This is a genomic window from Sphingobacterium sp. MYb382, assembly GCF_037572665.1.
Lineage (GTDB): Bacteria > Bacteroidota > Bacteroidia > Sphingobacteriales > Sphingobacteriaceae > Sphingobacterium.
In genome coordinates, this window is record NZ_JBBGZT010000012.1 from 346,029 (window position 1) to 461,371 (window position 115,343).

Annotated in this window: 101 protein-coding genes, 5 tRNA genes and 1 pseudogene (2 of these 107 cut by a window edge); 49 read left to right on the forward strand and 58 right to left on the reverse strand. The window is 40.7% G+C overall.

The window, feature by feature from the left end; translation table 11 throughout:
• A protein-coding gene (locus WH223_RS06585; RefSeq protein WP_340046750.1) for an OmpA family protein crosses the window boundary here: on the forward strand, positions 1–392 show its 3' end. It extends 1,516 nt beyond the left edge of the window; 392 of the gene's 1,908 nt are visible here — the last part of the coding sequence; its start codon lies beyond the left edge, outside the window; it ends in the stop codon at positions 390–392.
• Here the strand turns inward: WH223_RS06585 and WH223_RS06590 are convergent.
• Both WH223_RS06590 and WH223_RS06595 read right to left on the reverse strand, forming a co-directional pair.
• A complete protein-coding gene (locus tag WH223_RS06590) occupies positions 384–1,457 on the reverse strand; it encodes a Gfo/Idh/MocA family protein (RefSeq protein ID WP_340046751.1) in 1,074 nt (357 codons plus the stop codon). The two genes, WH223_RS06585 and WH223_RS06590, sit on opposite strands and share 9 nt — an antisense overlap.
• Before the next feature lie 2 nt (positions 1,458–1,459).
• On the reverse strand, positions 1,460–2,737 hold the full coding sequence (locus tag WH223_RS06595; protein WP_340046752.1) for a Gfo/Idh/MocA family protein: 1,278 nt from the start codon (positions 2,735–2,737) through the stop codon (positions 1,460–1,462).
• A gap of 121 nt (positions 2,738–2,858) precedes the next feature.
• Between WH223_RS06595 and WH223_RS06600 the strand changes: the two genes are divergently transcribed.
• Together WH223_RS06600 and WH223_RS06605 are read left to right on the forward strand one after the other, a co-directional pair.
• Positions 2,859–4,124 carry a DUF819 family protein gene (locus WH223_RS06600; RefSeq protein ID WP_340046753.1) on the forward strand — a complete coding sequence of 422 codons (1,266 nt, stop codon included), beginning with the start codon at positions 2,859–2,861 and terminating at the stop codon, positions 4,122–4,124.
• A gap of 269 nt (positions 4,125–4,393) precedes the next feature.
• Positions 4,394–4,834: an acyl-CoA thioesterase gene (locus WH223_RS06605; RefSeq protein ID WP_340046754.1), complete on the forward strand. Its 441-nt coding sequence runs from the start codon at positions 4,394–4,396 to the stop codon at positions 4,832–4,834.
• Between the two features lie 36 nt (positions 4,835–4,870).
• Here the strand turns inward: WH223_RS06605 and WH223_RS06610 are convergent, their stop codons facing one another.
• The 3 genes from WH223_RS06610 to WH223_RS06620 all read right to left on the reverse strand — a co-directional run bounded on the left by WH223_RS06610 (position 4,871) and on the right by WH223_RS06620 (position 8,079).
• On the reverse strand, positions 4,871–6,391 hold the full coding sequence (locus WH223_RS06610) for a bifunctional GNAT family N-acetyltransferase/carbon-nitrogen hydrolase family protein (protein ID WP_340046755.1): 1,521 nt from the start codon (positions 6,389–6,391) through the stop codon (positions 4,871–4,873).
• A 193-nt stretch (positions 6,392–6,584) separates the two neighbouring features.
• A complete protein-coding gene (locus WH223_RS06615) occupies positions 6,585–6,926 on the reverse strand; it encodes a DUF3467 domain-containing protein (RefSeq protein ID WP_340046756.1) in 342 nt (113 codons plus the stop codon).
• Positions 6,927–6,960: 34 nt separating this feature from the next.
• Complete coding sequence (locus tag WH223_RS06620; protein WP_340046757.1) at positions 6,961–8,079, reverse strand: M42 family metallopeptidase; 1,119 nt, start codon at positions 8,077–8,079, stop codon at positions 6,961–6,963.
• A 185-nt stretch (positions 8,080–8,264) separates the two neighbouring features.
• On the opposite strand from WH223_RS06620, the gene lgt reads away from it, so the two are divergent.
• Both lgt and WH223_RS06630 read left to right on the forward strand, forming a co-directional pair.
• On the forward strand, positions 8,265–9,089 hold the full coding sequence (gene lgt, locus WH223_RS06625; RefSeq protein WP_340046758.1) for a prolipoprotein diacylglyceryl transferase: 825 nt from the start codon (positions 8,265–8,267) through the stop codon (positions 9,087–9,089).
• Between the two features lie 137 nt (positions 9,090–9,226).
• Complete coding sequence (locus tag WH223_RS06630) at positions 9,227–10,429, forward strand: multidrug effflux MFS transporter (protein ID WP_340046759.1); 1,203 nt, start codon at positions 9,227–9,229, stop codon at positions 10,427–10,429.
• Between the two features lie 82 nt (positions 10,430–10,511).
• Here the strand turns inward: WH223_RS06630 and aroQ are convergent, their stop codons facing one another.
• A complete protein-coding gene (aroQ, locus tag WH223_RS06635) occupies positions 10,512–10,928 on the reverse strand; it encodes a type II 3-dehydroquinate dehydratase (RefSeq protein WP_340046760.1) in 417 nt (138 codons plus the stop codon).
• A gap of 39 nt (positions 10,929–10,967) precedes the next feature.
• Entirely contained in the window at positions 10,968–12,593 is a 1,626-nt protein-coding gene (locus WH223_RS06640) for a gliding motility protein RemB (RefSeq protein WP_340046761.1), read from the reverse strand.
• A gap of 181 nt (positions 12,594–12,774) precedes the next feature.
• On the opposite strand from WH223_RS06640, the gene WH223_RS06645 reads away from it, so the two are divergent.
• Together WH223_RS06645 and murI are read left to right on the forward strand one after the other, a co-directional pair.
• A complete protein-coding gene (locus tag WH223_RS06645; protein WP_340046762.1) occupies positions 12,775–14,193 on the forward strand; it encodes a glycoside hydrolase family 125 protein in 1,419 nt (472 codons plus the stop codon).
• A gap of 540 nt (positions 14,194–14,733) precedes the next feature.
• A complete protein-coding gene (murI, locus tag WH223_RS06650) occupies positions 14,734–15,558 on the forward strand; it encodes a glutamate racemase (RefSeq protein ID WP_340046763.1) in 825 nt (274 codons plus the stop codon).
• Positions 15,559–15,620: 62 nt separating this feature from the next.
• Here murI and WH223_RS06655 read toward each other — a convergent pair whose 3' ends face one another.
• From WH223_RS06655 to WH223_RS06670, 4 genes are read right to left on the reverse strand one after another with little or no spacing between them, the layout of a single operon-like run.
• Entirely contained in the window at positions 15,621–16,148 is a 528-nt protein-coding gene (locus tag WH223_RS06655; RefSeq protein WP_340046764.1) for an adenine phosphoribosyltransferase, read from the reverse strand.
• A gap of 9 nt (positions 16,149–16,157) precedes the next feature.
• Positions 16,158–17,087: a ComEA family DNA-binding protein gene (locus WH223_RS06660; RefSeq protein WP_340046765.1), complete on the reverse strand. Its 930-nt coding sequence runs from the start codon at positions 17,085–17,087 to the stop codon at positions 16,158–16,160.
• 22 nt (positions 17,088–17,109) lie between these two features.
• Complete coding sequence (locus WH223_RS06665) at positions 17,110–18,414, reverse strand: efflux RND transporter periplasmic adaptor subunit (RefSeq protein ID WP_340046766.1); 1,305 nt, start codon at positions 18,412–18,414, stop codon at positions 17,110–17,112.
• Positions 18,415–19,800 carry a TolC family protein gene (locus WH223_RS06670; RefSeq protein WP_340046767.1) on the reverse strand — a complete coding sequence of 462 codons (1,386 nt, stop codon included), beginning with the start codon at positions 19,798–19,800 and terminating at the stop codon, positions 18,415–18,417.
• Between the two features lie 58 nt (positions 19,801–19,858).
• On the opposite strand from WH223_RS06670, the gene WH223_RS06675 reads away from it, so the two are divergent.
• Positions 19,859–20,467 carry a polysaccharide deacetylase family protein gene (locus WH223_RS06675; protein ID WP_340046913.1) on the forward strand — a complete coding sequence of 203 codons (609 nt, stop codon included), beginning with the start codon at positions 19,859–19,861 and terminating at the stop codon, positions 20,465–20,467.
• A gap of 15 nt (positions 20,468–20,482) precedes the next feature.
• On the opposite strand, the gene WH223_RS06680 is transcribed toward WH223_RS06675, so the two are convergent.
• From WH223_RS06680 to WH223_RS06705, 6 genes are all read right to left on the reverse strand, one after another.
• Complete coding sequence (locus WH223_RS06680; RefSeq protein ID WP_340046768.1) at positions 20,483–21,262, reverse strand: DUF4249 domain-containing protein; 780 nt, start codon at positions 21,260–21,262, stop codon at positions 20,483–20,485.
• A gap of 4 nt (positions 21,263–21,266) precedes the next feature.
• Positions 21,267–23,585: a TonB-dependent receptor gene (locus WH223_RS06685; RefSeq protein ID WP_340046769.1), complete on the reverse strand. Its 2,319-nt coding sequence runs from the start codon at positions 23,583–23,585 to the stop codon at positions 21,267–21,269.
• 5 nt (positions 23,586–23,590) lie between these two features.
• Entirely contained in the window at positions 23,591–24,412 is an 822-nt protein-coding gene (locus WH223_RS06690; protein WP_340046770.1) for an alpha/beta hydrolase, read from the reverse strand.
• Positions 24,396–25,280: a hypothetical protein gene (locus WH223_RS06695; protein WP_340046771.1), complete on the reverse strand. Its 885-nt coding sequence runs from the start codon at positions 25,278–25,280 to the stop codon at positions 24,396–24,398. Before WH223_RS06695 ends, WH223_RS06690 begins: the two co-directional genes overlap by 17 nt.
• A 113-nt stretch (positions 25,281–25,393) precedes the next feature.
• Positions 25,394–25,813 (reverse strand): SufE family protein, encoded by a 420-nt coding sequence (locus WH223_RS06700; protein ID WP_340046772.1) that lies wholly within the window; start codon positions 25,811–25,813, stop codon positions 25,394–25,396.
• A gap of 9 nt (positions 25,814–25,822) precedes the next feature.
• Positions 25,823–27,052: a SufS family cysteine desulfurase gene (locus tag WH223_RS06705; RefSeq protein WP_445265604.1), complete on the reverse strand. Its 1,230-nt coding sequence runs from the start codon at positions 27,050–27,052 to the stop codon at positions 25,823–25,825.
• Between the two features lie 185 nt (positions 27,053–27,237).
• Between WH223_RS06705 and WH223_RS06710 the strand changes: the two genes are divergently transcribed.
• From WH223_RS06710 to WH223_RS06735, 6 genes are all read left to right on the forward strand, one after another.
• On the forward strand, positions 27,238–28,230 hold the full coding sequence (locus tag WH223_RS06710) for an acyl-ACP desaturase (RefSeq protein ID WP_340046775.1): 993 nt from the start codon (positions 27,238–27,240) through the stop codon (positions 28,228–28,230).
• A gap of 159 nt (positions 28,231–28,389) precedes the next feature.
• Positions 28,390–28,827, forward strand: a complete 438-nt coding sequence (locus WH223_RS06715; protein ID WP_340046776.1) for a MarR family winged helix-turn-helix transcriptional regulator — start codon at positions 28,390–28,392, stop codon at positions 28,825–28,827.
• Positions 28,824–29,828 (forward strand): NAD(P)/FAD-dependent oxidoreductase, encoded by a 1,005-nt coding sequence (locus WH223_RS06720; RefSeq protein WP_340046777.1) that lies wholly within the window; start codon positions 28,824–28,826, stop codon positions 29,826–29,828. The genes WH223_RS06715 and WH223_RS06720 overlap by 4 nt, the downstream gene beginning before the upstream one ends.
• A 1-nt stretch (position 29,829) precedes the next feature.
• Complete coding sequence (locus WH223_RS06725) at positions 29,830–30,159, forward strand: 2Fe-2S iron-sulfur cluster-binding protein (protein WP_340046778.1); 330 nt, start codon at positions 29,830–29,832, stop codon at positions 30,157–30,159.
• 177 nt (positions 30,160–30,336) lie between these two features.
• A complete protein-coding gene (locus WH223_RS06730; RefSeq protein ID WP_340046779.1) occupies positions 30,337–31,647 on the forward strand; it encodes an NAD(P)/FAD-dependent oxidoreductase in 1,311 nt (436 codons plus the stop codon).
• 12 nt (positions 31,648–31,659) lie between these two features.
• Complete coding sequence (locus WH223_RS06735) at positions 31,660–33,327, forward strand: helix-hairpin-helix domain-containing protein (RefSeq protein WP_340046780.1); 1,668 nt, start codon at positions 31,660–31,662, stop codon at positions 33,325–33,327.
• A 75-nt stretch (positions 33,328–33,402) separates the two neighbouring features.
• Here the strand turns inward: WH223_RS06735 and WH223_RS06740 are convergent, their stop codons facing one another.
• The 4 genes from WH223_RS06740 to WH223_RS06755 form a co-directional block, all read right to left on the reverse strand.
• Positions 33,403–34,212 (reverse strand): M48 family metallopeptidase, encoded by an 810-nt coding sequence (locus WH223_RS06740; RefSeq protein WP_340046781.1) that lies wholly within the window; start codon positions 34,210–34,212, stop codon positions 33,403–33,405.
• A gap of 113 nt (positions 34,213–34,325) precedes the next feature.
• Positions 34,326–34,973, reverse strand: a complete 648-nt coding sequence (plsY, locus tag WH223_RS06745; RefSeq protein WP_340046782.1) for a glycerol-3-phosphate 1-O-acyltransferase PlsY — start codon at positions 34,971–34,973, stop codon at positions 34,326–34,328.
• Positions 34,974–34,998: 25 nt separating this feature from the next.
• Complete coding sequence (gene nadC / locus WH223_RS06750) at positions 34,999–35,853, reverse strand: carboxylating nicotinate-nucleotide diphosphorylase (protein WP_340046783.1); 855 nt, start codon at positions 35,851–35,853, stop codon at positions 34,999–35,001.
• 84 nt (positions 35,854–35,937) lie between these two features.
• Complete coding sequence (locus tag WH223_RS06755; protein ID WP_340046784.1) at positions 35,938–36,333, reverse strand: DUF4783 domain-containing protein; 396 nt, start codon at positions 36,331–36,333, stop codon at positions 35,938–35,940.
• 150 nt (positions 36,334–36,483) lie between these two features.
• Here WH223_RS06755 and gpmI point away from each other — a divergent pair, with 150 nt between their 5' ends.
• The 4 genes from gpmI (at position 36,484) to WH223_RS06775 (ending at position 40,908) form a co-directional block, all read left to right on the forward strand.
• Positions 36,484–38,019 (forward strand): 2,3-bisphosphoglycerate-independent phosphoglycerate mutase, encoded by a 1,536-nt coding sequence (gene gpmI / locus WH223_RS06760; protein WP_340046785.1) that lies wholly within the window; start codon positions 36,484–36,486, stop codon positions 38,017–38,019.
• Complete coding sequence (locus WH223_RS06765) at positions 38,006–38,563, forward strand: hypothetical protein (protein WP_340046786.1); 558 nt, start codon at positions 38,006–38,008, stop codon at positions 38,561–38,563. Before gpmI ends, WH223_RS06765 begins: the two co-directional genes overlap by 14 nt.
• Positions 38,564–38,762: 199 nt before the next feature.
• Complete coding sequence (locus tag WH223_RS06770; protein ID WP_340046787.1) at positions 38,763–40,055, forward strand: (Fe-S)-binding protein; 1,293 nt, start codon at positions 38,763–38,765, stop codon at positions 40,053–40,055.
• Between the two features lie 58 nt (positions 40,056–40,113).
• Positions 40,114–40,908: a (Fe-S)-binding protein gene (locus WH223_RS06775; RefSeq protein WP_340046788.1), complete on the forward strand. Its 795-nt coding sequence runs from the start codon at positions 40,114–40,116 to the stop codon at positions 40,906–40,908.
• Positions 40,909–40,967: 59 nt separating this feature from the next.
• On the opposite strand, the gene WH223_RS06780 is transcribed toward WH223_RS06775, so the two are convergent.
• Positions 40,968–41,642 carry a YiiX/YebB-like N1pC/P60 family cysteine hydrolase gene (locus WH223_RS06780; protein ID WP_340046789.1) on the reverse strand — a complete coding sequence of 225 codons (675 nt, stop codon included), beginning with the start codon at positions 41,640–41,642 and terminating at the stop codon, positions 40,968–40,970.
• A 213-nt stretch (positions 41,643–41,855) separates the two neighbouring features.
• On the opposite strand from WH223_RS06780, the gene WH223_RS06785 reads away from it, so the two are divergent.
• Positions 41,856–43,163, forward strand: coding sequence for a hypothetical protein (locus WH223_RS06785; RefSeq protein ID WP_340046790.1), 1,308 nt, complete (start codon positions 41,856–41,858; stop codon positions 43,161–43,163).
• A 198-nt stretch (positions 43,164–43,361) separates the two neighbouring features.
• Here the strand turns inward: WH223_RS06785 and WH223_RS06790 are convergent.
• The 4 genes from WH223_RS06790 to WH223_RS06805 all read right to left on the reverse strand — a co-directional run bounded on the left by WH223_RS06790 (position 43,362) and on the right by WH223_RS06805 (position 47,735).
• Positions 43,362–43,445: transfer RNA gene (locus tag WH223_RS06790), tRNA-Leu, on the reverse strand.
• Between the two features lie 63 nt (positions 43,446–43,508).
• Positions 43,509–44,387: a Ppx/GppA phosphatase family protein gene (locus WH223_RS06795; protein WP_340046791.1), complete on the reverse strand. Its 879-nt coding sequence runs from the start codon at positions 44,385–44,387 to the stop codon at positions 43,509–43,511.
• 150 nt (positions 44,388–44,537) lie between these two features.
• Entirely contained in the window at positions 44,538–45,083 is a 546-nt protein-coding gene (locus tag WH223_RS06800) for a hypothetical protein (protein WP_340046792.1), read from the reverse strand.
• 78 nt (positions 45,084–45,161) lie between these two features.
• The gene (locus WH223_RS06805; protein ID WP_340046793.1) at positions 45,162–47,735 is read right to left on the reverse strand and encodes a phosphoenolpyruvate carboxylase; all 2,574 of its coding nucleotides are present in this window, start codon (positions 47,733–47,735) and stop codon (positions 45,162–45,164) included.
• A gap of 302 nt (positions 47,736–48,037) precedes the next feature.
• Here WH223_RS06805 and WH223_RS06810 point away from each other — a divergent pair, with 302 nt between their 5' ends.
• Together WH223_RS06810 and WH223_RS06815 are read left to right on the forward strand one after the other, a co-directional pair.
• Positions 48,038–50,227, forward strand: a complete 2,190-nt coding sequence (locus tag WH223_RS06810; RefSeq protein WP_340046794.1) for an FUSC family protein — start codon at positions 48,038–48,040, stop codon at positions 50,225–50,227.
• Entirely contained in the window at positions 50,220–51,191 is a 972-nt protein-coding gene (locus tag WH223_RS06815; RefSeq protein ID WP_340046795.1) for a YpdA family putative bacillithiol disulfide reductase, read from the forward strand. Before WH223_RS06810 ends, WH223_RS06815 begins: the two co-directional genes overlap by 8 nt.
• Here WH223_RS06815 and WH223_RS06820 read toward each other — a convergent pair.
• Positions 51,188–51,799: a TetR/AcrR family transcriptional regulator gene (locus WH223_RS06820; protein ID WP_340046796.1), complete on the reverse strand. Its 612-nt coding sequence runs from the start codon at positions 51,797–51,799 to the stop codon at positions 51,188–51,190. The genes WH223_RS06815 and WH223_RS06820 overlap by 4 nt on opposite strands.
• Positions 51,800–51,906: 107 nt before the next feature.
• Between WH223_RS06820 and murB the strand changes: the two genes are divergently transcribed.
• From murB to WH223_RS06835, 3 genes are all read left to right on the forward strand, one after another.
• On the forward strand, positions 51,907–52,917 hold the full coding sequence (gene murB / locus WH223_RS06825) for a UDP-N-acetylmuramate dehydrogenase (RefSeq protein ID WP_340046797.1): 1,011 nt from the start codon (positions 51,907–51,909) through the stop codon (positions 52,915–52,917).
• 270 nt (positions 52,918–53,187) lie between these two features.
• Complete coding sequence (locus WH223_RS06830; RefSeq protein ID WP_340046798.1) at positions 53,188–53,700, forward strand: RNA polymerase sigma factor; 513 nt, start codon at positions 53,188–53,190, stop codon at positions 53,698–53,700.
• Between the two features lie 17 nt (positions 53,701–53,717).
• Complete coding sequence (locus tag WH223_RS06835) at positions 53,718–53,963, forward strand: cytochrome b5 domain-containing protein (RefSeq protein WP_340046799.1); 246 nt, start codon at positions 53,718–53,720, stop codon at positions 53,961–53,963.
• 268 nt (positions 53,964–54,231) lie between these two features.
• Here WH223_RS06835 and WH223_RS06840 read toward each other — a convergent pair whose 3' ends face one another.
• Together WH223_RS06840 and WH223_RS06845 are read right to left on the reverse strand one after the other, a co-directional pair.
• A complete protein-coding gene (locus tag WH223_RS06840; RefSeq protein WP_340046800.1) occupies positions 54,232–55,152 on the reverse strand; it encodes a PfkB family carbohydrate kinase in 921 nt (306 codons plus the stop codon).
• Between the two features lie 55 nt (positions 55,153–55,207).
• Positions 55,208–55,281, reverse strand: a tRNA-Asn gene (locus WH223_RS06845).
• A gap of 292 nt (positions 55,282–55,573) precedes the next feature.
• Here WH223_RS06845 and WH223_RS06850 point away from each other — a divergent pair.
• From WH223_RS06850 to WH223_RS06865, 4 genes are all read left to right on the forward strand, one after another.
• Complete coding sequence (locus tag WH223_RS06850; protein ID WP_340046801.1) at positions 55,574–55,957, forward strand: hypothetical protein; 384 nt, start codon at positions 55,574–55,576, stop codon at positions 55,955–55,957.
• Positions 55,958–56,052: 95 nt separating this feature from the next.
• The gene (locus WH223_RS06855) at positions 56,053–56,889 is read left to right on the forward strand and encodes a DUF3347 domain-containing protein (protein WP_340046802.1); all 837 of its coding nucleotides are present in this window, start codon (positions 56,053–56,055) and stop codon (positions 56,887–56,889) included.
• Between the two features lie 54 nt (positions 56,890–56,943).
• Positions 56,944–59,253 (forward strand): multicopper oxidase domain-containing protein, encoded by a 2,310-nt coding sequence (locus tag WH223_RS06860; RefSeq protein ID WP_340046803.1) that lies wholly within the window; start codon positions 56,944–56,946, stop codon positions 59,251–59,253.
• A gap of 274 nt (positions 59,254–59,527) precedes the next feature.
• Positions 59,528–60,541 (forward strand): hypothetical protein, encoded by a 1,014-nt coding sequence (locus WH223_RS06865; RefSeq protein ID WP_340046804.1) that lies wholly within the window; start codon positions 59,528–59,530, stop codon positions 60,539–60,541.
• 338 nt (positions 60,542–60,879) lie between these two features.
• Here the strand turns inward: WH223_RS06865 and WH223_RS06870 are convergent, their stop codons facing one another.
• Entirely contained in the window at positions 60,880–61,470 is a 591-nt protein-coding gene (locus tag WH223_RS06870) for an NAD(P)H oxidoreductase (protein ID WP_340046805.1), read from the reverse strand.
• A 113-nt stretch (positions 61,471–61,583) separates the two neighbouring features.
• Here WH223_RS06870 and WH223_RS06875 point away from each other — a divergent pair, with 113 nt between their 5' ends.
• Positions 61,584–61,952, forward strand: a complete 369-nt coding sequence (locus WH223_RS06875) for a winged helix-turn-helix transcriptional regulator (protein ID WP_340046806.1) — start codon at positions 61,584–61,586, stop codon at positions 61,950–61,952.
• A 162-nt stretch (positions 61,953–62,114) separates the two neighbouring features.
• On the opposite strand, the gene WH223_RS06880 is transcribed toward WH223_RS06875, so the two are convergent.
• The 4 genes from WH223_RS06880 to mgtE form a co-directional block, all read right to left on the reverse strand.
• Complete coding sequence (locus tag WH223_RS06880) at positions 62,115–62,975, reverse strand: HD domain-containing protein (RefSeq protein WP_340046807.1); 861 nt, start codon at positions 62,973–62,975, stop codon at positions 62,115–62,117.
• Positions 62,976–63,334: 359 nt separating this feature from the next.
• Positions 63,335–63,408 (reverse strand) — tRNA-Asn (locus tag WH223_RS06885).
• Between the two features lie 562 nt (positions 63,409–63,970).
• A tRNA-Asn gene (locus WH223_RS06890) sits at positions 63,971–64,044 on the reverse strand.
• A 119-nt stretch (positions 64,045–64,163) separates the two neighbouring features.
• Positions 64,164–65,543 carry a magnesium transporter gene (gene mgtE, locus WH223_RS06895; RefSeq protein WP_340046808.1) on the reverse strand — a complete coding sequence of 460 codons (1,380 nt, stop codon included), beginning with the start codon at positions 65,541–65,543 and terminating at the stop codon, positions 64,164–64,166.
• A gap of 625 nt (positions 65,544–66,168) precedes the next feature.
• On the opposite strand from mgtE, the gene WH223_RS06900 reads away from it, so the two are divergent.
• Both WH223_RS06900 and WH223_RS06905 read left to right on the forward strand, forming a co-directional pair.
• Positions 66,169–68,988 carry a hypothetical protein gene (locus tag WH223_RS06900; RefSeq protein WP_340046809.1) on the forward strand — a complete coding sequence of 940 codons (2,820 nt, stop codon included), beginning with the start codon at positions 66,169–66,171 and terminating at the stop codon, positions 68,986–68,988.
• Positions 68,988–70,160: a DEAD/DEAH box helicase gene (locus WH223_RS06905; RefSeq protein ID WP_340046810.1), complete on the forward strand. Its 1,173-nt coding sequence runs from the start codon at positions 68,988–68,990 to the stop codon at positions 70,158–70,160. The genes WH223_RS06900 and WH223_RS06905 overlap by 1 nt, the downstream gene beginning before the upstream one ends.
• Before the next feature lie 60 nt (positions 70,161–70,220).
• On the opposite strand, the gene WH223_RS06910 is transcribed toward WH223_RS06905, so the two are convergent.
• Both WH223_RS06910 and sppA read right to left on the reverse strand, forming a co-directional pair.
• Positions 70,221–71,411 carry a phosphoglycerate kinase gene (locus WH223_RS06910; protein ID WP_340046811.1) on the reverse strand — a complete coding sequence of 397 codons (1,191 nt, stop codon included), beginning with the start codon at positions 71,409–71,411 and terminating at the stop codon, positions 70,221–70,223.
• An 86-nt stretch (positions 71,412–71,497) separates the two neighbouring features.
• Positions 71,498–73,267: a signal peptide peptidase SppA gene (sppA, locus tag WH223_RS06915; RefSeq protein ID WP_340046812.1), complete on the reverse strand. Its 1,770-nt coding sequence runs from the start codon at positions 73,265–73,267 to the stop codon at positions 71,498–71,500.
• A gap of 86 nt (positions 73,268–73,353) precedes the next feature.
• On the opposite strand from sppA, the gene folK reads away from it, so the two are divergent.
• Together folK and WH223_RS06925 are read left to right on the forward strand one after the other, a co-directional pair.
• The gene (gene folK, locus WH223_RS06920) at positions 73,354–73,839 is read left to right on the forward strand and encodes a 2-amino-4-hydroxy-6-hydroxymethyldihydropteridine diphosphokinase (RefSeq protein WP_340046813.1); all 486 of its coding nucleotides are present in this window, start codon (positions 73,354–73,356) and stop codon (positions 73,837–73,839) included.
• Between the two features lies 1 nt (position 73,840).
• Positions 73,841–74,197 carry an Hpt domain-containing protein gene (locus WH223_RS06925; RefSeq protein ID WP_340046814.1) on the forward strand — a complete coding sequence of 119 codons (357 nt, stop codon included), beginning with the start codon at positions 73,841–73,843 and terminating at the stop codon, positions 74,195–74,197.
• Here WH223_RS06925 and WH223_RS06930 read toward each other — a convergent pair.
• On the reverse strand, positions 74,190–74,867 hold the full coding sequence (locus WH223_RS06930; protein ID WP_340046815.1) for a CDP-alcohol phosphatidyltransferase family protein: 678 nt from the start codon (positions 74,865–74,867) through the stop codon (positions 74,190–74,192). The genes WH223_RS06925 and WH223_RS06930 overlap by 8 nt on opposite strands.
• A gap of 66 nt (positions 74,868–74,933) precedes the next feature.
• Positions 74,934–76,397, reverse strand: coding sequence for a transcription termination factor Rho (rho, locus tag WH223_RS06935; protein WP_340046816.1), 1,464 nt, complete (start codon positions 76,395–76,397; stop codon positions 74,934–74,936).
• A 353-nt stretch (positions 76,398–76,750) separates the two neighbouring features.
• On the opposite strand from rho, the gene WH223_RS06940 reads away from it, so the two are divergent.
• Positions 76,751–78,475 carry an MFS transporter gene (locus WH223_RS06940; RefSeq protein WP_340046817.1) on the forward strand — a complete coding sequence of 575 codons (1,725 nt, stop codon included), beginning with the start codon at positions 76,751–76,753 and terminating at the stop codon, positions 78,473–78,475.
• 239 nt (positions 78,476–78,714) lie between these two features.
• Positions 78,715–79,575 (forward strand): N-acetylglucosamine kinase, encoded by an 861-nt coding sequence (locus tag WH223_RS06945; RefSeq protein ID WP_340046818.1) that lies wholly within the window; start codon positions 78,715–78,717, stop codon positions 79,573–79,575.
• Between the two features lie 55 nt (positions 79,576–79,630).
• On the opposite strand, the gene WH223_RS06950 is transcribed toward WH223_RS06945, so the two are convergent.
• Positions 79,631–80,314: a metal-dependent hydrolase gene (locus WH223_RS06950; protein WP_340046819.1), complete on the reverse strand. Its 684-nt coding sequence runs from the start codon at positions 80,312–80,314 to the stop codon at positions 79,631–79,633.
• A gap of 6 nt (positions 80,315–80,320) precedes the next feature.
• Positions 80,321–80,635, reverse strand: coding sequence for a YbaB/EbfC family nucleoid-associated protein (locus WH223_RS06955; RefSeq protein ID WP_340046820.1), 315 nt, complete (start codon positions 80,633–80,635; stop codon positions 80,321–80,323).
• Positions 80,636–80,760: 125 nt separating this feature from the next.
• Here WH223_RS06955 and WH223_RS06960 point away from each other — a divergent pair, with 125 nt between their 5' ends.
• Complete coding sequence (locus WH223_RS06960) at positions 80,761–81,258, forward strand: hypothetical protein (protein WP_340046821.1); 498 nt, start codon at positions 80,761–80,763, stop codon at positions 81,256–81,258.
• Between the two features lie 81 nt (positions 81,259–81,339).
• Here the strand turns inward: WH223_RS06960 and WH223_RS06965 are convergent, their stop codons facing one another.
• Positions 81,340–82,350: a hypothetical protein gene (locus WH223_RS06965; RefSeq protein ID WP_340046822.1), complete on the reverse strand. Its 1,011-nt coding sequence runs from the start codon at positions 82,348–82,350 to the stop codon at positions 81,340–81,342.
• Positions 82,351–82,526: 176 nt separating this feature from the next.
• Here WH223_RS06965 and WH223_RS06970 point away from each other — a divergent pair, with 176 nt between their 5' ends.
• The gene (locus WH223_RS06970; protein WP_340046823.1) at positions 82,527–83,120 is read left to right on the forward strand and encodes a thymidine kinase; all 594 of its coding nucleotides are present in this window, start codon (positions 82,527–82,529) and stop codon (positions 83,118–83,120) included.
• Positions 83,121–83,254: 134 nt separating this feature from the next.
• Here the strand turns inward: WH223_RS06970 and WH223_RS06975 are convergent, their stop codons facing one another.
• The gene (locus tag WH223_RS06975) at positions 83,255–83,773 is read right to left on the reverse strand and encodes a glutathione peroxidase (protein WP_340046824.1); all 519 of its coding nucleotides are present in this window, start codon (positions 83,771–83,773) and stop codon (positions 83,255–83,257) included.
• A 15-nt stretch (positions 83,774–83,788) separates the two neighbouring features.
• A complete protein-coding gene (locus WH223_RS06980) occupies positions 83,789–84,652 on the reverse strand; it encodes an N-acetylglucosamine kinase (RefSeq protein ID WP_340046825.1) in 864 nt (287 codons plus the stop codon).
• A gap of 128 nt (positions 84,653–84,780) precedes the next feature.
• Here WH223_RS06980 and WH223_RS06985 point away from each other — a divergent pair, with 128 nt between their 5' ends.
• The gene (locus WH223_RS06985; RefSeq protein WP_340046826.1) at positions 84,781–86,517 is read left to right on the forward strand and encodes a M61 family metallopeptidase; all 1,737 of its coding nucleotides are present in this window, start codon (positions 84,781–84,783) and stop codon (positions 86,515–86,517) included.
• Positions 86,518–86,605: 88 nt separating this feature from the next.
• Here the strand turns inward: WH223_RS06985 and WH223_RS06990 are convergent, their stop codons facing one another.
• Positions 86,606–87,088, reverse strand: a complete 483-nt coding sequence (locus WH223_RS06990; RefSeq protein WP_340046827.1) for a hypothetical protein — start codon at positions 87,086–87,088, stop codon at positions 86,606–86,608.
• 268 nt (positions 87,089–87,356) lie between these two features.
• Between WH223_RS06990 and WH223_RS06995 the strand changes: the two genes are divergently transcribed.
• On the forward strand, positions 87,357–89,117 hold the full coding sequence (locus WH223_RS06995; protein WP_340046828.1) for an AMP-dependent synthetase/ligase: 1,761 nt from the start codon (positions 87,357–87,359) through the stop codon (positions 89,115–89,117).
• A gap of 4 nt (positions 89,118–89,121) precedes the next feature.
• The gene (locus tag WH223_RS07000; RefSeq protein ID WP_340046829.1) at positions 89,122–90,102 is read left to right on the forward strand and encodes a YihY/virulence factor BrkB family protein; all 981 of its coding nucleotides are present in this window, start codon (positions 89,122–89,124) and stop codon (positions 90,100–90,102) included.
• Positions 90,103–90,269: 167 nt separating this feature from the next.
• On the opposite strand, the gene WH223_RS07005 is transcribed toward WH223_RS07000, so the two are convergent.
• The 9 genes from WH223_RS07005 to WH223_RS07045 form a co-directional block, all read right to left on the reverse strand.
• Positions 90,270–92,990, reverse strand: coding sequence for a carboxypeptidase-like regulatory domain-containing protein (locus WH223_RS07005; RefSeq protein WP_340046830.1), 2,721 nt, complete (start codon positions 92,988–92,990; stop codon positions 90,270–90,272).
• 68 nt (positions 92,991–93,058) lie between these two features.
• Positions 93,059–94,534: a cardiolipin synthase gene (cls, locus tag WH223_RS07010; protein ID WP_340046831.1), complete on the reverse strand. Its 1,476-nt coding sequence runs from the start codon at positions 94,532–94,534 to the stop codon at positions 93,059–93,061.
• A 118-nt stretch (positions 94,535–94,652) separates the two neighbouring features.
• Positions 94,653–95,345, reverse strand: a complete 693-nt coding sequence (locus WH223_RS07015) for a sulfite exporter TauE/SafE family protein (RefSeq protein ID WP_340046832.1) — start codon at positions 95,343–95,345, stop codon at positions 94,653–94,655.
• A gap of 2 nt (positions 95,346–95,347) precedes the next feature.
• Positions 95,348–95,770, reverse strand: coding sequence for a FixH family protein (locus WH223_RS07020; RefSeq protein WP_340046833.1), 423 nt, complete (start codon positions 95,768–95,770; stop codon positions 95,348–95,350).
• Between the two features lie 5 nt (positions 95,771–95,775).
• A complete protein-coding gene (ccoG, locus tag WH223_RS07025; protein ID WP_340046834.1) occupies positions 95,776–97,167 on the reverse strand; it encodes a cytochrome c oxidase accessory protein CcoG in 1,392 nt (463 codons plus the stop codon).
• 29 nt (positions 97,168–97,196) lie between these two features.
• The gene (locus WH223_RS07030) at positions 97,197–98,066 is read right to left on the reverse strand and encodes a cbb3-type cytochrome c oxidase N-terminal domain-containing protein (protein WP_340046835.1); all 870 of its coding nucleotides are present in this window, start codon (positions 98,064–98,066) and stop codon (positions 97,197–97,199) included.
• A gap of 8 nt (positions 98,067–98,074) precedes the next feature.
• Positions 98,075–98,260, reverse strand: a complete 186-nt coding sequence (locus WH223_RS07035) for a hypothetical protein (protein ID WP_340046837.1) — start codon at positions 98,258–98,260, stop codon at positions 98,075–98,077.
• 6 nt (positions 98,261–98,266) lie between these two features.
• Positions 98,267–100,402, reverse strand: a complete 2,136-nt coding sequence (gene ccoN / locus WH223_RS07040) for a cytochrome-c oxidase, cbb3-type subunit I (protein ID WP_340046838.1) — start codon at positions 100,400–100,402, stop codon at positions 98,267–98,269.
• 343 nt (positions 100,403–100,745) lie between these two features.
• On the reverse strand, positions 100,746–101,507 hold the full coding sequence (locus WH223_RS07045; RefSeq protein ID WP_340046839.1) for a lytic transglycosylase domain-containing protein: 762 nt from the start codon (positions 101,505–101,507) through the stop codon (positions 100,746–100,748).
• A gap of 308 nt (positions 101,508–101,815) precedes the next feature.
• On the opposite strand from WH223_RS07045, the gene WH223_RS07050 reads away from it, so the two are divergent.
• Both WH223_RS07050 and WH223_RS07055 read left to right on the forward strand, forming a co-directional pair.
• Complete coding sequence (locus WH223_RS07050) at positions 101,816–103,378, forward strand: pseudouridine synthase (protein WP_340046840.1); 1,563 nt, start codon at positions 101,816–101,818, stop codon at positions 103,376–103,378.
• Between the two features lie 70 nt (positions 103,379–103,448).
• Positions 103,449–103,913, forward strand: coding sequence for a nucleoside triphosphate pyrophosphohydrolase family protein (locus WH223_RS07055; protein WP_340046841.1), 465 nt, complete (start codon positions 103,449–103,451; stop codon positions 103,911–103,913).
• Between the two features lie 60 nt (positions 103,914–103,973).
• On the opposite strand, the pseudogene WH223_RS07060 reads toward WH223_RS07055, so the two are convergent.
• Positions 103,974–104,774, reverse strand: a pseudogene (locus WH223_RS07060) (TIGR01212 family radical SAM protein); the annotation flags it as partial.
• Here WH223_RS07060 and WH223_RS07065 point away from each other — a divergent pair.
• On the forward strand, positions 104,715–105,215 hold the full coding sequence (locus WH223_RS07065) for a transposase (RefSeq protein ID WP_340046842.1): 501 nt from the start codon (positions 104,715–104,717) through the stop codon (positions 105,213–105,215). The pseudogene WH223_RS07060 and the gene WH223_RS07065 overlap by 60 nt on opposite strands.
• A gap of 101 nt (positions 105,216–105,316) precedes the next feature.
• Here WH223_RS07065 and WH223_RS07070 read toward each other — a convergent pair.
• Positions 105,317–105,390: transfer RNA gene (locus WH223_RS07070), tRNA-Pro, on the reverse strand.
• A gap of 360 nt (positions 105,391–105,750) precedes the next feature.
• Between WH223_RS07070 and WH223_RS07075 the strand changes: the two genes are divergently transcribed.
• Positions 105,751–106,140 carry a group III truncated hemoglobin gene (locus tag WH223_RS07075; protein WP_340046843.1) on the forward strand — a complete coding sequence of 130 codons (390 nt, stop codon included), beginning with the start codon at positions 105,751–105,753 and terminating at the stop codon, positions 106,138–106,140.
• On the opposite strand, the gene WH223_RS07080 is transcribed toward WH223_RS07075, so the two are convergent.
• Positions 106,132–107,520, reverse strand: coding sequence for a M20/M25/M40 family metallo-hydrolase (locus WH223_RS07080; RefSeq protein ID WP_340046844.1), 1,389 nt, complete (start codon positions 107,518–107,520; stop codon positions 106,132–106,134). The genes WH223_RS07075 and WH223_RS07080 overlap by 9 nt on opposite strands.
• 45 nt (positions 107,521–107,565) lie before the next feature.
• On the opposite strand from WH223_RS07080, the gene WH223_RS07085 reads away from it, so the two are divergent.
• Positions 107,566–107,871, forward strand: a complete 306-nt coding sequence (locus WH223_RS07085) for a Smr/MutS family protein (RefSeq protein WP_340046845.1) — start codon at positions 107,566–107,568, stop codon at positions 107,869–107,871.
• Here the strand turns inward: WH223_RS07085 and WH223_RS07090 are convergent.
• Complete coding sequence (locus WH223_RS07090) at positions 107,866–108,777, reverse strand: LysR family transcriptional regulator (protein WP_340046846.1); 912 nt, start codon at positions 108,775–108,777, stop codon at positions 107,866–107,868. The two genes, WH223_RS07085 and WH223_RS07090, sit on opposite strands and share 6 nt — an antisense overlap.
• 77 nt (positions 108,778–108,854) lie before the next feature.
• On the opposite strand from WH223_RS07090, the gene hutH reads away from it, so the two are divergent.
• From hutH to hutG, 4 genes are read left to right on the forward strand one after another with little or no spacing between them, the layout of a single operon-like run.
• Positions 108,855–110,426, forward strand: a complete 1,572-nt coding sequence (hutH, locus tag WH223_RS07095; protein WP_340046847.1) for a histidine ammonia-lyase — start codon at positions 108,855–108,857, stop codon at positions 110,424–110,426.
• Positions 110,427–110,428: 2 nt separating this feature from the next.
• Entirely contained in the window at positions 110,429–111,682 is a 1,254-nt protein-coding gene (hutI, locus tag WH223_RS07100; RefSeq protein ID WP_340046849.1) for an imidazolonepropionase, read from the forward strand.
• Positions 111,679–113,682 carry a urocanate hydratase gene (locus tag WH223_RS07105; protein WP_340046850.1) on the forward strand — a complete coding sequence of 668 codons (2,004 nt, stop codon included), beginning with the start codon at positions 111,679–111,681 and terminating at the stop codon, positions 113,680–113,682. The genes hutI and WH223_RS07105 overlap by 4 nt, the downstream gene beginning before the upstream one ends.
• Before the next feature lies 1 nt (position 113,683).
• A complete protein-coding gene (gene hutG / locus WH223_RS07110) occupies positions 113,684–114,676 on the forward strand; it encodes a formimidoylglutamase (RefSeq protein ID WP_340046851.1) in 993 nt (330 codons plus the stop codon).
• Between the two features lie 28 nt (positions 114,677–114,704).
• Here the strand turns inward: hutG and WH223_RS07115 are convergent, their stop codons facing one another.
• Positions 114,705–115,343: the 3' portion of a 3-keto-disaccharide hydrolase gene (locus tag WH223_RS07115; RefSeq protein WP_340046852.1), read on the reverse strand. 360 nt of this gene lie beyond the right edge of the window; 639 of the gene's 999 nt are visible here — the last part of the coding sequence; its start codon lies off the right edge, out of view; its stop codon occupies positions 114,705–114,707.

Below are 115,343 nucleotides of genomic sequence, written 5' to 3' on the forward strand. Positions count from 1 at the left end.
TCTATGTCCCTATTCGCTTAAGCCCTATAACCGTTGGTTCGAGCAGCCAACTTAGTAACATCTATTTTGATACGAATAGTGCGCATGTACTTCCACAGTCGGAAGCGGATTTAGCAGCATTGACAGCTTTCTTAAAGACCAACGCACAGCTGCAGATTGAGATTGCTGGCCACACGGATAACACAGGTACAGTTCAAGGAAACATTACCCTGTCGGAAGAAAGAGCGAAAGCAGTAAGAAAAAGATTGGTGGAGCGTGGTATCGCGGAGAAACGCCTAATCATTAAAGGCTATGGACAAAGTGTGCCTGTGGCTGACAACGGTACAGAAGCAGGAAGGCGGCTCAATCGTCGAACCACCTTCACCGTTATTGCTCTTCAAGCATCACGTTAGCGTAACGATAGCGCCTGTTTTTACAGACTCATCGCAGGCTAAGGCAATGCGTAGACTATTTAACGCGTCATCCATAGATTTAGACAAGTCGCTATCTTGATGTATCGATTCATAAAAGAAACGCTGCTCGCGATTACATAACTCTTGATGGTCGGGCTCATCATGCAAATCAAACCATTCATCGGCATGTACAAATGCATTATTCGCATCGAGCTCAGCATGATGTAAACGTATAGATTCCGTTTGTGTATGTGCTGCTACAGAGTCTGACTTACCCGCTGCCGACGCCTCTTTGGCAACAATAGACACCGATCCTTTCGGGCCGATGACATCCTTCACAAAGAAAGCGGTCTCACTCATCATTGGTCCCCAGCCTGCCTCATACCAACCGACAGAACCATCGTCAAAGCGAATTTGCAATTGCCCGTAGTTGTAATTATTGGCGGGAACCTCTGGACTTAAGCGTGCGCCAATAGCCGATACTTGCACGGGCTTAGCTTTCGTCATTTGGCACATCACATCGATATAATGAACACCACAATCCACAATAGGGCTAAGGCTAGCCATCAAGTTTTTATGTACGTCCCACATGTATCCATGACTTTGCTGGTTAAGGTTCATTCGAAATACCAAAGGACTACCGAGTGTTTTTCCTAAATCAACAAACTTAATCCATGAAGGATGGTGTCGAAGGATATAGCCTACAACGAGCTTTTTATTCGCTTGTTTGGCGGCATCGATAACACGCTGTGCACCAATAACCGTATCTGCCAAGGGCTTTTCAATGAACACATGGGCGCCATGCTCAAAAGCTTTTATCGCATACGCTTCATGCGTATCGGGATAGGTAGCAATACAAACCGCATCGGGCGCGGTCGCTACGAGTGCCTCTTCATAACCGGAGAACGTAGCATACTGATTCTCAAAACTAGCGTTAAGCCCATCTTTGCTTGCACCGCGCGCTACTAAACCAACAATTTCAAATTGAGCATCCTGATGGTAAGCCTGCGCATGCGATGCTCCCATATTTCCACAGCCTACAACTAAAACACGTATAATACTCATCTTTATACAAATTTAAATGCTCCAGGGCGTGCGATAGGTCTTTCGTCTACGGTCATCTTCCAATCGTAGTCCCCAATAGCAGGACCTAAGCGTTCTTTAGAATGCAATACTTCGTCTAAACTTAGTGTCTTTCCAGAGTAGGCCGATAAACGTCCCCAGATAGCCAGTAAAGTAGAGTTCACCATAAAATCGCCATCATTAATACTACGTCCCTCTTTTACAGCTTTAAATAGTTCATCATGCTGCGTTTGGTACATATTATTCAATTTTTCTTTATTTTTCCATGCTTGGTCACCAAAGATTTCATAACTACTGTTGATCGCTACATTAGCGTAGCCCTTGGTTCCCATCACTTCTACTGTATTGCGCGAGGTCGTACCATTTTGTTGTCTACCAAAATGGAAACAGCGGAAACCATCCGTATACGCATACTCCACGGTGAAATGATCATACACATTACCATAATTATTCCACGGGCGGCTTTGACGGCCACCAGTAGCGGTTACCTTTGTCGGCAGCTCATTTTTCAATAGCCACGACATGTAGTCAATGCTATGAATCGTTTGCTCTACAATCATATCGCCGGAATAACGCTGGAAGTAAAACCAGTTACGCAACTGGAACTCCAAATCGGACCATCCTGGCTGACGATCACGAAAACTCAGCTCTCCGCCATGACGGAAAGTAGATATCCCTTTTACATCACCAATATCTCCCTGATAAATACGCTTCACCAATTCGCGGTTCGGTAGGGAGTAACGGAAACAGAAGCCACTGACAATAGAAATATTCTTTTCTTTAGCCAATTTAACGGCTTGTTCAACTTCATGCAATCCGGGTATATCAATGGCCACCGGTTTTTCACAGAAAACATGCTTGCCCTCTTTCACGGCCAAGGCTAAATGTGATGGTCTAAAGTTTGGTGGTGTACATAACAACACCACATCTACATCCGACTTTATCAGACGTTCATAAGCGTCAAAGCCCAAATAGCTGCTTTGCTCCGTTACCTCGATACGATTTCCATACTTAGCCTTTAATGCCGTCAGCGCATTACCTAAATTATCTGCAAAAACATCAGCCAACGCCACGACACGTACATCGGGATCAGCCTCTAAGGCTTGAAATACGGCGCCTGTACCTCGACCACCGCAGCCCACTAGGCCTACACGAATGGTCTTGTTAGCGACAGTATTCCCTTTCAAAAAAACAGGTGTGCTTACAGCCGTTGTCCCCAAAACGATTCCTGTATTTTTAATAAAATCCCTACGGTTTATCATGATAATAGATTATGTGATTTATAAATTTAGGTTGCACTTCTTTGCAAGAATAACCAAAAAACAGTTGGCAATCCGAAATTAATGTATAATTTCACAGCAATTTAACAATAACCCGAAAATTATGCAAAATGGAATCGAAGATGTTACACCACTAGTAACCAATAATGTGGCTGTATTTGGTCTTTTAATGGCCGTCTTAGGTATTGTTTTTTATGCCTCCACGCTGAAAAACAAGTACATTCAAGGTTTTTTATCGGTTGTTCCTCCTCTATTATTATGCTATTTTATCCCTGGGATATTAAATACCTTTCATGTGTTCGACGGAGAGAACTCGCCGTTAACGAGCATCGGTAGTCGCTATTTCCTGCCTGCCTGTCTAATTTTGTTCACCTTAAACCTAGATTTACGGGAAATGTGGAGCCTGCGCAAACGTGCAGGACTTATGTTTATAACAGGAACAATAGGCATCATGCTGGGTGGCCCTCTTGCTTTGTGGTTGGTCTCTTTAGTTGCGCCACAAGTGCTTGGTGTAGCAGGCCCTGATGAGGTATGGCGTGGCTTAGGAGCGCTAGCGGGTTCATGGATTGGCGGTAGTGCCAATCAAGTTGCGCTAAAAGAAATCCTTCAACCTTCACCAAAGGTATTCTCCGCTATCATTGCTGTTGATGTTTTCGTAGCCTACCTATGGATGGCTCTTTTACTGTATGGTGCTGGACGCTCGAAAAAAATAGATAAATATTTCAAGGCAGACTCGTCGGATGTTGACAGCTTGATGCAGCGTATGGATGCGAAATCGAAAGAAAACAATCGCATGCCAGAAACGAAAGATATCATCTTTATGATCGCACTAGCTTTCGGTGGTACGGCTATTGCCTCTTCCCTTTCGGAACCTATAGCTCAATATTTAGGCAACAATTACCCTACGCTAGAGAAATTCTCCTTAACAAATGCATTCTTCTGGATGATTCTTATTGCCACATTTATTGGTATAGGCCTATCTTTTACCTCAGCAAAGAAACTAGAATATGCTGGTGCCTCAAAAATAGGCTCAGTCCTGCTCTATATGTTGGTGGTAACCATTGGTATGCAGATGGATATTCGTGCTATTTTCGAAAACCCAGTACTTTTTCTTGTAGGCTTTATCTGGATTAGCTTCCATGCGTTATGTCTTTTTATCATGGCAAAAATTATACGTGCTCCATTTTTCTATTTTGCCGTGGGCAGTATGGCTAATGTTGGAGGCGTTGCCTCGGCAACAGTTACGGCAGCGGCATTTCATCCTTCTTTGGTTTCTGTAGGTGTTATATTGGCTGTTTTCGGCTATGCCATAGGCACCTATGCAGGTTGGATAACCGCCATTCTTATGCAGATAATTTCAGGTTTTTAGTAATCACTTTTACATCCCCGAGCATAGCGAGGGAAACAAATAAATGGCTAAGCAGCCTAGATGATAGGCACAAATTATACATGAACACCTACATCTCCTATTCCTCCTAAACGGAGGTATAAACAAAAAACTACCTATTAAATTATATTTTCTCGAGTCAACAATCATTGACTCGAGAAAAATCCCCTTTTCTTCTTTACCTCAAGAAGGCTACTTGTGTCAATTCCGGAAAATGCTTAACTTGTTACTCAGCATTATAATTAAGAGATATGAGCACGATTTTTTATGAAGGACAAGTGTTATGGGCACAGTTAGACCCTAACCGACATGTACGTCACTCCGCTTACGCAGATTTCTGTGCACAGGCACGTAGCAATATGTTAAACCAGTTGGGCTTATCCCTTCAAGAGTTTGCAAAACACCAGATAGGGCCTATTCTTTTCCGTGAAGAACTTGTTTACAAACGTGAAATTGGGTTGGATGAATTTGTTAAGGTAAGCGTGGAACTCGTTAAATTTAATGTCAAGAACTCTCGCTTTTCATTCCGCCACGAAGTTATTAAAGCCGATGGTGTGGTTGCTGCCGTGGTGAATGTAGATGGCGCATGGATGGACCTTAACGCACGTAAGTTGACGCGGATTCCGGAAACTTGGGATGCCTATATCGCCAAAATACCGAAAGCAACAGACTACGAAGAAATTACAACATAAAAAGAGCTGCTAAGCAGCTCTTTTTATGTTCAGCTATTAGTTATTTCCTTTCAGCATCCGTACTTCGTACAAATCCTTACGTCTATCTTTCAATATTTTAACAGTACCATATTCGTGCAAATCGCGAAGTGCGTATAGGTCTAAATCGGCTATTAAAACCATTTCTGCATTCGGCGTAGCCTCCGCCTTTATACCATTGTTAGGAAAAGCGAAGTCGGACGGCGTAAATACGGCGGATTGAGAATATTGTATATCCATGTTATTCACATGCGGCAAGTTGCCCACACAGCCGGCAATAGCGACATAACATTCATTTTCAATGGCTCGTGCTTGCGCACAGGCACGCACGCGTAGGTATCCATTTTGCGTATCGGTCATAAACGGTACAAAAAGAATCTGTAGACCCTGATCAGCCATAATACGTCCTAATTCCGGAAATTCGACATCGTAACAGATCAGCATACCGACTTTACCACAATCGGTATCAAAAACCTGAATATCATTCCCTCCCGCCATACCGTAATACTTCAACTCATTGGGTGTGATATGAATCTTTTTATGTACGTCCAACTTACCACTACGATGACATAAATAAGATGCGTTATACAACTTTTTATACTCTATGATAGGCATGGAACCCGCTATAATATTGACATTATAGGAGATGGCAAGCTCTTGCATTTTACGTACAATATCATCCGTTAAGGAAGCTAACCTTTCCATAGCGTTACGCTCAGGAAGGTCATTGTAAGGGCTCATTAAAGGCGTATTAAAGAATTCTGGAAACAAGATAAAATCTGCACCGTAGTCACTCACGGCATCCACAAAAAACTCTACTTGGTCGTAAAAAGCTTCTACATCTTTGAACAAGCGCATCTGCCACTGTACCAAGCCTAAGCGTACGGCCTGTTTGGAAACCGAGCTAGAGCGTGTATCCGGATCGTAATAGATGTTATCCCAGCGGAGCAAGGTTGCAAACTCGTTTGACTCTTTATCTTCTGGCAGATAATTCTTTAAGATTTTATGCACATGAAAATCATTAGACAGCTGAAAGGTAAGCGTAGGATCGTAAATTTCCTTACGTTTCACTTTCTCAATGTACGTACGCGGCGTCATTTTATCGGCATAATTATGATAATTAGGAATCCTTCCACCCGCGATAATACTATTGAGATTCATTTCTTCACACAGCTCCTTACGGGCATCATACAGACGTCGCCCTAAACGAAGCGACCGATGGGTAGGATGCACAAACACCTCAATACCGTAGAGCAAGTCACCCTCAGGGTCATGAACCGTAAACTTACCATCATCAATAATATCATGATATTTTTTATAAATATTAGTCTTCTTAGAGTCTATAATCAGCGATAAGGCGCAGGCTACAACACGCCCGTTTAGCTCCACACATAACTGGCCTTCGGGAAACATCTCAATAAGATCCTCTATATTCTCACGGGTCCATACTTCGCCAGCTTCATTGCCGTAGGCTTTTTCCATTGATCGCTTTAAATCTTTGTAATCCTCAATCGTCAAGTTTCTTACTTGTATATCCATCTTATATTTTTATTAAAAAACAAATGAAAAGTATATTGGTTTCCATTTACTGAAGAATTGTGCTTCAGCATGGCAAGTATATGCTGAACTGCTTTCGGGCGATTGCAGTCTTGGCGACGCATTGTTCGTTAGAAAATCGTCGTGCATAAAAAAAGGAGCGCTAACCAGCGCTCCCTTAAATTATTATTGGGCCTTATGCCTCTCCTTTGGGTCCACCAAAGTTTAATGGGAATGCAGGGTCATTTGATTTGATTGGCCCTTGTCCTGCTTCGAAGCGGTTTACATTATCTTGTAAAGCTCCTAAAAGTCTTTTTGCATGTTCTGGCGTTAGTACAATTCTCGATTTCACTTTCGCTTTTGGCAAACCTGGCATTACACGAATAAAATCCAATACGAATTCAGAAGATGAATGCGTGATGATGGCTAGGTTACTATAAATCCCCTCTGCAACCTCTTCACTTAATTCAATACTTAGTTCGTTATTATTTTCGGTATTCTCCTCTTTGTTGTTTAAATCCAAAAAATTTACATCCATTTCTATTTCCTTTTATATGTTAATAATTGTTGTCTTATTTTGTAAAACTACGAAAATCTTGCCCATCTTCAATCTTCAGTAGTGCTTCGTAAATTAAACGAATAACGTTGTCGACATCTTCTTTGTGCACCATTTCTACTGTTGTGTGCATATAACGCAAAGGCAAAGAAATTAATGCGGAAGGTACTCCGCCATTTGAATAGGCAAAAGCATCCGTATCAGTTCCGGTATAGCGCGATGATGCTTGACGTTGGAACGGAATGGCATTGGCATCAGCAACCTCAATCAGCAATTTGTTTAAGTTAATCTGTACAGCTGGCGCATAGGATAACACAGGTCCTTTACCACACGCTAAATCTCCTTGCGTAATTTTGTTAATCATCGGTGTCTGCGTGTCATGCGTCACATCAGTGACAATAGCCACATTTGGCTTGATGTAATCAGCAATCATCTCCGCACCGCGCAGACCAATTTCCTCTTGGACAGAGTTTACGATATACAAACCAAAAGGTAGTTTCTTCTTATTCTCATGCAATAAGCGAGCCACCTCAGCAATCATAAAACCACCAGCACGGTTATCTAATGCACGACCTACGTAGTAACGATCATTCAAGATCATAAACTCATCTTCATAAGTAACGACACAGCCTACATGAATTCCCATAGCTTCCACCTCTTCTTGCGACGTAGCACCACAGTCAAGGAATATATTTTTCAAGCTAGGGCTTTCCTCTTTTTCTCCTGAACGGGTATGAATTGCTGGCCATCCGAATACCGCTTTAACCAATCCTTTATCAGTGTGGATGTGTACACGCTTGGATGGTGCTATCTGGTGATCAGAACCACCATTACGGATAACATAAATTAATCCGTCTTTGGTAATATAGTTTACAAACCAAGAAATCTCATCGGCATGCGCTTCAATCACCACTTTATATTTAGCTTTCGGATTGATAATTCCGACTGCTGTTCCGTAATTGTCAATATAGGTATCGTCAACATAAGGTTTCAAGTAGTCTAACCACAAACGCTGACCTTGCCATTCAAAACCTGTTGGTGATGGATTATTAATATACTGTTCAAAAAATTTAACGGATTTTGGAGTCACCACCTCGACATGGTTTTTGTCGTTTTTCGTCTTTTTACTTGCCATAATACTGTCTTATTACTGTGTATAAAGGAGATAAATATTTTTGTACTTCTATCTTTATTTAAGCGTTCCCTACAATATACACCTCTCTTTTCAAATTTAGGAATTTATCACTAATTGCATAAGAAATTTGACGATTCATGGAATTATTCAAGGATAAGCTTATATTTACCGCATAAAATTATACTATGGCATCTATCTTAAATGTTATCCATTGGAATATCGATCCGGTTCTTTTTCAACTGGGATCTTTTGGTTTACGCTACTATGCTTTATGCTTTTTAGCAGCCTTTGTTGTTTCCTATGTGTTGATGCTTCAGATCTTTACTAAAGCAGGCAAAAGCCAAGAGCTATTAGATCGTTTAAGCATTTATATCTTCTTAGGCACCCTGATTGGCGCTCGCTTAGGACACTGCCTTTTCTACGAATTTGATTACTACGCAAGTCATCCTTTAGAAATCATCTTGCCTTTCCGCAAAATTGGCGATAGCTGGGAATTAACAGGCTTTCAAGGTTTAGCAAGCCACGGTGGTGCATTGGGTATCATTACGGCGCTAGCACTATTTGCGCGCAATACAAAAACTAATTTTATATGGCTTGCAGACCGCTTGGTATTGGTTGTTCCGCTAGCTGGTGCTTTTGTACGTTTAGGAAATTTCTTCAATTCGGAAATCGTTGGTCTACCAACAGATAAACCATGGGGTATCGTCTTTGAGAAGCATGATCAACTTCCAAGACATCCGGCACAATTGTATGAAGCAATTGCTTATGTGGCTATCTTCTTTATACTATGGGCTATCTACAAAAAGAATAGTAAACCGAAACCAGGCTACTTATTTGGTATCTTCTTGGTATTACTATTTGGCGCACGTTTCTTCCTAGAATTTTTTAAAGAAAACCAAGAAGCATTCGAAGCAGGTATGCGCTTCAATATGGGACAGTTATTAAGTATCCCTTTCATACTAATCGGCTTATTCTTAATATTTAGAAAGCCCAAAGAGGATAAAAAATAAAACGATAAAAGAACCCATCTACACCAGATGGGTTCTTTGTTTTTGTCCCTATATTTTAACGACTAAAACATAGCCACTACTCATTTGTTCTTGCCTGTAGTGGACTATACATCAATGACGAAAGATTAGATTTTGATATGCATAAAACAACAACAAACAGAACGATTGTCCTCCTTATACTCGGCTTCCTAGCCGCAATAGGTCCTTTCTCGATTGATATGTACCTCCCTGCTTTCCAAACGATAGCTACGGACTTCAACAGCTCTGTCGATAAAGTACAATTATCCTTAACCAGCTTCTTTGTCGGTATCGCATTCGGACAACTTATCTATGGCCCTTTGCTTGATAAATTTGGCCGTAAAAAACCGCTACTCGTTGGTTTATTGATTTACATTATAACGACTATCCTTTGTATTTTCACCAGGGATATTGAACACCTCATCGTATTACGCTTTATGCAGGCTTTAGGAAGCTGTGCTGGTATGGTTGCTTCGAGAGCGATGATACAAGATTATTATGAACCACGCGACGCAGCAAAAGTGTTCAGCTTGCTGATGCTAGTTATTGCGATATCTCCAATCTTAGCACCTAGTGCAGGAGCTTTACTCCTTCGCTATTTCGATTGGCACTACATTTTTGTTTCTTTAGCAACTATTGGCACGCTGATATTCTTAGCCACCTATTTTCTATTACCAGAATCTTATGCCGGCGATAAAAATTTTTCTTTACTCCCTAAAGCTATCCTAACGAAATTTGGTGAAGTACTGAGCAATAAGACCTTTATGATTTACTGCTTAATTGGTTCTATTGCTTCCTCGGGGATGTATGGCTATCTAGCAGGCTCTTCTTTTGTGATGCAGGAATATTACGGACTTACACAAAGTCAATATGGGCTAGCCTTTGCTTTTATCGCTTCGGCGATGGTAATAGCGACACAGATTAACCGATTTATCCTTTCTCGCTGGAATAGTAGTCAAATTAGCCGAGCGGCCAATATTTGGCAATCGTTTATTGGTGTTCTTATGGTTGTATGCTTATCGGCAAATATCTTAACCTTCCCAGTCTTGTTAATTTTGATATTCTGCTTCTTGCTAGGACATGGATTTATCTTCCCGAATACCTCAGCGCTGGCGCTATCGCCTTTCAAAGCCTTAGCCGGCAGTGCCTCTGCCTTATTAGGCTGTATCCAAATGGGAATTGGAGCTTTAACTTCGTGCTTAGTGAGCTACTTTCATAATGGAACGCCCTACCCTATGTTGACCACCATGTGCTTAACGGCAATTATAGCCTTGATTATTCACTTAGCGAGCCGTAAAATTATCGCACAGATCAAACAGTAAAACAAGTACACAATACATATAAAAAGGCCGTATGCTAAATCAATAAGCATACGGCCTTTTTTATAATTATTTTTAAAAATTTCTAGAGAAAACTCTGAATACCTAATCGATAGCTCGCTAAGCCGAAGCCGCAGATGACACCTACGCAATTTTTTGCTAAATACGAATGATGTCTGAAGGATTCACGCTGATGTACATTAGAAATATGAACCTCCACAACTGGTGTGGTAATAGCGGCAATGGCATCCCCCAACGCTACCGAAGTATGCGTATAGGCACCAGCATTAAAAACAACACCATCATAAGAGAAACCAACCTCATGCAACTTATCAATCAAAGCTCCTTCATGGTTACTCTGAAAATAGGTTAACTCATGATCTGAGAATTCTTTTTTCAAGTCTTCGAAAAAGCTAAGGAAATCCTTATCGCCATAAATACTCTTTTCACGAACACCAAGTAAATTTAAATTTGGTCCGTTAATAACTACTATTTTCTTCATGTTAAATACTGCTGCTATAGGGTAAATATACCATTTTCCTTACATATCTCCGTAGAAATTGCGGAAGGAAGAACGTAAGCCAAAACTGATAACACCCGATTTCTCCGTTCCTACATCCTGTACCTTATTGTAGCGCTGGCTATAGCCAAGCTCCAAACGTAAGTTGTACTTAGGGTTTAAAACATAAGCAGCTTTCGCATCAACGTAATACAGGTTATTTTTCACCCCTTGGCCAATAAAATTACCATGCGTGTTCGGAATATCTAAATACGATTTAAAAATATCTCCACCCATATTGCGACCATCCGCAGGATCAGTACCATACAAGCTATACAAGCCCTGCATAGAGAAGTCAAAACGTTTCCACGAATAATTAAACAAAGCTAAAAACTCCTTAAAATTCGCGCCACGCGGATGTGCCAATGGCTCTCCATTGTTGCTGTAGTTGGAAGCAGAAGAAAAATGCTGGTACGTATATGGACGTACGGCGTTAAACTCCGTTAAGAAATTAAGATTCTTAACCTTAAAAATATCGAATCCTTTAAGTCCTAATTGCACCCCCCATTTGTTGTGCGCATAACCATTGCCAGCAAAAAACTCCTTTGCGGTAAATTCACCCAACAAAAATTGACCATAAGCCGTCAAATTGTTAAATGCTTTATATTTTGCGTTTAACCCTAAAAACATCTTGTCGGGAGAGCTCGAATTATTTGACTCTACCGGACGTAAAAAGATGGCCGGATTAAGGTAGTTAAAATCAAAACCACGGTGACCTGCTTCGTCTGCATTAGCCCAAACTACGGCTTGGAAAAAACCTACCGATAAACGATTGGTAGCATTATAGTCTAAATATTGAAATGCCCCCCACTTAGCCCCATCACCATAACGACCAGAAACACCTGCAGAATCTCTACGTGGATTTTTTGGATCATTCATATAAGCCCAAATAGACGTATACTGGACGTTACCAATCTTTCCAGACAATTTCAAATGGGTGTAATTGGACGAGAAATCAGAGAGTAACAAAGAACGGTAACCATCACCAATATGATTTTTATCATAGGCAAATGTTGCTTGAAAATATTTACTAAAATCGTAGGTTAAACTTGCTGTGGCATACATCCAATCTTTGGTTTTACGCTCAGGATGCTCTAAAGTACCTTGGCCAGGAACAATGGCATTACGCGTCATGTAGTTATCTAGATATTCCGCAAAAACCGCCTGATTTTCGAAAGCACTAGCACGCAAAGAAAACTTATCGTTCACTGTCAAGCCGACTTGAAAACCACGTGTATTGGTCCATGTATTACGCCTAGGCGTTCCCAAAAGATCCTTACCCATGACAAAATCAGGCAAAACATCCAAATAAAAGCTATGATCTTCTTTATTTACTTCGACTAGATGTTCATTAAATATTTTACGCAAAAACCAATTTTTGCTATCCACCCGATTTGCCGACTCAATAGAATCTAATTTCAACAGCAAATCGCCTTTGAAAGCATAGGGCTTTACGGCCGTGTGTAGGCGTGTTTGTGGGGAATACAATACCTCATTGTATTTTTGATACTGCTGATAAGAATAGGCTTGATTTCCTATTTGCGCTTGTGCTATTGCTGTTAGTCCAAGCAAGGCAACAATCAAGCTTACTGGTTTTATGAACTTCATATATAAACTTAGGGGATTCTGAATTTAAAAGAGCAATTATTGTTCCGAAGAACTAAATCACAAAGGTACCACAATCTTATGTATTTATCGTTAGGTAACAAAATTCGTGCTAAAACGATTATTCAACTACTTTTCACCTTTTTTTTATTATCTTTAGCTGTAAACAAAACAATCCGAAATAATGAAACGAAGAACTTTCCTACAAAATACAATGGCCTTAGGTGCTGGTATGGTAGCAAGCAATTTCTCATTTGGTGCTCCTGCAGCAACTTTTCCGACCGTGCGTATTCCTGCTGACAAAAGACATTTTAAATCTAATGTTATAGAGCAAGCGATTCAGGAATTTCAAAAAAATGTACCGAACAAAGAACTAGGCTGGTTATTCAACAACTGTTTTCCAAACACCTTGGATACCACTATATATGATGAGTCTACAGCTACACAAAAGTTAACGTACGTAATTACGGGAGATATTGATGCGATGTGGCTACGCGACAGTAGTGCGCAAGTGTGGCCTTACCTTCCTTTCATGAAGAAAGACCGCAAGCTGCAAGACTTAATTCAAGGATTAATCAACAAACAAGCGAAATGTATTAACATCGATCCGTATGCGAATGCATTTTACAATGACCCTACGAAAAAAGGAGAATGGTTTACGGATCATACGACCATGAAACCAGGCTTACACGAGCGTAAATGGGAGATTGACTCGCTATGTTACCCTATTCGTTTAGCTTACCACTATTGTAAAGAAACACACGACAGCACACCATTTGATGCAGAATGGGTTGCTGCACAAGAAAATATCTACAAAACATTTGTAGAACAACAACGTAAAGACGGAACAAGCCCTTATGTATTTTCACGCACAACATCGCGCGGAACAGATACATTACAAATTGATGGCTTGGGCTACCCAGTAAACCCAGTAGGCTTAATCTGTTCGAGTTTCCGTCCTTCAGACGATTGTACAATCTTCTTATTCTTAATTCCGTCGAACCTTTTCGCCGTAACAAGCTTAAGACAGTCTGCCGAGATTTTACGTAAAGTAAAAAATAACACCGAGCTAGCGGGTAAGATGGAAGCATTAGCTAATGAGGTTGAAACAGCCGTAAACCGTTATGGTATTGTAAACCACCCAGAGCATGGACGTATTTACGCGTTCGAGGTTGATGGATATGGTAGTTACATGATGATGGACGATGCAAACGTACCTTCTTTACTTTCCTTACCTTATTTAGGTGCTATAGATGTAAACGATGAAGTGTACCAACGTACTAGAAACTTCGTGCTTTCGCCGAAAAACCCATTCTTCTTTAAAGGGACAGCTGCTGAAGGAATTGGCGGTCCACATATCGGACGCGATATGATTTGGCCGATGGCTATCATTATGCGTGCGATGACCTCTGTAGATGATAAGGAAATCAAAGAATGTATCGATACACTACGTAGAACCCATGGTGATACAGGATTTATGCACGAAGCATTCCATAAAGATGACCCTAAGAACTTCACGAGACATTGGTTTGCATGGACAAATACGCTATTCGGAGAGCTTCTTTGGAAAACATATAAAGAAAAACCTAATTTGTTAAAATAACAGGTTTATAAAATTATATAATGAATCAATCCCCTCCCCTTGGAGGGGATTTTTGTTTCAAGACAACACTTCGTAAAGCAGAGCTTGCCTCTAAACATAGGTGAGCATCGTATCCCCAAAGGAAAAATCTAGCCTACAATATTTTGTCTATTGTATTCAACGAAAAAAACACCAGAACAAAACAATAAGAACTCACTTATTGTGTTTAAAACAGGATAAGTTTCGAAATAGATAATACTAATAAATACTATCGATGATAAGATAAATTGACTTTAATAAAAAAGCCGTGAGAAACGGAGGGAATCTCACGGCAAACTAACCAATTATAAACCTAAATAACGAATGATCGTCATTGCATGACAAATATAGCTAAAACGTTTTATCAAATGCTATATTATTTCAACAATCGTCATTAAGCGGTTATTTTATTTCTACGGCTGTTGGAAAGCTAACAAAGAAAAACCATCTTTGTTAACGCTAAAGGCAGTACCCTCGGCAGTCCGAAAAGACGCCCTGTAGGATATCGAAAAGGCGATTGCGATGGAAAATAACACTAAAAAAGGTCCTATAGGAATTTTTGACTCCGGCTTTGGCGGACTAACGGTCTTTCGTAAAATTAAAGATCGACTTCCCGACTATGATTATATCTACTTGGGCGACAATGCACGTGTTCCTTATGGGACAAGGTCTTTCGAGACGGTATATACCTTTACGAAAGAATGTGTATTCAAACTTTTCGACTTAGGCTGCAATCTTGTTATTTTAGCTTGCAATACGGCTTCCGCGAAAGCGCTTCGTAGCATTCAGCAGAATGATTTACCCGTAGGAAAGAAAGTTTTGGGCGTTATTCGTCCGACGACCGAAACTATCCATCAATTTACCGAAACAAAGACAATAGGCATCCTGGCGACACCAGGCACTGTGCTCTCCAAATCATACGAAATAGAGATTAATAAGCTACACCCTGATATTAAGGTCTTTCAACATGCCTGTCCGATGTGGGTGCCCTTAGTTGAAAATAATGAAATCGAAAGCCCTGCAAGCAGCTATATTGTAGAGAAGGATGTGAAAGCCCTTTTAGCTATGGATCCTTCGATTGATTGCATTGTTCTAGCTTGCACCCATTATCCTTTGTTACTACCTATCATTCAAGAATTCGTTCCTCCGCATGTACAGATTTTAGCACAGGGAGATTTGGTGGCAAAAAGCTTACAAGGTTACCTTGAGCGTCATACTGAAGTTGAGGAAATGTGTGCTAAAGGAGGAGATATGCAATTTTACACAACCGATGCCGCCGAAGATTTTGAAGAAAAAGCAGCGATCTTTTTCAAGGAAAAGGTGAAGGCCTCACCAATAAAAGTATAAAAAAGAAATACCTTATATAAAAAATCCCTACCGACAACTAACGGTAGGGATTTTTTATATACCTAGAACCCTACTAAGGAGATAATACGATCGCTAAAGCGCGTTAAACGGCCCTGGCTTTGTAGAAAGTCGAGGCTAATCACAAATGCGTAACCACTAACGACACCACCAAGTTTTTCAATCAACTTTGATGCGGCAACGACTGTACCGCCTGTTGCTAGCAAATCATCATGAATAAGCACTTTAGTACCTTCAGGGAAAGCATCTTCATGAATCTCAATCGTCGCTTGCCCATACTCTAACTTATAGGACTCCGAAATCGTCTTAAACGGAAGTTTTCCTTGCTTACGAATAGGAATAAACGGTACATTCAAGCGGTTGGCTAACATCAAACCAAAAAGAAAACCACGGCTTTCTATTCCGGCGATGACGTCAATTTCTATGCCTTCTAGGCGGCGAACAAACTCTTCAACAACTGATGTACATAATTCCTGATCTTTCAATACGGGTGTGATATCTTTAAAAACAATACCCGGCTTAGGGAAATCAGGTATATCCCGAATAACATCTTTTAAATGCGCTTCTAACATAAGTAATGATCAATTAAAACTCAAATATGGTTCAATTTTACGTAAAAAACCCTCAGGAAGGGCTAAAATATTTTCTAAATCAGTGATTCCTTTGATTGGAGCATGCTGATCGCGGTAGCGAAGTATCAATGTTGCAGTCTTCTGATTAATATAAGGGTGCCGCATTAAGTCGGCAACAGTAGCCGTCCTAAAGGATATTTGCTGCACAGGAAACGAGCTGTCTATATAAAGCTGCGGATGGATAGCAGTTAACAATTCGGGCGACAGCCCATAAACATCGGCCAACTGCGCGACAGAGGAGTAACCTCCAAGTCGTTCTCGGAAATCGACGATACGCTTCGAAAATGCAGAACCGATGCCATGTAATTTTTTCAATTCGGAGGTATCTGCACGGTTCAGGTCTATCAACAAAGTTTTAGACTTCGTAGCGTAGCTTGCATTACCGGAAAAAGAAGATGCTGATTTTTGAACGATAGCTGTATCAAATAACAAATAAGGTGAGATTCTTTGAAACTGCGCATCGGATATAGCATAAATTTTAGCTAAATCGGCTTTACTTCTAAAGCGCCCACCCTTCTTTTCGTAATTCTTAATTACTTGTACTTGCTTCGTAGAAAAACCTAGGGCTAACCATTGTTCTTCAGGAAGTTGATTCGGATTAAAATAGAATAAAGGAACTTTCGTTTTTTTAAAATAAGGCTCTGTAGCGGTATTAGAACGCGAGTAGTCATGAGCCTTTGGAGGGTATTTCGCGACGTCTGTATTCGAAAGCATTAAGCTATCTAACAAAGCTAAAGAAGGCTGCTCTACAGGCCTACTTATGAAGAAGTGCCGATAAGCCCACGGCGCCACTAAAATCAATAGGATAAGCATGAGGAGCAGCACATAGCCTTTTCGCTCCCGTTCCGACAACTCCCAAAAATTGAAAAAGCGGCCCATTTCTCATGCTTATCTAAAGGTTTTACTTCAACTCACTTGCGGTCACTTTCTTAACCCGTGTTCCGTCTTGGAGTAATTTGGAGATGGCATTGAATGGTCTGGACACCACCGATTCTCCTTTTTTAAGTCCAGAAGTAATTAAAATATTTTTATCGTCTTGTATGCCTGTTTTCACTTCAGTCATTTTCACAACATCGCCATTCAAAACAAAGACGTACTCTTTAATCTCATCGGTGCTTACCGAGTCTTTCTTAGCCGTTCCTGTACGAATAGTAACCGCTTGAATTGGTATTGTTAATCCTTTTTCACTACGCGTATGAATTTGTACCGTAGCAGACAATCCTGGTCTAAAAGGTGAAGAGTTGTTATTCAATCCTTCTTGCAAATCATTATAAGAGCTAGGCTCAATACGTACTTTTACTTTGAAATTCGTAACCTGCTCTGCCGAAGTAGTCGATGTTGTCGAAGTTGAAGAACTCGAAATTTCCGTAACGACACCGTTGAACTTACGTCCTTGGAAAGCATCAACCTCAATGGTAGCCTCATTTCCAACTTTCACACGATTGATGTCATTCTCATTCACATCAATATTTACTTCCATCGTAGACATATTAGCGATACGCATAATCTCCGTACCAGCCATCTGCGCTGTACCCACAACACGCTCCCCTAATTCGATAGAAAGCAAAGAAATAATGCCATCGGCAGGTGCGTAAATGGTTGTACGTGACAAGCTGTTACCTGCCTCTTGCAATTGCGCTTCCGACTGGTTAACACCAAAACGAGAAGCGACAACTTGCTGACGCTGGGATTCTAAACTAGCACGAGCACCATCATATTCGGCACGCGCCTTGTCCATCTCGGCCGCAGAAATAACACGCTTACCAAACAACTCTTGGTTACGTTTATAACTCGCTTCGGTATTGACAAAACTAGCTTCTTGCTGCTTCAATACCTGCTGTGCAGCGCCTAAACTTGCTTTTTGCTGGCTTACTACTGCTGCTGCACGATCATAACTCGACTGTAACAAATCGGGCTTAACGCGACAAAGAACCTGTCCTTTTTTAACGATATCTCCCTCCTTAACATTCAGTTCAATAATCTCCCCCGATACCTCAGAGCTTAACTTAACTTCAAATTCGGGTTGTACTTTACCACTCGCCGAAACCAATTCAAATATCGTTTGTTCTTGGACTTCGTCGACTGCTACTTTCTGCTCAGCACCATCGCCAAACCAACCTAATTTGCTACCCGCAACCACCAGTGCTAAAACGACAACTGCGCCAACAACCAATATCTTGGGTAGATTATTCTTTTTCTTTGCCATTTAAAATGTAATTTGATTTCCTATATAATAATCGATTACCTTACCACGAAATACCATTTCATATTTTCGGCGAATCATATCGAACTCCGCTTTATTCATATTTGTTTGTGCTGTAAAAAGCTCAATAGAATTTGCCATCCCTACGTTATAACGCTCACGTAAAGCTTCAAAAGCTACTTGCGATGTTTTGAAAGCTACTTGTGAAGCTCCATACTGTCTATTGGCAGATTTCAAGTCTAACAAAGCCTGCGCAATTGTTTTTTCTAGGTTTCTGCGTTCAATTGATTCATTGTTTTCAGCCTGTTGATAATTAATTTTGGCCTTGCTAATCGCTATTTTAGTACGATTATTATTGAAAATCGGCATTTCCAAAGACACTCCTCCTCGGAAAGATTTATTCTCATTAAACTGATCCCAGAAGTTCATTTTCTCGAAAGTACCTGGTATCGTAGCTCTTGAAGAGTAGTTAGTTCCATATCCTCCTGAAAGACTAATTGTAGGATAGTAACCACCTTTAGCGATATCGATATTTTTTAAGGCCAATTCTTTACTCTGACTCGCTTGTTTAATATTAGGTTGTATAGCTAAAGCTTGCTGGAATACGTCCTCAAAAGAAAGAGCTGCATAAGTAGACATCAACGATTCGATATTCGGTTTAACAATAGCAAAGTCCGCACTCATCGAGCGTCCCATCAATTGCTTTAAGGCTAACATAGACAGTTCAAATGCATTTTCAGCACTCATAATATTCAAATCGTCTACCGCAACCTGATTTTGTGCTTGCGCCAAATCGGCAATGGTTTTATTGCCGACTTCAAACTGAATACTGTCCTGACGCAGTTGCTCTTTAGACAATTTAATCTGCTGCAACGAAGCTTCATTCAATTCTTTGTTCGTAATAGCCTCTAAATAATTGGTTACCACCGAAAGAATTAAATCATTCTTCACTTTATCAATAGTTGTTGCATCAATACTCAATTGTATTTTATTTGCACGTACTTGGTTTACTTTTTGAAAACCTTGAAAAAGAGTCACGCTAGACGAAATACGGGTACTGGCGCTACTGGTCCAGTCATTACCCCGAATCAACTGTCCTGAAGTCTGGTCAAAGGTTAAACCATAGTTATAACTGTTATCTGCTCCCAAAGATAAATTCGGGTACAAGTTTGATTTAGCTTGATGTAGGTCTTGTGCGCTGAGGTCATACCCGAGCGCTGCTTTTTTAATATCAAGATTACGGCTTAAGCTCAATTGAATAGCCTCCTGCAACGTGATTTGCTCCTGTGCAGAAAGACCCAATGACATAAAGACTAAACTGGCAAGTAGCAATTTCTTTTTTGAAGAAGACCTTCTTAGTAACCTAAGAAAAGATAATTTTCCTTCCATTTTTTAATTTAAGGATAAATGATTTCTAAATTTGGGACAAAAATTCGATATTACCAACATGTATTTCACGAATGCGCCATTTTTTTTAAGATGGTATTACCCAAAAGTCACCTTTAACAGGTCCCGCCAAGAGAAAACTATCTATTTGACGTTTGATGATGGTCCTATTCCTGAGGTCACTCCCTTTATTTTAGACCTCCTCAAAGAAGAGGAAATTAAGGCTACTTTCTTTTGTGTTGGTGAAAATATAACTAAACATCCCGGCCTTTTCCAGCGTCTTTTAGATGAAGGGCACCGTGTTGCCAACCACACCTACAATCACCTCAAAGGTTGGGAAACTAGTGATGACGAATACCTGGCTAATATTCAAAAATGCCAGTCCCTCACCGGCACTCCCCTCTTTAGGCCACCTTATGCGCGAGCTAAAAAAAGCCAACTTAGCCCTTTGTATACTGACTACGAAATTATCTATTGGGATGTCTTGTCTGGCGACTTTGACCTCAACCTTAGCCCGGAGGGCTGCTATCAGAACGTCATCAAAGGTACTCGTAATGGATCAATTATTGTGTTTCACGATAACATAAAAGCTATTCCGCGCGTGACCTATGCCCTGCCAAAAGCCATCCGTTATTTCAAAGAAAAAGGATACCGATTTGGCATCCTCTAGTTTTGTTATATATCGTTAGTCAATCCGAATACCATACTGCTTTGCGGAGGCTACCGAAAAATAGCCCAGCGCATTATTAGAAATATTGGAAGTAGGATTACCGGGTGCTGCATTCGATGGATTCGTACGTTGATACTCATTCCAGTAGTTATAAACAGGCTTATCGATACAGTAACGACGCACCGTAATGGAATCTCCCTGTACCAAATCATTATCAAAATCGCCAACTTGGTGTGTTACAAAAAGACCATCATTAAACTTATCGTTAAAGGTGGATGCAAAGGCAAATGGCTTACCATTGATAGACATGTCATACTTATAGTAATTGCTCACATCCTTAGGATCATGAAATTTGAAGGTCATGAAGTAATAAGTATCCTTAAATACATTCTGCTCCAAGATGCCTATAGAATCTACCGTCACGTAAGGCGGCATCACTGCTGTTGATTTGAAAACCTGCTCACCTACGCGCACTTCCAGCGAATAGGTACGCTTAGCGACAGGCTTAAAATTGCGGTGTTCATAGATGCCGTTATTCGTATATTGAAAAGTAAAAAAACCGCCTTTATCGTCGCGCACAAGCACCACAGCTTTGTCAATTGGCTTTGAATTTCTATCGGTACTAAAAGACACCGTTTCAGACACTCGTATTTGTTGCACGCTTGTTAAATCGGATAGCTGCCCCTCAATAACAGTACGTGCTTCACTATCATTCAGGTTAACATCAATCACCTCCTCACAGGAGGTAAAAATAAAACCTGATATAAGCATAAAAAAATAGGCTCTTAATGTCATATGCTTAAAATTTAAAATTCCAGGTCACCGAAGGAATAGCCCCAAAAAGAGCCACCTTATAAGCTTCCGTAATATTTGGATTATCCTTATTCTCTCTAAAATCAATGATGTAGGCATTCTTACGGTTATACGCGTTATACACGCCGAAAGACCAACTGCTTTTATACTTAGGGCTCTTTTGTTCTGGCTCATAAGTTGCCGAAAGGTCTAAGCGGTGATAGCTAGGCATCCGATAGCCATTGCGCTCTGTATAATAAAATTTAGCTTTCCCGTCCAGTTCATATTTGCCACTCGGGAAAGTAACCGCGTTACCTGTGTTGAAAACAAAAGCACCACCAAATGACCAGCGTTTGGAAAGCTCGTAGCTCGCCACAACAGAAACATCATGTACACGATCCTGACGTGCACGGAACCAATCGCCATTATTAATCTCCGCGAATTTACGTTCACTGCGCGATAAGGTATAACTTATCCAGCCGCTCAACCTTCCGGAGTTTTTACGCAGGTACCATTCTAGCCCATAAGAGCGACCTACGCCATATAATAACCCACCTTCAAAATATTTATTAGCTTGCAGATCGGCACCATTCTTAAAGTCAATTTGATTATCCATAAACTTATAATAGCCCTCCATCGAGAACTCATATGAATTATCCTTTATATTTCTAAAATACCCCAATGCTACCTGATTGGCTATTTGAGGTTTTATATTTAGACTACTAACGACATATTGATCGGTAGGCAAACTGGAAGTTGTATTAGTAAGCTGATGCAAATTCTGTGCGATACGATTATAAGAAGCCTTAATACTGTGTTGCTTGCTCAGCAAATAACTAGCCGAGAAACGAGGCTCCAATTGCATATAATGCTTAATGACTTCCGTACCGTAATTGCGTTCATGAATAGCCTCTCCATCCTCATCAAAGGTGTAAAATGTACCAGGCCCCATCACCATAAAATCAGTTAAACGAAGACCATAAATTAAAGACAATTTATCCGTAGCCTTCCATTCGTGTGATGCATAAGTCGCTAGCTCTATCCCTTGTCGACTATCAACTTGAATATCGTTTACTTGTGCATTCGTTCCTGCTTTCAAACTGGCCGGATTAATTGATTGACGCAAGGCTTGCAAGCCAAAACGAAATGTACTTTTAGGGCTTGCAAAGAAGGAAAAATCCTGCTTCAAACTCCAATTTTTAATTTTAGAATCTATTCTAAAGTCACGATCATCATCCGTAACATTGACCTTGTAGGCAAAGTCACTGTAAATAAAAGAAGTATTGCTAAACAAGCGATCGTTTAAAATATGATTCCAGCGTACGGTAGCTGTCGCATTTCCCCAATCGAAACTAAATAAATCGGAATAGCCTAAATCATCCTTACCAAAATAACCCGATACATAAAGCGTATTCTTATCATCAAACTTGTAATTAGCTTTTACATTTAAGTCATAGAAATACAACTTACTTTTATTGACATTATCATCTTTCGAGAGTTTTAAGAATAAATCGGCATAAGTACGACGCCCACTCACCATAAAAGAGCCTTTATCTTTCACCAAAGGACCTTCAACCTTCAGTCGCGAGGCTATCAGTCCGATTCCACCTTCAGCAGCGAACTCTTTCTTATTACCATCCAACATGGCAATATCTAAAACCGAAGAGATACGGCCTCCAAAATGAGCCGGGATACCACCTTTGTAAAGTTGCACATCCTTAATCGCATCGGAGTTAAAAGTCGAAAAAAAGCCCATCAAATGGGATGCATTATACACTGTTGCCTCATCCAATAGGATAAGATTCTGATCACCACCACCACCACGCACATAAAAGTTGGAAGACCCCTCGCCTCCACTTTGTACACCAGGCAGCAGTTGAATAGCTTTCAACAAATCGGGCTCACCAAAAATAACAGGGATGCGTTTTATCTCTTCCATACTGAAATTTAAAACGCCCATCTGTGGATCACTAACAGGGTCTCGACGTTTCTTGGCTGCGACGACCACCTCCTCCAAGAGGTTGTTGACAGGCTGTAATTCGACATCTATGCGTTTCCCCGCATTGAGGTCCACATCGACAACTTTACCTTCGTAGCCCACATAGCTCACCAACACCTTGTAGGTCTTGGCTGGTGCCGACAAAGAATAAAAGCCGTAACTATTGCTGCTTGTCGCCAACGAGGTGCCGTCCAGGGTTACCAAAGCACCAATCAGCGTTTCTCCAGTAGAAGCATTGCGCACAAAACCACTTAAAGTATATTTTTGCTGGCCATAACTGGTTAAGCCTAGAAGTAGGAAAAAGGGAAGTAAAAATCTAACGAACATAAAAACTATTTAGCATCAACTACCGTTTGAAAACACTGATGAAAGAAAGCCATTTGATAATCGATAGACTTTGTCCAATAGTTCCAATCATGTTTTCCAGGCATCGTTAAATAGTTATGTGCAATATTCATATAGGTTAGCTTCTCATGCAATTTATTGTTCACACCGAAGAAGAAATCTTCCGTTCCGCAATCAATAAAAAGCTTCAATTTGTTGGGTTGTACCAAATGGGTTAATTCAATAACGGTATGCTCATCCCAGCTTTTTGGCGACTCTTGGTAAGTTCCAAGACGCTTGATGATACTCCAATTATTAGGAAAAGGACGTATATCAACCCCACCAGAAGTACTTCCTGCGGCAGCGAATAAATCCTGATGACGAAAAGCTAAATAAAGAGCCCCATGACCGCCCATACTTAGCCCCGTAATACCGCGCTTCGAAGGATCACGTGGTGTTTGATAATTTTTGTCTATATAAGGAAGTAGCTCTTTAGTAATAAAAGTTTCATACTGATATTTATCATCATTTGTATCCCAGTACCAACTATCATAGCCGCCATCTGGACATACAACCACATATTGATAGCGGTCTACCCATTCTTTCAGCTGTGGTGCTTTATTCACCCAATTGCTATAATCACCAGAATAACCGTGCAACAAGTACAAGGTGGCTTTCGGCTTTTGATTATCAGGAGAGATAACAACCGTTTTTATCGTTTTATTCATCCGTGGACTAAAAACAGCCACCGTATCTACCTTTGCTGCATGGGCAGCATGTACAAATCCTAGTAAAACTAGAATAGCAAACAGTCTATTTATCAGATTCATTCGATTTAATAACATAACGATAAAGATAAGCATATAAACCAAATGGGCGTTCACTTATCGTGTAAAAAACAGTAGCGTCCTTATCGAAACAGATGGCTTCTCCCTGTGGTTCGGGACTATACTCGAGCGTCTCGAAAGGCTGGTTTAAAGTCTCCCGAATAGTAGCTCCTTCTTTGCGCTTCCAATAGTAAATCGTAGTCAAATTCTTAATAACAACAGCCTCTCCCTTGCTTGCGATATCGGCAGAAGTCACAAAAGTAAAAGGCAATGTCCACTGGCGCTGCAAAGTCAGCTCAGCACCATCTTCTTGTAAAATTGGAAAGCTATATACACCTACATTAAAATCTCTTTTGCTAATCAAGTAGCAGCTCAAATCTACAGGGTCAATAAAAATAGCTTCCGCATCACGCGCCTTATCACTATACTTAAGGTTTATAACCTTGATTTGAGACCTCGGAATTTGATATTTCTTCTGTCCTACCTTCCATTTCGGTTCTTCAAAAATATACAGGCTTATATGCTTGCGCACCGCCCTATTGTCACCAATATCGGCTAACACCAAGTAGGTGCGTCCATCCAATCTATACTTAGCCACATCTTCCATATCCGTCGCATCAATACCTTCCAAGCGATAGGTCCCTTCCAACTCACCTTTGCTATTCATCAAGTAAATATTCGCAAGATCACCACTGTCATTGTGTGTCCAAAATTTATCGGGATAGGCATCCGACTGAATCATTCCTGAAAGCTCGCCTAAGACGTGGTCGACGGCATTACCTATAGTTGTACGCTCTACAGGGACGACTTGCGCAGAAAGATTAGCAACAAAAAATTGTAAAATAAGAAATAGATAGACCTGTAAACTCATGGTTTGAAGATAAGTAAAAAAAATAAAGGATAATCGCTATCCATAGCAAAAACAAAAAAATACCCTCAAAGACCAAAGCCTTTGAGGGTACCATAAAATCATTTTATAATCAACTAAACGCGGGCTTGCAAAGCCAAAGCGTAAAGTTTCATTTGCTTAATCATCGACAAAAGACCATTAGCGCGCGTTGGCGATAAATGCTCTTTCAAGCCAATCTGATCCACAAAATAAAGATCAGCATTAGCAATTTCTGAAGGACTATGACCGGATAATACTTTAACCATTAAGCTCACCAAACCCTTCGTAATAATAGCATCACTATCCGCGGTAAAATTAATTTTACCATCAATCAATTCGGGATACAACCACACACGTGACTGACAGCCCTTAATAATATAATCATCCTGCTTGTGGGATTCCTCAATTAAAGGAAGCTCCTTACCCAGCTGAATAATATATTCGTACTTCTCCATCCAATCTTGATAAAAGGCGAAATCCTCTATCAACTCGTCTTGTATTTCGTTAATTGTCATCACTAATTTTTATAATAACATGCCAATAGCACGTTTTAAACCTACAACTAAAGCATCAACCTCCTCTTTGGTGTTATACATAGCCAAAGAAGCACGTACCGTACCCGGGATGCCATAAAACTCCATAATCGGTTGCGCACAGTGGTGTCCTGTACGCACGGCAATCCCCATCTTGTCCAATAAAACACCAATATCATATGGATGTGTTCCATCAACAACAAAAGATATAACAGATGATTTCTCTGCCGCAGTACCAATAAAGCGCACACCTTCCACCTCAGCTAAAGCAGCCGTAGCATAGGCCAGCAACTCGTCTTCGTATGCTTTTATCTGATCTAAACCAATCTCATTAATATAGTCGATCGCTTCATTTAAGCAGATTCCCGCCTCAATGTTAGGCGTTCCTGCCTCAAATTTAAAAGGCAATTCGTTATAGGTTGTTTTTGCAAAGGTAACCTCTTTAATCATGTCGCCACCACCTTGATAAGGAGGCATCGCATTTAATAGGTCTTCTTTTCCATACAACACACCAACCCCTGTTGGTCCATACATTTTATGACCTGAGAATACCAGAAAATCAACATCCAATGCTTGTACATCAAGTGCGATATGCTGCACAGCTTGTGCTGCATCCACCAATACCGGAACAGACACCGCTTGACTATGGGCTACATCAATCATCTCCTTTACCGGATTAATTGTACCTAGCGCATTAGATACATAAGTGAATGCTACCAATTTGGTCTTCGAACTAAATAGCGATTTATAAGCTTCTTGGTCTAATTCACCACGCTCATTCATCGGAATTACCTTCAATACACATCCCTTTTCGTCACACAGCATTTGCCAAGGCACGATGTTAGAATGATGCTCCATCGCCGAGATAATAATCTCATCACCTTCACCAATAAAAGTACGACCAAAACAAGTAGCTACAATATTAATAGACTCCGTCGTTCCTTTGGTGATAATCACCTCATGTTCATGCTTCGCATGGATAAAATCTTGCAGTTTACGACGAGTAACCTCAAAGGCATCCGTTGAAATTTGACTTAAATAATGTACCCCACGATGCACATTGCTATTCATCTGGCTATAGTAATGCGATATTGCATCAATCACCTGACGAGGCTTTTGTGTCGTTGCGCCGTTATCAAAGTAAACCAAGGGTTTACCATTGACTTCACGTTGCAGAATAGGAAAATCCGCACGGATTTTTTGTATATCGAAAGCTTTCAAAGTCTTAGTTGTTTCCATGATAAAGGACAAAGTTAACTATAATATAAAAATAATAGGTCAAGCCGATGTATTCTTTTGCGATACAGCAGCTATTTAATGCTCAAAAAAAAGGATAATCTACATTTTGTTTTTTGAAAAAATTGTCGTTCTGATATTTACGTGAATTGGTTATCTTTGTACTAGATATGCAAGAATTACCATTAAATATACCTGAAGGTTCAAGAAAAGAAGTGATGGCTTACTTGGAACCATTCATGCTAAACGAGATGAGCGAGTACTTAAAGCCGGTGGAAGAAATGTGGCAACCTGCAGATTTCCTACCCGACTCTTCGCGTGATACTTTCTTTGAAGAAGTAAGAGATTTACAAGAAAGTGCTAAAGAACTTCCTTATGACTTAGTAGCTGTATTAATTGGCGACACCATCACAGAAGAAGCACTTCCTACCTATGAATCTTGGTTAACAATGGTTGAGGATGTCAATAAAAACGAACAAGGCGGCTGGATGAAATGGGTACGCTCTTGGACAGCAGAAGAAAACCGCCACGGTGATTTATTGAACAAATACTTGTACTTATCAGGGCGCGTAGATATGCGTCAATTTGAAATATCTACACAATACCTTATTCAAGATGGCTTTGATATCGGAACAGGGGCCGACCCCTACCGCAACTTTATTTACACCTCTTTCCAAGAGATAGCAACCAATGTGTCGCACCGTCGTGTGGCTGGTATATCCAAAAAATCAGGTGATAAATTACTGGCTAAAATGTGTGGCGTGATTGCTGCCGATGAAGCGCGTCATGCTAAAGCATATATGTCTTTTATCAGCCATGCCATGACAGTTGATGCTAGTGAGGTTATGATTGCCTTTGAAGATATGATGCGTAAGAAAATTGTGATGCCTGCCCACTTCCTTCGCGAAGCCGGTGAGCCACAAAGCGAAGCATTCTCTCATTTCTCCGATGCTGCACAACGCTTAGAAGTATATACAGCTTTAGATTATGTAGATATCCTGAAAGAGCTTAATGAATCTTGGCAGATTGATCAAGTAGGCGGATTGAATGAAAAAGGAGAAAAAGCACGCGATTATCTCATGAAATTACCGGACCGTTTAATTCGTTTGGCAGATCGTATTAAAATACCTGAAACCCATTACAAATTCAAATGGATACATTAAAAATATAAAAAAGCGACCTCGAGTCGCTTTTTATTGTTACAAGAAAACCTCTCCTACCTACTTAACCACAGCTTTTCAAGTACTAAACTAAATATGACAAAATAGCGATTGTCTTTTTGATTCTTTATTGCTAATTTAGTTGTCACACTAATAATTACTATGCTAATAGAAAAATACAATCAATACTCTTTCATCTTAGATCGTACGGCCCGCAAGGTCAAACAATATGCACAAACGGTTTTCAAGAAAAATGCGTTTGAAATAACGATAGATCAATGGGCATTGATAAAGATTCTCTATGAAGAACCAATGACGCAGAAAGAGCTGGGGCAGCGATCAGGGAAAGATCAACCAACGCTAACACGTATCATTGATTTGACGATAAAGAAAGATTTGGTACAACGGATAAGCCACCCTACGGATCGTCGCAGCCTTCTGTTACAGCTCACGGCGGCAGGCAAAGCTAAAGTTGAAGAGCTATCGCCCAACATTGCGGACATCCGCATGAAAGCATGGGAGAACCTATCCGAGGAAGACTTTGCACATTTCACCCGTATTTTAAATACGATATACAATAACTTAGATAAAGAATCATGATAAACACCGATGTATGCATTATTGGAGCAGGCCCAGTAGGTCTATTTGCTGTCTTTGAAGCCGGATTACTCAAGATGCGCTGCCATCTTATTGATGTGCTACCACAAGTTGGCGGACAACTATCAGAAATATACCCACATAAACCCATATACGATATACCAGGCTATCCTTCTGTTTTAGCACAAGACCTTATCAACAAGCAGATGGAGCAAATAGCGCCCTTCAACCCTACTTTCACCCTGGGTGAGCGTGTAGAATCGCTGCAAAAACAAAAAGACGGTAGTTACCACGTTATCAGTTCCGACGGAACGGTCGTTCATTGTCAAGTTGTCGTTATTGCTGGTGGATTGGGCTGCTTCGAGCCTCGAAAACCGGAGCTTGCTAGGTTGACAGATTTTGAAGGCGAGTACGTGCATTATATGGTTAAAAATCCAGAGAAATTTAGAGGTAAAAACATTGTCATCGCTGGTGGTGGTGACTCCGCTTTAGACTGGACTGTTTTTCTTGCCGACGTAGCGGAAAAAGTAACCTTAGTACACCGCAGCGATTCATTCAGAGGAGCACCAGACTCGGCCGAAAAGGTATACAACCTCGCGCAAGAAGGAAAAATAAACCTTCTCCTCTCCCACAACCTTGTTGGGCTAACAGGAAATGGAAAATTAGAAGGCCTAGAACTAAGCAACAAACAAAAGGAATCGTCAACGATACCACTAGACTATTTCATTCCGCTATATGGCTTAAGCCCAAAATTGGGACCTATTGCCGACTGGGGATTAAATATTGATAAAAATGCTATCGAGGTAAATACATTTGACTATTCAACAAATATCGAACGCATTTATGCTATTGGCGATATAAACACCTATCCTGGTAAACTAAAGCTTATACTTTGCGGCTACCATGAAGCGGCCTTAATGTGTCAAAGTGCTTTTAAATATGTGTACCCAGACCAAAAACTAAGTTTTAAATATACAACCGTTAACGGTATAAATACCTTTTAACATGGACAATATCATCACGATTAAAATTGAAGATCGAGACGGTCAAGTACAAGAAATAGAAGTACCTACCGATGTCAACCTCAGTTTAATGGAAATACTTAAAGCTTCAGAATATGAAGTTTTAGCCACCTGCGGAGGTATGGCTTTATGTGCAACATGCCACGTGGAAGTTCTAGCGGGAGCCGAACATTTAGCTCCCGCCGAGGACCATGAATTGGATATGCTTGACACCTTGCCCGACCTGCAAGATGATAGCCGATTGGCCTGCCAGATAAGGCTACACAACGACAATGATGGTTTGTTTGTAAAAATTAGAGGTTCCTTACAATAAGGAAGTGATTAACGTGTATTAGTTACACTAAGTTTTTGTACTTTTGCAACAGAAAAAGAGATACGCTTTCAAATTGCAAAAGAATAAAGAAGAATTAGCGTTGCGAACCGACTAAACAAGCGTATTTATTAGGGTATTCGTAATCTAAGTCTTTGTACAGAACAAAATTAGTTTATCATGTTATTAGATCGTCCCGAAAGAAAATTTCCCAGAGTAATTATTATTGGCGGTGGCTTCGGTGGTGTTGAAGCAGCTAGACAGCTAAAAGATAAAGAGGTCGAAGTATTACTTATCGACCGCAACAATTTTCACACCTTTCAACCCCTGATGTACCAAGTAGCAACAGGAACCCTGGCTGCTGATGCCATCTCCTTCCCGCTACGTAAGATGTTCAAATCACAAAGCAACTTTCGCTTTAGAATGGGCGAAGTGTTGTCGATAGATGCTAACGAAAAAATAGTTAAAACGAGTGTAGGCGATTTCGACTACGACTACTTGATTATTGCTACTGGCGCGACCTCCAACTTCTTTGGAAACAAAAGCGTGGAAAGCCATGCTTTACCAATGAAAAGCATCCAAGAGGCATTACATATCCGTAGCTACGTACTTCAGAATTTAGAGGCTGCCGTTTTATTAGATGATGCTAAAGACCGTGCTCCTTATTTAAATTTTGTCGTTGTGGGTGGTGGACCTACCGGGGTTGAGCTTTCCGGCGCTATTGCAGAAATTCAACTACACATGCTTAAGAAAGACTATCCAGAGATATCTCCGAATGAAATGAATGTTTACCTCATTGAAGGTACAGGAAAAATATTAGCTGCCTTATCGGAAAAATCATCCCAAGATGCAGCGAAATATTTAAAAGAATTAGGCGTTAACATCAAGCTAGAAACGCAAGTTACAGGCTATGACGGCGAAGTGATAAGTTTCTCCAACGGTGATAGCATCACAACAAAAACGGTTATCTGGGGTGCTGGCGTAATGGGACAGTTCCCTGCGGGTATCAATGCTGACCTTATCGAGCGTGGAAACCGTATCCGTATCGATGCACAATGTCGTGTTGAAAGTCTTGAAAGTGTATACGCTATTGGTGATGTTTCAGCAATGATCACACAAGATTTACCAAGAGGCTTGCCGGGTGTTGCTCCTGCAGCACAGCAGCAAGGTGCATACGTTGCTAAGCATATTTTGGCTAATATGAACAAGCAACAAGTAGCAGACTTCAGCTATTTCGATAAAGGTTCTATGGCTACCGTAGGTCGTAACCGTGCTGTTGTTGACATGGGGAAAATCCACTTAAGCGGCTTTTTCGCTTGGTTGACATGGATGTTTGTCCATTTAGTTTCTATCTTTGGGTTTAGAAATAAATTAATCACGTTTGTCAACTGGTCAACGAAGTTCTTCACCAAAAATAGTGGTATCCGACTTATCATTGATAAGTATCCGAAGCCGCAACCGGAAAAAGAAGAACTGGAATACCAGTCTTAGTAAAAACATAATATGGAAAACAAAGTCATAGCTAAAGCTTTTAAACTGTGCAGCCAACTGATGGAGCTGCATCAAGAAAACCCTTTTAGAACCAAAGCTATGGCTTCGGCCTCCTTCAAAATTGAGAAGCTTCCTTCTGCGGCAGCTTCTCAATCTATAGAAAGCTTGAGTGAGCAACCCGGTATTGGGAAAAGTACCGCCGAGCGTATCCACACAATTGTAGAAACAGGAAGCTTTCCGGAGCTCGATGCCCTTCTAGCGAAAACACCAGCTGGTGTACGCGATTTACTAAGCATAAAAGGCTTAGGCCCTAAGAAAGTTCAAGTCATCTGGCATGACTTACAAATTGAATCCGTTGGAGAGCTCCTTTACGCCTGCAATGAGAATCGTCTGATTGAAGCCAAAGGTTTTGGTTTAAAAACACAAGAAGACATCAAAAAAGCTATTGAGTTTTCAAAAGCAAACCAAGGCTTATTCCTATATGCCAAAGTAGAAAAACAAGCACAACAATTCTTAAATATACTTCAAGAAGCATTTCCTGCTGAACAGACTGTTGTTACGGGCGACTTCCGTCGTAAAGCGGAGATCATAAGTGCGCTTTCTTTCTTGACGACGGCAACGCAAGAAGCCCTACAAGGAGCATTCGCACAAAATGAGGCCTACAGCCCAATCGCTAACGAACAGGCCAGTCTAAGCTATCAGGATGAATTGGGATTAACCTACCAAATTAACAGCAGCACGCAGGAAGAGTTTAGCTTAAACTTACTATTAACCACAGGTAGCGAGGCTCATATCGAAAAGCTTAACGCGCTCGGTAAGCCAATCAACGCTTTAACTTCCGAAGAGGCGATTTATACCGACCTAGGCTTAGCCTATATCGAGCCTGAGCTGCGTGAAGGTGGCGATGAAGTACAATGGGCACAGGAGCATAAACTACCGAAGCTTATTACCTTCGAAGACCTAAAGGGCACATTACACAACCACTCCACCTATAGCGATGGGGTGCATAGTTTGAAAGAAATGGCAACCTATGCAAAGGATGTGTTGAAACTAGCATACTTCGGTATCTGTGACCACTCCCGCACCGCAGTTTATGCCAATGGCTTAAACATAGAACGTTTAGAACAACAATGGCAAGAGATAGACAAGCTCAACGAAGAGCTTGCTCCTTTCAAAATACTCAAAGGTATTGAATCAGACATCTTAGGTGATGGCTCTTTAGACTATCCTGAAGAAGTGCTTCAACGCTTCGACTTCGTTGTCGCTTCGGTGCATAGCAACCTGAAAATGGAAGAAGAGAAAGCTACGGAGCGTCTATTAAAAGCTATTGAAAACCCATATACAAGCATCCTTGGTCACCCAACAGGTCGTCTACTCTTAAGTAGAGCAGGCTATCCGCTAGACTTCAAAAAAATTATTGATGCTTGTGCGGCCAACAAGGTAGTTATTGAGGTAAATGCCAATCCGCTACGCTTAGACCTAGACTGGCGCTGGCACCAATATGCCTTAGAAAAAGGCGTATTGCTATCCATCAATCCTGATGCTCACCGCATGGAAGGCTTAGGTGATATGCAGTATGGTATCCACGTAGCACGCAAAGGAGGCCTTTCGGCCGATAAATGCTTAAATGCATTTTCGCTAGCGGAGGTAGAAGCATTTTTCCAAGCTAAGAAAAAGTAAAACACCGTAAATAACAAAAAGAGCGTATCTAAAAAATAGATACGCTCTTTTTGTTTATCCGCTGCAAGCGAACTTTTATTTTTTATAATACTGACGTGCCTCTGGCAATAATTTTTGAATATCAGCAATACGACGTGCATCACTAGGGTGCGTGCTCATAAACTCAGCCGGTGTAGAACCACCAATTTTTGATGATGCCATGCGTTCCCAGAAGCCTACAGCAGTATCTGGATTGTAGCCTGCCATCGCCATAAACATTAAGCCCAATTTATCAGCTTCCGACTCGTTAGATCTAGAATATTTCAACAAAGCCAACTGTCCACCAATACCGTAAGCATTATTCACTAAGCCTTGCATGATAGCGTTTTTACCCGATGTAGCAACACCCAATACCTGTGCTCCAATTTGCATAGCATATTGATTAGACATCTGCTCCATAGAGTGACGTGCAATAGCGTGCGCAATCTCGTGTCCCATTACCGTCGCTAAGCCTTCTTCATTGCGTGTGAACGGTAAAATACCCGTATAAACGGCTACTTTTCCACCCGGCATACACCAAGCATTAACATCAGGACTCTCAATCAAATTGAATTCCCAGGTAAAATTATATTGATTCGATAAGCCTTGTGCCGTTAAGTAACGATTCACAGCAATAGCAATGTTATTACCTACTTTTTTTACCAAGGCAGCATTAGCCGTCCCTGTAACAACTTTCGTTTTAGGTGACCCTAAAAACTCTTTATAAGCTGCTGTCGCTTGATTTTGAATCTGATCATCGCTAACCAAAGACAGTTGCTTTCTTCCGGATAAAGGAACTGTAGAACATCCCGCCAAGGTTAATCCAACCAAGGCCATCGCCGTATAATTTAAAAAAAGCTTTTTCATTCGATCACATAAATTTATTAAACCAACGAACGGTTTTCTACACCTTTAAAGATGCTCGGCAACACGTATCGTTGAAAATTAATTAGTTTCAGCACAAATCTTATGCCTAGTCTTTACTTCTTATTCTTTTTAAAGAGATAAATTTTAGATTCATGCCCTTTCAATAGTCTTTCTATATTCTTTTGGTGTGTCACCAAAATCAAAGCACAGATGGCTATACCATATAAAAGAACAGCCGGTACACTGGTGTGAAATACAAAAGCAATACTAAAAGGAAAAGTAAAACCAGCCAATATAGAGCTTAAGGACACGTAATGGGTTAATAGAAGAGTCAACGTAAAAACCGTCACACAACATAAAGCTGCCTCCGGATGAATAGCGATGACCATACCAAATAACGTAGCCACTCCTTTTCCGCCACGAAAACCAGCAAAAAGAGGAAATAAGTGCCCCAATACGGCAATAACCCCTAAAGCCAACTGAAAATTCACAAACTGCCCTGAGTTAGGAACACCAACCAAGGTGGAGTCCAACAGGTATGGTAGATTTGTTGCGGTCCATCCTTTAAGGATGTCGACAATCATAACAATAGAACCAGCACGCTTGCCTAATACTCTAAACGTATTCGTTGCGCCCGCATTCCCACTTCCATACTCGCGTACGTCAACTCCATAAAAAGCGCCTCCAAACCATACAGCTGATGGAATGGAGCCAAAAAGGTATGCTAATACAACAATCCCTACTAAATAAATTGAAATCATATATATATTAGATTCCTCAATATAGCTAAATAATCTTAGCTTTTAAACTTAAATCCAAACTTTTAACCGAGTGTGTCAATGCGCCGACAGACACAAAATCAACACCCGTTTGTGCATAGGCAGCAATCGTTTCTAACGTGATTCCTCCGGATGCCTCCGTCACCAAGCGACCGTCAATCAAGGCTACAGCCTCAGCCACTTGCGCAGGTGTAAAATTATCCAACATCACACGATCCACCTTCTCTTGTGCCAATACCTCTTGAAGCTCCGCTAAGTTGCGCACTTCAATTTCGATAGGAATGGCCAAATTATGTTGTTGACGGTAAGCTTGCGCTTTCGTCAAAGCTGCTTCTATCCCACCGGCATAATCAACGTGATTGTCTTTAATCAAAATCATATCATAAAGACCGAATCGATGATTTTCTCCGCCACCAATGCGAACAGCTTCTTTTTCTAAGAATCGTAATAGAGGTGTTGTTTTACGTGTATCTAATACTTTAGTTTTGCTTCCGGCTAATAACGCGGCGTAAGTAGCGGTACGTGTCGCAATGCCCGACATACGCTGCATCACATTTAACACCAATCTTTCCGCTTTAAGAATACTATGTATACTTCCTTTCACATAAAGGGCAATAGCACCTACCTTCACCGTATCGCCATCTTTAAGTACCGTTTGCACAACTAATCGAGGGTCAATAATATGCATTATATCAACGCCTACTGCGACACCTGCCAACACACCATCCTCTTTGACAAGAAGTTGAGCTTCTCCTTCTGCTTCTGCATCGATAGTAGATAATGAAGTATGATCACCTTCTCTTACATCTTCCTCCAGCGCCAATTCGACAAATTTCTTCAGTTTTCCAATATCAACTGCCATCTTTTTTTGCGTTAATTTAAGCGAAGATGAAGAAAATAAATTTTATAATAAAATTGTAGAAAAAATTTGTCGCTTTTCGTCGGCTTACTCAATACGCAGTTCTACTACTTTATAGACCTTATTGGTCTCTGTAAATTTCACAAAAACACGGTATGTAGTCGTACTCGTTCGTAAGGAATAAACAACGAAAGAATTCGTCGAACTGTTTGCGCGCTGTAGCTCCTTCAACTGACTAACCTTGTTCGAACGAAAGAAATCGTCCAGAAGAAGTTCTGCTTGAAAACGTGTATATACACGTTCATCGCGTTTTATAGACAACGACACACTATTCACGAAATTGCTACATAAATTTTTTACATGCCCCGCCCGTAGCGCAGTAGCAACAGAATTTACAACCTCATCAAATGGCGTTTTCGCAGAAAGGGGCGAGCTTGTTAGCAAAACAATAGCTAACAAGATGACACTCTTGAAAATTTTCATTAAACCAATAATACTTTATTAAACGCTATTGACACATATCACTAGCGACACGATTGAGACGAGTCTAAAATAATGCCAACAGGTTATGTTTTTCAAATAAATAGCACCTCAAAGCTACGTTATTTTTTACAAAATTAGATATATTTGTATGTGAGTAATTTAGAAAACAAAAAAGTTGCCCTCCTGATCCTAGATGGCTTGGGTTATGGCAAAGACGATAGTTCCAATGCTGTTAAAGCCGCGAACACCCCTTATTTAGATTATCTACTAAATACGTACCCCCACTCCAAGCTAGAAGCATCTGGTGAAGCCGTAGGTCTACCTGCCGGACAGATGGGTAATTCGGAAGTAGGACACATGAATTTGGGTGCTGGACGCGTTGTTTACCAAGAATTAGGACGTATCAATAAAGTAGCTCGTGAAGGTGGTTTCCAAGAAAACCAAGTGATTCAAGATGCTTTTAACTACGCTATTGCGAATAATAAAAAGGTACACTTCATCGGTTTACTTTCTGATGGTGGTGTGCACGCGCATATTGCCCACTTAAAGGCTTTATGTGATGCCGCAAAAGCGACAGACTTAGGTGAAGATCAGGTTTTCATCCATGCTTTTATGGATGGCCGTGATACAGATCCAAACGGTGGCTTAGGCTACGTAGCGGACTTACAACAACACTTGACACACTCGCGTGGAAAAATCGCTAGTGCTATTGGTCGTTACTACGCTATGGACCGTGACAACAGATGGGAACGTGTAAAAGAAACGTACGATTTGTTGACGAAAGGTATCGGACAACCGACACAAGATTTACAACAAGCTATTAAAGATTCGTATGCAAACGGTGTAACGGATGAGTTCTTCAAGCCTGTTGTGCTTACAGACGACCAAGGTGCGCCATTGGCAACCATCCAAGAAGGTGATATTGTATTTTGCTTCAACTTCCGTACAGACCGTGGCCGTGAGATTACCATTGCTTTGACGCAAGAGGCTTTCCCAGCACAGGATATGAAACCATTAGATTTGTACTATGTAACGATGACATCTTATGATGAGTCCTTCAAAAAGGTACATGTAGTTTTTCAAAAAGATAACTTAACGAATACCTTAGGTGAAGTATTAAGTGCACAGCAGAAATCGCAAGTACGCATCGCTGAAACGGAAAAATATCCACACGTAACGTTCTTCTTCTCTGGCGGACAAGAAACACCTTTCGATGGTGAGCGTCGTTTGTTAATCCCTTCACCGAAGGTAGCGACCTACGATCTTCAACCAGAGATGAGTGCGGACGGAATCACGGAGGCTATCTGTAAAGATATCACCGAAAACCAACCAGATTTCATCTGTTTGAACTTCGCTAATCCAGATATGGTAGGCCATACGGGTGTCTTTGAAGCAGTTGTAAGCGCGGTAGAGACCGTTGATCGCTGTACTAAAGAAGTGGTAGAAACAGGCTTAAAATTTGGCTACTCTTTCATCATCATTGCTGACCACGGAAACTCCGAGTTTATGCTCAACGAAGATGGATCACCAAATACTGCACACACCACCAACTTAGTACCATGTATTTTAATTGATGCCGACTATAAAGCAATTAAAGATGGTAAACTGGGTGATATCGCCCCTACTGTCCTTCGCTTATTGAATGCGAGCATCCCGACTGAAATGACAGGAGATGTATTGGTATAAAAAAACAAAATTCGCAGTAATAGCCTTGGCTATTACTGCTTTTTCTTACGCCTGTTCTTCAGAATCAACAGAAGCTAATAAACAGGTAAATACGCAGCTTAATATTCCAGCTTTCTTTGCTAAAGAAATCACGGCCTTGCAAAAGCGCAATCCAGAAGTGGTTAAAACCGTAAAAAAGGATAGCATAAGCGAGACAAAGACCGTTCACATCGAAAACTGGACCAATGAACTTGCGAGCTTTGCAGCGGTAGATTTAAATAAACCAGCTTACGCAGGCTTCTTAAAAAAAGATAGCGTAGCCGGATTGGTAACCTACACGTCGACAAAGCCATCACTCGATATTAAGTCTGTACAGATAAAGTACACTAGTGAAGGTGAACTGAGCGAGTTACGTATGGAAAAACAGGTAGAAAACTTGCTTTACCGTACGGAGGAAACTTTAATTTACTTTCCGAACAAGCGTTACCAACTAGAAAAAAAACAACATGTACTCCTCTTGGGTGATAAATATTATCATATCGCTGGAGACATAAATCCTTCTTAAGGCTTATTCAAGCTATTCTCGAAAGCAAACCTACAGGATGAAATCTGTATTTAAGGACCTATAAGCCTTAAACATCCTCGCGTTTGCTTTCGATTTTTCTAAAAAAACATCTTTATTTATAACCTTTCCAAATTTGGTATTATGCATGCATAGTATTAATTTGTATATTTATATTTGTGTAAACCGAAAGAAAGCTAATATGATAAGTCAACTAATATTTTTGTGTTTGTTTATCGCAGCCCTTCTACTCTTTACAAGAAGTGCGAAGCGTATCTACCGTAATATAAAACTAGGTCGTGACAGCCAGCGGACAGACCAACCCATGGAAAGGCTGCGCACCATGTTTCTGGTTGCCTTTGGGCAGAAGAAGATGTTCAAAAAACCTCTTCCAGCTATCCTACACTTATTCGTATACTTAGGCTTCGTGATCATCAATATTGAGATGCTCGAGATTGTCATCGATGGTGCTTTTGGCACCCATCGTATATTCTCCTTCATGGGTGGCTTTTATAACTTTCTAATTGCCTCTTTTGAGTGGTTAGCCTTGGGCGTATGGGTAAGCTGTGCGATTTTCTTTATCCGTAGAAATGTACTCCATATCTACCGCTTTCAAGGAAAAGAACTCCTCAAATGGCCGAAGACCGATGCCAACCTGATTTTAATAACAGAGATCTTGCTCATGTCGGCCTTCCTGTTTATGAATGCTGCCGATGGGAAGCTTCAACAATTGGGTGCCGCAGGTTTTCATATAGCAGGTTCCTTTCCTGTTAGTCAACACTTAGCAGGACTTCTTCCCGACCAGGTATCAAGCCTTGTGTTTATCGAGCGCTTCTGCTGGTGGTTCCATATCATTGGAGTTTTACTGTTCTTAAACTATCTACCGTTATCGAAGCACCTACACATCCTTTTGGCGTTTCCAAATACGTACTTCTCGAACTTGAACCCTAAAGGGAAGTTCAAAAACCTACCTAGCGTAACCGCTGAGGTTAAAGCTATGCTAGACCCTAGCCTTCCGCCACCGAGTGGTGAGGTGAGTCGCTTTGGTGTTAAAGATGTGCAGGATTTGACTTGGAAAAACCTATTGGACGCCTACACCTGTACGGAATGTGGACGCTGCACGGCTAGTTGCCCTGCCAACATCACAGGGAAGCTCCTATCGCCACGTAAGATCATGATGGATACACGCGATCGTATGGAGACCATCGGAAAAATTATCGATAAGGAAGGTAAATTTGAGGACGACGGCAAGTCTTTATTAGATACACACATCAGCCGCGAAGAAATATGGGCCTGCACCAGCTGCAACGCTTGTGTAGAGCAATGTCCTGTCAATATTAATCCACTAGAAATTATCATAGGCTTACGCCAATATGCGGTCATGGAAGAATCCAAAGCACCAAATAGCGTCAACGCCATGTTTAGCAATTTAGAGAATAATGGTGCTCCTTGGAAATATGCCCAAGCAGATCGTGCCAACTGGACGAATGGCTAAAAAAGTGTAAACGATATTGGCCATCAAATAGATTTTTAACGTAAAAAGAAAGCATCATATGGATCAGAATTTTCACGTACCTACCGTAGCAGAATTAACCGCAAAAGGCGAAACTCCAGACCTTCTATTTTGGGTCGGTTGCGCTGGCAGCTTCGATGAACGTGCACAACGTATCACGCGCGATATATGTAAAATCCTACAGCATGTAGGTATCAAATATGCCATTCTAGGCGCTGAAGAGACATGTACTGGAGACCCTGCAAAACGTGCAGGCAATGAGTTTCTCTTTCAAATGCAAGCGATGATGAACATCGAGGTGCTAAACGGCTACGCTATTAAAAAGATTGTAACCGCCTGTCCTCACTGCTTCAACACCTTGAAAAATGAATACCCTGAGCTTGGTGGTAACTTTGAGGTTATCCATCATACGGAACTTATTCAAAGCCTTATCGATGAAGGCAAGTTACGCCCTACGGACGGCAACAGCTTTAAAGGCAAGAAAATAACCTACCATGACCCTTGTTACCTCGGCCGTGCCAATGACGTGTACGAGGCGCCACGCAAGATTTTAGAGTCGCTAGATGTGCAACTCTCCGAGCTTAAGCGTTGTCGTAGCAATGGTTTATGCTGTGGTGCTGGTGGCGCACAGATGTTTAAAGAACCAGAGCCAGGAAACAAAGATGTCAATATCGAACGTATTGAAGAAGTCTTGGAATCCAAAGCAGAGATTGTTGCGGCCGCTTGTCCATTCTGTATGACGATGCTGCGCGATGGTCTAAAAATTAAAGAACAGGAAAAAGAAGTGCAAGTGCTTGATATCGCCGAAATAACGGCTAAAGCCAACAACTTATAAAACAAAAGGTCGCTTGCATAACAAGCGACCTTTTGTTTATTAAAAATACCTACCCGTAATTACTTAGTCCGCGGATACGCATAAACGATATCTATAATGTCGGCAGCCTTAGACATAGCACCGGGATTAATGCCTAACTCCCCTTCTGGAATAGCAACACCTTGCTGCTCAAAATGGCTAACCCAATATGGAGCGTAAGCGCCCGTTTGTGCTGATTTAAAAGTCATCACGTTAAGTGGAAAAACATCGCGTTGCTGGTTGGCTTCATACAAAGCTAGGTATACCAGCTCTGAGCAATAATACGTATCGTTCTTCAGGTCAAAAGCATCGTCATAAAGCTTCCCTACATGCTTCTTAGCCTCTTGTATAGCTTGCGGAATCAAAGGCTGATACGCTGCCGTTAGCCGACCGACAACGGAAACAGGTGGACAGTCTTCCTTCCCTTTAGGAATTAGAAATGCCGCTATGGGCGTTATTTGAACACGCGGATGTGTAGCTTCCACCACATATACTTGATTTAAAGAATCTATCCATACCATGCCTACATGTGTGAAGTTGTATCCTTCAATAGCCGTTGTCACAGCTTTGATGGCTTCATTCATATTGCCAGAACAAGCTTCTTGGAAAATTATATCTCCATTTTGCAACTTAAAATTTTCTTCATGTCGCTCTTGAGCGGATAAAGAAAAAATAGAAAGTAGCCAAAACAGAATACCTATAGTGTATCTTTTCATATCAACTATCATTAAAATCTGAACCGCCAAGGTACGTCTTTTAAAGTGACAGAAAAACAATCTAAAGGTATAGGCCATCTCTGAAACCACATAGAGCCCTTGGCCCCTATCTCGTACAATTTTGTATATTCGTATAGCTAAACCCGTATCTTTTGATACATTATCCAATTTATCGACCCTAGAAAGGGCCGTAAAAAAACAAACCTTTTAATAATGAAGCAGACCTTTTTTTTAATTAGTTTTCTTTTTACGTTCGCACAAAGCAGCTTAGCGCAAGTACAAAAAAACAACCCCGACAGCATTGCTATTCTTTTTGATGAGATTAAAATAGCCGCTAAAAATCATATCAACCTTTGGCATAAAGATCTTTATGGCCCTTTACTTTTTGTGGTGCCACAAACTCGGGAGCTCTTTGCGAATGAGCCTGATACCGCGGGTATTTTGAAGCCCAATGGCACTATTTATTCAGGCCTACTGCCCACCAACGTCAATATAGCAAATACAGCACTCAGCTGGGGTGGCAAGCGCTGGGCCATGCTTATGCTTCCACTCTCGCAGCATAAACAAGATAGAATTAACCTGCTTGCCCATGAGCTCTTCCATGGTGCTCAGCCAGCTTTAGGATTCTCCTTACTCAACGCCGAAAATAATCACCTCGACCAAAAGGAAGGTAGAATATATTTACGCTTAGAATTGGAAGCTTTAAAACAGACTTTACAAGCATCTTCAAAAAAAGAAGTATTACAGCACCTAACGCATGCGCTAACATTCAGAAAATACAGACAGCAGCTATATGAGGGTTCTTCGGCCTCGGAAAACCTGCTAGAGCTAAACGAGGGTATTGCTGAATTTACCGGATTAATCGTGAGTGACAGAAATAAGCGTGAGGCGACTAAGTCTTTGACAAACGGTATCAATAATTTCTTCAGTAACCCTACTTTTGTACGTTCTTTTGCCTACCACACGACACCTGTCTACGGCTATCTTTTGTACAACAAGGACAAAAACTGGAATAAAAAGATTACGGACAAGACAGATTTAACAGCTTTCTTCATTACTGCTTTTGGTATAAAAACTCCAGCAAACTTGCAACAAAAGGTTGAAAGCATAAAAAATAACTACAACGGTGAAACCATCATCGATGAAGAAACAACACGAGCGGAGAATACCAAAAAGCTACTCGCAGAATATATGTCAAAATTTGTCGAACAGCCTCATTTTGTACTCAAGTTTGAAAAGATGAATGTTTCTTTTGACCCTCGGAATATTGTACCCTTGGCGGATAAAGGAACAGTCTATCCGAACATCCGTGTTACCGATGTGTGGGGCGTCCTGACAGTTGAAAATGGGGCGCTGATGCATCCCAACTGGGATAAGCTCTCTATAACGAATCCCACTAGCATAACGCTAGAAAAGATAACGGGTGATGGATGGGTGCTAGAGCTCACAGCAGGTTATGCTGTAGCTAAAGATGAAAAGAGCCAAAACTATACATTAATAAAGCGTACGAATAGCAACTAGCAGGAGCGTCGCGCTAGGGATTGGAGCATCTGTTTGAGCTCTTTGGCCTTCGCGGTAGCGGAAGGACAAAAGCGAGTGCGGAAAGCCCGACGCTAGGGGTACTATTAAAAGTGCCCCTAGCGGAGCGCCCAACTAAATAAGTATATTTTATAAAACAAAAAACGGACAAACCTTAAAGATTTGTCCGTTTTTTTGGAGTGCCCAGGAGCAGATTCGAACTGCCACGCCCATACGAGCGCCACCCCCTCAAGATGGTGCGTCTACCAATTTCGCCACCTGGGCTGGTGATGCACAAAAATATATAATTTAACGACAATACAAAAGGAAATTACCGCCTTTAGGCAATTATTTCTGTAAGTCTCTAGCTATCAAAGTTTGAATTATCCCATCGACTAAACCGACACGTGGAGCCACAATATTTTTGAGATGTCCGACCTTCATAATGGTCAAAAACAGCTCTGCAGCAGGGATAATTACGTCGGCTCTATCCTGCTTTAACCCCAACACATGGATACGGTCTTTGAGTGAATAGCTATTTAGATGCTCGTAGATTGCCTTCAACTTAGCGTAAGACATCGGCTTGTCGGCTTTATCATTGGCGATGTTTGATAACTTATTAATGTTACCACCGGTACCGATGCCGTAGATGTCTTTATAGATTTTGGTTTTGTCGCGCACCCAAGTTTTCATATCGTCCCAAGTTTCAGGTTTATCCTGATTGTCGAGGATACGAATGGTCCCTAGATTGAAGGAACGCGAAGCGACCAAGATGCCGTTGGCAAAAAGAGATATTTCGGTACTACCACCACCTACATCAATATAGAGATACACCTTATTGGCCTCCATATGGGCGCCTAGGTGGCTGTTGTAGATTATCTCGGCTTCTTTAGCGCCTTCAATAATCTGTATATCTACCCCTACTTGGCGGCAAGCTTTTACGATATCCTGTCCATTGTCGGCATCACGCATGGCTGAAGTGGCACAAGCCATATAATTGGTCACGCGGTATACATCCATCAGATTACGGAATGCCTGCATCGTCTTCACCATATTTTCAAACTTAGGTTTTGAAATATGCTGATGGATGAAAGCATCATCGCCGAGGCGCAAAGGCACACGGATAAGTGCTTCTTTTTTAAAGCCTATGGGTTGTTTCTCTGGATTTATCTCAGCGATTAACAACCTAACCGCATTTGAACCGATATCAATAGCTCCGTATCTCACTGATTTATGTTTTTATTAAGTAATGATTAATTAATCTCACACAATTATAAGCAAACAAATATTAACATAATATTAAGTCGAAATAATTATACAAAAAAAGGAATGTAATTTTCATTACATTCCTTTTCAATATTGTTTTGCGGGTTGGTCTTAGTGGTGCGCGTGCGCCTCAGCTTTACCACCAGCAAGGGTATAAATTTCTGCTATTTTCTCTAAGTTTTCAGCAGCAAAATTACGTAGACCTACGTTTGTGTTGTGGCTTAATCTTTCGAATAAATCTTTTACAACCGCTGTTTCATGTTGAACATGTTGTGCGTAGTCAGCCGTGTGTGCTGTTGCAGCATGCGTAGAATCAGCAGCTACCTCTGTAAATTTAGCAGCTCCTTTGATTGGGAAGTCTACTTGATTTGCTGTTGCTAAACTATCAAAAACAGGTAAGATTGCACCATAAACCTCTTTTACTTTTGCAGCAAGTTGTTTATCCTTATCGGAGCTCGCAGATTTTTCTACAGATGCAGCGTAATCAGCTTCAAAAACCAATTTACCACCAACAACTTGGAAAAAGTGAAAAGCATCACCATCCGCCAAACTTGTGTGCGTATATTTCAATTGATTCTCTGTCGCCGTTTTTGGGTTACAAGAAGCAAATAGGGCCGCAGCACATACACTTGCAACAAATAAAGTATTTAATTTCATCTCTTTACTATTTTGATGCTACAAAAATAACAAAATATTCGATTCAAAGTTTAAAATAAACAAATCTATATGCCCTAATTAGGCTAAATTACGACCTGCATTCACTACACCGTAGATTGTGCGCGCAATAAGCTTTCTATAAGCGCCTTCCTTCTCTGGAGCAATCTCTTTATACTGCAAGCTACGAATTGCGTAATGTTGTATCGTTAATAACGGTAGTACAATTTTCTCTCTCGCCAAAATTGAAGCTCTATCAATTGGATAATCGGCCATAAGCACATCCGAATTGCTTAACTTCAATGCATAGGCTTTGGTAAGCTCATACTCATCACGCAACATCAACCAAAATTCACCGAATTTCTCATCATACTGCATGTAGGCTGTGATATCGAAGTTGGACTTCGTCATCGACATCATACAGTTGTCAATTATCGTTTTGAACATACCAGAGCTTTCATATAGGTTTTTCACATAAGACCATAGGTTGTTTTCCTCGGCCCAACGTAAAGCGGTACCTACACCATAAAAACCTGGAATATTTTGTTTCAGCTGACTCCAAGAGGTAACAAAACTAATGGCACGAAGGTCTTCTAAACGAAGTTCCTTGCCGGAGTTACGTTTCACGGGACGGCTACTAATATTAATCTCCGAAAGCTCCTTCAATGGACTTAGCGTCTCTAGGTAGTTTAAGAACAACGGATTTTTACGTAGGCTCATAAACTTGGTATAGCTTTCTTTCGCCATATCGTCGATAATAGACTTCTGTTTAGCCGTCAATGTATCGCCTTCTTTCTGCTGCAACTCGGAAATCATACCTGCTTGCAACAGCTGCTCTATATTGTACTGTGCTGTTTCTAAGGAACCGTATTGACTACTAATTGTCTGTCCTTGAATCGTCAGTTGGATATGCTTGTTGGCAATCTCACGCCCCATGGAAGCGTAGAATTTCTGTGTTTTACCACCACCACGTGCTGGCGGGCCACCACGACCATCAAAAAATACTAAGTCTACATCAAATTCGCGCGCTATCGCTGTAAGCTCAATCTTCGCTTTATAGATAGACCAGTTGGCCATCAAATAACCACCGTCTTTGGTACTATCGGAGAAGCCAAGCATAATCGTTTGCTTGTTGCCACGGCGTTTGATATGTGCTGCATAATTTTCATTAGCATATAGCGTACGCATCACATCCGCTGCGCGGGATAAATCATCTACGGTTTCAAAAAGTGGAACGAAATCTATCGATAGCTGGTCTTTTTTCCATCCCGACCATAAGAACAACTGCACTAAGCCCAAAATATCGGATGCCTGCTGGCAGTTACTGATGATGAAACGCTGTGCCGCACGCTCGCTACCCGACTTCTGAATGCTTTTCAACAATTCAATAACATCTAGTGTATCGACAATCAAGGAGTCAGCATCCTCTTTATAGCTTATGCTAAGCTCAGAGAATGGGATAGCTTCTTGCTTACCTTCTTCGCTAGCATTTACTTTTTCAAGGTTTACGCCTGTTTCTTTGTGATTAGTCACTAAGTGATTAAACGTGTTGCGCAAAATGCTGCTATCTTGACGGATATCCAATGTGGTGAAGTAACAACCAAATGTTACCACCTTGCGGATTAAATCTTCAACAAGCTCAGAAAATAGACCGTCATGGTCTTTCTTCAACACTTCTTTAATAGCGTTAAGGTTTTCTAAGATTTTAGCGGTTTCATCCTGTGGATTCTCTTGTGGGTTGAAGCTGTTTTCATAGAATAGGTTTTGAAGAATATCTAAATACTTCTCTACCCCTCTAAAGGTGATACGGCGTTTTACGACGCGAAAATCACGGTAGTAACAACGGAACAAGATGGTGCGCAACATGGTAGCGACTTCTCTAGTATTTTTGGCGGTAACGTTTGGATTTCCATCACGGTCGCCACCTGGCCAAAAGCCCAACTCAATAAGCTGCTTCACATCTTCCACGGGCACTTCCAGCTCGCTATCAATCTTAGATTGAATTTCGGACGCTACTTTATAGAATACATTTTCCAAAAACCAAGCAAGGCTAGCTGCCTCATCCGTTGGTGTTGGTTTTTCTTTATTAATAAATGGAGTCTTTCCTAATTGGTGCAATAGCAATTGAATCTCAGAAACGTCGTTGGACTTCAATGCCGCAATAAGGTCGGTAATGATAGATAATACCGGTCCTGGATAAAACTGCGTAGGGTGTGCCGTCAATACAAGACGTACGGAGAAATCGCGTAGTTTATCGACAATTTTTTCTTTGAGCTCTGGGTTATCATTCGCCGATTGGAATAGCGACTGCAACTTACCAGCGTCTTCATTCTTGCCTACCGCAGAGAAGGCTGAATCCTCGACCGCATCAAACAAAACAACTTGACGCTCAATATATTGAACGATTCTGAAAAGAAAATCTAAGCGATCCTCTTCTTGCACATATTGTTCATATTGTCCAAAGAAGCTTTCAATAATCGCCTCTGGCGTTAAATGCTCTTCAATACCTTTTTCACAATGTGTTGTAAAAAAAGGTAGAATGGTCCCTGTATGTTGCACACGCTGAAAAGGTAGCGTTAAGAACAAACTTTTATAGAGATCAAAACGGGTGAGCACTTCATTATGGAAGACTGATTGTTTTTGACTTACTTTCATAGTTTAAGAAATAGAAAAATCAGATGGTTTAGCAATTTTGAAAATCAAAATCGCACTAAATTATACAATAATCACATTTAAACCAATTTTAAATTAAAAAACATGTACAAAAAATATAGTTTTATTATAAAAAACACAAAATATTTACATAAGCAATACATTTTTATAAATATATCTTTAGCATCACGTTTCTCAATAAGTTGCTGTGGCGCGAATGCTACAGCAATGGTCTATTTTTTTTCGTATTTTTGAACAAATATCTTTCGTTATACATTGTTATATTAGGTGACGTTAATCAGGCTATGCACAGGACCAAAGAAATCAGTAACTTCTTTTATAGTCAATACTTTTCAGAAGGCTTAAAAATCACATTTGGATGTATCGTTCCTGTGTTGATTTGTGCCTACTTTGGCGACTTCCACATCGGTACCTTCATTTCTTTAGGTGCGCTGCTTGTTGGTATGTCGGATACACCTGGTGCCCCCTCCCATCGTCGCTTAGGCATGCTATCTACAGCGGGCCTTTCCATGGCTAGCTTCGTGATTATAACGAGCATCAACCATTGGGTTTCTTTGACGACTATTGGTATCGCTCTACTAAGCTTTTCATTTTCTATGCTTGCCGTTTTCAATGCGCGGGCAGCAACGGTAGGCTCGATGTCTACACTAATGATGCTTATCAACATTCGTTCGGATGTGTCGGGTGAAGAACAGTGGATGTACTTACTATATATCACGATTGGTGCCTGTTGGTACATGGTGATTAGTATGTCGTTAATCCATTTCCGTCCCTACCGCGTGGCACAGCAAGAGCTATCGGAATCTATTCGGCATGTCGCCAACTATATCCGCCTAAAAGCTAATTTCTACGATTCACGCATTGATTTTAATGAGAACTATCTCAAGCTGATTGAGAAACAAGTCGAAGTACATGCTCATCAAGAGACGGTACGCGATATCTTGTTTCGTAGCAAGCGATCTATTAAAGATACAACTAAAATTGGTAGGTTTCTAACCTTGATATTCTCGGATATGGTCGATTTGTTCGAGCAAAGCATGTCTACGCAGTACGATTACAATGCTATACATAAAGCATATGGAGCATCGGGAATTATGCTGCAATTCAAAAATGTGGTCTTAAAAATCACCACAGAGATGGATAACATCGCCTTTGCCATCAATGCCAACCGTATTCCGAAATCTATATACAACCTAGACCAAGATATTACAGCGCTTAAACAAGCAGTTGATAAGCTCGAAAAAGAAGAGAAAATAAACACGATGCCGTTGAAAAAGATTATTATCAACATCCGGACTATCGTTAAATATCTAGACAGCATCTATAGTTATAGTGCTTCAAAAATTTCGGAGATACCAAAACAAGAGCTAGACTCGGCTTCTCAATTTATTACGCGCGACCAAATCGACTGGAAAAAATTCCGTAGTAACTTAAGTTTTGAGTCATCGGTTTTCCGTCATGCCCTGCGTATGGCTATTGTATTGTCGGGAACCTACCTGACGTTAAACTTGATTAACTTCAATCAGTATGGTATCTATTGGACCTTGCTGACTATTATGGTTATTCTGAAACCTGGTTTCGGGTTAACGCAGAAAAGAAATGTTCAACGTTTGATTGGCACCTTACTGGGTGGTGTAATTGGTGCTGTTGTATTAATCACTATTCAAGACGAAACCATACGCTTTATCTTGCTTATCTTCTTCTTCTTGACGGCCTACAGCATGTTCCGCGTGAATTATATCGTGGCCGTTCTGTTTATGACGCCTTACGTATTGATTATGCTTAGCTTCAATGGTATGAACACCTTTGAAATGGCACAAGAACGTATTGTAGATACGTTTTTGGGTGGCGCTATCGCCTTTCTATCGAACTACCTTATATTTCCGAACTGGGAGAACTCTCAATTTAGAAGTAGCATGCGCGCGCTATTGGTGGCCAACTACCGCTACATCGCACAGGCTATCGACCTGCTAGCAGGCAAAGAACTATCGATAACGGAGTATAAGCTTGCTAGAAAAGAGGTATACATCTGCTCGGCGAATATGGGCTCTACTTTTCAGCGCATGCTGACAGAGCCGAAATGGCAACAAAAATACACCAAGGATGTCAACCGTTTCGTTATCCTGAGTCATATCTTCTCCTCCTACTCGGCCAATTTATTGGCACAGGTTGATGAAGCTAATCAAGAGGCTTTCAACAATAACCACGTGAAACTCTTGAAAAAGACGCTCAACGAATTGGAGAAAGCTATCCTTATTCTTCCACAAAATGACGCTGACATCTTTGTGGGCAACAAAGATTTTCCTGAACGCAAGGAAGGTCCTGAAATTGAAGATGAGAATAGTAATTTAATTACCGAACAATTACAGTTCTTAAGCAAAATATCAGGAGATTTGTCCAAAGTAACGCAACAGATTACAAGCACCGTGGAGGCAGAAATTAAGCCTACGCTCAGTCAGGTACAGCATGGATAAAGAATTTGATGTATTAATTATAGGTGCAGGCCCCATTGGCCTCGCTTGTGCTATTGCCGCCACAGAGGCAGGTCTATCACATATCATTCTGGAAAAAGGATGTTTGGTTAATTCTTTATACAATTACCCGATAAACATGACTTTCTTCTCTTCATCGGAGCTATTGGAAATTGGCGGAACTCCTTTTGTGAGTATACAGCCAAAGCCTAAACGTGCCGAAGCGCTAGAGTACTATCGCCGTATTCATCAAAAATATGCATTGAATACCCATTTCTTTGAAGAGGTACAATCGGTAACGAAGAAAGAATCTATATTCCACGTGGAAAGTCTAAAAAACACCTACTTAGCTAAACAGGTTATCGTGGCTACAGGTTTTTACGACATCCCGATGCCGTTGCAAGTTCCTGGAGAATCGCTTCCTAAAGTATACCACTATTACAATGACCCTCATTATTTCAGTAATCAGCGTGTCGTGGTGGTTGGCGCGAGCAACTCGGCCATCGATGCAGCACTAGAAACCTACCGCAAAGGTGCTGAGGTAACACTTGTCATCCGTGGTAAAGAAATAAGTCCGCGTGTAAAATATTGGGTAAAGCCTGATATTGAAAACCGAATTGCCGAGGGTTCTATTTCGGTGCACTATGAGAGTGAGCTAGCAAGCATCGCCGAGGACCATGTGGTCATCAATGGTCCACAAGGCCCTATTACGCTAGCCAATGACTTTGTGCTTGCGCTGACGGGCTACCAGCCCAACTTCGCTTTCTTACGTAAGTTGGGTATTCATATTCCTGCCGAGGCACCAATGATTCCACAGCACAACCCAGAAACGATGGAGACCAATATTGAAGGTCTTTACTTAGCTGGTGTGGTATGCGGAGGCCTCAATACCCATTTATGGTTTATTGAAAATTCAAGAGTACACGCGACACAAATTATAACGTCTATTTTAGCGCAGAAAAATTAAGGACGTAAGCCTCGTAAGAAAATATGAGCTAGTCGCTTCTGTTTACTCAAGATGCGATCAAAGTCATTGGGAGAAGGAAAAAGAAAACTATTTACACCTTTACTCAATACACCAGCACGCATCCCCATTAAACCGAAGAGCAACAGTTCAGCCGATTCATCGACCTGTTCATCAATTACTTCGCCATTCTGTATACCGATACGTAAAATACGACAGTATTGATCACGCTCTTTCTCGAAGAAAGGTCCTAAATTCTTATACATCTCACTCGGATTTTGCATAAAAAGGGAAGACGAATACTCGAAGAGGTTGTAGTTCTCTCTAAAGGTATCCATGCGTGTTTCTATCATAAAGATAACGGCTTTTTCTACCGTGGTGATGGTTGTCAAGTAGTTTTCAACCTTCTGCATCATATCGTTGATTACATGCTCCATGACAGCCGTGTATAAGCTATGCTTATCCGGAAAATAATAATACAAAAGTGCTTTAGAGAAGGACAAATCCTTTGCGATTTCGGCCATGGTTGTTTTAGCCATTCCAAAGTGCGCAAAACGCTTCTTCGCCACATCTAAAATCTTTGCTCTTTTGATATCGACATTTTTGGGCATGATATTTTACTTTATATAACTGAGGTTTTATACTATCTTTACGTGATTATCGATAAAGTTATTCATTTCTTTGAACTTTAAAAAGAAATAGTCAATATAAAATAGCAATGAACATCCAAAACAACGTTTCTTTACAGCCTTTTAACACTTTTGGCATACAAGCATCCTGCAAAACGTTTATCAAAATAGAAGAAGAACAAGATTTACAAAAACTTTTTGAAGCTGGTCACTTCGATACGCAATTCTTTGTTTTGGGTGGCGGTAGCAACGTACTTTTCACCAAAGATTACGAAGGACTCATCATCCTGATGGCGAATAAAGGGATCAGCCACTTTATTGAAGGCAATAATATCTATGTGACGGCGAAAGCTGGTGTCGTATGGAACGATTTGGTGTGGCACTGTATTGACCATAATTTTGCAGGCCTAGAAAACTTAGCGTTAATACCAGGTACAGTTGGCGCCTCTCCTGTTCAAAATATTGGTGCTTATGGCACAGAGCTGATGAATATTTTCCACTCCTGTCAAGCATTCGATACCCACACAGGAACCTTCACAGCCTTCAAAAATGAAGATTGTCAGTTCACTTACCGCGATAGTATTTTTAAGAGTACTTATAAAGGACGTTTTATTATCACCTCCGTAACCTATAAGTTAGGGATGAAAAACAAAATCAATAGTTCCTATGGTGCCATCAATGCCGAGTTAGCTAAACGTAATATAACAGACCCTACTATTAAAGATATAGCGGAGGTTGTTTCGCATATCCGTGTTGAAAAACTACCTGACCCTTCCCAAATAGGAAATGCAGGAAGCTTCTTCAAGAACCCAATCATTGATGTAGAAGTTTTCAACAATTTAAAACAGGAGTTCCCCGATATTGTTTACTATCCAATGGACGTAAACACCGTTAAATTAGCAGCAGGCTGGCTTATCGAAAGTTGCGGATGGAAAGGCAAAGTAGATGGACAGGTAGCAGCCTGGAAAAACCAAGCCTTAGTAATCACCAACTTAGGAAATGCCAAAGGTTCTGAAATTTACGACACCTCGTCCAAAATAGTGAACGATGTATTTGAAAAGTTTCACGTAACACTCGAAAGAGAAGTCAACATACTCTAAAGTTTTCCACATTTGTGAATAGCATCTGTGGAAAACCCTCTTTTTATTCCCCCTCCAGCGCGTTTAAAATGCGTATTTCTTAAAAATATGTTAACTATAACGAATAGTTAATAATATTTTAACTTAAAAAAATAAATTTCATAAATTTCTAGCACGCCATTTGCATAATATCTAGCATAACCGTATTTCATGAAAAATGATTTACAACCGTATTCTGTGAATTGAGATTAATTCTGTTGAACTTATTGTAAACTTTAACTCGAATCTGGCATGAACAAACTAGAATTTAACACCTTAATTATCCAGCAATCTGAATCGCTAAGGGCTTATGCAAAAAATTTCACTAGGGACCAGGATGATGCGAACGATTTGGTACAGGACACCCTACTTAAAGCGGTAACTTATTTTACAAACTTCAGAGAGGGGACAAATTTGAAGGGCTGGCTATACACTATTATGAAGAACACCTTCATCAATAATTACCGCCGTATTATTAAAACGAATTCTTTTATCAGCAAAGAAGAAGAAATTACCAGTGCCAACCTCGTCGTTTCGGCATCTCAAAACGTTGGAGAAAATCGCTTTGTTATGGACGACATCAATCAGGCTCTAGCTAATTTATCGGAAGAATATTACATTCCATTTACAATGCATTTTGAAGGTTACAAATATCATGAGATATCTGACCATCTTAATATTCCGATAGGAACTGTAAAAACAAGAATACATGTTGCCCGAAAAGTCATGAAAAAAACATTGACTGCTTATCAATTCGGTGACTAAACCAGTATCTTTGGGACGTGGACAATAACGAACTACTTCCCTCCTATAGTAAGTCGCAACTCGCACTTCGTAACGGACAAGACAAACCAGAAATCTGGGTATGCTTTAATGGTATTATTTATGATGTTTCTGCCAGTAGACTTTGGCGGAACGGGAAGCATTATGAACATTGGGCAGGTCAAGATTTAACACCTGAATTGGCCGATGCGCCACATTCAGACTATGTCTTCGCTAAATTCCCTATCGTAGGCAAGTTAGCTTGAGATTAGTGTCGACAGATAACGCTAATCTCAACACTTACTTTGTGGCCTCCCCTTACTAGGCGGCCCAATCCTTCTATCTTCATGAAGCTTCACCTTTGGTAACCCCTTTAGCATGCTTACTTTTTCGCCTGTCGGCGGAAGAAGAAAGAAAATAAACACAAAAAAAGAGGATTGATTATCATCAACCCTCTAATTGCGGATGCTTTATACATCCCTTATATCTATATCCGATTTCTTATACAAGATAACCGGAATACTTTTGCTTTACTTATTCGGTAATTTCGAATCTTGCTAACGTAATAAAACGTTGAATTCTACCTTTGATTTCTTCGTCCGTTAAGTTCTGTAATTGCTCTGTACCAAATTTCTCTACACAGTATGAAGCTAATGCCGATCCGTAGATAATTGCATTTTTCATGTTTGTGAAGTTAATAGTTTTCACTTTTGCTAAGTAACCGATAAACCCACCAGCGAAAGAATCGCCTGCTCCTGTTGGGTCGAATACATCTGCTAAAGGCAATGCTGGAGCAGAGAAAATCTGTCCTTCACCGAATAATAAAGCGCCATGCTCTCCTTTTTTGATGATTAAATATTTAGGGCCCATCTCCAAGATAACTTGAGCTGCTTTCACTAATGAATACTCACCAGATAACTGACGTGCTTCAGCATCATTGATAGTCAACACATCAACACGCTTCAATACTGCTTTTAAATCTTCCAAAGCAACATCCATCCAGAAGTTCATCGTATCTAAAACCACCAATTTAGGCTTGTTAGTCAAACGGTCTAAAGTAGTCATTTGTACCTGAGGCGTTAAGTTACCTAATAGTAGGTACTCACAATCTTGGTAAGAAGCAGGAACTTTAGGGTCGAAATCGGCTAATACATTCAATTCAGTAGCTAGCGTATCACGGCTATTCATATCGTTATGATATTTTCCAGCCCAGAAGAACGACTTACCGCCTTCAACAACTTCAATACCCTCTACATCAACTCCTTTATTACTTAAAATTGCTAAATTATCATCGCCAAAATCTTCACCGACTACAGATACTAACTTTACGTTATCGTATAAGTAAGATGCAGCCAAACCAGCATAAGTAGCTGCTCCACCGACAATTTTGTCCGTTTTTCCAAACGGCGTCTCAATAGCATCAAAAGCAACCGTACCAACTATAACTAAACTCATGGTTTCTAAATTTTTAGTCAAAAAAAAACCGGCTTATTAGCCGGTTAAAATTAAGCTCCTGAAGCTGGGCTCGAACCAGCGACCCTCTGATTAACAGTCAGATGCTCTAACCAACTGAGCTATTCAGGAATTTCAACTTTAGAGAACGATAACGCCCTTTTTCTAAAGTGATACAAAGATAAAGCTTTGTTTTATTTATTCAAAAAATATTTCAAAAAAAATAAATAATCAATATGACTCCTAAAAGCTTACCGCTATAGCCTATTTAATAGATATCCGGAAGAAGGGCGACCGCGAACAACCTATACCTCCAAAAATTGGCTTTACCCCTATTTTTTGTAATTATTGCTTTACGCAGATAATAAGCGCCGCTAATATTTTTAATTCACTAAAAAAATTATATACCTTCGTATGCAGTAGAATGAAAGGCTATCTATACATATTGTTGTTATTATTGGGTTTTGCGCTAGCGCCAACTTCCCAGAGTCTGGCTTGTGGGTCTTCCCATGAAGCTATGGCGACAGATAAACCAACAACAAGCTGCGAAAAAGAAAAGCCTACAAAAGTTATTGACAAAAGCTGCACGACACATAACCACCCCGATGGTGAAGATTGTGCCGACGCCTGCAAAGGTAAACCTTGTCAATGCCGTAACCTCTGCGTCAGCCCTGCTGTACCTACACCGGTATTGCTATTCACATGGCTGGCCTATCCTCCTATCCATAGTAAGCAACAAGCCTTGCATGAAGCTGCCGATTTAACGGCGGGTTTCAACTCTATTTGGCTACCTCCTAAAATAGGCTAGAAAAATGGCTTGCTAGCCATAACTACGTCTAAACGAAAGCATGAAAACTGTTTTCGTCTATTATTGTTGTTTATTTATTACAAAAAGTCAAATTCATGAAAACATTATCAAAAGTAATCATGCTTGCAGCATTGACCCTATCTGCTGCAACGGGCATGGCTCAAATAAAAAATCAAGTTACTGAAACAGTTAAAGTATATGGTAGCTGTGGTATGTGCAAAGAAAATATCGAAACAGCAGGCAATGAAGCTAATGTTGCGCAGGTATCCTGGGATAGCAAACAGCAACAGGCAACGCTAACATACGATAGCAAACAGACCAACAAAGCGGAAATCCTTAAACGCATTGCTGCTGTAGGCTATGACAATGAAGGCTTCCAAGCGTCCAATGCCGTATACAAAGAGCTACATGCTTGTTGCCAATATGACCGTCCTGCAGCTGATGCTCCTCCAGCACAAGCAACAGCAAGCGAAGTGCATAGTGATGAAGCTACACAAGCGACAAGTGCTTTTGCAACACTGTTAACATCTTACCTAGCGGTAAAAGATGCCTTAGTACAGTCGGATGCGAATACCGCAGCAGCTAAAGCTAAAGACCTGCTAACCGCAACGAACGCCGTTTCTGCTGGCTCGCTAAATACGGCTGAGCAAGCGGTATGGACTAAAGTTTATAAAAACTTCAGCAAAGATGTAGAGCGTCTTGTGAATGCTAAGGATATTGCAGCGCAGCGCAAGGCTTTTACGAATGTGTCAAACAACTTATACACGTTAGCGAAAGTATCGAAAACAGCATCTCCTATCTACTACCAGCACTGTCCAATGTTCAATGGTGGACAAGGCGGCAACTGGTTAAGCTTAGATAGCGCGGTAAAAAATCCGTATTTCGGCTCGCAAATGCTTAGCTGTGGAAAAACAGTAGAAACACTAAAGTAAAATAACAAAAAAGAGGATGGCCTAAGCTATCCTCTTTTTTCAAGCTATAAAATCATGATACAACGAAAGAACAGCCTTAAAGATTTGCTGCTCTTCCTGCTGTTGCTATTAACGACTACGGGTGTACTTGCGCAGAAAACTGTTCGCTACGACCTTTATGTCAAAGACAGCTTGGTTAACTATGGCGGCAAAGAAAAAAGAGCAATAGCCGTCAATGGACAAATTCCGATGCCCACACTCACCTTTACCGAAGGTGATACGGCCGAAATAGTCGTCCACAATCAACTAAAAGAAAGCACCTCCTTACACTGGCATGGTGTGTTCCTTCCCAATCGCGAAGATGGAGTACCACACCTCACCCAACATCCGATTCCGGCAGGCACAAGCTATACCTATCGCTTTCCCGTTATACAAAATGGTACCCATTGGTATCACTCCCACTCGGGCTTTCAAGAGCAAATAGGCATGTATGGCAACCTAGTCTTCTTAAAAAAGAAGGACGATAAACGTTTCCGTAAAGGTATCGACGACCTGCCGACTATCCCCGTGATGCTCAGCGAATGGACAAATATAAAGCCCGAAACGGTGCAACGGATGCTGCGCAATGGAAATGACTGGGCGGCTATAAAGAAAGGAGCCACACAGAGCTATGCTGAAGCAATAAGCGAAGGTCGCTTAAAGACTAAAATAAAAAACGAATGGAAGCGCATGCTCGCTATGGATGTCAGCGATGTGTATTACGATAAAATACTAATCAATGGCCAACAGCTTACGGATATCAAAGCTATCGACGGGAAGACCTTGAAAGCTGGAGATAAGGTACGCTTACGCGTTTCCAACGGTGGCGCCTCCTCGTACTTCTGGTTGCGCTATGCTGGCGGCAAGATTACCGTCGTTGCCAATGATGGTAACGATGTGGAGCCTGTAGCCGTCGACCGACTTATTATTGCGGTATCTGAAACATACGACATCGTTCTCACTATTCCGGAAGATGGTAAAGCTTATGAGTTTATGGCAACCACGGAAGACCGCACACATTCGGCAAGCTACTTTATGGGCAATGGCACAAAAATAGCCCTCGCTCCGCTGCCTAACCTCAAATATTTCGATGGTATGCAGATGATGAACAACATGATGAAGATGAATGGCGACATGGACGATATGGGTATGCAGATGAGCCTGCAGCAGATGGATATGAATAACGTGATGTATCCCGAAATTACAGGCCCCGGCAAACAAAAGAAAAAAACAATGAACCATGACCAGCCGATGGCTGGAATGGATAAAATGGAAGGCATGACCGGAATGGATGCGCACAGCCCCCATGAAGGACATAGCGCCAGCCCTACAGACCTTGTTACCCTCAATTATGCCATGCTTCGTGCAACAGAAAATACGGAGCTTCCTCCTTCTGCGCCTGTGCGTGACTTAAAATTTACCCTCACGGGAAATATGAACCGCTATGTGTGGAGTATGGACAACCGTGTGCTCGCTGAATCGGATAAAATTCCAGTTAAAAAAGGGGAAGTACTGCGCATCACGCTATACAACAACTCGATGATGCGCCACCCGATGCACCTTCATGGTTTTGATTTTAGGGTTATCAATGGGCAGGGTGAAAAATCACCACTCAAAAATGTACTCGACATTATGCCCATGGAGGTGGACACTATCGAGTTTCTTGCCAATGAAGAAGGCGACTGGTTTTTCCATTGCCATATCCTGTACCACATGATGGCAGGTATGAATCGCGTTTTGGCTGTTGGCGATTATCAAAACCCTTTGCTTCATGATAAAGCTAAAGCCTACAAAATGCTGCAAATGGAAAGCAATATGCCGGCTTTCTTAATTCAAAACGACTTCGCCAGCAATGGAAATGATGGACAGGCCATGATACACAATGCGCGATGGAGCCTAACCAGTGAATGGCGCCTTGGCTATAATAAGGAGAATGGATACGAAGTGGAAACACACCTGGGCCGCTACATCGGACAGATGCAGTGGTTTATGCCTTTCATCGGTTTCGACTGGCGCTACCGTAGGCTGGGACGCGATGAGCATGAGAAAAACATGTTCGGACAGGTGAACCGTAAAGACCAACGCTCGGCTGTTACCTTAGGTTTCCGCTATACCCTACCAATGTTGGTAAACTTCCAAGCTGAAGTATACCATGATGGTACCGCTCGCTTATCCTTACTGCGTGATGACATCCCACTGGCTAAACGACTACGTGGGGCCTTCATGGTCAATACCGATAAGGAATACATGGGGGCGCTAAGCTACATCCTCACCCGTCAGGTAGGTATTCGTGCCCACTATGATAGTGATATGGGCTTCGGCGTAGGACTCGCCATAAATTACTAAACTTTATAAAAAACGCTTTTCAATATTGAAAAGCGTTCTTTGTTTTAAGGCTTATTAATACATTCCTGCCTAACACGAATACCGACCGCACAACGCTAAGACCACCGAGCATAGCCTACTGAGCCTCCGGGGAAAGCAAAGTTGACCTTTTCAAGAAACCGACCTTCCTACTTATCGCGCTACTTTTGTTGAACTGGAATAAACATCCGGATTACAGATCAGGGCCTAAGAAAGCCTTGTTTAACCAACATAAAAATCATTAAAGATGCACGATATGACAAAAACAGCTATAAAACCCATACTACTTATTGGCGGCTACGGTTCTGTAGGTTCCAAAGCGGTTGCTATCCTACAGGATTATTACCCATCGATTCCTTTGGTTGTAGGAGGGCGCAATCCCGAGAAAGCGAAAACGCTACTTGAAGATTTCAAAAATGTGACGGCTATAGCTATAGATTTAAAGCAGCCTGATTTAAACATTCCCGCAGACGTGCAATTTTCGGCAGTAGTAACTTACACGAACGATACAACCTATAATGCTCAAAGCTATGCACAGCGCAAGGGCATCCCTTATGTTACCGTTTCAGCGAGTGTTGCTGAGATGGGCATGGCCTTAGCCTGCTATGTAAACCATCCGCAGCAGGCCGCAGTCGTCCTGTCTAGTCAATGGATGGGTGGTATTGCGGATGCGCTAACCATAGCTTATGCAAAGGATTTCCAAAAAATAGATGCCGTAAAAATAACGGCTATTGTCGATACTCGGGATGAAATTGGCCAGGAGTCGGGTGAGGAAGAGATAAAAGCAATATTTGCCTTAAACCCTTATTCGATAGCGGTAGACAAGGGCAACTATAGCTGGTTGAAAACGGATGAAGAGAAATACTACAGCCTGCAAACCTTAGATGGTCATCCTTATGAAGGCTATGCTTTTCCGATTGCCGATATCTTAAGTCTTAAAAATGCACTAAATGCGGACACTATACGATTCTATACGACCGAAGGTGATAGCCATGGTACCAAAGCGGGGAAACCATTAACACATGATATCGTCATAGAGATATCAGGCAAAGACCAGCACGGAAATACAAAGAACCTACACAAAGAGCTTATCTACCCTAAGGGACAGGCACACCTTACGGCATTGGGTAGTTTCCTCGCTTTAGAGCGTGTGATGGATTTGCATCAGGGTGTAACAGCTAATCTATACTTAGGCGCCAACCTCATTGAAGCAAATCAGCTTAAACAAAGATTAGAAGAGCAAGGTGCATTTTTAAACGAGAAGAAGTAAATATGTACGATATACGAGCACACGATTATAGCACATGGAAACTTTTAAACAGTTTTACGTTAAAACTACTTCAAGTACTAGCGAAGGTTTAATGTAGCCTTTTAGTACTACCAAACAGAAGAGACACTTTTCCCTAAAGAAAGCGTCTCTTCTATTTAAGATTTACGTAAACCAACTGCCATTTCGTTCCTATGATTAACAGACGGAAACCTCCTACTTCTAACGGTAGATCAATCAAAAAAATCACATTGCGAATGTGTCGACCTAGATAAGCGGTTAAAATTAGTTTATCCGACGACACATCAAAAACAAAATTCAATTAAGAGGTTTTCAATTATTTAATCTAAAATCTCCTCAACAACCTCATTAGCCTGCTTCAAAAGATCATCAAAATGATCCTGACCTCTCTCACCTTCAAAACCTATGGTGTCATACAAAAATTTCACTTCGGCATTCTTCACCCCACAGTATGATGATAAACTATCAATCACTAAGTGTTTAATATGCTTGTCATTCCCTCTTCTTTCGAAAGATTCTTGTACATCTCCCGTTAAAGCAATCCATCGGATTTTATCAATCGGCAGCTTATTGCCATCACCATACGCTAAGCCATAATTCCATACCCTATCAATATACCCTTTTAGAATAGCAGGAAAAGAATACCACCAAACGGGAAAAACAATAAACAAAGTATCGTTCCCCTTCAGGTTTTCAAAAAGGTCTTTTACTTCTTCTGAATATTGATAGTTTGGATCATTCCAACGTGGCTCATCTATCTCGTATAAGGTTGGATTAAAATTTGCACGATATAAATCAAGTTCGCTTACCATCAACCCATTTTTTTCAGCATGATTTTTCATTGAATTAACAACTTGTGCCGTCAGCGAATCCGTTCTGGGATGCGCCCATATAAAATGTACTTTTTTCATAATAATTACCTTACTTCTTTCTTAATACAGTAAAAGAATGCACAAATTTACCCTGAATAACACAATTCCTGTATATTAGCACCGAATTGTAAGGAACACACAATAATGTACGTATGGCAGTAAAACAAACTTCTACCAACCAAGAAAACAAGAAATTCCTCAGCGAAAATTGTCCGGAAATATTTGCTATTCAATTGATATCAGGTCAGTGGATTCTAGCAATCTGCTGTGTTCTATTAGAAGGAAAATTAAGGTTCGGACAACTTAGAGAGAGTTTACCCAACGTGACGGAAAGAATGCTCACTTTACATCTAAAACAGCTTGAAGCTAATGGCCTTGTAAATAGAATCGTCTACCCTGAAGTCCCATTGAGGGTTGAATATGAGCTTACAGAAAATGGAAAAAAATTGCAACCTGTTATCAAGGAGCTGGAAAAATGGGGACAGCAGGTCATGGATTCAAATGCAAAAAAAGATTCTTAATACATTCTTCATGTGCTCGCAATCTTTGCAAGACGGACAAAAAACAAGAATACAACAAGACTAATTCCTACGGTTTCTTCCTCAATCTGAATAAAGCAAACCCTCACAGCAATTCCGAGGATTCCTACCCTATTACCGTAAGGTCTTAATCTGCATCCTGTTCTAAAGAGCGTTAATAATCATCGGATTGATTACCCTTTCTTTGAAGCTAGCAGCTGTCTCAGCTTTCAAGAAAGCCTCGAAGCCATCCAGGTTTTTAATTTTTTCAAGCGCTCCGTTCAGGTAGGCATCTGATTTCATCATCGCCAACACGGTTGGGTCATCTCCCCATAAATCCGATAACACAATAATACCTTGATCCAATCCGTGGGCAATTAATTTAGCAAACTGGATATTAGCGAAGACATGCTCGGGTTTTCTGAAATACGCATCATTGAGTAGTCGATACGTATGCGTAAACCAAGAAGCCATCCTTTCGCTCTTAACCCCTATCTTACCCTCTTGCACGCCTAAATCAGCAACAAAATCATGTATTTCATCCAGACTGACCAACTTAGCATGGTATAAATCGCGTATCGTATAATCTATCCTATCGGCACAAAGGTTCGGCAGAGGCATCTCCAGTAAGGTATGCTTAGCATCATTGAGTAAGTCGGTCGTAAATCCATAATTGGCAAGGATAGCCGGTATAGTGGACTTTGCGATTACTTCATCAAAAATTTGCTCATGGTAATCTTCGCCCTGCTGTTTCAACACATAATCAACAACATGGGAAAAGGCAGTATGCGAAATATCATGCAGAAGGCTCGCAATCTGTTCGGCTAAACTTCCGCCTAACTTTCGGACAAGAAGCATAACGCCAATTGAATGTTCGTACCTGCTGTGCGCAACAGTGGGCGAAACCAAAAAGATAGCTCCTCCTTGATGAACATTTCTTAAACGTTGAACTGCCGCTGAACTGATGAGGTCAGCCAATACATCTTCAATTTCGAAACTACCGTAAAAACTATCATTTAACGTCATAACTACAAATATATAATGTTTTAAAAAGTAAGACGAGGAGTATACGCCAGAATCAAGCCATATCCTCGCTTTAATGCGCATCTATAGATTTACACTAACAAAGATAACCTAACCATTAAAAGCTAGGCAGAGCGCCTTAAACTAGCTTACATAAAGACAAGAGCTGGTTGATATGTCCTCAAACGTAAAAAAGTAAATCTGTATACACGATGAAGCTATAATATCGCTTTGGAAGCCATTAAACAATTTTACGTTAAAGCGAAGTTGATGAAGGCTTACATGGGATTTAAAAATTCTGCTTGGTGCAGAAAACCAAATAAAACAAAAAACGCTTTTCAATTAAGAAAAGCGTTTTTTTGCTCCTGAAGCTGGGCTCGAACCAGCGACCCTCTGATTAACAGTCAGATGCTCTAACCAACTGAGCTATTCAGGAATTTCCCGATGGGTTAATCCCTTTTGGTGATGCAAGTATCGGAAGATTTAATGAACTCTCCAAATATTTTTAACGACATTTTTCACTTTTCCTTGTCTAAAACCAGCAACTCCCTGATAGCTTAAAACATAGATCAAACAATATTTTGATTTTTTTTTTGACCTCCCTGAAGAATTTCACGGAAAGATTCCCCGATATTCTCCTATCGTCTGTAAACCTCGAAAAAAACAGCATGTCGAATAGTCCCTAGCGCGCCTATCATACTTATCCTAGTCACGAGACATCAAGGAGGATTGTCCAAATGAAGAAGTACCAATCTTGAAAAATAGTTGGACAAGGATAGAGACTTCCGCTTTGACCGCAAGTCGGACGTTCACGACTTTGCCTAAAGCGTAGGTGCATGCGCCAAAAGTTGAAAGCAGCAGGGCTGATAGATTTTTGAAGAGTCAGCAGCAGCGCTATGTTTGGCGAACTAAAGATGGATGATATTTTGGATGAAGTAGGATTCGCTAAAAAATGGCTATAAAAACAAAAGCGCTTTTCCGTGAAGAAAAGCGCTTTGCTCCTGAAGCTGGGCTCGAACCAGCGACCCTCTGATTAACAGTCAGATGCTCTAACCAACTGAGCTATTCAGGAATTTCCCGTTTGGTTATTCCCTTTCGGTGATGCAATTATCGGAAGATTAAATGAGCTCTCCAAATATTTTGACGAACAAAAATGCAACCTCCTCACATCCAAGCGGATTTTTTTATCGTTTAAAGGAGAATTCCTCCCAATATCAATGTAGCAATGGTAAAATAAATCAATAAGCCCGTCACATCGACTAAAGTCGAGACAAACGGAGCGGAAGAGCTCGCTGGATCCGCACCTAAGCGACGAAGCAAGAACGGAAGCATGGACCCTGTCAAGGAGCCCCACAATACAACGCCTACAAGCGACAAACTCACGACGACACCTACCAATGCCCAATACTCACCGTAAGCGTCTAAGAAGAGCTCCCAGCTAGCAATACGGATAAATCCAAGTACGCCGAGGATAAGACCTAAAAAAAGTCCCGATGAAATCTCTCTACGCATAACGCGCCACCAGTCGGCGAGTGTCACCTCTCCTAAAGCCATCGCTTGGATGATAAGTGTCGAAGCTTGCGATCCACTATTACCACCACTCGACATAATCAGCGGCATCAATGCCATCAGGAAAATAGCCTTAGACATTTGTCCTTCGAAATGTTCAATTACGGAAGCCGTGAATAGTTGTCCAAGAAAAAGAACAATCAACCAACCGCCGCGTTTTTTTACCAAGTGAAAAACCGACACATCGAGGTAAGGTTCATCCAAAGCCTCGGTTCCCCCGATTCGTTGGATATCCTCCGTGTACTCTTCATTCGCTACCCAAAGAATATCATCGATGGTAATAATCCCCAACATGATGCCTTGCTCATCAACCACGGGAAGGGCAACCCGATTGTTCATACGGAAGACGTTCACAGCTTCCTCTTGAGGGTCGTTGGCATTTAAAGAAATCAGTCGGCTATCGATCAAGTCACCGACCTCCGTGTTTGGGTCGGCGATGAGTATATCACGAATCCGAATATCATCAACAAGCTTACCATCGGCATCGATAACATACAAGACATCGATGGTCTCCGAGGCATTACCATAGCGACGAATATGATCTAAAATTCGGGTGATGTTCCAGTGTGCTTTTACAGTAATATAATCGGGTGTCATTAGACGTCCGACACTGTCTTCTGGGTAACCTAAAAGGGAGAGTGCTTCTTTACGTTCTTCGGGCGAAAGCATGATGATAAGATGCTTCACGACGTCGCCTTTCAGCTCACTAAAAAAAGAGGTACGATCATCGGGTGGCATCTCATTAATCAGCTCTCTGACTTTGCCTGCAGAAAGCTTCTTGAAGATACGTTCTTGGGTTGGGAAATCTAGGATTCCAAATACGTGGACAGCACGATTGATATTGAGGGTTTCAATAAACAAAGCGGCATGCTCGGGAAGCTCATCAATCAGTTCTTCGACATCTGAAATATTTTGTTCGTTTAAATAATCTTGGAGCGCCGTTATATCCCCTTGCTCCACCCACCCTTCAATGAGTTCGACCTGCATCTCTAGTTCTTCCATAAACACGTATTTAACGTAAATCCTACATAAGTAAAAATCTATTTGCAGCAAAAGTCGTTTATTTTTTACAAATAATTGCGCTTTTTTTTGGAATCACACCCCGCATGAAATAGACCTGTATAGTCTTAAAATTGAATTCTACCAACTACAAAAATAGCCAAAATGACAGCCATAAGCAAACCCTCATCTTTGAAACATTCGGCCAAGCATGAGCAACAAAAATTATCCTTTCATTTTTAAAAGTTCCAGACAAGGAGAGACCTTCACGTCTCCTCTTAAACGAGGAGATGCGCTGTCCCCGCAAAAGATGGAACGTAGAAAAAAACAAGGTCATCACGACAGTGCTACGAGAAGTAACAGGTAGGCTATCACCACAAAATAAACAGCGTTTAAAAGGAGCTATTTTACATTATTTTCTCTTATCTTGGTCAGACCATTAAAGGATACAAATAGGTCCGAAACAAATGGTATAAAAACAAAAAAAACACAAAAATAATGCAATCTCAAAAACAAACTCAAATACTTACAAAACAAACAATTAACAACAACAAAATAAACAAACAGTTTACAAAAACAAACCATTTTTAACTAAAATATTTAGTATTAAGCATAATACAACCTAAATATGAGACATAAACAACTGTTTATCAAAATACTGATATCTACCAGCTTACTTTATAATACAAATAAATCTTTCGCTCAAATTTTCGACAATGAACAGGCTCATTATTCCGAAAAATGGCGAAGCATAAACAGCGCTAATTTTCAACTTCTATTCCCTAAAGACTTTGAACCAGCAGCACAAAGACTCGCTAAGGAACTAGATCACTTCATTCAGAATAACAACAAGAACCTACAGCTACGAAGCAAGAAAATCACCCTTATCCTTCAAGGAAATCATGTACTTCAAAACGGATATGTGCAGCTCGCACCTCGCAAATCAGAGATCTATCCTATCCCCTCCTCTACCCCCGACAACCAAGAGTGGTTAGCAAATACGGCTCTCCACGAGATGCGTCACGTTGCACAGTTTGACAAACTGACAGGCAGAATAAGAGGTCCACTTTTCGAACAACTAGCTTTAGCGTTGTATGGGTTAAACCTTCCAGCTTGGTATTTTGAGGGCGACGCGGTACAGACAGAAACACTCTATAGTGCGGGAGGAAGAGGCCGATTACCATCTTGGGAAATGCCTGTTCGCGCCAATCTAGCACAAGGGAAAAACTATACATTCAGCAAATATGTACTCGGTTCTTTTCGCGATAATGTACCCTCCTACTACACCATCGGCTACCTGATGAGCACCTATATGACGAACCATTTCGGTCTCGAAAGCCATGAGAAAATTCAGGAAAACATGCACAACAAACTGCTACGTCCTTACAATTTTCAACGCGCCCTTGAAGGAGTTTCCGGTTTAAATTCGACACAACTTTACAAGGAAACTATCCAAGAGCTGGCCCAAAAATGGAGTAGCGAAAGACCTAAAAAAGACCTAAGCTCAACGCCAATAATCACAAAGACTAGCCCCTACCCTAGCGACTTTTTGTTACCTCAACAGGATGAGAAAGGGCACCTGTATGTACTAAAGTCATCACCCCAAATCATCCCTCAAATTGTACAAATCGACAACCAAGGAATAGAGAAAAAGGTCGTAAAAACAGGACTCCAAATCAACCCACACTACCACCTTCGTGGTCATCAAATCATCTGGGATGAGTACCGTAAAGATGCTCGATTTAGCAAAAGAAGCTATAGCGTGATTAACACTTTCGACCTCAAAACTGGACGTTCAAAAACCCTTTCTAAGAACAGTAAATACTACGCACCAACTTGGCATCCGACCAAAAATGAGGCCGCCCTGATTGAAGTATTAGCAGACAACAGTTGTCGAATTTTAGTCATCGACGGCGACAGCGGACAACACTTAGATAGTATACCAGCACCTAAAAACACCCACCTGCAGCAACCGAAATACAACGCTAAAGGTGACAAGATTATCCTAATCGGTGTTACTAAATCGGGTACATCCCTCCTAGAATATGACTTCACTAAAGGTACCTTCAGCACTAAATTGGCCGCCGAAAACCAACAACTAGAGCGTCCTTTTTACCAGGAAAACGCAATCGTTTACAAAGCAAATCATGAAGGTATAGACAATATATACCGGCTGGATAGCGGAAAAAAAGATAGTATTAGCCGACTGACGAATGCTGAATTTGGTGCTTTCAACCCGTATATCACACCCGATGGGAGCCTTATTTTCAACGATTATAAATACAATGGCTATAAGCTTGCACAACAAAACAGCGAAATCACACAGCCGAAAGACAGCATACAACGCAGCTATTATATTGCGAAAACAGCACAAAATATTATCCCATTAGACACAGCAAATGCCCTTACACCCGACTTTACCGTAAGTAAATATAACGCTGCAAAGCACCTTATCAACTTCCATAGCTTATCAATTAGTAGCAATGATTTCGAGAGTTTCGACAATTATACACCAGGAATATTCTGGTTATCCAATGATCTTTTAAACACAACACAAGTGAAATTGGGCTATGAATACGACACAGATATCCGTAAAAGCATCTATTCAGCGGAGCTTTCTTACCGTAAATACTACCCTATTTTTACTATAAAATACCAAAATAGAGGACAAGTAGGTACTGCATCCAACAGTGCACAGCCCGAAAAAAACATAATGTTTGACTATAGAGAGCACTACACAACCCTAGAAATGTCTATTCCTTTTTCAATTTATAGACAACAAAGGGTGTATAGTTATGGTTTCAACTTCGGTACTTCGTATACAAAAAGATATGCGGTAAGCATTCCATTACAGAATTTCAATGATGAAATTGCATTTCCATTGACCTACCAAGCCTATTGGAATCAAAACGACCGCAAAAGTAGCATGGACCTATACCCACGTTGGGGGCAAAACTTAAGTATTACGTATAGACATTTACCATTTGAACATAGACTGCAAGGTGAAATCCTATCTGCACGCAGTAATTTTTACTTTCCAGGACTATTAACCAACCATAGCATACAATTGCGCGCAGCAGCACAAAAATCTAGCGGACGCTATCAGTACAGCAATGATATTCCGATGGTCAGCGGATGGGGACATTTCAATTCTCCGAAGGTAGATAATACAGTAATGTTCAACTACCGCTTTCCTTTCAGCTATCCCGACTGGGATGTACTATCTATAGTATATGTAAAAAGACTACAAGCATTGCTATTTTCGGACTTTCAAAACATTCATAAAGATGCGGCACCAAAAAGTATGGGTATTGGTTTATCGGCAGATTTTCATGTTTTCCGTTATCCGCTACCTTATATAAATGTAGGCACACGTTTTTCCTACATAAATGATGTTACCGCTTCTCAAAAAATAGTCCCTACCTTTACATTAAGTTATACATATTAGTGAATACATTGAATTTTCAAGACTTTATTAAACATCCTATACTCCTGCAATCACTACATAAAGCAGGTTATACAACAGCCACAGCTATACAGATGGAGCTTATTCCTGCTATAGAAACCGGCGAAAACATACTGGCCATAGCCCCTACTGGATCTGGAAAAACAGAGGCTTTTGTCATTCCGCTCCTACTTGCCCAGTTAAACAATACGGATTCAAGCACAAAAAAAGTGCTTATCCTGAGCCCTACTCGAGAGCTAGCGATACAAACAAACCAGCGTATCGAGAGACTTACTGAGCCATTATCTGTAAAATCAATGGCCATTTATGGAGGCATTACCTATGCACAACAACAGCAAGAATTAGCAAATAACCCTGCATTTATAGTTGCTACGCCAGGTAGATTATTAGACTTACACCAGCAAGGCTTTATAGATTTAAGTGAGATTGAAGCTGTCGTTGTCGACGAAGTAGATCAGATGCTCGAGCTAGGCTTTCAGCAAGATATACATCAGCTGTTAGGCTTACTTGCTACAGATGCACAGCGCATTTTTGTATCTGCGACATTAGCTCCAGAGATTGAAAAGTTAGCAAAAAAGCAGCTTAAGGGTATGCGCGAAATTAGAATTGAAGAGGACAAAAACCTGATTACAGAGCAGCTACTTTTTGTCGATAAGAACGACAAAAAGGACCTTATAGCCTACCTCTTGGAAACCTTTACGCTGAACCAAGTGCTTATTTTCACACGCACAACACATGCTGTTGACCGTATTGTTAAGAATCTAGAAACGAAAAATATCGTAGCCAAAGGGCTTTATGCGGATAAAAGTCAGGCCAGCAGAGAGGAAATTGTCCGTGGTTTCAGAGCGCAGGAATATCCAGTATTGGTAGCAACAGATGTGGCAACACGAGGGATTGACATCCCTAATTTACCGGCTATCATCAATTATGAAATACCAGATAATACAGCGACATACTTGCACCGTATTGGTAGAACAGGAAGACGACAAGCAGGAACAGCTTTCACCTTTTGTGATGGCGAAGACAATAATAAACTGATTCAATTGCAAATTGACTTGAAGAAAAGCATTCCTGTTTATGATCAGCATCCCTACCCGTTGAGCTGGCAAAAGATGCAAACAAGCAGCAATAAGCCCAAGAAAAAAAGACGTTAAAAGGAAAAACCCTTATCCTCAAAAAGAGAATAAGGGTTTTTATCTACTACAAGATGTAGCTTAGTCGTTCAATGCTTTAACACCTGGTAAGGCTTTACCTTCCATATATTCTAACAAAGCACCACCCCCAGTACTTACGTAACTAACATGCTCTGTCATTCCGAATTTAGAAACCGCCGCAGCAGAATCACCACCACCGATTAAAGAGAAAGCACCACGCTCTGTTGCTGCTACTACAGCATTTGCTACTGCGCGTGTTCCTTTTTCAAAAGTATCAAATTCGAAAACACCCATTGGGCCATTCCATAACAATGTGTTAGATGCTAAAATAACCTCAGCAAAATGCACACCTGAAGCTTCACCAATATCCAATCCCTCTAAATCAGCAGGAATTGTATCGTTAGCACCATTATAAACGGTAGCATCGTTAGCGAATTTATCTGCAATTTGTGCGTCAGTTGGCAATACCAAATTAACACCTTTTTCTTCTGCTTTTTTAACTAAAGTATTAGCAAGATCTAATTTATCTAACTCAACTAAAGACTTACCAATCTCACCACCACGAGCCTTAACAAAGGTATATGCCATACCACCACCGATAATCAAATTATCAACTTTGTCTAATAAAGCCTCGATTAGCTCAATTTTATCAGATACTTTTGCTCCACCCATGATTGCCGTAAATGGACGCTCCGGGTTGTTCATGATTTTCTCAGCATTATTAATTTCTGCTGCCATCAAGTAACCTGCAAATTTATTGTTCGGGAAGAATTGTGCAATAATAGACGTTGAAGCATGTGCACGGTGAGCCGTACCAAATGCGTCATTAACGTATACATCACCATACTGAGCCAATTTCTCAGCAAAAGCAACATCACCTTTTTCTTCTTCTTTATAGAAACGTAAGTTTTCTAACAACAACACCTGTCCTGCTTGTAAAGAAGCTGCTTTTTCTGCCGCTTCAGCACCGATACAGTCTGATGCAAACTGAACATCTACACCTAATACAGTAGATAAATGCTTCACAATATGTTTTAGCGAATACTTATCTGTAGGTCCGTCTTTTGGTCTACCTAGGTGAGACATCAAGATCACAGCACCACCATCTTTTAAGATTTTTTTGATAGTTGGCGTAGCACCTTGGATACGGTTATCGTCTGTTATGTTAAAATTCTCATCGAAAGGCACATTAAAATCAACACGGACTAAGGCTTTCTTTCCGGAGAAGTTTACATCATCAATTGTTTTCATAGTTTATTTATACGTATTTAAGTTGAGCGTCGTAACGGGATTAAAAATATAAAAAATTGTCTAATTCAGAACTATCATTTTCGTTTTTATCGTATTTCTAATAGATAAGGTATACGTGCTTGTACACCGGAAGTTTTTACTAAATCTTTTAACGGGTTGATATAACTTCTATATGCACCTAACTCATCTTGGAACATCCACATTTTAATTTTCTCTTTCGATGAGCTCAAAATAGAAGCAAAAGGATCTTTCACTGCTGGATAAGATACCAACATATAATTATCGCTAACTTTTGCTTTTTTAGCTGCTGCCGCGATAGCATCCTGCAAACTACCAACACGGTCAACAAGTCCATTCTGCAAAGCCTGCTGACCTGTCCACACACGTCCTTGACCAATACTATCCACCTGAGCAACAGTCATTTTACGGCCTGCAGCAACTTTACCTGTGAACGTGTTATACACACGGTTTACCTCAGACTGGATGATAGCACGCTCTTCTTCTGTAAGCGGACGGTCGATAGAAGACATTAAATTAGCGAATTTACCTGTTTTCACTTCATCCACATGGATTCCTAATTTATTGTTCAGCAACCCTTTAACATTTGGAATCAAACCAAAAACACCGATAGAACCAGTCAACGTTTCTTTATCCGCAAAAATAGAATCTGCTAACGCAGAAATATAGTAACCACCAGAGGCAGCGTAATCACCCATAGAAACAATAACAGGCTTCACTTTTTTCGTTAACTCCACCTCACGTGCAATAATATCAGACGCTAAAGCGGATCCACCTGGAGAATTAACACGCAAAACGACTGCTTTTATACGATCATCACGACGTAACTTACGCAACTCACGTGAGAATTTCTCACCGCCAATATCTTCTGAGGAACCTTCACCATCCACAATATTTCCGGAAGCATAAAGCACCGCAATACGATTTGGAGCAGATTCTTTCGGAGAAACAGCATTATAATCAAGCAAAGAAACTGTAGGTACATCTTTCTTCTCCTCTACTGTTAAACGTTTTTTCAGTAAGGTCAATAATTCATCTTTATAAACTGCTTTATCGACAAAATGTAAACGTACAGCATCAGAAGCATTACGAATTAAGTATTGGTCAGCAACCAAACGTAGTGAATCCACGGAAATTTTACGGCTTTCCGAAATATTCGCCAAGAATGAATCGTACAAGCTATTTATATAGGAAGTCATCTGTGCACGGTTGGCCGGGCTCATTTCATTTAAAATAAAAGGCTCAACTGCCGATTTGTAAGTACCAACTTTAACGACCTGCATCTCTACGCCCAATTTATCAAGCGCTTCTTTCATAAAAGTAACCGAAGAAGAAAGACCTTTAAAATCTAAAGAACCTTCAGGGTTTAAATAAATTTCATCTGCTACAGCAGCCAAATAATACCCTTTTTGCGTATATACATCGCTGTAAGCGATAATAAACTTTCCTGATTTCTTAAAATCTACAAGAGCATCGCGAATTTCCTTTAAGGTAGACATCCCCACATTGACCGATGAAGGGTTAAGATAAATACCTTTAATACGGCTATCATCTTTCGCGGCAGCGATACGCGCCACAATATCATTAAGACCAAGCGATTTCAAGCTACTATAACCAGGTAAATCAAGCCCTTCCCATGGATTTGGACTTGTCCGTTCAGGGATTTCGTGATTTAAAGAGACATATAAGACCGAGTTACTAGGCACACTGACCTCTTTACTGGACCCCATTTGGCTCACGGTACTGGTAACAATACCAATCAACACAAAGAATAATAAGACCACAACCACGATAATACCAGTAACTGTAGCCAAAACGTATTTAAAAAACGATTTCATAGCTTGAATATTTTGAATATTCTAAATTAAACCTTTCTTTTGAACTATTCGAAAAATTTATGAATATGCTTTACAATTTTTAAGTTATGAACACGGTTTTTTTACTTTTAGGAGCAAACCTAGGCGATCCTGTTCAACAATTGGCAAAGGCCGTACGGCATATTGAAGAACAGGTAGGCGCTATACTTTCCATTTCACAGGTTTATCAATCCGAGGCTTGGGGAGTAACCGACCAACCGGCATTTCTTAACCAGGCTTTAGCGGTAGCTACAGCACTAAGTCCGCTAGAAACATTAGAGGCGACACAAAATATTGAAAATAAACTCGGAAGAGTGCGACTCACCAAGTGGGGAGCCCGCCTTATTGATATTGATATACTCTATTATAATGATGTTGTCTATGAAGACGAGCGTCTATCTATACCACATCCTTTACTACAAGACCGAAAATTTGTGCTTCTCCCGTTGAATGAAATCGCGGCGGAATACATTCATCCTAAACTAAAAAAAACCAACCAACAATTATTCTTATCTTGCATAGACCCTTTACAAGTCACTATTCACCCAGCTTAAAATGAACAGCACATACAAAATCATCAACCCGGAAGCAATATCGGCGAACCTTATGAATAATTTGGCTATCGTCAAACAGTTTCTTTCTTTATACCAAACACAGATACCTATAGATTTTGAAGACCTTCGAAAAGCTGTTGAATCTGCCGATCATAAAGAAATAGCCAATAAAGCACACCACGTAAAACCAACCCTTGGATATATAGGAGCCTCCTCCCTACACGCCAAATTCCAAGAATTAGAATATGCCGGAAAAAACAAAGAGGACATGGCTAGCATAATCCTCAAGTTTAATATTTTAGAACACGAATACGAGCTTCTAATGGAAGAAATCAACCAATACCTATCCTCTATTTAGCTTCTTGTGAAAAGTGTAAAAAAGAAAATAGAATATAAGCAAGTAGTATTAAAGGTAGTGCTATAAACTTCAACAAAACCAATAACAACACACTCAATACTAAGAATAGATACTTGTATTTGTTATCCACCCATGCGAGAGAAGATAACTTCATGCTGAACAATTTAATTTCGGAAACGAGCAACAAGCTCGTTACTACGGTAATCACTAGCAAAACAGGTGTTTGCAAAATGATGTCAGGATAAGTTTCAGCAATAAAAGGTAAAGAGATAATAAAAAAGGTATTCATTGGCGTATTCACTCCGATGAAATCGGTCGTTTGACGTTCGTCAATATTGAACTTAGCCAAGCGAAGTGCCGAAAACACAGGAATAAGAAAAGCCAAGTAAGGAAGATAAGTAACATCCGTTGCCTGCTGCAACAGGGTATACATAACCACGCCTGGTAGAAAACCAAAACTAACCATATCAGCTAGCGAATCCAGCTCTTTACCAATTATAGATTTCACATGTAAAGCGCGCGCTACCATGCCATCAAAAAAATCAAAAACGCCAGAAGCGAGCACACAATAAAAGACATTTAAATATTCGCCTTTCAAAGCAAATAAAACACCAATGCAGCCACTGAATAAATTCAGACAGGTCAGTGTATTAGGAATATGTTTTTTCATTCGTATATAATAAAGCCACCTTTTGACGTGCAAAAGATGGCTTAAAATTATTAAATAATAATGGTATTAACCATTCATACTAATCAGAAACTCTTCATTGGACTTGCTACCACGCATCTGTGTTAACAAAAACTCCATTGCTTCATTGGAGTTCATATCCGCTAAGTGGTTACGCAACACCCACATACGTTGTAGGGTATCTTTGTCAACCAATAGGTCATCACGACGTGTACTCGAAGCTGTAAGGTCAATAGCAGGGAATACACGTTTGTTCGCCAATTTACGATCCAATTGTAACTCCATGTTACCTGTTCCTTTGAACTCTTCGAAGATAACCTCATCCATTTTAGAACCTGTATCTGTCAAAGCTGTCGCTAAAATCGTCAATGAACCACCGTTCTCGATATTACGTGCCGCTCCGAAGAAACGCTTAGGTTTATGCAATGCATTTGCATCCACACCACCAGATAAGATTTTACCGGAAGCAGGAGCTACTGTATTGTAAGCACGAGCCAAACGCGTGATTGAATCTAATAAGATAACAACATCGTGACCACACTCTACCATACGTTTTGCTTTTTCCAATACGATATTGGCAATCTTCACGTGGCGATCTGCTGGCTCATCAAATGTAGAAGATACCACCTCTGCACGTACGCTTCTTGCCATATCTGTTACCTCTTCTGGACGCTCATCGATTAATAAGATAATCAAATAAACTTCAGGGTGGTTTTTAGCGATAGCATTAGCAACCTCTTTCAACAGATTTGTTTTACCTGTCTTTGGTTGTGCTACGATTAAACCACGCTGTCCTTTACCAATAGGTGTAAACAAATCCATAATACGTGTAGAATGGTTACTCGTACCTAAGTTCAAGTTTAACTTCTCTGTAGGAAACAAAGGAGTCAAATAATCGAAAGGTACGCGATCACGTATTTCTGCTGGGTTTTGACCATTGATAGCTTCCACGCGAACTAAAGGGAAATATTTCTCACCTTCTTTCGGCGGACGAATACAACCTCTTACGTTATCACCAGTTTTTAAACCAAAAAGCTTAATCTGAGACTGAGATACGTAGATATCATCCGGGGATGTTAAATAATTATAATCCGAAGAGCGTAAGAAACCATAGCCATCAGGCATAATCTCTAGGACACCTTCATTTACAATAACATTATCAAAATCAGTTGGAAGAACAGGAGCGGCGGTAGTTTCTACTTTTGGAGCTTCGGGAGCAGCTTGCGGAGTTGGAGCTGGAGCATCCTCGATAGCGAGTTCAGTTTGTGTCTCACTACGCTTTATCGGCGTAACAGGCTCTGTTTTAACCGTTCGCACACGTTTTCTTGTACGTTCTGCTTCTGGTTTTTCTTCTGCTTCGACCTCTCCTGTTGATTGAGCTTGTTTGGCTATCACAGAAATTTGGTCAATTAATTCTTGTTTGCGAAGCTTTTCAACATCAGTGATGCCTAATACTTTCGCAATCTCGCGTAACTCTGACACGAGCTTGGTATTTAATTCATTAATATCCATTAACTTGTTATTATGAGATATAGGATTTTATTGCTTTTTTGAATTCATCCAAAATTTCTTTAGCAAACAAATAATTCAATGAGGCTAAGACAAAGACTAAGGTTTACTTCAAGGTACTGATGTACACCAAAGGTCTAAGGATAAATTTGAGAATCGCCACAAAAATAATATAACAATTGTAAATTCAAAGAAAAAATGTCATTTTTTTTTATACGGATGTAAACATTTAAGTTTATATTCATAACGTAAATTATGAATATTTGTTTTAGAAGATTGACGATTTCATTTTTTTTATTTGTTTTGTAATAAAATTCGTATGTTTATTTTTCAAACTAAAACGTTTTAATCTTGTTATGAAACAAACACAGCCCACGAACTATCCTGCCCTATACACCCTGATAGTTGTATTCTTTTTCTGGGGATTTATTGCAGCCGGCAATAGTGTATTTATCCCTTTCTGTAAAAATTATTTCCACCTCGATCAATTTCAATCCCAACTTATCGATTTCGCTTACTACAGCGCTTACTATTTGGGAGCATTATTACTGTTTATTTTCAGTACGATCAGCGGACAGGATCTAGTTGGAAAGTGGGGATATAAAAGAAGTATCGTCTATGGTTTGCTATTCTCCGCACTTGGAGCGACAGCCATGATTGTTGCTGTAGAAGTTAACGTATATATAGGTATGTTAATAGGTCTTTTTATTGTAGCCTTAGGTTTCTCCTTACAACAAACAGCAGCCAACCCATTTGCTGTATTATTGGGAGATCCAAAAACTGGAGCTTCACGCGTTAACTTAGGTGGTGCCATCAACTCCTTTGGTACAACAATTGGCCCATTAGTTATTGGTTTTGCTTTGTTTGGTAGCTTTGAGCCTATCTCCGATAGTGAGATTGCAAACCTTCCTTTAAATAAGGTTGTATACCTATATACTATTGTAGGTTTACTTTTTGTCTTAGCTGCTGGATTATTCTTCTTCTCGAAGAAAGTGCCTGCTGGTATCAACAATGAGAAGATGGAGCCTGCAAACAAAGCTAAAAAGACGTTAATCGTTATAACGATTCTTCTATTTGTTATGTTTATCCCTGTATTCTTAAGCTATAAGAGCGATGCTGCACTAGCTATTGAATCGTTGAAAGAGCAATTAAAAAGCCTAACAGATCCACAAGCTATTGCACAGGTAAAAGATCAAATTCAAGGATTAGCACACCCACTAGAGTTAAAGCGTATGGCTTTATTAGTTGGTGCGTTATTGACGGTAGTTTTCGGTTTACTTTTCGCATACCGTAAAGCATCTAAACAACCTGAAGGCTGGGGTGCGATGAAATACCCTCAATTAGTATTAGGTATGTTAGCCTTATTCATCTATGTAGGTATTGAAGTAGCTATTGGTAGTAACCTTGGAGAGCTTCTTACTTTAGATAGCTTTGGTGGTTTACAATCTTCAGAAATCACACCTTATGTATCCTTATACTGGGGTGGTATGATGATTGGCCGTTGGGCTGGTGCGATTTCAGCATTCCAATTTGGAACAACAGCTAAGAAAATATTACTTGTTATCGTTCCTGTTGTTGCCTTCTCTATTATTATAGGTGTAAATAGCCTTGCAGGTTTTGACATGAGCCACCTTTTATTCTTTATTATCTGTGTGGGTGTTCAGATTTTCTCTTTCTTCATTAGTAAAGATAAACCAGCAAGAACGCTTATTGTTTTCGGTATTTTAGGCTTAACAGCAATGCTTGTAGGTTTATTATCTTCAGGTATGGTAGCTATCTACGCGTTCTTAACAGGTGGTTTAGCATGTTCAATCATGTGGGGATCAATTTTCAGTTTAGCTATTGTTGGTTTAGGAAAATACACAGAGCAAGGTTCAGCATTCTTAGTAATGATGATCTTGGGTGGTGGTATTTTACCTCCATTACAAGGTAAATTGGCGGATATCATTGGTATTCACAATTCGTATATCCTTCCTCTTTTTGGATTCGCTTACATTGTATTTTTCGCGATTATCGTACGTGGATTCTTGAAGAAACAAGGTATTGATATCGATCAGATTGAATCTGAAGGAGCACACTAATTAATCGTTATTGTACAAAATACACTAAGTAGTGTTAAAAAAATATTAAGCTCAAAAGCGCCTTTACAGTATTGTAAAGGCGCTTTTTCTTGTTTCAGGCCTCCTCAAAAACAAGAATACAGCATATTTAAAAGTTTTTAATTATTGTTTTTAAACTTTTAAATGTATTTTCGGTCGGACAATTTCACAATTGATTAACAAATAAATTATACAAATAACACCATAAAAACCAATCAATAATGATTATCATTGCGGACGGAGGGTCAACTAAAACAAACTGGTGTTTGTTAGATGATTCGAATAAAAAAATTTATTTCAACACTGAAGGTTACAATCCTTACTTTGTGGATAGCGATTACATTGTTCAATCCCTAAAAAAAGGATTACCACAAGATTTACCCTTTGAAAAAATTACCGAAGTAAACTATTACGGAGCAGGTGTTCACAATGGGGAGAAAGCGAAAATTGTAGAAACAGCTTTAAGCAAAGTGTTTCCTACAGCACAGGTAGAAGTAGGTCATGACCTATTGGCTGCTGCTCGCGCACTACTCGGTGATCAATCCGGTTTTGCAGCTATTTTAGGAACGGGGACAAACTCTTGTATTTACGATGGACAAGAGATTACACACAATATTGATTCTGCAGCTTATATCCTTGGTGATGAAGGAAGTGGATCTTTTATTGGTAAAAAACTATTAACTGACTTTATCCGTGGCTTGATGCCTGCAGATGTTGCTGAAGCATTCTTCAACACCTACAAGTTAACTCCGGATGAAATCATGGACAATGTTTACACAAAACCTTTAGCAAACAGATTCTGTGCTAGCTTCAGTAAATTTGTGTACGACAACAACGTAAACATTCAGTATACGCGTAAAATTGTTGATGATGCTTTCGAAGCATTCTTCAAAAACTTAGTTAGTCAGTACCCTGACTTCCAAGCATACACATTCAACTGTATCGGTTCTGTAGGTTACAACTTCAGAAATGTATTAGAGGAGAAAGCTACACAATACGGCATGAAGGTTGGTAAAATCTTACGCTCGCCTATTGATGATTTGGTACAATTCCATATCAGTAGAGCTGCAAAAAATAAATAGTTTGTAGAAAACGAAGAGAAAAGGTCTTTGGGATATCCCAAAGACCTTTTTTACTTTAGAGGCTGATTGTCTCTCCAACCTCAGGAAGGTGAAGTGTCAATCCTTTATTTGCAAATTTATCACGCGCTACCGCAGTATCTATTGCAATTGGTGGAAACGTGTTGTAATGAACACCAATTACCTGTTTACAATTCACAAATTGAGCTGCTTTGATAGCATCGTCTACGTCCATGGTGTAGTGACCACCAATTGGTAATAAAGCCCAATCAAGCTGTAAATCTTCCAATAGCTTCATCTCCATCGTCAATCCTGTATCGCCTGCCACATAGATACGCTTGTCGCCTACAAAGAAAACATAGCCGACAGGTACACCGGCATACTCGCCTTCTGGTGTGCTACTCGTGTGCAATGCATACACCATCTTTACTTTACCGAAAGGAAGGTCTAAGGTACCACCAAAGTTGAATTCGATTACCTTATCCGCCTCAACACCTTGTTTACGCACCCACGCTGCCGTTTCCACGATAGCGGCAACCGTCGCTCCTGAGTTCTTTTGAATTTCTTGCATATCGGCCACATGGTCACCATGGGCGTGGCTCAAGAAAATATAATCAGGACGTAAAGATGTAACATCCACAGCTTGCGCTAAAGGGTTGTAACGAATAAATGGATCGATAAGAACCTTTGTTCCATTGAAGTCAAACTCCACACAGGATTGACCATAATATGTTACTTTCATAAATACCTATTTATTAAACAAATTACCTAAACCGCCCATTCCACCAAGCAGATCCTGCGATACCGCTTGCATTTCGGACTGACTTACATTTTCAGCTTGCGCCAATGCTTTATTGACAGCAACGACTAAAAGCTCTTCTAATTCCTCTCTATCGACACTACTAACAAATTCAGGATCGAGAACAATCTCTTTTACTTCCTTATTCGCAGAAGCAACGACTTTAATCTTCCCACCTTCGGCTTCGCCGAAAACGGAAATACTATCTAAACGTTTTTTTACTTCATCAGCCTTTTGCTGTGCTTGAAACAATTTATCGAACATAACCTAAAATTTGATATTTATAACGCAATTTACAAAATCTACCTAAGACCTTTTGTATTTAAAACGCATGAATTAGGTTCTTAGCATTAGCTTCGTTAAATTTGCTTTCTTAAAAATAGCTTTGCATGCACGAACTAAACTTCTACACACAATTATTACATACCGAACAACAGGCGAATCCAGAGGTTGCTGAACAGCTCGATGAAGAAGTTAACATCCTAATTCACAAGCTAAAGTTCATTCCGGAGGAGGCACGCCCTACCCTACTAATCTTGAGTCAGGAGAATGAATTTGAGCCTGTTTATAACGAGCAAATTAAAGATATCAGTCATATTGCTGGTGCCCTATTGCTTGCCGATAAAACGGACAATCCTTCTATTATTTGTATTGTACAGGATAACGAGTCTTTATACGGAGAGATTACAGCTTTGTTGGAAGATAGTTTATTAAGCAGAAGTACAGCATTACAAAACAACCAGCTCTACATTATTCAAAAGTCTAATTTTGGACAATCGACCGCTGATTTCCTTGCTGATATAGAAATCTGTGCAGAAATCGTTCAACCAAAATATTTTGTTTTTGGCAGACAAGACCACGACTGGATAAAATTTGATATGGCTTAATTGCAAAATCCGCATATATAAAAAGGGCAAATAAATAGTATTTATTTGCCCTTTTTATAAAGATCCTTTCAACGGATATACTTACATATACTTCTTACGTAAAATCGCGTAAAGCTTCTCTACAGTTTGTGGTTTATCCGTCCAATTATTCTTTAATGCATAGTTTGTTTGCAAAAAGGTATCCGCTTCTGCGAATGTTCCATAACGATTTAACAACTCAACAGCCTCACTGTACGCCAACGAGTAACCATTAAATAAATCCTTAATAAATAAAAGTTTATCATTCAGACTTATTGCACTACGTAGGTCTACTAGACGCTCTGGCGTAGCTGTACCAGTCATAGGAGCACCACCTGCGGCTTGCGCCTTCTTCTGCTGTTGCAGAATTTCATTTAATGTTAATGGGCGCGCAGGAGCTTCCTGAGCCACAGCAACAGGCTCTACAATTGGTGTCGGAGCAATAGACTCGGCAGGTTTAACTTCCTCGACAACAGGTGCTGGTGTTTCTACCCATACTTCTTTAGGCTCTTCAATAACCGTTTTCTGCACCACAACAGGTTGCTCAACAGGTATAGGTTCTGCAAAGACCTTATCTTCTACAGGAGCTTCTTCAACCTGTCCCACAACTGGAGTAGCAACAAACTCGGCTGCAATTGGAGCTTCAGCAGGAATTTCAACCGGAGCTTCAGCAGGTACGACAACCTCTTCTTCAGCGATGATTGACTCCTCTTCTTCTTCTATCGGTGCAAAGAACTCTGGAGCTACATAAGAGATAGGATTTGTAGCTACAACTTCCGCTGCTGTTGTTTTTTCTTCTTCTTCGTGTTCTAACGAAGTCGTTAAGGGAGTTTCAACCGTAGGTTTATCACTATTTACAAAGGAAGTATCTACCTTTTGTACGGGTTTATCTAAATCCGCCAAACGTTGCAATACTTCAATATGAGCCGTTAAATAACGTGCCTTTGCTTCCAACAATATCAAATCTGTCGTCTTTTGTGCTAACAAATCTTCAGACAAAGCTGCATAACTGTCATTAATCTCCACTAAGAGATCTCCTATTTTCGAGAAAACTTCTATCTTATTGTACGCCATTGTTCTACTTGATTTATGTTGATGTTCGCATGTATAGAAAAACAAAATCAACTGATTGCTACTAGGTTCTGACTAAGCCTGTATTTCTTTCCCTCAAATTTAAGATATAATTCTGATATTAGTGCGATTTGAGGGGAAGATTTCCCGACTATTTATAGGTATTAAGGACTAGGTGCATGTTATTCTCAGAACACAATTTTATTAAGAAAAACACCAATATAGGAAGCATTGAAGTTATCTGTGGCTCTATGTTTTCGGGCAAAACCGAAGAGCTCATCCGTCGGATGAAAAGAGCACAATTTGCGAAGCTTCCTGTAGAGATATTTAAACCGGCTATTGATGTTCGTTATGATGAGCAAGCCGTTGTTTCTCATGATAGTAATAGCATACCTTCCACACCTATAGCACATTCATCGGCTATCTTACTTTTAAGTGCTGAAACCAAAGTCGTTGGCATTGATGAAGCTCAATTTTTTGATGATGAACTTCCTAATGTATGTGTGCAGCTAGCAAACCGTGGTGTTCGCGTCATTGTTGCGGGTCTAGATATGGATTTCAAAGGGCAGCCATTTGGCCCGATTCCGGCTTTGATGGCTATCGCCGAACATGTAACCAAGGTGCACGCCGTATGTGTACAATGTGGTGCTCCAGCAACCTACTCCTACCGCATAGCTTCTAGTGAAGAACGTGTACTGTTGGGGGAAAAAGACAGCTATGAACCACGTTGCAGAAGCTGCTACTATAACCTTCAGGAAACAAATAATTCATAATAACTTAATCTAAAAAGATTGGCTTACAACAGCTATTAACGTAGCTTTGTTATAACAAAATTAGTTTATAAACATAAATAAAAAATGGACCCCCAACTGGAGGTCCATTTTTGTTATTCAGCCTTTCAGCGCTATTATTTAATCGCTGAAGTGATCGAAGCATCTAAAGGTGTTACTTTCGAACGGTAACGGTGAATTAACTTACCATCTTTACCAATCAAGAACTTCTCAAAGTTCCAATTGATATCACCTGTAAAATCTGGATTCGATGCTGTCGTTAAATACTTAAATAAAGGATCAATCTCATTACCTTTCACGTCGATTTTTTCGGAAAGTAAAAAGGTTACGCCATAATTTTTCTCACAAAACCCTAAGATTTCTTCGTTTGAACCTGGCTCTTGTGAACCGAAATTATTAGCCGGAAAGCCAATAACGACTAATTTATCGCCATACTGATTTTGTAATTCCTGCAACTCCTTATACTGTACAGTGAATCCACATTTCGAGGCTGTGTTTACCAGTAATACATACTTTCCTTTAAACTGAGAAAGCTGGACTTTCTGCCCATCGATAGACGTGAAGCTAAAGTCGTAGATTGAAGTAGGTGCGCTAAGCATAGCGGCCCACAACATGATGGTGCTTATTATTGTCATAACTGATACTTATTTTTATTGATGTAATACTTTTGTTTCTCTCTCTACAACGAAATCAAATAACTCATCCACTGGACTTTTCAGTATGGTACCGATTTTTATTCCATGGACTTCGCAAACTTCGCGCAACTGCAAATCAAAATGATACGCTATGCTACCTACAAAATTAACTTTGTAATCCCAATAATCCACATTCGTCATAATATTGGTACGTACAAATTCATCAAAGCCATTACGCAACAAATTATCAATATAGGGGTGTAAAAGATTTTCGCTCAGGAAATCAGCAAAGGAAGCTAGGTAAGAGTTGGGGCGATCTCGTTGGTAGATATTCTTAATGACAATATCTTTATTCAGTTTATATTTTTCGGCGAACTTTTTCGATAAGTCTTTCGGCATTTTATCATAAAGATAACTTGTAATCAACTGCTTACCAAACCAAGACCCAGAACCTTCATCGCCCAGCACATAACCGATACCATGCAAGCTAGGACGTAGAAACTCACCATCATAGAAGCCGATATCAGATCCTGTACCTATCGTACATATATAGCCTTTATCATTTCCGAAAGTGGAATAAGCGCAGCCTAAAAGATCACATTCTACAGACACAAAAGCTGTTGGAAAAATCTCACTCAAGGCGTTGGACACAATCTCTCGTCGGTCGGGCGTAATGCAGCCAGCACCGAAGAAATATACTTCTTGTATCTCACGCGCATAAGGTAAAATTTCAGGGACTTCCTTCATCACCTTCGCAATCTCCTTTTCGTTAACAAAAAACGGATTTAAACCCTTCGTCCTGAAGGCTAAAGGTTTGCTATCAGGCAAATTAAGCCTCCAATCCGAGTTTGAAGAACCACTATCAGCTACTAAAATCATACAATTTACAGGGATTATTCTATTATCAAAGATAATCATTTTGATGAAAATTTTCACTTCATCGTCCATAACAATTTGATGTACGCCTTATTAAGGTTAGCTTTGTGTTGGATATTAAACTTATATGCATGTCAAACCCTACGATACACTTTACCCTATCCTTTGTGGAGCCCCAAGCGCATTATGTCGAAGTTGAAATGAGCCTCCAGGGCTTCGATCAAGATTTTATTGATCTGAAGATGCCTGTGTGGACGCCCGGCTCTTATTTGGTGCGTGAATATGCACGCCATGTAGAACGTGTATCTGCCTATGCTGATGAGGAACATATCCCCTGCACGAAGGTTGCTAAAGACACGTGGCGCATTCAGCACCAAGGAAAACCTGTAAAAGTTAAATACAGTGTCTACGGCTTTGAAGTATCGGTACGTACCAACTTCATCGACGGTGATCATGCTTTTATCAGCCCTGCGGGTACTTTTTTATATCCTGACAACTATTTACATCTACCTTCTACTATAGCGGTTTTACTACCTGCATCCTGGTCAAAGATATCAACGGGTCTACCTACTGTAGAAAATCAAGCGCACACCTTTTATGCGGCTGATTTTGACATCCTATTTGATGCTCCTTTAGAGATTGGTAATCAAGATGTATGGCACTTCGAGGCTGCAGGCATTCCACATGAATTTGCGATGGTTGGAACAGCAAACTACAGCCAGGAGCGACTGAGTAAAGACATTACCAAGATTGTTGAGGTAGAAACAGAAATTTGGGGTGAGAACCCGAATAAAAACTATGTCTTTATTACGCATAACTACCAGTCGGGTTTTGGTGGTTTAGAGCACCTAAATTCTACGGTACTGGCAGCAAGCCGCAATAGCTATGCGCATCCTAGCGCTTACAAAAATTTCTTAAGCCTAGTGGCGCATGAATATTTCCACTTATGGAATGTAAAAAGATTACGCCCAACGGCACTTGGTCCTTTTGATTATAGTGCCGAAAATTATACAACAGGTCTTTGGATTATGGAAGGTTTTACAGCGTACTACGACAATTTAATTGTACGTAGATGTGGTTTCTTTTCGGAAGAAGAGTATTTAAACCAATTGGCTATTGACTTCAATACCGTTTATAATAGACAGGGTTACAAAATTCAATCTGCGGCACTCGCTAGTTTTGATACATGGATCAAGCAATACCGTCCTGATGAGAACTCCGTTAATACGAGTATCTCCTATTACAATAAAGGAGCGATGTTGGCGGCAGCTATTGATTTGAAAATTATTAGTGAGACCAAAGGCGCTAAGCGTCTAGATGCCGTATTGAAGGCTGCATATCAGCATTTTTACGTAGACAAAAACCGTGGTTTTGAGGAGGATGAGTTTCAAGAGCTTGCAGAGCAGGTTTCGGGGGTTAACCTTGGTGAAATCTTCTATGCTGCACATCACGACTTGGAGTTGGATTACAACGATTATTTCGGTCGCGTTGGCTATCAGCTCATTGACCAAAATGCACAGCATCATGAGCTTTCCTTTGGCATAAAAACCAGCACAAACGATGGTCGACTTTTAATTAAGCAAATTGAAAGAAATTCGGCGGCTTGGGATGCAGGCCTTTCTGTAGACGATGAAATTATTGCGCTCAACGGTATCCGTGTTGATGCCGCAGGTAAGGAGTTGGAATACATCCACGAAACAAGCCAAGAGAATGATATCATCGACTTGCTTATTGCACGTGATGGCCTATTAAAAACTATTCCTACACCATTGCGTAGAAGCTCTAAGAAGATATTTGTTATTAAGGAGAATCCAGCAGCAAGTGCTGCGGAACGCGAACTAGGAAAATTATGGCTAGCTACGCAATAACGATTTGAAACAAGAAATTCAGAATCAACAAAGCATAAAAAAGGAGCGAATTCAAATGAATTCGCTCCTTTTCATTCCACGAAGGGAATTAAAATTTATAACGAATGCTTAGTCCGAAAGGATCAATAAGCTTCAAGGTGCTACTCTGAATAAAGTCAAAATAAGGTTTTAAGTCCAATGATATCGCTAAAGGAGCATTAGGCACGTTGTACTCTAATCCGATAACACCGTCGACACTCAATGCCAATTCTGAAGAGCCATTCTTAACATCCTTATATTTGAAGCTACCAATACTACCTCCAAAACCATAGTACCAGCTAAACTCAGGAGTCAGCGGTTTATGGTATTGATAAAGTCCAACCATACGGAAACGTCTAGAGGAAGAGTTGCTTTGTATACTTAAAATACCTTCAATCGCGCGATCTTCGGCTAAAGTATAGCGGTAGTTAAAACCTGTGGCGCTACCGAAGCGTCCACCCACGGCATGCTGGCTTGTCAGCTGTGCTGAGGCCTGGTTAAAAGTCAAAAAAATAATGCCTATTGTTAAAAGGATCCAGTTTGTTTTTCTCATGAATACGGTACTATTTGTAATTTTCAAAGGTAATACTTTATTCTAACGTCAAAAAGTTAAATTCTGTTATGTAAACCCGTACATTTATTTTTCCCACAAAACAACAGTTACCCTTAATTTAAACGTAATGAACAACTTCTGACTCCAATAAAGACAAAAAACAATCTAACCGTCATTTTAACGAAACAAAATTCGCTGCCTTATATTATGGAGTAATTTTGTTATATTAGTGAAGTAGTGCTTTTATAAACCGATAATGTTTGAGCGTATGAACACATTAAGCAGATTATTTGATATCGTTGATCGAAATAACGATATATATGCAAAATCCTCTATGGTGGCAGGAAAACGAAACGGAAAATGGATATCTTATTCAACCGCTGAGTTTACGCATATCATCAACAATATTAGCAAGTCACTTCTGAACAGAGGTTTTAAAAAAGGGGATAAAATAGCGTTAATGTCGGGCAATCGCCCAGAATGGAACTTCATCGACTTCGCCTGTAACCAAATAGGTGTCGCTATCGTCCCCCTCTATCCTACCTTGTCAGCCCAAGATTTATCCTATATTGTTAGTGACGCAGAAGCCCGATTGGCATTTGTTAGTAATACGGACTTATCAAGCAAGCTCAACATGGCTATCCAAGAGCATCAGCTGGAATTGGACGTATATACCTTTGACGATGTTGCTGGCTTAAAAAACTACCAAGAGCTCGTAAAGGAGGGGGAGAAACTAGATATAGACCTTACAAGTTATAAAGAAGGAGTACATAGTGACGATCTTCTCACTTTAATCTACACTTCGGGTACTACAGGAAAACCTAAAGGTGTTTTCTTAACACATCGTAATATTTTAAGTAATGTCGAAGCTTGTGAGAACTTGGTACCTGCAGGTATAAGTAAAGCATTAAGCTTTTTGCCGCTATGTCATATATTTGAACGCATGGTCGTCTACCTCTATCTTTCTAAAGGCATAGAGATTCATTATGCTGAAGACTTAGACAATATTGTTGCTGATATTAACGAAGTAAAACCGCAGGTATTTACAACGGTACCTCGCGTATTAGAGAAAGTGTACGACAAAGTTGTTGAAAAAGGAAAAACATTGACAGGCATCAAAAAAGCATTATTCTTCTGGGCTTTAGATCTTGGTCATCAATTTCAAGAACCACCCGTTAATGGCTTCTTTTACAATTTAAAACTAGGTATTGCGCGCGCATTAATATTTTCTAAATGGAAAACGGCATTAGGAGGCAATATAGAATTGATTGTCTCTGGAGGTGCTGCTCTTCAAGAGCGTTTGTCTAGAGTTTTTTGGGCTGCTAACATCAAAGTATTGGAAGGCTATGGCTTGACGGAGACTTCTCCGGTTATTGCCGTAAACTCACATGTCGATACGGATGTTAAATTTGGCACTGTAGGTCGCGTATTAAAAAACTTAGAGGTCAAGATTGCTGAAGATGGTGAGATCCTTGTTAAAGGACCTAGTATAAGCCCTGGCTACTATAAAAATGAAGAAGCAACGCGTGAAGCTCGTGATGCAGAAGGCTTTTTCCATACGGGGGATATCGGGCTGATTACGCCTGACGGTTTCTTAAAAATTACCGACCGTAAGAAAGAGATGTTCAAAACTGCCGGCGGCAAGTATGTAGCTCCGCAGGTATTGGAGAATAAATTCATGGAGTCCACCTTTATTGGGCAGATTATGGTTATTGGTGAAAACCAACGCTTCCCTGCCGCACTCATTATTCCTGCTTATGATGTTTTAGAAAAATGGTGTAACCATAAAGGTATTCCATTTGATTCCAGAGAGCAGGTTGTTAAAAACCCTGAAGTACTGGAGAAATATCAACGAGAGATAGATCGTTTAAATACCGATTTTGGACAATGGGAGAAGGTGAAAAAATTTGAACTACTCACCAAAGAATGGTCTATTGATAATGGGGAACTTACGCCGAAACTAAGCCTTAAACGGAAAGTTATTCTTCAAAAAACCGCAGAAATAATTAATAAAATTTACGCAGAGTAAACGTATGACCCTTGAAACAATTAAGTTAAAGCTGAAAAAATTCGGCCTTGTCATCTATCGTGCTTTTTCAGATTTTCTCGATGACAAGTGTTTAAAGAAAAGCGCCTCTTTGGCCTATTATACTGTTTTTTCTATTGGCCCATTGCTCCTAATTCTTATTTGGGCACTAGGTTTCTTTTATGGCAATCAGTTAAATAGTCCAACCGGTGCGCGCGATGAAATATTAGGGGAGCTCACCGAGCTATTTGGTGCTGACATAACCACGATGCTCGATAGTGCCATTGCCAAAATATCTTTTGAAAATAAAAATAGTATTGCCGTCTATGTGGGTATTGGTATTTTGATATTCTCCTCGACGACTATTTTTATCGATATCCAGAATTCTATTAATGAAATTTGGCGCGTAAAAGCGAAGCCTAAAAAAGGATGGGTTAAATTGATTATTGACAGATTACTTTCCTTTTCCATGATTATCGGTTTAGGCTTTCTACTGACGACCTCTCTCCTGCTAAGCAGTATCATTGCTGTTGTTATGAACTACTTTGGTCAGTATGTAGCACATTTCGACATGGAGTTAATTAGCTTGGTAAATTCCGTTGTTACCTTCGTGGTGATTACTTTCCTTTTTGGGTTGATTTTCGCCTTTTTACCGGATGCTAAGGTATCTTTTAGAGATATCTTCTGGGGTGCTTTATTTACGTCGCTTTTATTTCAACTGGGTAAAAACTTAATCGCCTACTATTTGAGTAACAATGCTACGGCAAGCTCCTACGGTGCGGCGGGGTCGGTCATCATTCTTCTTGGTTTTGTTTACTACGCCTCTGCAATCCTCTATTTTGGTGCTGAGTTCACGAAGCATTATGCTATTGCTTATGGCAAAGGCATCCGTCCGGCATCCTATGCTGTTATGCTTAAACAAGTAGAAACAGAGATTGATGAGGATTTAATTCCGGAAGTAAAGAACGTAGATCAGCCTTCATCATAGGCTATGTGTTATCTTTTATTTCAGAGAACTATTCGGAAATAGCGGTGTAATAAACACCATGCATAGTCATCAATAAGAACGCTAAGAAACATAAATATACTATCATAAATAAGGTCCTTTCGCAAACACGAAAGGACCTTATTTTATGTACTTAGTTTTACAATTAACTACTTCACATTGTAATAAAAGACTGTTCTACCAATTGCTCCTGTTTCATCCTGTCCTTCAACAACAACTTTGTATTTACCATTTCCATCAGCATTGAACAATTTCAAGTCCACCTTACCTGTAGCATCTAAAACTACATTTGGATTCCAGTATACTGTGCTACGGTAGTCATTTGTATTTTTACTTTCCGCAGTTTCGTATTTCGGCATATAGAATTTACGCTCCTTAACATAGCCCAAAGGCTCCATATCGACAATATTTGTTTTCGGTAGTATGCTTTCTATTTCGGCCAAAGACATACGGGGTTGTTTTTTCTGATCATTCTTTTTCGTCATGATGGAAACAACGCCATCATTTTGATACATACGGCTCACTGTTCCTAAATCATCACGTAAGAATATTTCGATAGCTTCAATTTCGGCCGTTTGAATACTATTTAAAGAAGGTTCATCAATCGGCATACCGTTTAAGAAAAACTGTACAGGCACTCGTCCTCCTTGATTATAGCTACGCGTGATATAATACTTCATCGTCTGTGAATCATAGGTGACTCCTGTCAATAGGGTATTCAAACACATGGTTAACACATTACATCCGGAAAGACGATCACCTTCAATACGATGCTCTGGCATCGATAAACCCGACAACGCAGAAAACTCTTTACTTGTAACCTGCTTTTTCTGAACGCCAGTAACCTTAATCTCATCGATGAGGATTGATGTACGGTATTCATTTTTGCTATTTGTCAAATAAGGTTTCATCGTTAAATCAATATTTGGCATATTATCGCTAGCATATGGATTTCCTTTATCTATCGCTGGGAAGAACGTTTGATCCATATTAATTACCAAGTTTCGGAAGTTATCATTACCCCTTGCATTGACCGTCACTTTTGAAGAATCAGGGAATACAAGATTTTCAAAAACAAAACGACCTGCAGCATCAGTATAGGCATCCTTACGGAAGTTGCGCGAAGGTATAGATAAAAGAAGTCCTCCATTAGGCACGGCTCTTCCTGTATTCAAACGTAGAATTCCACTCAAAGAAATACCCTGCTCCGGCATAAACTGTACAGCGGGTAATTTCTCCGCTAGTAAATCCGCATAAGCGAAACGTCTAAATCCTTGCGTCATTAACAAGGCGTCAAGCGCTTCTTTACGGTTGGTATGTGCGGTATTGAAATAATAGTTAGGACGTTCCACATATCCTTTTAAATCGGATGTTAACAAGAAGTTACTCACGATACCAAGATCTTGATCATCGTTGTAAGGAACTTTCGCTTCATCGATAACAGCGACAGAATAGCTAGCTTTCAAGGTATCTTTAGGCGCTACGAACAAGGATAGCTTAACAGCTTCCTTCTGTGCATAGTTTGCTTTATCCGTTTTAACTTCAATATTCAGGAATTCCTGTGCGTCATTAAAGACAAGGCGCTCCGAAAGCAAGCGACCATCAGGCTGCATCAGCGTAAGCTGTACAATACCGTTAGGCAACTTATCTTGTGGTATATTAATTAAAAGGCTTGCAGACTTAAGGGTTGCTTGTGCTGCATAAACGAGATGACCAGATGCTTGTCCAATCACATAAAACGGCGCGTTAGCATGCTTCTCAAAGAAAACATCATTGGCCAACAATCCGAATTGCAAATTGCCATCAGCTACTTTCCCTAACACAATGTTTATACCTTCAGCTTTCACCTCAGGCAAATCGTAGGTTTGCTGCTGTCCACCTTCAAAGGTAATGGTAGCTTTATATTTCTCACCAAAGATAGGTGCAAATTGAAAAACGCCCATTCCTAAACCTAAGTCATCGAAACTAGCTACTTCCTTTTTTTTGCTATCCAATACTTTTCCACTAACCTTCAACCCTTTACCTAGGGAGCTTACCGCTTTAAAGGCAACCTTCTTCGATAAGCCAGCGATTAAATCGCCTCCTTCAGGAAAAAACTGAACATCAGCATCCCATAAAGCATGTTGAAGCGCATATTTACCAACAATAGCAGGTTCTAATTTATCGCCATCAATTTTAACAATGAGTTGTCCATTTTTGAGGTAGTTGCGATCTTTAATATTTAGGTTGATTGTCACACGTCCCATATCATCAGTTTCAGCTTTACCTTTATCAAAAGGATCCCATCCATCAATAGCTTCCCAAGAAAGCTTCTTACGAACGATTAAATTGCCTGCTTTATCACGAAACTGTAGGCTAGCTTTTGTTTTGGTATTAGACTCTTGATTGAAGGTAACTTCGGCACCCAACTTTTTATTGATTGCATCGCCTACAGGAACAATTTTATTGTAGAAATAGCTATTATCAAAATTAGCCATCCATTTAGTATAGGCTCTAAATCTGTAATTATCTTGATTTACAAACTGTGGATCTAGAACGAGGTGACCTTCACCACCATTGTTCGTTAGAGGAATACGTAAGGTTTGAATTAAGGAATCTCGACTCGTCAACACCTCGACATAGACTATTTTGCTGGGCGCATATTCATAAAGATTATGCGTCAAATAGGATTTAAACCACAAGGTATCCCCTACCGCATAGTAAGGTTTATCAAAATGAAGATGTACTTTCTCTACGGGAAAAACCCCGAAGTATTTCTGCACCTTCTCCACAACGTCATTAATAGGTATTGTCGGTTTTTGCTGAGCACTAGCGTGCAGCGAAATTCCGACAAAAAGGAATATCCAAAATAAATTTGTTATTTTTTTCATCAACAATATAGCTTAATCGAGAAGCTAAATATATCGATTTTCTAGCAAAGGCCAAGAATTTTAACAGCTTATAACAAAGGAGCCATTAATCGGCATACGGAATCGACGGCTCTTTTCCACGTTTTTCTGTTCTTCCACTCTTCCAAAGTCATCAACTCGCAATCAGCTTTATCACGTTCAAAGGAATCTTCTAATGCCTGACATACAGTCTTATCAGATATTAAAGCTGAAATCTCATAGTTTATGTAAAAACTTCGTGTATCAAGGTTCACGGTTCCCACATAAGACAGTTTCCCGTCGATATTTAAGGTTTTTGCATGGATAAACCCTTTGGTATAAAAATAGACTTTCACCCCTCTTTGAAGTAAAGGCTTGATAAAAGAAAGACTAGCATGCTGCACAATATAGGAGTCCGACTCTTTGGGCAACATCAATTCGACTTCCAATCCGGCTGCGGCGGCCACCTTCAAGGCTGTAGCTAGTTCTTCTGAAGGTATATAATAAGGAGTAACGAGTTGAATTTTACGATCAGCCTCACCAATACCAATCAACATGGCTTCCATATTGTAGGGTCCTTCAGAACTCGGGTCGCTAAAGACAAAAGAAACGGCAGACTCTCCGAGAGGGACCTCTTTCTGCATATTTTGTAAATACCCCTCATTAAGTAAGAAAGGATTACCATCGGCCAGATTCCAGGAGTTCCAGAAGCTAATCTGCAACATATTGACCGCTGCTCCTTCAATACGCACGGATGTATCTCTCCAAAACACAGGATTACCTCGCTCGGCTTCATTGATATAACGGTCAGAAATATTGATACCGCCCACGAAACCAACATTACCGTCGATAACGGCTATTTTACGGTGATTTCTATAATTACTATTCGCTAACGACGTGAAAGTAACAGGCATAAATGCTTTAAAGTCGATTTTGGAATCCTTCTTTTTCCGCATATACTTCACTAAATCGGGAGAGCCGAAGCTATCAACTATCAAACGTACATGGACACCATCGCTAGCTTTCTGCTCCAATAATGCCAATACTTCCATGCCTATGCTGTCTATTTCAAAAATATAGTATTCAATATGGATAGAGTGTTTAGCATCTTGCAGTGCTTGAAGAAAAACAGGAAACTTTTGTTCACCATTAAGGAGCAGCTGCACTTTATTGCCTAATGTCGGCGATGAAAGACGTTCATTCTTTAGAAAGGTAAAAACACGAGATAAATTACCAATACGGCCACGAATCAGATCTATACCTTTTACCATATAAGGCTCAAGGCTTTCCCACTCACTTTCCAGCCTCTTCGCCTGCCCTTCATTGACCTTTTTAATACGTTTTACCCGATTGTACTTCTGTCCGAAAAGATAATACAATATCATCCCCAAGACAGGGATGAAAACAATAATTAAAATCCAGGATATCGTTTTATTGGGATTTCCATTTTCAATTAAAATAGTACTGATGACCCCGACGTATAAAAAAATTAGCGGTAGCCAATACCACTGTCCTACGAAATCAAAAAAAGCTTTAATGTACTCCATAAGTGTCACTATAGGTGAATTATCTTAAGGTAATGAATTCAACGTTTGCTTTTTCTAAGGTAAGCATTATTTTATAATAGCCTTCTCCTAGCCGATATCAACGTTCTGCTCTTAAAAATTAAGCACAATTCATGGCTCCATTTAAATGAAGCATGGGGCTTAAGTAAGGAATATCTAGATTTGCTCCACGCAATATAAACCAAATACCCATAAGCAGGTATAGAAAAGGTAAAAGCTTGGCAAATCCTTTTTTGAATACACCTCTAGGGAAATGAGAAAGCATCGCGAATATAAATAGTAAAGGCAGTGTCCCTAGCCCAAAAAGAAGCATGAAAGTAAAACTCCCCTGCAATGAATTGGCATTCATAGCGGAGGCTATAGCCATGTATACCATACCACAAGGCAAGATCCCATTTAGCGCTCCCGCAATAAAAGAACCACCAGGTCGATGCAGCCAACGGCCCATCACCTTAACAAATGGTTGAATCAGCTTGTTCTGAAAGGAAATAAGGTGATTATTTCGTTTTCCAAAAAGATAAAATAGCCCTATTGCAAATAGAATAATCCCTATAAAAAGACTAAAATATTGTTGCCACCCTTGCACCATGGCGATATTTCCAAAGATGCCAAAAAACAAGCCTAATGAGCCGTAGACAAGTATACGTCCACTTTGATATAATAACTTATTCCCTAAACTTAACCATGAAAAAGCACCTTGCCCGTTTACGGCGATCAATAAAGGACCACACATTACGGCACAATGGATGCTTCCGAATAAGCCCATAAAAAAAGCAAGGTACTGATAGCTCATGCTTATAGAAAAATACGATGCGAAGAAAGGTAAGACTTCTGGTTATTGGACCAAGCTACATCTAAATTCCAGCTTCCTTTCACGAAAGTAGAAAGAGGCAACTGAAAGGTCTCTCCTTTAGTCGCAAATGGTAATGAAATATCTAAAGACGCATCTGATGGTCTTTTAAATAACAACTTTCCTTGATTATCAGACTTTGTAAAATGAACATACAAGGTGTCATTGCTAACCTTTATAATCGGTGTGGCCTTATCCACTTCAAGATTACTTTTGCGTGCATATACTTCATCGTATGTCAAACTCTTCTCGTAGTAATCCTCATCCTCCAAAGAATCGGTATCGCGACTGATCATGTAAATACAGGATGCCACAATAAAGATGATGAATGCAGCTAAACTAATAACAATTTTTACTCCCCAATTCATATAGTTTATTTTAATCCAGTAGGTCCAATAAATGTTGTTTTCACCGTCTCTATAATATGTCCCTCTGAGGTAATATTTATCTTTATATTTTGTTTATACTGTTCAATTTTATTTTTGTCCTTCATAAGGAAGAAGCTTAATGTAGCAGATTTATCCTTATGTAGCAAATCAATTGTATTGACCAGCTGTATCGTAAATGCAGGATCAACACTTTGTAAGGTAAAAGGCATTTCCCTTCCCGATTTATTCATCAGTTCTATTGTGTAGAGATTACTAACCTTTCCATTATCTAATAGTTGGTAAGTACTTCCTTTTGCACGTAACAAACGACCATCTATTTCTGATCGACTAAAAATCATGGTGATAAAAACACCAATCAGTGCCAGCAAAACAAAAGAATAAGCTATTGCTCGGGTATTACTTTTCTTAAAACCTTCCGTTTTCTCAATTTCACCCATCGGGTAAAAACCAATTAAGCGTTTCGGTTTATTAATTTTTTCCATTACGGCATCGCAAGCATCAATACAAGCGGTACAGCTTACACATTCCATCTGCAGTCCGTTGCGGATATCAATTCCTGTAGGACATACATGCACACAAAGGTTACAATCTATACAGTCGCCTTTAACGCCTTCTTCTTCTTTTTTCAATTTACCTCTCGGCTCTCCACGATTGCTGTCATATGCTACCGTGATACTGTTATCATCCAACAAGACACCTTGCAAGCGACCATAGGGACAGATGGTTGTACATACAATTTCGCGCACATGCGCAAAGACACCGTAAAATACACCAGCAAAAATTAAAATAGATATAAAGCCTCCCAGATGCGCTTCAACAGGATCTGTCATAATCTGATACAGGGCTTCTACCCCAATCACATAAGACAAGAAAAGATTCGATATGATAAAAGCTATAAGAAAGAATACCGCGTGTTTAAATAGCTTTTTCCAAGCACGGGCATCGGTATTTGGACCTTCATTCAGCTTTCGCTGCTGTGTCCAATCCCCCTCAATCCAATATTCAATACGCCGAAAAACTAACTCCATAAAAATGGTCTGAGGGCAGGTCCACCCGCACCATATCCGTCCATACACTACGGTGAACAGTACCACACAGACCATTACAATCAACATTCCAAATACTGCAATATATAAGTCTTGCGGATAGAATAAATTTCCGAAGATGGAAAATTTCCGTTCAATAATATTGAATAGCAAGAAGGGATTTCCTTTTATACGGATAAAAGGAGCAATAAAAAAGAACAGCAGTAAGCTATACCCTACCCATTGACGATAGTTATACATTTGGCCACCGGGCTTTTTAGCATAAATCCACTCTCTTTTCGTCTGCTTCTTACCTAGGTCTCCCGGATGCTTACTTACTGCCGTTCCCATATTTTTTTATTCTCTTCTACTAAATTAAATTACAAGGTTTCTGCTGCGGCAGGTTCTTCATCAGCTCCCGCAGATTCATAAACGACCTCAGACCCTTGTGGTTCTTTCGCATTTGCTGGCTTTGTACCACGCAATGTTATGATATAGTTTGCCACTTCTGCAATTTGCCCTGGAGACAATGTTTGCTCCCATGGCACCATTCCTTTATCAGGCACACCATATTTAATTACGGTAAATACGTCCTTGATTTCACCACCATGCAACCAGTATTGATCCGTTAAGTTAGGACCGATACCACCTTCACCGTTATTACCGTGACATACGACACAGTTAGCTACGAAGATGGATTTCCCTTCCCCTATTAATGAAGCATCAATTTTCACGGAGTTTTCATCAATTAAGTTGGCTGCTTGCGCTAAGTATGCTTTCTTAGCAACTTCTGCACGGGCGATTTCTTGCACATACTCTTGATCTTGGTTTAGCCCCCATCCGAAGACGTGGTACACTAATAAGTAGACAACCGCAAACGCCACCGTTGAATAAAATAAAGCGTTAAACCAAACAGGAATAGGATTGTTCAATTCCTTAATCCCATCATAGGCATGGTCAATTTCTATATCTTTTTCTTCTTCAATCGGACGTAGACTTAGCAACTTGTTCCAAATGGCAGTCCAATCTCTTTTTTTCTTGACAGCTTTAGCTTGCTCAGCGGCTACTTCTGGCATTGTCAACTTTATAATAGCTTTGAATGAGTTGTTGACAACGAGTGCCGTCGCCAACAAAGCAACCATAACTACTATTAATACAAGCACCAGCACATCGCTATATAAGTTCCCTGAGCCCAGTGTCCATTCGGAAACTTGCGCAGTAGTATCGGCCGTTAATAATAAATGTATCATATCAATTTCTATTCAGCTTGTTGTTCATTTTGTTTTTCCGCATCCTGAAAAGGTATATCTTTCATGTGAGCGATATAATCTTTCTTCATCCAAAACAGCATGCAAGCTACTAGGACAAAGAACACGAGGAAAATCCACAGGGAGATGATTAAATACACTTCATCGCCGTTCAAATTTGTTAATTGCTTAAACATAGTCGTTTATTTATTTTGTCCATCAGCAGCAGGTTTTGCTTCTGCTTTAATATCAGTTCCCAAACGTTGTAAGTAGGCAATCATCGCAATGATTTCACGATCAGCAGCAATATTCACTTGGTTTGCTGCCAAATCTTTATTAATTCCTTCAGCTTGTGCTGCCAAATCTGTCAAAGCGTTATCTATTTCTGCTTGCGTATAAGGGACGCCCAATGTGCGCATACCTTTCAACTTCGCTACCAAAATACTGTTATCAAGCTTCTGATCAATCAACCATGGATACGCCGGCATAATACTACCTGGTGAAGTGATGGTTGGATCTAGCAAGTGGTCGAAGTGCCATTTATTTGGATACTTACCACCTATACGATGTAAATCTGGTCCTGTACGTTTTGACCCCCATAAGAAAGGACGGTCGTACACATATTCACCGGCTTTACTATACTCGCCATAACGGGCCGTTTCTGAACGGAACGGACGTACGGTTTGCGTATGACAGCTTACACATCCTTCACGGATATATAAATCACGACCTTGTAGTTCAAGCGCTGTATATGGTTTAACAGATGCTATTTTAGGAACATTATCACTTACGGTGAAAGTTGGAATCATCTCAACAATACCACCTATTAAGATTGCGATTAGCGCGAGCACCATAAATAATAGAGGTTTACGTTCTAATCGACGGTGTTTCGTAGGTTCACTCTTAACAACAGGCTCTAAAGCTGGAGCTTCCGCTGCTTCATTGGCCAATAGCGTTCCGGCTTTCATGGTTTTAATCAAGTTGTAGGTCATGATAATAACCCCAGATAGATATAGAGCACCACCGAAAGCACGCATCATGTGCATAGGAAGAATCTCTAGCGTCGTCGCCAAGAAGTTAGGATATTTTAAAATCCCCTCTGGTGTAAACTCTTTCCACATCAAACCTTGCACTACAGCAGCCCAATACATCGGAATTGCGTAGAACAAAATACCTAGCGTACCAATCCAGAAGTGGGTGTTAGCTAATTTCTTAGAGAATAATGGTGTTTTATATATTTTCGGAATAATGTAATACAATACCGCGAACGTCATAAACCCGTTCCAAGCCAAAGCAGCTACGTGTACGTGAGCAGGAATCCAGTCGGTAAAGTGGGCAATTGCATTCACTTGCTTTAAGGACAACATCGGTCCTTCGAAAGTTGCCATACCGTAACCTGTCAAAGCGACAAGCATCAGTTTTAGCACAGGCTCTGTACGCACTTTATCCCAAGCACCGCGCAGGGTCAGTAAGCCGTTCACCATACCACCCCAACTTGGAGCAATCAACATAATAGAGAATACTACACCTAATGATTGTACCCATGAAGGCAAGGATGTATATAATAAATGGTGTGGACCAGCCCAGATATAGATAAAGATTAAAGACCAAAAGTGTAGAATACTCAATTTATAGGAGTACACAGGACGATTTGCCATTTTTGGCAAGAAGTAATACATCATCCCTAAGAAAGGTGTCGTTAGGAAGAATGCTACAGCATTATGACCATACCACCATTGCACAAGAGCATCTTGCACACCAGCATATACATAAATACCTTTCCATAAACTTACAGGAAGTTGAATTGAGTTAACAATATGCAATACTGCTACGGTTACGAAAGTTGCAATGTAGAACCATACCGCCACATACATATGACGTTCACGACGACTAATAATTGTACCAAACATATTGATACCAAAAACGACCCAAATAATGGTAATCGCAATATCAATAGGCCATTCAAGTTCGGCATACTCGTGTGAGGTTGTTATTCCTAATGGCAAGGTTATTGCAGCGGAAACAATGATAAGCTGCCAGCCCCAAAAATGAATCTTACTCAATAGGTCACTAAACATACGTGCTTTCAATACACGCTGTAAAGAGTAGTAGACCCCCATAAAAATGGCATTTCCGACAAATGCGAAAATCACCGCATTGGTATGTAGTGGACGAATCCGACCAAATGTGGTGTACTGGGTCATGAAGTTCATTTCGGGCCAAATAAGCTGAACGGCAATCAATAGCCCTACAGACATGCCAACCAAACCCCAAACAATTGTGGCAAGAGCGAAATTGCGCACAATCTTGTTGTCGTAATTAAATTGTTCTAATTGCATACTATATATTGTTGATTATAAAGTAAAAATACCCATTCCAATATGACACTCTAATGATATAGACTTTTAAAAAAAATGAAATAAGTCACATTTCTAAATAAACTGGCTTAAATAGGCTTATAAGCGGATTAATTGGTCATGAACTCGCTAGGTAACACTAAAAATTATTACCAAAAATTCATTCCTTTCTGGTCTATATGCTAAAACCTGATGCGCAATCATGACAAGGCCATGACATAAGCAACATTCATACAACAAAAAGAAAAAAAATTAGTTTTAAGTTTAAACAAAAAAAAAGAGCCATTATAATAATGGCTCTTTTACATTGATGCAAAAAGATTACTTACAGTAGGTTTTGCTCGTTTATATTTTGAAACTTATCGGCGGATTGCGCGTAGCGCTTGTAACCGTGTTTGTTAGGATTTTCAATCACTTGTTTTACAGATAGGAGTTTGTATACATAGGCTCCTGTCTCTTGGTTTAATTTTAAACCGTAATAATTATTGACGCCTTGACGACGAATAGAAGCTTTCAAACTTCCTCCTCCGACGTTGTATGCTGCTGCAACAAGGGTCCAGTCGTTAAAGTCATCATAAAGACTCTTTAAATAACGTGCTGCAGCATGCGTAGATTTTATTAAATCTTTGCGCTCATCGATACCACCATTCACCTTCAATCCGTATAGTCTCGCTGTGGTAGGCATAAACTGCCAATATCCACCTGCTCCTTTGGAAGAAGTCACACCAGGTTCCATATCGCTTTCGATTAGAGGTATGTATTTAAAATCTTCAGGAATCCCATAAGACTTCAAAATAGAAGCAATCCGTGGTAGATGCTTTTCCGCTTTTTTATGCAGATCATAAGATTGCTGCTTGCGGAATGAGAACCTTGCCAAGTACTTCTCAAACTTTGACCCTACTGATGGGTTCTCTAGTGGGACACTTTCGTTGGCAAATGTTATTGAGCTGTAATAAACAGCTTTTAATTTCTCCGGAGAATAAGCTATTATTTTCCTTTTTTGGTCCAATTGTGCTAATAGGACTTTCTTTACAGGATCATTTCCAGCTCCCGGTTTTGCGGTAGAGTATAGTTGCGAGGCGATCATTGCCGACAAAACTATACTACAGCATAGTACTTTTTTTCTATTCATTCAATCCCTTACTGCTACCTATCCACGAGGCGACTTTTAGCGCATTCTTAAAAGCCCAAATCGATCAAAAATAGCTTGGTACATTTTTCAGGGTCCAAACATACAAACTATTTATTTAAGAAACAAATAGTTAGCGTTTGCAGGCTTTAAAGGCAGATGAGCGCAACGAAAAGTAGCGTTATAACGACATAATCACCCTTTCTTCATTCTTTTCACCAAACTCAATAAAAAATCGTACCTTTGTATCTTAATTTCGAAAAATTATGCCATTCAATAATAAAAGGAACAGTCGTGATGACAACTCCAAAAAAAGTAGAAGCAACTCAGAAAGCTTCAACCCTAGAGGCGGCTCTAGCCGTTCAAATTCATCATCGTCAAGTGACAGAAAACCATTTGGTAAAAGCAGCGGTGATGGTTCTCGTTTTAACAAATCAGATAACAAATCATTCGGCAGAGGAGACAGAGAAGATAATAGAGGCGGCGACCGTCCATTTAGAAAATTTGATTCTTCCGACAGAAAGCCGTTCAATCGTGGAGACCGCGATGATAATAGAGGTGGTGATCGTCCATTTAAAAAATTCGATTCTTCCGACAGAAAGCCGTTCAACCGTGGTGACCGCGATGACAACAGAGGAGGTGACCGTCCATTCAAAAAATTTGATGCTTCGGACAGAAAACCTTTCAACCGTGGTGACCGTGATGACAACAGAGGAGGCGACCGTCCATTCAAAAAATTTGATGCTTCGGACAGAAAGCCTTTCAACCGTGGCAGTCGTGATGATAACAGAGGTGGCGACCGTCCGTTCAAAAAATTCGAACCTTCCGATAGAAAACCTTTCGGTCGTGGAGATAGAGATGACAACAGAGGTGGCGACCGTCCATTCAAAAAATTCGATTCTTCTGACAGAAAACCTTTCGGTCGTGGAGATAGAGATGATAACAGAGGTGGCGACCGTCCATTCAAAAAATTCGATTCTTCCGACAGAAAACCTTTCGGCCGTGGAGATCGTAACACACGTTCCAACAATTTTGACGACAACAACCAGCAGGAAGAAGGAAGACGCTTTGGTAACCGCAGAAAGGTGGCTACAGCAGAACCTAAAGATGACGGGTTAATTCGTTTAAACCGTTACATTTCTAATTCAGGAATTTGTTCCCGTAGAAAAGCGGATGAACTTATTGAATCAGGTGTTGTTACAGTGAATGGCGTAGCAGTAAGTGAGTTGGGTACTAAAGTAGATCCAGCAAAAGACGAAATTAAATATAACGGAGAGCGTTTGAAACGTGAGAAAATGGTTTATGTTTTATTAAATAAACCTAAAGATTATATCACGACTACAGATGATCCTCAAGAACGTAGAACAGTAATGCACTTAGTAGCAAAAGCTACTAAAGAACGCATTTACCCAGTAGGACGTTTAGATAGAAATACAACAGGTTTATTATTGCTTACAAACGATGGTAACCTAGCGGAGAAATTATCGCACCCACGCAATAACATTAGTAAACTTTACAATGTTGAGTTAAACAAAAACTTAACTCAAGGAGATTTCAACAAAATTGAATTCGGAATTGAGTTGGAAGATGGTTTAATTAAACCAGATGATTTAAGTTATGTACAAGGAGGAAGTAAACGAGAAATTGGTATTCAAATCCACTCTGGTAAAAACCGCGTTGTACGTCGTATCTTCGAATCTTTAGGTTATGAGGTTGTAAAACTTGACCGTGTTGTTTATGCTAGTCTAACGAAAAAAGACTTACCTCGTGGTAGATGGCGCTACTTGGATGAACGCGAATTGGTTCAAATCAAAGGATTAATAAAATAAGGGAAAGGTGCTTGCAAAAGCACCTTTTTTCTTGCTATAAGTTTTCGTATTTTTGATAAAATTTTACGTTATGACAGATCCAAAGACGCTTACTTCGGTAGCGGAATTTCACAAAACATTTCAACATCCTATCCTTGAAGAGCCAACAATTCCTTCTGAAGCGCGTTGTAAACTTCGTGTATCTTTAATCGCCGAAGAACTTAACGAGTTGCAAGAGGCTATTGATAACAAAGATTTGGTAGAAATCGCTGATGCTTTATGTGATATTCAATACGTTCTTTCGGGTGCTGTATTGGAATTTGGTTTGAAAGATAAATTCAATGCATTATTCGAAGAGGTACAACGTTCGAATATGAGCAAAGCATGTAAAGATGAAGAAGAGGCTAAAGCTACACAAGCACACTATTTAGCTAAAGGTGTTACTTCTTACTACAAAGAGGTTGATGGTTTATTCTTAGTTTTCCGTGAGGACGATAACAAAACTTTAAAATCAATCAACTACTCTCCTGCTGATTTAAAGTCAATACTTGCTTAAGAAATATTTACGACATAAAAAAAGCTGTTCATGAGAACAGCTTTTTTTATGCTTTTTACTTTATAGCGTCTGTGAAGCAACATACTGGCTTCCTTGTCTGACACCTCTACTTTCAAGTCCTTTATCGATATGCGACTGAATCTTAGACTTTGGAAAGCCCCAGTTTGGTGCAATCAGCAGTTCTTTATCGGCAATACCAAAGATACGTTGGATAACAATATCCGGACGCAACAAAGGTATAAAACGACTTAAAAATTCTGTGTATTCATCAATAGTGAACAGCTTGAATGGCTCTTTCTTGAACTTTACGCCCATGATGGAACCTTCTACAATATGGAGGTGGTGTAGTTTTACAAACTTTATACCGGGGTGTTTATTGATCTCATGTGCATAGGCTAACATCATCTCTTCGCTCTCCCATGGGAAACCAAAAATAGTGTGTACGCACAGGTCTAACTTCGTGCCTTCCAACATTTTCATCGCTGACTCGAACTCATCATGCGAACAGCCACGGTTTATACGCTCTAGGGTCTCATTATAGATGGATTCCATACCCATTTCTAGGTCTACATGCAAACGGTCGGTGTAGGACTCTAAAAGGGCTATCTTCTCAAAGTCTAAACAATCCGGACGTGTGCCTACCGAAAGACCTACTGTATTCTCAGGATCAATACTCAAGGCTTCGTCATACATCATCTTCAACAGATGTGTAGGTGCATAGGTATTGGTATTCGGCTGGAAATAGATAATAAACTTCTCTGCACCATAGGAATTACGTGCGCGCTCAATTCCGTTGAGTACTTGCTCACGCATAGATGGTATTTTGCGGGCTGTATCTGGCGTGAAGGAGTCTACATTGCAGAGATATTAGCTAACGGAGATACGCTTAAGCAATTATTAGCGAGATCAAGATATTTGCTATTTAAACACACTTCTCGGTGGTCTGAGAGCCAGAAGCACCGTGCAGAGCTTCTTTTCTTACATTTTCCAAGACTTAAGAAAGCGTATGATTTAGCGCTAGCATTGGGCGATATCTTTAATAAATGCAAGAGTAAAGAAGGTGCGTTAACCAAACTCGCGCTATGGCATCATCAAGCCGAGAATGCAGGGATAGAATCTTTTGAAAGTGTAGCAAGGTCTATTGCTGCACATCACCCAAATATCCTTCATTACTTTGATAATAGGAGTACAAATGCTGCCGCGGAGTCTTTTAATGCTAAGCTGAAAGCTTTCAGAGCAATATTCAGAGGTGTTAGAGACACGAAGTTCTTCTTATACCGCGTAATGAAATTGTATGCTTAAAAAAAGATGCCCCCCAAGAATTCCGTATGATCCGTTCTCATCGACTGCCAAACCCCGTAAACCAAAAAAGAGCTTTAACTTTCGTTAAAACTCTTTTTTTGTCGGGGTGGCAGGATTCGAACCTACGACCTCCTCGTCCCAAACGAGGCGCGATACCGGGCTACGCTACACCCCGATTAAGTATCACCTTTCTTCTTGTGTGGCACAAATATAAGGGCAATATTACTACTATGCAAGAGGGAAATAAAAATAATTTGTTAAAACACTGATAACATGCACAATAATTTTTAACACAATTATTTTTTCCGATTATACACGTAGATTTTCCGATTCTGACATTGACAAAAGCAAGAATAAGCCTATATTTGAATATTATTTTTAATCAATCTAAATAAGAATAAAATATTATCTCTTCTCAATACGTTGTCGCAGGGCTTGCCCTGCGGCATTTTTTATTATTACCCCAACGTGTTTTTAATCCGTCGTATAAGCCTTAGCTTTGTATACGCGTGTAGCGCATTAAAGATTGGATGCTATGAAAAAGGATATAGAAAATCTTACAGACATTAAATTGCTGGTCGACACCTTCTACGGGACCGTTCAAAAAGATGATTTAATAGGAGCAATTTTCAACGAGCAGATTCAAAATCGTTGGGAAGAACATTTAGCGAAGATGTATACCTTTTGGCAAACGATACTTTTGGATGAATACACCTATCAAGGAAGGCCTTTCCCACCCCATGCACGCTTACCCATCCAACAAGATCATTTCGACCGCTGGCTAGCGCTATTCGATAAAACAGTGAATGATCTATTTGCAGGTCCTATTGCCGAGGAGGCAAAAGCAAGAGGCCGCAAGATGGCGGCACTCTTTATGGTTAAGCTCGATAATTTAAGGCAATCGCCTTTTAAACCCTTAATGTAATTGTTCAGCCTGCTGATCGACTAAATACAACAAAGAAGCGATAGCCGCTACGCCCGATTGCAATTCACGACGGTCTACAGCTTCAAACACATCTTTTGCCGTGTGGTGAATATCAAAATAACGGTGCGGATCAGGACGGAAGTTAAACATTACCGTATTCGGAAAGTGAGCACCCCAAATACCAGAGTCTACGCCAGGGCTACCTTGCAAGAAACGTGATACCCAAAAGCGTTCCTCAAATAAAGGCTTCCACTGTTTCTGAATCCACTGTACTTTTTCTGCCGAAGCCTTGATATCAAATCCGCGTGGCGCAAATCCGCCAGCATCACTTTCGATAGCCGCAATAATTTTTTCATTCTTCGCTAACGCCACTTCACCATACTTCATGGATCCATTAACACCATTCTCTTCATTCATATAGAAAACCAAACGAATAGTATGTTTCGGTTTATAGCCCAATTTCATCAATGTACGTATAGCATCCAGTGTGCCCATAGTACCCGTACCATTATCGTGAGCCCCTTCACCAACATCCCAAGAGTCAATATGGCCACCAATGGTGATAATCTCGTCTGGCTTCTCTGTACCGCGCCATTCCGCAATAACGTTGTGGCTATTCACCATACCTTTCCAAGCCGAGTTGTTACGCAAAAACACCTTTGCCTTCGGATTTGCTTTTAAAGCCTCAGACAAACGCGTAGCGCTCAAGGCCGAAATTGCCAAAGCCGGAATGCTATCAATACCGTTTACATAGCGTGTACCACCCGTATGCGGATAATCATCCTGACTAGAAGACGATAAAGAGCGGAACAAATAAGCCACACCACCTAACTTCGCTACTTCCGCCGGACCACGACTACGCTGCCCGCTATTAAGTCCGTAAGCAGCTCCCGTTTCTACCAATGACTCATCCCACGTTTTGTTGACAAATACAATTTTGCCACGCACCGCATCGCCATATTTCTTAAGGTCACTCAATAGTTCCACTTCGATCACTTCGGCAGTAATGCCTTTAGACCCCGTGCCTACCGATCCTCCCAAAGCCAGTATATTTAAAGCTTGTTTCTTTGCACCGACCACATAAGCCTCCTCAGGCTTACCACGGTCCCAATACGGAAGCTGTACATCTTGCAGGTATACCTTATCGAAAGGCAATTTCTCCATTAATGATTTCGACCATACCACGGCATCTTCCGCTTTCTGAGATCCCGCTATACGGTGCCCAATCGTTTTAGTTAAATAGTGCAAGTTATCATAGGCTTCGCCATGATAAAAAGACTGTGTATAAATTTTGTCCAACATCGTGGCATCATTGTCCTGCGCCTGAACGGCTTGAGAAAATAAAGCTCCTAGGATAAAGGTTGAGAATAAGGTTTTCATTAAATTCTGTGTTTACAATTTAAACTTAAGTATTATTTTTGGAAAATGGCAAGAGAACTACCCCGACCGGCAAAAGAAGTTGACTTACATGCAGATGCATTTATTCAACAGATGGATGAATATGAAGTAGAAGAACTTCTTGGGGAATCTATTGACTTGCTACGCGCTTCGCTCGATGCCGCAATCTACTGGGATTATACCGAAATACGCTTTATCCACGGTAAAGGAAAAGGCCTATTGCGCAAAGCCGTTTACGAAGAGTTGGCCTACTACAAGCAGGCAGGAGCTATTGCCAACTATCACCCCTCCTATCGTAATGAAGATATCGTGGTCGTCCATATCGGACTATAAACCGGCATTCAGATTTCCTATTTCCTGCTGCACAACAGCCAGGAACATCGCTATTCCATGATGCTTAAGCTTTGGATTCCACAGCAGAGATAAAGTGGTGCGCTGGGGAATCATCGTTAAATCAATAAAATTCACCTTTGTGGTATACCCCTTTTGCAAGGAAGAAGGAACAATAGCTACCCCAAAACCTTGTTCCACCATATTAAAGATAGTCAATGCATTAACCGTGCGCAAGGCTACTTTCGGCTGAAAACCAGCATCTTTAAAAATGCTCATCACCAAGTCAAAGTAAGCATGGCTATAATCTTTGGAAAACAGAATAAAAGGCTCATCCTTCAGCGCCAGCAAAGAACGGAAATTATCGGGTTGTATGGCATAAGAAGGTGGAACAACCAAAGAAAAGGCTTCCTTCAAAACAGGAATACCCGTCAACCCTTTCGGAATATCATCAACCCGTACAAAACCAAAATCTAGCTCCTCTTTAACGAGCTTCGCAATTTGTGCTTCATTCGACAGTTCTTGTAAGTCAATATCAACCCGCGGATAGTCATGCTTCAACGTAATTAATAGTTGGGCAAGAATAGACTGCACCGCCGAGCCAATAAAGCCGAGGCGTAGCGTGGTCGCATTGGGGTCGGCAATAGTCTTTAACTCACGCTCAATTCCCGCCAAGCGCTCAAACAAAGCATCCGTTTCCCGTTTTAGGTACAGCCCTGCTTCCGTCAAGCGTACGAAACGCTTCCCCCTATCAAATAACAACACCTGATAAATCTCCTCCATTTGCTTAATCTGCCGTGTCAAACCCGGCTGAGAGATAAACAAGCGTTCGGCAGCCTTTCTAAAGTGCAACTCCTCTGCCAAAACCTGAAAATAGTATAAATGACGAAGCTCTACTTGATAACTCATAGTTATTAATAATTGACAATATTGATATTTATAATCATTAAATATAAGGGCTAAATTTGAGATAGAAGAATTTTAGCATGAAGAATAATTTCAACTATGGCGTTGACCAGCTGAGCTGTTCGACGGCTTTACAACTAAGTCAAGGCCTCCTTAAAGGAGCGCTTTCCGACTTTACTAAGACACAAATCAATAAAAGTGCAGGCTATGTGCAACAGATAGTGGCAACCGAAAAAACGGTATACGGGATTAATACCGGTTTTGGTCCTTTATGTACCACATTGATTAGTCCAGCAGATACACGAAAGCTACAAGAGAATATATTAAAAAGCCATGCTGTGGGTGTCGGAGAACCTATAGACCCGGTATTGTCCAAGTTAATGCTTGTCTTAAAAGTACATGCCTTAGCCAAAGGTTTCTCAGGTATACAGCTACAAACTGTAGAACGAATTCTGTGGCATATAGAGCAGGATATTATCCCAGTAGTACCTAAGCAAGGATCCGTAGGTGCTTCTGGAGATTTAGCGCCCTTATCCCACCTTTTCCTTCCCTTAATTGGCTTAGGAAAAGTATGGTATAAAGGCGAAATAGTAGAGACATCTACCCTCTTTGCTCGTTTAGGCGTGAGCCCAATACATCTTGGCGCTAAAGAAGGATTGGCCTTAATAAACGGCACCCAGTTTATGGCTGCCCATGCGGTAAAAGCGGTGGTCGATATGCAGAACCTATTGACCAACGCCGATTTGGTAGCAGCACTCATGCTGGAAGGGCTTAACGGTTCCATTAAACCATTTCTAGCCGAATTGCATGAACTACGCCCCTACAAGGGTAACCAGTTTGTGGCAAGCACCATCCACAACCTACTACAAGGGTCGGCTATCCTTACCGCACATAAAAACTGCTCGCGCGTGCAAGATCCTTACTCCCTGCGTTGCATCCCTCAGATTCACGGAGCCTCCCGCAATGCGTGGCTACACCTCCGAGAAACGATAGAAATAGAGATTAATGCCGTTACCGACAACCCTATTATTATCAACGAGGAGCTCACCATAAGCGGAGGTAGCTTCCATGGTCAGCCTATTGCCCTTCCCATCGACTATGCTACACTAGCGGTATCCGAAATGGGTAACGTATCCGACAGACGCGTTTACCTATCCCTGGAAGGCGACACACCAAATGTTCCCAAGCTACTACTCAAAGAAACAGGCTTAAACTCCGGTTTTATGATTCTACAATATACCACCGCAGCCCTAGCTAGTGAGAACAAAGGTTTATGCTTTCCGTCGAGCGCCGATAGCATACCGACCTCTTTGGGGCAAGAAGACCATGTTAGTATGGGCTCCATAGGCAGTAGAAAACTACTTCAAGTCATAGACAACGTCAGTAGGATTTTGAGTATTGAACTCATCTGTGCAGCCCAAGCTTTTGATTTCCATAGACCGCTACAATCTACCCCTATTATTGAGGCTGTACACCAAGAGATACGCAACGTAATCCCACATATCACCGAAGATCAGCCCATGGAAGCTATACTATTGGCAGCCCATGAGATTATCCAATCGGGAAAGCTAGTGCAAACAGCAGAAGCTACAGCCCAAGCACATGAACTAGCCCTTTATGGCAAACATGTTGAACATTTTAACGTATACTAACCATGGAAAGAAAACTTATAGGTCCTTTTTCGCAATTGCTCGCTATGCCTGATATTCCGCTTAGAGGGCCCATTGCCGATAGCCAATTGCAGGTTATCGAGCAAGCAGGCTTATACCTTGAAGATCAACATATCAGAGCCATAGGAAATTATACCGCATTAAAAGAGCAAGCGCCTGCCGAAACGGAATTTATCCATCCGCCTGCCGACAGTGTGGTTATCCCTGCTTTTGTAGATTGCCATACACATATCGCTTTTGCCGGAAATAGAGCGGCCGACTTTGCACTGCGTAATGCTGGAGCCAGCTACCTAACGATTGCGGCAGCAGGAGGCGGTATATGGAGCACGGTGCAGCCTACACGTTCGGCCACGCTAGAAACCTTAGTGGAGCTGATTGTCAAACGTGCCAATTTTTTAACAGCTCAAGGAATAACAACAATCGAGGTAAAAAGTGGCTATGGCCTAACGGCCGATGAAGAGCTGAAAATATTGAAAGCTATTCGTGAAGCACAGAAGCAACTGGCCGTGACGCTTATTCCTACCTGCCTAGCGGCACACATGAAGCCTAAAGATTTTACAGGAACGAAACCTGAATATTTACAATACATTGCCGACAACGTCTTTCCCGTCTTAAAAGGAGAAGGACTGTCCAACCGCATCGATGCCTTTATTGAGGAGAGCGCCTTTTCGGCGGATGAAATAAAACCATACTTCCAGCAGGCACAAGCCATGGGCTTCGATATCACCGTTCATGCCGACCAGTTCACCACGGCCGGAAGTGCCGTTGCTGTGGCTTTTAATGCGAAGAGTGCCGACCACCTAGAAGCGTCTACTGAGCAGGAGATAGCCCTGCTGGCCGCTTCCGATACGGTAGCCGTTGCACTACCCGGCGCTTCCCTAGGCTTGGGCTGTGCCTACACGCCAGCTAGGAAACTCCTTGATCAAGGGGCTATACTTGCTATTGCTTCCGATTGGAATCCCGGATCAGCACCAATGGGCCAGCTATTGCTGCAAGCCTCCGTATTGGCGGCTCATCAAAAACTGAGTAATGCGGAGCTCTTTGCGGCCATCACCTTCCGCGCCGCACATGCCTTAAACTTAGCCGACCGCGGTCGATTAATCCCCGGAGAATTGGCAGATTTCACAATTTACAATACCACAAACTACCAAAATATAAGTTACCTGCAAGGTAGCCTACAGCCTATTCAGGTTTGGAAAAGTGGTAAACTAATCTATACGAAAGGAGCACAAATATGACGTTTCAAGAATCAATAGTTCAAGGTATACCAAGCACTTTACCCCCAAAAGCAGTATGGGATAATGAAGTAAGTCATGCTCCAAAACGTAGCGATAGCCTAACGGCGGCAGAAAAAAAACTAGCCCTGCAAAATGCATTGCGCTATTTTCCGGCCGAGTGGCATGCTGAACTGGCGGAAGAGTTTTTACAAGAACTTCTTACCTACGGCAGGATATACATGTACCGATTTCGACCAAGCTATGCTATGCATGCGCGCCCCATTTCGGACTATCCTGCCAAGTCTACCCAAGCGGCAGCCATTATGCTGATGATACAAAACAACCTCGACCCTGCCGTAGCGCAACATCCGCAAGAGCTGATTACCTATGGTGGTAATGGTGCTGTATTCCAAAACTGGGCACAATACCTACTTACAATGCGCTATTTGGCAACCATGACAGACGAACAAACATTACATAGTTATAGCGGTCACCCAATGGGTTTATTTCCTTCCTCAAAAGAGGCTCCGCGTGTGGTTGTAACCAATGGTATGGTAATTCCAAACTACTCGCAGCCACAAGACTGGGAGCGTTTTAATGCTTTAGGCGTAAGCCAATATGGTCAAATGACGGCCGGATCGTATATGTATATCGGGCCGCAAGGTATCGTCCATGGTACCACCATTACGGTGATGAATGCTTTTCGCAAGCAACTAGGCCCTACAGAAACTATAGCTGGAAAAGTATTCGTTACTTCAGGACTAGGCGGTATGAGCGGTGCTCAACCAAAAGCGGGCAACATCAGCCACTGCATCACCGTCTGTGCCGAAGTAAACCCTGTAGCAGCCCACAAGCGCCATCAGCAAGGTTGGGTAGATGAGCTTTATGCAGAGATGCCCCTGCTGATTAAACGGCTCCGCGAAGCGATGGCGCACAAGGAGGTGGTTTCCATCGCCTATCTAGGCAATATCGTCGAGCTATGGGAAGCCCTTTATGAGGCCGATATATTGGTGACAGTAGGTTCCGACCAAACGTCACTCCACAACCCTTGGGCAGGCGGTTATTATCCTGTAGGCATGACTTTCGAGGAAGCAAACCTAGTCATGGCCCAAGAGCCGGAAAAATTTAAGAAAGCCGTAAAAAATTCTTTAGTACGCCAGGTGGAAGCTATCAATAAGCATGTTGCACGGGGAACCTACTTTTTTGACTATGGCAATGCCTTCCTCTTGGAGAGTAGTCGCGCCGGTGCGGATGTGATGGCGACAGATGGTATAAACTTTAAATACCCATCCTATGTGCAAGATATCCTAGGTCCTTTATGCTTTGACTACGGCTTTGGTCCCTTCCGCTGGGTATGCACCTCTGCCGACCCTGCAGACCTTCAACAGACAGACCGCATCGCGCAACACATCTTAGAAGAACTTCAAGCGACCGCTTATCCAGAGATTCAGCAACAACTAGCCGATAATATACAATGGATAAAACAAGCCGAAGCAAACCATTTAGTGGTCGGTTCGCAAGCACGTATTCTATATGCCGATGCTATCGGGCGTATCCGTATTGCCAAAGCTTTTAATGAAGCTATACGTCATAAAAAAATAAGTGCTCCTATTGTATTGGGACGTGACCATCACGATGTGAGCGGTACAGACTCGCCCTATAGGGAAACAAGTAACATCTACGATGGTAGCAAGTTTACGGCCGACATGGCTATCCATAATGTCATTGGCGATAGCTTCCGCGGAGCGACTTGGGTATCTATCCATAATGGTGGCGGCGTAGGCTGGGGAGAAGTTATCAACGGCGGCTTTGGTCTTGTGCTCGATGGTTCCGATGAAGCTAATCGTAAACTAGAAAATATGCTCTTCTATGATGTCAATAATGGTATCGCTCGTCGTGCTTGGGCACGCAACAAAGAGGCTAAACAGGCGCTCGCTTTGGAAATGCAACGTAGCCCCGCGCTACATGTGACATGGGCAGAAGAAGTAGACCCTACAATTTTGAATAAACTTTTTGAGTAAGATGATAAAGCTAGATACAACCTACTACCGACCTCCAGCAGCTGAAGACTGGCAAGGGCGTCGGGATGGCCATACGGAAGAACACTTACGCTGGCATCAACATATACAACTTGTAGACTTAACGCAGGATGCTACCCCATTCAAAGGGGCCTTTGTTGTACTAGGCTTCGCTTGTGATGAAGGAGTGCGCCGCAACATGGGGCGTGTGGGTGCTATGCAAGGACCTAAATCCATACGCAAAGCGCTCGCTAATATGCCTATTTTTCGTAGCAACAGCTTTTCTTTGTTTGATGCCGGAAATATCATTTGCCCGAATGAAAACCTCGATGCCGCACAAGCGACCTTGGGTAAAGCGATACAGCGGGTGCGCAAAAAAGGTGGTTTCCCTATTGTCCTTGGTGGTGGTCATGAAGTTACCTATGGGCATTACCTCGGTTTTCAGGATGATGGAAGTAAGAAGCTCGGCATCATAAACTTCGACGCCCACTTTGACTGTCGTGCGCCACAGCATCACGAAGCTAGCTCGGGCACCGGATTTTTCCAGATTGCAGAAGCCGAATCCGCTAAAGAAAAAAGACTGCATTATTTGCCTATAGGTATTCAACGCATCAGTAATACACAAGCACTTTTTGATTATATCCAAACGCAAGGAGTGACATCGATTGAGGGGGCCGATTTTCACACTGCCAACCAGCAACAGATTAGCGAAACAATAACTCGTTTTCTCGCAGAAATAGACCAGCTGTACCTAACGATAGATTTGGATGTCTTTGCCGCAGCCTTTGCACCCGGAGTTAGTGCCGTGGCTTTCAATGGTATATTTCCCGATGCTTTCTTTTGGCAGGTTTTTCGAGAACTTGTGCAGTCGCCTAAATTAAAGAGCCTAGATATTTCGGAGTTAAATCCGCTTTACGATATAGATATGCACACCGCAAAATTAGCGGCAAATTTAATATTTGAGCTTGTCGCAAAAAAAATGTTGGATCCTAATTAAAGGATCCAACATTTTTAGGTGTTATACATTACAGTGCTGGTGTAATGGTTATTTTTCTAAATTCTATACCAGTATGATCGCCTTGCAAATAGATAGGTCCTGGCTCGCCTTCTTTACTGTTTAGGGCTCCACCTGTAATACCAGGAATCTCTTGCTGACTGATAATCGTTTTGCCATTGGCTACAATCGTTACCAAGCGACCGCGAAGCGTGATTTCATAGGTATTCCATGTGTTAGGGCCTAAGGCCACCATTTCATTAGGTGCCAAGAATCCGTACACAGCCCCAAAATATAAAGAACCTGGATGTCTATCTTTCGGTGAGTCTTCAATCTGCACCTCGTAGCGACCACGTAGGTAGATACCCGAGTTGCCTCCTTCTGTATAGCGGAACTCTGCCGTTAATTTAAAATCTTCAAACTGCTGCTCCGAAATCAAATTCGCTCCTGCTTTGGCATTCGTTAGGATGCCTTCTTTTACCGACCATTGGTTATCTTCCGAAGAAGCTTTCCATCCGGTTAAATCTTTACCATTAAATAGCTCAATAGGTGTGCCCCATTTGGCTTCGCCTGTGCGCACTAAGTAAGGAGCTTTAACACCTACAAAGTTGAACACATTGCCTTTATTGCTTGTGATAGTTCCTTTTAACGTTTCGCCTTGCAGCTCTCC

Bases quoted from the DNA above. Each gene is read 5' to 3' on its own strand.
- WH223_RS06870 (WP_340046805.1), bottom strand. From the start codon at position 61,470: ATGAAAAAAGTACATTTTATATGGGCGCATCCCAGAACGGATTCGCTG.
- WH223_RS06910 (WP_340046811.1), bottom strand. From the start codon at position 71,411: ATGAAAACAATTGATGATGTAAACTTCTCCGGAAAGAAAGCCTTAGTC.
- WH223_RS06645 (WP_340046762.1), top strand. From the start codon at position 12,775: ATGAAACGAAGAACTTTCCTACAAAATACAATGGCCTTAGGTGCTGGT.
- WH223_RS06880 (WP_340046807.1), bottom strand. From the start codon at position 62,975: ATGACGTTAAATGATAGTTTTTACGGTAGTTTCGAAATTGAAGATGTA.
- WH223_RS06600 (WP_340046753.1), top strand. From the start codon at position 2,859: ATGCAAAATGGAATCGAAGATGTTACACCACTAGTAACCAATAATGTG.
- WH223_RS07075 (WP_340046843.1), top strand. From the start codon at position 105,751: ATGAAAAAGGATATAGAAAATCTTACAGACATTAAATTGCTGGTCGAC.
- WH223_RS06925 (WP_340046814.1), top strand. From the start codon at position 73,841: ATGAACAGCACATACAAAATCATCAACCCGGAAGCAATATCGGCGAAC.
- cls (WP_340046831.1), bottom strand. From the start codon at position 94,534: ATGGAGTACATTAAAGCTTTTTTTGATTTCGTAGGACAGTGGTATTGG.
- WH223_RS06985 (WP_340046826.1), top strand. From the start codon at position 84,781: ATGTCAAACCCTACGATACACTTTACCCTATCCTTTGTGGAGCCCCAA.
- WH223_RS07085 (WP_340046845.1), top strand. From the start codon at position 107,566: ATGGCAAGAGAACTACCCCGACCGGCAAAAGAAGTTGACTTACATGCA.
- hutH (WP_340046847.1), top strand. From the start codon at position 108,855: ATGAAGAATAATTTCAACTATGGCGTTGACCAGCTGAGCTGTTCGACG.
- WH223_RS06695 (WP_340046771.1), bottom strand. From the start codon at position 25,280: ATGAGTTTACAGGTCTATCTATTTCTTATTTTACAATTTTTTGTTGCT.
- WH223_RS06590 (WP_340046751.1), bottom strand. From the start codon at position 1,457: ATGAGTATTATACGTGTTTTAGTTGTAGGCTGTGGAAATATGGGAGCA.
- WH223_RS06660 (WP_340046765.1), bottom strand. From the start codon at position 17,087: ATGGGCCGCTTTTTCAATTTTTGGGAGTTGTCGGAACGGGAGCGAAAA.
- WH223_RS06610 (WP_340046755.1), bottom strand. From the start codon at position 6,391: ATGGATATACAAGTAAGAAACTTGACGATTGAGGATTACAAAGATTTA.
- WH223_RS06900 (WP_340046809.1), top strand. From the start codon at position 66,169: ATGAGACATAAACAACTGTTTATCAAAATACTGATATCTACCAGCTTA.
- WH223_RS06630 (WP_340046759.1), top strand. From the start codon at position 9,227: ATGCATAAAACAACAACAAACAGAACGATTGTCCTCCTTATACTCGGC.
- WH223_RS06930 (WP_340046815.1), bottom strand. From the start codon at position 74,867: ATGAAAAAACATATTCCTAATACACTGACCTGTCTGAATTTATTCAGT.
- WH223_RS06685 (WP_340046769.1), bottom strand. From the start codon at position 23,585: ATGTTCGTTAGATTTTTACTTCCCTTTTTCCTACTTCTAGGCTTAACC.
- WH223_RS06655 (WP_340046764.1), bottom strand. From the start codon at position 16,148: ATGTTAGAAGCGCATTTAAAAGATGTTATTCGGGATATACCTGATTTC.
- WH223_RS07045 (WP_340046839.1), bottom strand. From the start codon at position 101,507: ATGATCGCCTCGCAACTATACTCTACCGCAAAACCGGGAGCTGGAAAT.
- WH223_RS06875 (WP_340046806.1), top strand. From the start codon at position 61,584: ATGGCAGTAAAACAAACTTCTACCAACCAAGAAAACAAGAAATTCCTC.
- WH223_RS06945 (WP_340046818.1), top strand. From the start codon at position 78,715: ATGATTATCATTGCGGACGGAGGGTCAACTAAAACAAACTGGTGTTTG.
- WH223_RS06860 (WP_340046803.1), top strand. From the start codon at position 56,944: ATGATACAACGAAAGAACAGCCTTAAAGATTTGCTGCTCTTCCTGCTG.
- nadC (WP_340046783.1), bottom strand. From the start codon at position 35,853: ATGGCAGTTGATATTGGAAAACTGAAGAAATTTGTCGAATTGGCGCTG.
- WH223_RS06950 (WP_340046819.1), bottom strand. From the start codon at position 80,314: ATGAAAGTAACATATTATGGTCAATCCTGTGTGGAGTTTGACTTCAAT.
- WH223_RS06775 (WP_340046788.1), top strand. From the start codon at position 40,114: ATGGATCAGAATTTTCACGTACCTACCGTAGCAGAATTAACCGCAAAA.
- WH223_RS06840 (WP_340046800.1), bottom strand. From the start codon at position 55,152: ATGAGTTTAGTTATAGTTGGTACGGTTGCTTTTGATGCTATTGAGACG.
- WH223_RS06740 (WP_340046781.1), bottom strand. From the start codon at position 34,212: ATGAAAAAGCTTTTTTTAAATTATACGGCGATGGCCTTGGTTGGATTA.
- WH223_RS06735 (WP_340046780.1), top strand. From the start codon at position 31,660: ATGGAAAACAAAGTCATAGCTAAAGCTTTTAAACTGTGCAGCCAACTG.
- WH223_RS07050 (WP_340046840.1), top strand. From the start codon at position 101,816: ATGCCATTCAATAATAAAAGGAACAGTCGTGATGACAACTCCAAAAAA.
- WH223_RS06940 (WP_340046817.1), top strand. From the start codon at position 76,751: ATGAAACAAACACAGCCCACGAACTATCCTGCCCTATACACCCTGATA.
- WH223_RS06730 (WP_340046779.1), top strand. From the start codon at position 30,337: ATGTTATTAGATCGTCCCGAAAGAAAATTTCCCAGAGTAATTATTATT.
- WH223_RS07030 (WP_340046835.1), bottom strand. From the start codon at position 98,066: ATGATACATTTATTATTAACGGCCGATACTACTGCGCAAGTTTCCGAA.
- WH223_RS06980 (WP_340046825.1), bottom strand. From the start codon at position 84,652: ATGATTTTAGTAGCTGATAGTGGTTCTTCAAACTCGGATTGGAGGCTT.
- plsY (WP_340046782.1), bottom strand. From the start codon at position 34,973: ATGATTTCAATTTATTTAGTAGGGATTGTTGTATTAGCATACCTTTTT.
- WH223_RS06595 (WP_340046752.1), bottom strand. From the start codon at position 2,737: ATGATAAACCGTAGGGATTTTATTAAAAATACAGGAATCGTTTTGGGG.
- ccoN (WP_340046838.1), bottom strand. From the start codon at position 100,402: ATGCAATTAGAACAATTTAATTACGACAACAAGATTGTGCGCAATTTC.
- WH223_RS06765 (WP_340046786.1), top strand. From the start codon at position 38,006: ATGTATTGGTATAAAAAAACAAAATTCGCAGTAATAGCCTTGGCTATT.
- WH223_RS06690 (WP_340046770.1), bottom strand. From the start codon at position 24,412: ATGAATCTGATAAATAGACTGTTTGCTATTCTAGTTTTACTAGGATTT.
- ccoG (WP_340046834.1), bottom strand. From the start codon at position 97,167: ATGGGAACGGCAGTAAGTAAGCATCCGGGAGACCTAGGTAAGAAGCAG.
- mgtE (WP_340046808.1), bottom strand. From the start codon at position 65,543: ATGGAAGAACTAGAGATGCAGGTCGAACTCATTGAAGGGTGGGTGGAG.
- lgt (WP_340046758.1), top strand. From the start codon at position 8,265: ATGGCATCTATCTTAAATGTTATCCATTGGAATATCGATCCGGTTCTT.
- WH223_RS06605 (WP_340046754.1), top strand. From the start codon at position 4,394: ATGAGCACGATTTTTTATGAAGGACAAGTGTTATGGGCACAGTTAGAC.
- WH223_RS06755 (WP_340046784.1), bottom strand. From the start codon at position 36,333: ATGAAAATTTTCAAGAGTGTCATCTTGTTAGCTATTGTTTTGCTAACA.
- WH223_RS06800 (WP_340046792.1), bottom strand. From the start codon at position 45,083: ATGAAATTAAATACTTTATTTGTTGCAAGTGTATGTGCTGCGGCCCTA.
- WH223_RS06970 (WP_340046823.1), top strand. From the start codon at position 82,527: ATGTTATTCTCAGAACACAATTTTATTAAGAAAAACACCAATATAGGA.
- WH223_RS06675 (WP_340046913.1), top strand. From the start codon at position 19,859: ATGTATTTCACGAATGCGCCATTTTTTTTAAGATGGTATTACCCAAAA.
- WH223_RS06830 (WP_340046798.1), top strand. From the start codon at position 53,188: ATGAACAAACTAGAATTTAACACCTTAATTATCCAGCAATCTGAATCG.
- folK (WP_340046813.1), top strand. From the start codon at position 73,354: ATGAACACGGTTTTTTTACTTTTAGGAGCAAACCTAGGCGATCCTGTT.
- aroQ (WP_340046760.1), bottom strand. From the start codon at position 10,928: ATGAAGAAAATAGTAGTTATTAACGGACCAAATTTAAATTTACTTGGT.
- WH223_RS06990 (WP_340046827.1), bottom strand. From the start codon at position 87,088: ATGAGAAAAACAAACTGGATCCTTTTAACAATAGGCATTATTTTTTTG.
- hutI (WP_340046849.1), top strand. From the start codon at position 110,429: ATGGAAAGAAAACTTATAGGTCCTTTTTCGCAATTGCTCGCTATGCCT.
- WH223_RS07090 (WP_340046846.1), bottom strand. From the start codon at position 108,777: ATGAGTTATCAAGTAGAGCTTCGTCATTTATACTATTTTCAGGTTTTG.
- WH223_RS07020 (WP_340046833.1), bottom strand. From the start codon at position 95,770: ATGAATTGGGGAGTAAAAATTGTTATTAGTTTAGCTGCATTCATCATC.
- WH223_RS06975 (WP_340046824.1), bottom strand. From the start codon at position 83,773: ATGACAATAATAAGCACCATCATGTTGTGGGCCGCTATGCTTAGCGCA.
- WH223_RS06820 (WP_340046796.1), bottom strand. From the start codon at position 51,799: ATGCCCAAAAATGTCGATATCAAAAGAGCAAAGATTTTAGATGTGGCG.
- WH223_RS07105 (WP_340046850.1), top strand. From the start codon at position 111,679: ATGACGTTTCAAGAATCAATAGTTCAAGGTATACCAAGCACTTTACCC.
- WH223_RS06810 (WP_340046794.1), top strand. From the start codon at position 48,038: ATGCACAGGACCAAAGAAATCAGTAACTTCTTTTATAGTCAATACTTT.
- WH223_RS06965 (WP_340046822.1), bottom strand. From the start codon at position 82,350: ATGGCGTACAATAAGATAGAAGTTTTCTCGAAAATAGGAGATCTCTTA.
- WH223_RS06710 (WP_340046775.1), top strand. From the start codon at position 27,238: ATGCAAGAATTACCATTAAATATACCTGAAGGTTCAAGAAAAGAAGTG.
- WH223_RS06805 (WP_340046793.1), bottom strand. From the start codon at position 47,735: ATGAAAGTAAGTCAAAAACAATCAGTCTTCCATAATGAAGTGCTCACC.
- sppA (WP_340046812.1), bottom strand. From the start codon at position 73,267: ATGAAATCGTTTTTTAAATACGTTTTGGCTACAGTTACTGGTATTATC.
- WH223_RS06955 (WP_340046820.1), bottom strand. From the start codon at position 80,635: ATGTTCGATAAATTGTTTCAAGCACAGCAAAAGGCTGATGAAGTAAAA.
- WH223_RS06665 (WP_340046766.1), bottom strand. From the start codon at position 18,414: ATGGCAAAGAAAAAGAATAATCTACCCAAGATATTGGTTGTTGGCGCA.
- WH223_RS07035 (WP_340046837.1), bottom strand. From the start codon at position 98,260: ATGTTTAAGCAATTAACAAATTTGAACGGCGATGAAGTGTATTTAATC.
- WH223_RS06715 (WP_340046776.1), top strand. From the start codon at position 28,390: ATGCTAATAGAAAAATACAATCAATACTCTTTCATCTTAGATCGTACG.
- WH223_RS06815 (WP_340046795.1), top strand. From the start codon at position 50,220: ATGGATAAAGAATTTGATGTATTAATTATAGGTGCAGGCCCCATTGGC.
- WH223_RS06770 (WP_340046787.1), top strand. From the start codon at position 38,763: ATGATAAGTCAACTAATATTTTTGTGTTTGTTTATCGCAGCCCTTCTA.
- WH223_RS06620 (WP_340046757.1), bottom strand. From the start codon at position 8,079: ATGGCAAGTAAAAAGACGAAAAACGACAAAAACCATGTCGAGGTGGTG.
- murB (WP_340046797.1), top strand. From the start codon at position 51,907: ATGAACATCCAAAACAACGTTTCTTTACAGCCTTTTAACACTTTTGGC.
- WH223_RS06720 (WP_340046777.1), top strand. From the start codon at position 28,824: ATGATAAACACCGATGTATGCATTATTGGAGCAGGCCCAGTAGGTCTA.
- WH223_RS06780 (WP_340046789.1), bottom strand. From the start codon at position 41,642: ATGAAAAGATACACTATAGGTATTCTGTTTTGGCTACTTTCTATTTTT.
- WH223_RS06725 (WP_340046778.1), top strand. From the start codon at position 29,830: ATGGACAATATCATCACGATTAAAATTGAAGATCGAGACGGTCAAGTA.
- WH223_RS06960 (WP_340046821.1), top strand. From the start codon at position 80,761: ATGCACGAACTAAACTTCTACACACAATTATTACATACCGAACAACAG.
- WH223_RS07015 (WP_340046832.1), bottom strand. From the start codon at position 95,345: ATGAGCTATCAGTACCTTGCTTTTTTTATGGGCTTATTCGGAAGCATC.
- rho (WP_340046816.1), bottom strand. From the start codon at position 76,397: ATGGATATTAATGAATTAAATACCAAGCTCGTGTCAGAGTTACGCGAG.
- hutG (WP_340046851.1), top strand. From the start codon at position 113,684: ATGATAAAGCTAGATACAACCTACTACCGACCTCCAGCAGCTGAAGAC.
- WH223_RS06785 (WP_340046790.1), top strand. From the start codon at position 41,856: ATGAAGCAGACCTTTTTTTTAATTAGTTTTCTTTTTACGTTCGCACAA.
- WH223_RS06850 (WP_340046801.1), top strand. From the start codon at position 55,574: ATGAAAGGCTATCTATACATATTGTTGTTATTATTGGGTTTTGCGCTA.
- WH223_RS07080 (WP_340046844.1), bottom strand. From the start codon at position 107,520: ATGAAAACCTTATTCTCAACCTTTATCCTAGGAGCTTTATTTTCTCAA.
- WH223_RS06995 (WP_340046828.1), top strand. From the start codon at position 87,357: ATGAACACATTAAGCAGATTATTTGATATCGTTGATCGAAATAACGAT.
- WH223_RS06680 (WP_340046768.1), bottom strand. From the start codon at position 21,262: ATGACATTAAGAGCCTATTTTTTTATGCTTATATCAGGTTTTATTTTT.
- WH223_RS06865 (WP_340046804.1), top strand. From the start codon at position 59,528: ATGACAAAAACAGCTATAAAACCCATACTACTTATTGGCGGCTACGGT.
- WH223_RS07055 (WP_340046841.1), top strand. From the start codon at position 103,449: ATGACAGATCCAAAGACGCTTACTTCGGTAGCGGAATTTCACAAAACA.
- WH223_RS06855 (WP_340046802.1), top strand. From the start codon at position 56,053: ATGAAAACATTATCAAAAGTAATCATGCTTGCAGCATTGACCCTATCT.
- WH223_RS06670 (WP_340046767.1), bottom strand. From the start codon at position 19,800: ATGGAAGGAAAATTATCTTTTCTTAGGTTACTAAGAAGGTCTTCTTCA.
- WH223_RS07000 (WP_340046829.1), top strand. From the start codon at position 89,122: ATGACCCTTGAAACAATTAAGTTAAAGCTGAAAAAATTCGGCCTTGTC.
- WH223_RS07005 (WP_340046830.1), bottom strand. From the start codon at position 92,990: ATGAAAAAAATAACAAATTTATTTTGGATATTCCTTTTTGTCGGAATT.
- WH223_RS06640 (WP_340046761.1), bottom strand. From the start codon at position 12,593: ATGAAGTTCATAAAACCAGTAAGCTTGATTGTTGCCTTGCTTGGACTA.
- WH223_RS06700 (WP_340046772.1), bottom strand. From the start codon at position 25,813: ATGACAATTAACGAAATACAAGACGAGTTGATAGAGGATTTCGCCTTT.
- WH223_RS06615 (WP_340046756.1), bottom strand. From the start codon at position 6,926: ATGGATGTAAATTTTTTGGATTTAAACAACAAAGAGGAGAATACCGAA.
- murI (WP_340046763.1), top strand. From the start codon at position 14,734: ATGGAAAATAACACTAAAAAAGGTCCTATAGGAATTTTTGACTCCGGC.